This is a genomic window from Eggerthella guodeyinii (genome assembly GCF_009834925.2).
Classification (GTDB): Bacteria; Actinomycetota; Coriobacteriia; order Coriobacteriales; family Eggerthellaceae; genus Eggerthella; species Eggerthella guodeyinii.
In genome coordinates this window covers 458,765-574,107 of the sequence record NZ_CP063310.1, presented here as the reverse complement: position 1 = coordinate 574,107, position 115,343 = coordinate 458,765, and the positions used below count along the sequence as shown (strand labels likewise).

Genomic DNA, 115,343 nt, shown 5'->3' with positions numbered 1-115,343 from the left:
ACATGCAGAAGGCCGCTCAAGCCTACCTCGAAAGCGAAGAGGTCCAGCAGAAGATCGCCGACGCCATCATGGGCTCCATCAACATGGATCAGGCCACCGAGGCCCTGCAAGCCCAGCTGCAGCAGCAGATCGGCGCGAAGATGCAGCAGGCCGTCCCCGCCATGGCGCAGGCGCTGCAAGGCCAGCTGCAGGCGTCCATCTCGACGGCCATGAGCTCGTACATGCAAAACGTGCTGGGCGCGTACATGCAGCAGATGCAGGCCGCCATCGAAACGCAGGTGTCCGCCGCCATGCAGCAGTCCATGAGCCAGATCGCGGCGAACATGTCCAACGCCATGAGCATCGACGAGTCCGCGTTCCAGAACGCCTTCCAGATGAACATGAGCGAGGAAGAGCTCGGCGAGCTGATGATGTCGCTCATGAACACCGAGGACACCTCGTACGACAACAACCTCAAGAAGCTGGGCTACGCCGACCCCGCCAAGCCGGGCGGCATCGACATCTACCCCATCGACTTCGAGAGCAAGGAAAAGGTCATCGAGATCCTCGACGGCTACAACGACCGCATGACCGCCGACGGCCAGGAAGACAAGGTCATCACGTACACCGACTTCGTGGGCACGCTCATGTCCTCGGTCACCGACATCGTGAACATGATCAGCTACGTGCTGGTGGCGTTCGTGGCCATCTCGCTCGTGGTGTCGTCCATCATGATCGGCGTCATCACGTACATCAGCGTGCTCGAGCGCAAGAAGGAGATCGGCATCCTGCGCTCCATCGGCGCCAGCAAGGGCGACATCAGCCGCGTGTTCAACGCCGAGACGATCATCGTGGGCTTCACGGCCGGCGTCATCGGCATCGGCCTGACCGCGCTGGCCTGCATACCCGCCAACGCCATCGTCTACTCGCTGTTCGACGTGGCGAACGTGGCCTCGCTGCCGTGGCAGGCGGCCGTCATCCTGATCGCCATCAGCGTGTTCCTCACGTTCCTGGCCGGCCTCATCCCCTCGAGCGCCGCCAGCCGCAAAGACCCCGTGGAGGCCCTCCGCAGCGAGTAGGCCATCGCCGCGTCGACCGCACCCGCGCCGCCCCGGCACACCGAAGGGCCCGCAGCTCGCACCTGAGCCGCGGGCCCTTCTTCAAGGGAGGGGAAGAATCGTCGTCGGTCGTCTAGAGGCCGGCCACCGTCTTGCCGGCGAGGCGGCCGAAGGTGATCGTGCGCCCGCACGCGATGCCGGGCAGCAGCTCGGGATAGTTGTTCGCGAAGAACCCGCCCGAGTCGTTCCCCGCCGCGTACAGGCCGGGAATGGGGTCGTGGTTCCCGTCGAGCACCTGCAAGTCGGTGTTCACGCGCAGGCCGTCGAGCGTGCACAGCAGCTGGCCGCCGATGGTGGCCGCGCGGAACGGAGGCGTGTCGAGCGGCAGCATGCGATAGCCCTCTTTGCCGAAGTCCTCGTCGACGCCTTTCTCGCACAGCTCGTTGTAGCGCTCGACGCTTTCGACGAACGCCTTGGCGGGAATCTGCAGCTTCTCGGCCAGGCCTTCCAGCGTGTCGGACTCCACCACCACGCCCGCCGGGATCAGCGTCTCCTCCATCATGGCCGTTTCGGACTCCACGTTGAAAATCTGCACGTGGCCGCCCGTCGGGCTGGGAACGATGCGCGAGCACGCCAGCGTGTGGAACTGCTCCACCTGCTGCACCCAGTTCGCGTCCCAAATCTCGCAGTACACGCCATCGCGCTCCAGCGAGCCCGCGGCGTACATGAAATCGTACGGAACGCTCTCGTTGCAGAAACGCTCGCCGTCCTTGTTCACCTTGAGGAAGGGCTGGCTGCCGATGTGCGTCATGATGCCCGGCTGCGTGTAGGCGCAACCGCCCTTCGCGCCCGCCGGAACACCGCCGCGGTCGAACACCATCACCGTCGGCTGCTCGTCCATGGCCGCACCCGCCCAGAGAGCCGCGCGGATGCCGTCTCCGTTGTTCGACTCGCCCGGTGCCTCGAGCGCGGTGCAGTGATCCACCGCCATCTTGTTCTTGGCCGTCATCATGTCGACGTTGCTGCAATATCCGCCCGTCGCGATGATCACGCCCTTCGACGCGTTGACGCGCACATAGCCTTCCTTCGACTCCGCGAGCACGCCGCTCACGCGCCCCGTTCCGCCGTCCTCGCGCTCCAGCTGCTTCATCGCCGTCGAAACGCGCACGTCCACGCCCAGCTCTTCGACCTTCTTCGCCACGAAGTCGAGGCTCTTCAGCTTCTCGTCGTCGTTCTGCACGTTGTGCTGCATCGCGAACGTCTGGTACGCGCCGTGGTCTTCGGCGCCGACGTCCGTTTCCAGGAACACGTACGCGTTCGGGTCCTGCTCGCGCACCACCGCGTCGAGCCAGTCGACCGTCTCGCCGGAATGATCGGCCCACAGGCGGATGAGCCGCTGGTCGCAGCGATGGGACGCGTAGAAGCACAGCTGCTCGATCACCTCGTGCTTGTCGATTTCGACGCCCTTCTCCTGTTGCATCGACGAGCCCAGCGCGCCGATCCACTCGCGGCAGTTGGCGCCCACCTGCGGCGTTTTCTCCAGCAGCACCACCCGCGCGCCCTCTTCGGCGGCCGCGGCGGCGGCGAACAACCCGGCGTTGCCCCCGCCGATCACCACGACGTCCGTCTCCACGGTTTCGACGACATCCGACGCGGCAACCTCTTCGGGCGCGCCCAGCCAATCGGCTCCGGCGTTCGACTCGGCCGCATCGGCGTCGGCCGTCTTCTGCTGCGGCGAGCACCCTGCAAGCCCCGCCGTCGCCACGCCCGCGGTTGCCAGCGCGCCCAAACCGAGAAAGCTCCGACGGCTCAATGTTCCCTTCGACTTCATACCCATCCTCCTTCTTCCACGACGCACGCCCTCTTGCGGGGCCTTCGCCAACCAACGGAACCAGCATGAGGCCGTGCGCGCACGGGCACATCGCGGCTGCTGGGGGATTTCGCCCTGCGCAGGGCCCGTTCGCTATCCTAAAAAAGAGGGGAATTTGCCCTCGCACCCCCTCTCACCGGGGGTTCGATATGGTACAAAGACATGAGTTGCGGAGGGGAGGGGGCAACGGCACATGGCAAGCGTCAGCACGTTCTTGAAGGACATGAGCGAGTGCATCGACGCGCGTCTTCTGGGCGCGTCGGCATCGTTCGGCTCGTATGCGCTCGGGCTGGGGGCGCTCGCTTGCGTCCCGTCGCCGTCGGGCGGGCTCGAAGATGCCGCGCGCTCGGCGCTGCCGCTTGCCGCGCTCGTCGGCCTCGCCCTCTGCTTCGCAGCCAGCCGCCGGGACGCGAGCTTCCCCCGCCGCGCATGGCTGTGGGCGGCGAGCGCCGCGATGACCCTGTGCGCGCTCGCCCTGTTCCTCGCCGGCGGTGCGCTGGCGGAAACGGCGGCGTCGTGCGTCGCCTGGGCGGCGCTCCCCTTCTGCCTGACGGCGCTCGTCCGACGCTTCGGCGCGCTGCCGCTTCGCCGGCGGATCGCCATGAGCGCCGCGTCGGTCATCTGCGCCCTCGGCGGCCTGCTCGTGCTCGCGCTGCTCGCCGCGCCGGTCGCGTTCGCGGTCATGGCCGCCCTGCCCCTCGCCGCCACCGCCTGCCTGCCCGAGCCGTCCGAGCTTCCCGGCTGCGAGGACGCCGAACGGCCCGACGCGGCCGGCCCGCAGGCCAATCCGGTTCGCTTCGCGCCGTCGTTCCTGGTCACCGCGCTCACCTACAGCGTGCTCGCGTCGTTAGCGGCCGGCATCGAGATGCCGGACGGCGGCGCGCTCGGCTTGCCCGCCCGCGCCGCCGCGCTCTCGATCGCAGGCATCGTGCTGCTGTCGCTGCACAAGGGACGCAAGGGGTTCGTGGAAGACTCCAACTCGGCGTACAAGCCCGTGCCGCCGCTCATGGCGCTCGGCCTGGTGCTGATCGCCTGGGCGCCCGAGCCGTTTGCCCTGTGGGGAGCCGCTCTCGTCGCGGCCGGGTTCAGCGTGTTCTTCGTCTACTACTGGATCATCATCGGCAACCACATCCAGAAGTTCTCGTGGAACGCCGCGCAAGCGGCGGCTTGGGCGTGCGCACCGCTGTTCGCGGGCCTTGCCGCAGGGCACCTGCTTTCCGGCGGCATCTTCGCCGTGACGGAGAGCCCGCTGCAAACCACGGCGGTGCTGGGCCTGTTCCTGCTCGCGCTCGTCCTGTGGGCGGTCGCGAAGGGCGACCTGTTCGCGAACGAGCCGGGAGACGCCGCGAACGTGTTCAAGCTCGAACCGCCGACGCCCGCCGCGCTCGCCCACGAGGACGAGGCCGCGCTCGCAGCGTTCGCGCAGCGCTACGGCATCTCGAAGCGCGAGCAAGACGTGGTGCGCCTCCTGTCGAAGGGACGCAACGTCCCCTTCATCTGCGACGAGCTGTTCATCGCCAAGAGCACCGTCCAAACCCACATCAAGCACATCTACGCGAAGACCGGCGCCACGAACCGCCAAGAACTCCTCGACGTCATCGAAGCGGCCAGGTGATCGAGCGCCCACATTGTGGACGTTGTGCGAATCGGGAAACTGGTTCGATTACCCCCTTGCGCGGCGTTCGCGTTGGGGGTATTATTCTTATTGAGATTGATTCTCATTAAGAGGGCACAGACGAAAACGTAAGACGAGAAGGAGATTGTCCCATGAAGGTACGTTCCGAGATCCCCACCGCTGAGAACACCACGAACATGGACGGCTTCGGCACCTGCGAAGTCGGCACCACGCTCGACAACCTGAAGGCCGCCATCGGTGGCGAGACCGGCGCCTCTGCCAAGTACGCCGCGTTCGCCAAGGCCGCCAAGGAGCAGGGCTACGACCAGATCGCCCGCCTGTTCGAGGCCACTTCGGCCGCCGAGCAGATCCACATCGGCCTCGAGTACGCGCTCGTCGCCGAGATGGAGCCGGGCTTCGAGAAGCCGGCCGCCCCTGAGGCCGAGGGCGTGCAGACCGACCTGAACCTCATCATGGGCGCGCAGGGCGAGATCTTCGAGACCTCCGACATGTACCCGGCGTTCATCAAGGTCGCCCAGGAAGAGGGCAACACCAAGGCCGTGCAGGTGTTCACCCGCGCCAAGCTGGCCGAGTCCGTGCACGCCGAGCGCTACCTGGCGGCGTACAACGACATCGACGCTCCGGACGACGACGCGTTCTACCTGTGCCCCATCTGCGGCTACATCCACAAGGGCGAGAACTTCGAGAAGTGCCCCATCTGCTTCTGCCCGAAGGCCTCCTTCCGCGCGTTCTAAGCCAGACCTCTCTTTTCGATCAGGAAACGGCCGCCCCTCGGGCGGTCGTTTCTGCGTTCGGGGCCGCACGCCCTCCGAATGTTTCACGTGAAACATGTGTACTGGTTGCCCGTTCGACACATGACCCCCGACGATTCCCCGATCGCCCCCCTTCGTTCGTGCGATACCCGGGGGCGGGTTGCGCTATCATGGGGGCTCACGCGAAAGAAGGCTCACATGGAACAGGAACGGAATCAGGACCGGCAGGCGCCCATCTCCCCCACGATCGACGGCATCCTCGCGCACAATCGCGGGTTCGTCGAGCGCCGCGAGTTCGAGCGCTACGCCACCGACAAGTACCCCGACAAGAAGCTGGCCATCGTGTCGTGCATGGACACGCGCCTCACCGCGCTGCTGCTGGCGGCGCTCGGGCTGAAGAACGGCGACGCGAAAATCATCAAGGTGGCCGGCGCCGAAGTGGCACACCCCTTCGGCAGCGTCATGCGCTCGCTGCTGATCGCCGTGTGCGAGCTGGGCGTGGAAGACGTCATGATCGTGGCGCACACGAACTGCGGCGCGCAGCACATGAGCGGCAAGGAGATGGTGGCGAACATGGAGCGCCTCGGCGTGTCGGCCGAGCGCATCGAGTTCGCGCGGCACTGCGGCATCGACTTCGACAAATGGCTGGCCGGCTTCGGCGACACCGAGGAGGCCGTGCGCAGGAGCGTCGACATGGTGACGAACCACCCCGTCATGCCGCCGCACGTGCGCGTGGCCGGCTTCATCATGGACTCCGACACCGGCGCCCTCACCCAGGTGGATTGCTAGGCGCGAGGCGCTAGGCGGCGGGCATCCCCTCTTCCACCAGGTCCATGAGCTCTTCGCGCGAATGCACGTCGAGCTTCTGGTACACGTGGCGGATGTGGGTGCGGGCCGTCTCCTTGCTGACGACGAACGTGTCGGCGATGCGCTGCGCCGACCGCCCGCGCGCAAGCGCCACCAGCACATCCTGCTCGCGCGGCGTGAGGCCGCCCCGCTCCACCAGCTGCGCGATGCGCGCGGCGAACGCGTCCTCGCCCGCGTCGGAGGAATCGCCCGCGCACGCGTCCTCCACCGAGCGTCCTGTAAGGATGGGCGTGAACTCGAACACAAACAGCGCCAGCAGGATGACGGCCAGCATGAGGTCGTACGCCAGCAGGGGCATGTCCGTCCCCACCACCGCCTGCCCGAGGCGGGTCGAGAGGTTGTTCGGCACGAGGAACAGCAGCCACCCGACCGAGAACAGGCGCACGGGCGACATAGTCTTCGCCGGCGTCGAGAACATCGTCCACACGTACGCGAAGATGAGCACGCGCGACACCGTCATGAGGCCGATGTTCATCGATGACCACGCAGACGAGAGCACCGCCGACAGGTACAGCGACACCGACAGCAGCGCCAGGATGGTGGATCGGTAGAACCCCATGTTGTTGCCGCGCAGAAAACGCGCGCCCAGCACGATGACGAGCGACGCGACGGCCATGCCCGCATCCACCGCGAGGCTCGATGACGCGGCGTTCACCACCACGCCGGCCGCCTGCTCCACCGAGCCCGACCCGCCCACCTGGATGCCGCCCATGACCACGGCGTACAGCGCGATCGTCGCGAACGACAGCCACACGGGTACCACGCCGCGATACTCCTCGATCGTCCGCTCCGCGCGCTCGACCTGCGCCTCGCGCGCGGCGAGCACCAGCAGCGCCGGCGATGCCGCGCACAGCAGCAGCACGGCCCCCACCAGCCCCACGTCCACCAGCACCTTCGACAGCAGGTCGAACGCCACCACGAACAGCATCGCCGCCGCCAGGCACAGCGACGAGGCCTTCGCGCCGCGGGGGATCAGCAGGTCGGCCCACCGCACCAGTAAGAGCGCCGCCCCGAAGCCCACCACGAGGCCGCCGATGCGCGCTGCGAACGCGCCCAAGCCCAGGTTCAGCACCTCCGAGAACAGCAGCACGCAGCCGACCACGTTCACGAGGGCGTCGACGGCCAGGAAAGCGGTCGTCTCGATGCAGCGTTGCACGAGCGCGGCGAACACGGCAGCCAGCAGGAACGCCGCCATGATGGTGATGCCGCCGGTCAGCGGGTCGGCGCCCGTCATGATGGCGAACGTGTCGACGGACACGCGGTCGCTGATGCTGGCGCCCTCACCGAACAGCACGAGGCACGCGGCCAGGCCGAAGGCCGCCCGCAAGAACCACCGCTCTTTGATCATCGACAACGCGTCCACAACGCTCCCCCGCCAGCGAGCTGCCCGTACGTTCGACGAGGTCAGTTCATCCCTCATCACCTGCCCGTGAGTATAGCAGAAGAGGGCGCACGAACGGGGCCGCCCCTCGGCGGCCCCGCGTGAACGCAGTCGTGCTTTCAGCGTCATGCTACCCCTGCGCCGGGGCGTCGCCGCCCGCAGGAGCGCCGCCACCCGCCGGTGCCGCGCCGCCCGCCGCGTCGCCTTCGGGATTCGCTTCCTTCCAGGCGGCGTACACCGACTCGTGCTCCGTCACGCTGGAATCGGCCGCGGCCGCCTGCTCGCCGGCCACGCGCCCGAACGTCAGGCACAGCGAATGCGACAGGCCGCACACGATGGTGGGATAGTCGATCGCGAAGCGCATGCCCTGCACGTTGCCCGCCATCCACAGGCCGGGGATGGGATTGCCCCACGCGTCGATGGCCTCGGCCTTCTCGGTGCCCTTCAGGCCGCCCATGGTCAGCATGAACGCCCACTGCCCGCTCGAGCTGTAGAAGTACGGCGGCGTCTCCACCGGCCACAGGCGCTTGGCCTGCTTGCCGAAGTCGGCATCGTAGCCGTCATGCGCGAAGCCGTTGTAGCGATCGAGCGTCTCCTGCAGGGTTGCCGCATCCACGTGGATGCCCTCGGCCAGTTCCTCGACGGTCCACGCGTACTGCATGTTCACGCCCTGCTCGGTCAGCATGGCCTCGATGGTTGCCTTGTCGCCCGTCTCGATGGCCGCGTTCCAGGCGTCGATGTCGCCCGAGAAGCTCATCTGCGCGCCGTGCGTCGGCGACGACCATTTCAGCTGCTCGGGGTACTTCGCATCCGCGATTTGCCAGAACACCGTCTGGGGCTGCTCTTCGGCCAGGTCGGAGAACGATTGGCCCGGGATGTCCTCGTTCGTGAAGCGGCGTCCGTTGATGTCCACCAGCAAGAACGGGTCCGACCCCAGCGAGCCGGGCGTGCCGTGCGCCATGTACGCATGCGGAATGCCCTGCATCATGCCGCCGATCCACATGCCCATGAGATGGCCGTCGCCCACGTTGCCCGTGCTGGGATACACGTTCGTGTCGATGGCCAGCTGCGCCTGCGACGGGCACCACGCCTGCATCATGTCCTCGTTGTGCCCATAGTCGCCCGTGGCCAGGATCACGCCCTTCGTGGCGGTGAACTTGACGTAGCTGCCGTCGGACGCCTCGGCGATCACGCCCTCGACGCGTCCCTCGGTCCCGTTCGGCTGCCCGCCGCGCACCAGCTGGCGGCCGCGATGCTCGTAGAAGAACTCCGCGCCGTGCTCCTTCGCGTACGCCTCAAGCTCGCCGACGGCGCCGGGGAAGCCGCCGTTCATGCCCGCCTCTTCGCCCTCGGGCACGGTGAACTCCTGCTGGTTGCAGAACTGCGGGAACCACTCGCCGTCGACGGGGTCGTACTCCACCTCCATCGGCCAGCGGGGAATCTCGATGCCGTAGCCCTTCGGCTCGAGCATGGTGTTGTACCACCAGTCGAAGTCGGAGCCGGAGCGCTGGCCCCACACGCGGTACAGCCGCTGATCGGTGCGGTTGCCGGCGTAGCGCTGCAGCGCCAGGCACATGTCGTTGATGTCCGACTCGCTGGCCTCCAGGCCGTTCGCCTTCTGGAACGAGGAGTTCACGGTGCCGATGTCCTGGCCGCGCGTCTGATAGGTGCTCAGCGTCTCGATCACGGCCACCGTCGCACCGTTCTCGGCCGCCGTCGCCGCCGCGGCCAAGCCGGCCAGGCCGGCGCCCACCACCACGACGTCGAACGACTTCTCTTCCGCAACGTCGGCGATGGCCTCCGGCACGGCGCACCAGGTCGCCGTCTTCGGCGTGCCCTTCGGAGCGCCGACGGGCAGCTCCACCGTCTGGGCCGCGGAGGCCGTGGAGCCTTCCCCGGCCGACGACGACGCCTGCGGCGAGCAGCCGGCCAGCCCGAAGCCGGCGGCCACGGCGGCCGTCGCGCCGAGGCCCAGGAACGAGCGGCGGTTCATTTCGAATGTTGGAGCCTTCATGGCAGTTCCCCTTCCTTGGTTCGCCGCGCAACGCCCGTCGCGCGGCCCTTCCGTTCGCGTCGCCTGCGCCGGGGCGCTTCTTGCCGAAGCGAAAGGTCCTCAAGGGAGGGAGGGGGAGGTAAGGACCCTTCGCTCCGGCAAGACCGGCGACAGGAAGGAGCCTATCGAGCATGACCGGCCAGGCCATCCTCCAGGAGTGGGGAAACCGCGCGAAATCGTCGGCGCAGCTCTCACCCAGCCTGGAGTACGCGACGCGTCACCCCAGGTGGGAGAGGGGTATCAAGCTGGGGAAACGATTGAGGGTAGCAGCGTCCCTGCCTCTGCTACCCCTTCGGGGTTCTCAGGGAATCGGTCATGTTGTTGAGGGCGGCGTCGCTGAAGCCCTCGCTGTAGGCGCTCGGGATGACCACGGTGCCGCCCGAGCCCTTCACGCTCTCGTACAAGAGGTGCATCGTGCGCAGGCGCAGGGCCACCTCGTTCTCCTCGTACACGTGCGCCGCGTCCACGAGCATGGCCGAGATGTCCTTCTCCACCTCGGCCAGCACCATGCGCGCGTTCTTCTCGCGCTCGGCCTGGGCCTCGGTGGACATGACTTCCTGCAGCTCCTGGGGAATCACGATGTCGCGGATCTCCACCGACAGCACGGTGATGCCCCACAGCGACGTGCGCTCCTCGATGACCTCCTGCAGCTCCTGGTCCAGCTGGTTGCGGCGGATGGCCACCTCCGACACGCTCGCGCGGCCGATGGCGTCGCGCAGCGCGGTCTGCGCCACGAGCGACACGGAGTTGTAGTAGTTCTCCACCTCGAGGCAGGCCTTCTCGGCGTCCCACACCATCCAGAACAGCACGGCATCCACGTTGATGGGCACGAGGTCGCTGGTCAGCGTCTCCTCAGCGCCGAACCCGGTGACCATGATGCGCTGGTCGGCCTTGAGGGCGGTCTGCTCGATGAAGGGGATGGTGAAGTACAGGCCGGGGCCCTTCGAGCGGCTGAACTTGCCGAAGCGCAGCACGACCACGCGCTCCCACTGCATGGCGATGTGGATGGACATCTCGGCCAGGCACGCCAACGCGAAGCCGACGAGCACCACCCATACGGTGAACGCGCCGGCGATCAGGTAGCCTGCGGCGATGGCCAGCACGAGCGCCACCACGAACACGAACGCCGAGAACATGAGCGAGCCGTTCTGCGACGTGCGTCGATCGGTGCGCGAGTTGTACTTCTCGATGGAGAACGGCTTGGCGGCCGGCGCGTCAGTTTGATTCTTTCCTTTGCGATTTTTCATACAAGCCCCGTCTCATGCTCGCGCCGCCTTCCACGTCCTGCTGGACGCGATGGGCGACGTCGATCATCCTCAACATGATTTCATCAAGCGTCATGCCCAAAGCGAGGCACCGCCTGATGCTCTCCTCGATTTCCGTATCGGCGATGGACTGCACGTCGTCGGCAGCCAGCTTCCCGATATCGCGGACGAACACGCCGCGCCCTCGAACCGACTCCACGTACCCGTCGTGCTCGAGGTTGATGTACACCTTGCTCACGGTGTTGTAGTTGATGGCGGCTTCGGCGGCGAGCGTACGGACGCTGGGCAGCTGGTCCCCGGGCTGGTAGTGGCCGGTCTTGATCAAGTAGACGAACCGGTTGCGCAGCTGCACCCACACGGGCAGCCCCGACGACTCGTCTATCTCGAATAATGCCATGCCACTTCCCTACTCCGTCTACAGGGGACCATCCGTCCCGCATTGTACAAGATAACCAGCTTGCTCAGCGGCGGCAACCGCGCATCTTCAATGCATCCCCGACCAAACAACGCAGAACCGCAGCAGCAGCCCGCCCGCAATGCACAGCACGTCCACCGGCAACAGCCGCAGAAGACGCCGAGCAGCCATCATAAACCCCTCGCTCGCCAACGGAACGAGCAGGCCCAGGCCGACCAGCCCCACGACGAACCACGGGCCCAACCCCTCCGGATCGAACAGCATCGCCAGCGACTCATGGGCGAACGGGTCGAGATACGCCAACCCCACGAACGCGACGAGGGCCACCGCTTCGAGCGCCAGCACAACGAGGTGACACTGATGAAGCAGAAGCAGCCGATCGTCGAGCAGCCGCACGTCCCGCCCGAAAGCGCTGAGCACGAACACCGACGACAAGCCCGCCGACAACGACGACAGCACGAACAGAACCGGTACCGCCACGTTGAACCACAGCGCAACGGCCTCGATGCTTCCCACGTATACGCCCGTGTACCCCATCATGAGCAACGACGCCACCGCGCACACCGCTTCGCCCACTTTGCGCGCGGGCGCATGGACGAACGGCACGTACAGCACGTTCGCGGCCAACAAAAACCCCGCCACAAGAAGGTTCGCCAGCAACGTGAACGAACCGAACGAGAGGATGGAAAGCGTCGGTCGAGTGAACAGCATGAACACCCGCTCGGGACGTCCAAGATCGAGCAACAGGCACAGCGCCGCAAGACATAGAACGACGAAGCCGGCGCCGAAGCACCGGGCTTTGAGATCGTCGAACGCCTTCGTTTGAGCCTGCGAACGCCGCACGCTTCGATGAAATGCGAACGACCAGATTGCCGTCACGAACATGATGCCCGCCCCGCATCCCCCAAGGAACAGGTAAAGCACCACCAAGGTCCCGAACACCTGCAACTCCTCTCCCCCGAAGTCGTTCAGTCCATGATAGAGCCTCGTCCTCCCTCTGGCTAGCCGCTCGTGCGCTTGAACACCTGCTTGTCCTCGTCGAACACAACGTCGAATCGCCGAGCATAGCATGCGCACAGGCCGAATACGAGGTCGGCTGCGCCGCGGAAGTAGCCGGATGCCGCGTGCTCGTTCACGCTGTAGCGCCAAGCCGCAAGCCAAGGCAGTACATGCTCCACCAGGAACGCCTCCTGATCGTGCGCCAGCTGGCGCGCTCGAGCCTCGTCGCCATCGGAAAGCGCTTCGGCTTCGAGCCCCGCGAGATGGCCGACGAATCCCAGCATGAGCCCCAGATGATCGTCGGGCTCAGCGTGCAGCCGCTCGATCTGCAACCCGTAGCGCTGGTACCACGCGCGCACCTCAAGCGTGTGCTTGCTGAACAGTTGGCTGTTCGGGTCGACGTAGAACGACTCCCAGCTGGGCGCATCGGGCGTACCGGCACCCACGAACAGCCTGAACCACTCGCGCTTGAGAGCGGCCATGCGCTCTGCGGTGAGCGGTTCGTCGCACCAGGCATCCATCGCCGTCAAGCCCGCGCGCACCCGGGCATCGTCCATGCCGAACGGCGCCTCTTCGAACATGCGCTGCTCCACCTGATTTGCTATTTCAGCATCGTCCGGTTCGCAATACAGCAAGCGCGAGGCAGCGACGAAGCAAACCCCGGCCGCTTCCAGCTTGCCGCAATCGTAGATATCCCCCATGTGCAACCTCCTTTGTTCCCGCAATCCGACCGCGCTTCCGTCGCATGCGTTCCCGCCGCCCGCCCTTTTGGCCCAGCACTGTTGGGCGCAAAACGGCACCTATGACAATCCAGCGAGGCAATTCGGAGCGATTTTGCCGAAGGGGCCAGCAAAACACCAGGTCAGTTTTCTCACACCGACCCGCCTCCTTCCGAATTTTGTCATAGGGCCTGTTTTGCGCCCACCATCGTGAGTCAGAAACAGACGGCATGCAACTTGCGAGTGCCGCCTGATCCGTGCGACGCACGGATCAGGCGGGATGCTAGATCTCTTCTTCCAGGTTCACGAGCGCGCCCGTTCCGCTGCCCGTCTTCTGGGCGTTGCGATGCGGGTTCATGATGAGGTTCGGATGCGTCGTATCCTTGGGCAGAGGCTCCACTTCCACGTCGCCTTCCCCGTACTTCGCGATCATGTCCTCGCGCGTGCCGAAATCGAGCGCACGCATGGGACAGCCGGTGACGCAGATCGGCTTGCCGTCGCCTTCAACCTCGGCTTTGCACATATCGCACTTCATCATGTAGCCCTCTTCTTCGCCGTACGTCGGGGCGTCGTAGGGGCATACGGTCTGGCAGGTCTTGCAGCCGATGCACACCTCGTGATCGGTCCACACGATGCCGGTTTCCTCATCCTTCTGCATGGCACCCGTCGGGCAGTTCGCCACGCACGCCGGATCGACGCAGTGGTTGCAGGCCATGGAGACGAAGTAGCCGAACACGCCGCTGGGCACGTAGCTGCCCGCCTCGTTCCGCTCCCACGTGCCGCCCTGATAGTTCAGCACCTTGCGGTACAAGTTGCTCACCGGAAGCTTGTAGGTCTCCTTGCAAGCGACTTGGCAGGTTTTGCAGCCGGAGCACTTGTTGGAATCAAAGTAGAATGCGTACTGAGCCATGATGCACCTCCCTTATTCCACGCCAACCGGCATGACGATGGGCCGATTCTTGTCGGGATCGAGCTTGATGTCGCCCGTATACTTCTCCACCTGCACGAGCGTGCCGGTCCACGATTGGGACGCTTCGCCAGAAGACTTCGGCGCCTGCAGGATGTTGGGGTCGCCCCCGACGTCGATGCCCGTCGCTTCGTCGATCTGAATCCACGCGCCGTCCTGCAGCGCCACCGAACCGGGAACGAGCGTCGGAAGCACCTTCGCCGGACGGAGCACCTGACCATGCGGGCTGGTCATGAGCACAAGATCGCCGTTCTTGATGCCACGCTCGTCGGCGTCCACCTCGCTCATGAAGCATTCCTGCGGGAACGCCTCGCGCAGCGATGTGACATTGTCGTTCACCGTGTGGGCACGACGCAGCGAATGAGGCGTCCACAACAACAGCGGGTACTCGTCGGTTTGGGTGCCCTGACCTTGCTCGGGATCCCCGATCTGCCATTTCGCGATCGGCGAGATCGTGGAGAACCCGACCGAGTTGACGTAGCCTGACAGCATCGGGCAGTAGATCTCGAACTTGCCCGTGGATGTGGCCAGGGGGTTCGCCGCGGGATCGGCGTAGAACGCCTTATACGGTATGTTCGTCAGCTTGTCGCCGAAAGAGCGCTTGGTTTTATAGAGTCCCTTTTCCTTGAATTCAGCCACCGTCATGATGCCTTCTTGCGGGGCGCCCTCAACGCCGAGTTCGTCGATGTCCTCTTGCGTGATGGTCAGAAGCGGGGCGTATTGCATAGTGTCATGGTCGGTCATGTACATGGCACCGGCAAGCGACGTGTACGTACGCTCGGCGTCGGTCATGGTGTTCACGGCTGCAGAATCCACGTTCAACCGTTTCGCAAGCTCTTCCGCCACGTACGACTCGGGCTTCGACTCGAACAGCGGCTCCATGATGCGATCGGCCCAGTACACCGTATCGGAGTTGTTCGTCCAGGCAAGGTTGCCCTTCTCCCACCACGTGGCAACCGGCAGCACGATGTCGCAATACTGGCGCGACGGATCGAAGAACGGGTTCGCGCCCCACACGAAGTCCATTTTGCGGAACACCTCGATGGCCGCATTGGCGTTCGGCAGCGAGTTCAACGAATTCTGATATCCGCCAGAATAGATCACGTGAATGTCAATCGGCTTCTTGCCACCCGGCCATACGTCGCGGCCGTATTCGCCATTGAGGATGGAAACCCAGCACTCGGTATGATCGATCTTCTCCCACGACGTGGGGTCTTCGATCTTCGACCAGTCGGGAGTCGACATGACCGCAGGAGGCGTCAGCGGGTTCACCGGGTTCTTCTTCGCTCCGTTCGACGAATCTCCCGCCATCACGAACGGGGCGCCCGACATGCCTTCGTGCAAACCGACCCAGCTGGCGTAGTTGCCCGGCGTGCCGAGGCCGCCGTGCATCATGGCGAGCGTGTAGAATGCCTGCGCGAACATCTCGCCTGCAGGTATCTTCGTCGTGGATTGGCCGGCGAAGAAGTCCACCTTCTCGGCTGCGTGGATCTCCTCGGCCAGACGGCGAATCGTATCGGCCGGAACGCCGCAGATGGCCTCCGCCCACTCGGGCGTCTTGGGCTCGTTGTCGTACGTGCCCAGCACGTAGTCCTTGAAGTTGTCCTCGGCCGGAGCCCCCTCGGGCATATGCTCGGCGTCGAAGCCCACGCAGTACGTGTCGAGGAATTCCTGATCGTACAGGCCGTTCTCGATCTGATGATACATCATGCCGATGCACAGCGCCGTATCGGTGCCAGGACGCACGGCAACCCATTCGTCCGCAACCGCTTGCACCGTCTGGTTCAACCACGGATCGACGATGATGACCTTGCCGCCCTGTTCGCGCGCATAGTCGAGCTGATACGCGGTGTTGCCGCCCTTGTTGGCCATCCAGTTATTGCCGAAATGGAAGTGCAGATCGCTCTCGGCGACGGCCAAGGCGTCGGGGGCATTGAGCATGCCGCCGGTCATGAACAGTTCGGGAAGCGGCCACGAACCGAGCGAAACGGTGCCCATGTCGTGGTGCACGGCTCCGCCCAAGCTGTTGAGCAGGCAAATGACCGGATCGAAGTACGTGTCGCCGATATCGTCGTAGGCGGCGGCGAGAATCGATCGGTTGCCGTACGTATCGTATGCCTTCTTCATCTCGGCAGCGATGTAATCGAGCGCCTCGTCCCAACTGACGCGCTCCCACTCGTCCTTGCCGCGCATCTCGCCGTTGGGATTCTCGGGACTCCAGCCCTTGCGCTTCATGGGGTACTTGATGCGCGCCGGCGACGTGATGTTGCTGATCTGCGCGCGTCCACGCGGACAGGCGCGGCGCTGGGGCACCTCGATCGAATCCTCATCCTGCTCATCGGTTCGTATTTTAAGCGGCACGCCGTCCTCGACGTACACCTTGAGCAAGCAACGCGAAGAACCGCAGCTGCAGTTGTTCATGCAGGCGCCGGTTTTCCACTCGCCCTTCTCCTCTGCGGCGGGAGCGGCTCCCCCCGCATCGGTGCCCGCGTCTCCCGCAGGAGAACAGCCGGTGAAGCCGACCAATGCTGCAGCACCTGCAGTAGCCGATCCCCATTTGACGAAACTGCGTCGTGTCAGTGAATTGCCCACTTTTGACCCCCTCTTCATCGCGTCCGGGAAACAAAACCCGCATGTGGAATGTCCCCCCGACAATTCCAATCACGACTGTCCATGAGCCCATACCGTCATACTTTCATATGATGCCCATTGCGGCCATACTATCACCATAAACTATGACAGTCAACGAAGAATAGCGAGGAATATGTACCTAAGTTGAGAACAATTGCCCAGGAAAACGACCTGCTATTTCAACAGCAGCTACCATATTGCTATTCAAGCTATACTATGATACTATGACAGAATCGTGACCAACAAAGGGGGTTGGTATGAGGTTCTTGATCGCATTGGCGTGCTGCATCGTTCTTGTTGTTCCGCTTGCGAAGCCGTTGAAGCGCTACCCTGTCCCGTTCTATCTCGCGGCGCTTGCGCTTGTGGGCCTGTACTGGTTCGGGACGAGCGCGAACGCGACGGGCGGCCTGTGGCCGTACTTCATGCCGCTCATGCAGCGATGTGCGCTTGCGTTCGCGCTGTTCACCGTCGTGATGTTCGTGGGCGTGCTCGACGAGGGGTCGTCGCTGCGGGCACGGCTCATGCCCATCCGACGGCAGCTGTCCATCCTGGGATGCGTGTTCGCGCTGGGACACCTGGCCTTTTACGGCGTCTCCTACGTGCCGCGGCTGGGCTCGGCGTTCGCCGGGAACCTCGGGTTCTCGCTGGCGCTCGCAGGGCTGCTGACGGCCCTCATGGCCGTGTTGCTGGTCACCTCGTTCCAGGCGGTGAAGCGGCGGATGAGCGCCGCGCGCTGGAAGGGCGTGCAGCGCCTGGCATACCCGTTCTACCTGCTCACGTACGTGCATCTCGCGTTGCTGCTGGGTCCGTCCGCGCTCGCCGGACGCGACACGGCCGCCATCAGCCTGGCGGTGTACTCCGTGGCGGTGGGCGCCTACGTCGTGCTGCGCATGCGGCGCGCCCTCCTGCGCCACCACGCGCCCGACCCGCATGCCGCGACGGTCGGCTGACGCACCTTCGACGTTCCCTCCCTCCCCTGAACGGGCGGCTCGCACGAGCCGCCCGTTCGCATAAGCGGCCGCACCGCCCGATGTTTCACGTGAAACATCCGTTCTTATGCCTCTTGTGCCTCTTGCGCCGTACGCGTGCTCGGCAACCTGCCCGTCAGGCCCACTTGTGGGTGACGCCGCGGGCGTCGGCGAGGGCCTCGTCGCCCCACTGGGCGAAAAGGCCGTCGTGGTAGGTGTCGGGCCGGTAGGTTTTGGCCTGGCCGTAGCCGTCGATCACCTGGATGGCGTTCAGCATGTCGCGCGCGATGACGGCGGGGTCGTCGGCCTCCGCGGCGCTGGCGGGCAGGGCGCGCCACACGTAGGCGAGCGGGCGATCGTACTTGTCGGTGACGCTCGTGTCGTACTGCAACCACAGGACGTCGCCTTTGCCCACCAGCTCTTTCATATGGTCGGACGCCAGCACGCCCTCTTCGCAGTTGCGCTCCTCCTGGGGCGCCACGCTCTCGGGGGTGTCCATGCCGATCAAGCGCACCGACACGTGGTCGCCGCTCTCGGTCGCAACGGCGAGCGTGTCGCCGTCCACCACATGGCGCACCGTCACGCGTTCGAACGAGGCGGGATCGAGGTGCGCGCGCTGCGTCTCCGTCCCGCGCGACGCATCCCGATCGGCGGCGCGGTACGCCGCCTCGCTCACGCCTGCGGACGCCTCGCGCGCGGCAGACACGGACGAGGACGACGCCCCCAGCGAAGGAGCATCCTCCGCCAGCGCGTTGATCCACACGGCGCCGACCAGCACCACCGCGACGATCGCAACCAGCCCGATGCGACCCGCCCGGGTCGCGCTCAGCGTTTTCACCAGCTCGCGCAGCGCGCGCTGCGTCGATGCGCTCTGCGTCACGAGAGCCCCTCGCCCACTTCGAACAGCGTCTGGCCGTCGAGCGACGCGATGCGCACGCCCAGCACGCGACCGTCCTCCACCCTCATGCGGCCCGTGCACTTCGGGAACCCGCCGCGCGGGCGGAACGGCGCGCCGGGGCAGACGACGTACGATGCCGGACGCGCCTCGGCCCCGTACACCAGCTCGGGCACATGCGTGTGCCCGTGGACGCACACCTGCGGGATGGGATCGCCCGCCGCCAGGCCCGCGCAGCCGTTGAACCCGATCTGCACGTCGCGCGGATAGTGCGCCACGAGGAAACGCACCCCGTCGATGACGGGATGCGCGAAGCGGCCCACGCGCGAGCCGTACTCGTCGAAGTCGTTGTTGCCGAGCACCGCCGTGGTCGGCGCCAGCGCCTCGAGCGCATGGAGGATCTCGGGGCCGCCGATGTCGCCCGCATGGATGATGTGGTCGACGTCGGCCATGGCCGCAAGCGCCTCGTCGGGCAACCGCCCATGCGTGTCGGAAATAAGGCCGATAACGGTCATGCCGGGGCTCCTCTCGAGATGGAATCAGCGTGAGGCTCCAGTATAGGATATCGAGCCAACGTTGGCACAAGGCGTGAAAGTCTCGTTGAGGCTGGGGGCCGCGCGCACGAGCCCGCACGGGTTCGTGCGCGCGAGAAAGAAAGCCTTACTCAACCGCAAACAGCAGCGTCGCCGCAAGCGGCGACACCATCCCGTCGGCCGTCTTGGCGCGCACCGTCATGCGGTAGTCGCCCGCGTCCTCGAACGAGGTGGAAAACTGCCAGTTCACCCACTTGTCCGCGGTGGCGCCCTCCGTCGCGCACGACGACCACGTGGCACCGCCGTCGAACGAGAATTCGATGGCCTCGATCGGGCTTCCCAGATCGTCGGCAACGCCCTCGAACGTGATCTCGTCGCCCACGCCGAACGTGCACCCGTCGGCGTAGTTCATGATGTTGATCTTATTGCGATAGCACGGATCGACCTGCTGCACGTCCGGTTCGGCATCTTCGCGCGTCAGCTCGATATCCGTGATAGCGCGAGTGAAGTACCGCGCCACCGTCTCGGGCATCCACAGCTGCAAGCTGGACCCCTCCGTCGTCGACGTCAGCTCCTTGCCGTTCACTTGGTAGACGAGCATCGCATCGTGCTCCAGCGCATAGCGCAGCGGCAGCGGCTGGCCGAACCCGTCGGCGCCGTACGCCGTCACGGTGTTCACGCCCTCCTCCAAATCGGCCATTTCCACGATGGAAGCCAGCGGCACACCGAGAACGGCCGCCTGCCCGAACGGAGAGCCGGTGGCGCACGAGCACGCCATGAGCGCTTCTTCGCTCGCGTCTTCGGAAAGCTCGCTCACGTCCACGGTGAAGCTCTTCTCGATATGCCCTCCCACGTTCACGTAGAAGCTGGCAAGGCCGCTTCCCTGCGCCTCGAACTCCGTTGCAGGCTTGGAGCACATCGAGGTCAAAGCCGTGCCGAACACGTTGAACAGCTCGTCGTTCGGCGTCGTGCCCGCCTGGTTGAACGCGAAGCTCCCTTGCACGTTCGGCACCTTCACGTACGAGCCGTCGTCGATGTTCGCCCACGAGGCTTCCACCACGTTCTCGTTGAACGCGTGCGTCGTTCCGCTCGATGCGTCCGAGGCGTCGGCGCTGCCGGGATGCAAGGCGCTCAGCGCCAAGCCCGAGCCGGTCAGCAGGAGCGCCGCGCCGGCGACGCCGGACAGCACGCGGGTAGTTCGTTGCGTCATATCAATCATCCTCGCTTACTGCTGATCGCCGGAAGCCTCGCCGTCGGCCAAAGCCGGATCGACGATCTTCCCTATCTCGGTGATCTCGTCTTCGGACGGCATCTCGTCCTTGGCATTCACCAGCACCTCGTGATCGCGATAGCTCACTTCGCCGTCGACGTCCGTGCCGCGAACGCTCAGCACGTACGCGCCCTCCTTCTCGGGCGTGAACGTGAAGCTCCACCACAGCCACTTCGCCGGATCGACGTCTCCCACGTCGAACGAGGTCCACGTCTCGCCCCCGTCCATGGAGAACTCCACCGTCTTCATGGGATGGTCGAACGCGTCGGCGTAGCCGTTGAAGGTGAACGGCTGCCCGTTCTGGATGATGAGGCCCTCGGGCACGCCGCACACGGTGACGTTGGGGCGGTTCACGTGCGCGCCTTCTTGGTTGACCTGGCCGCATTCGCGCTCGTCCATAACGTCGGACGTCACGTGGTACCCGTTGATCTGCTTCGAGAATATCTGGGCATCGTACGTTTCCTGCCAATGCGTCACCGGGAAGCCGTGGCGCGCGTCCAGATACTCCCCGCCGATCTTGTACACCAGGTACCCCTTGTCCAAAACCGACAGGTCGAACCCGCTGCGCGAAGACCCGTCCGCGCGGATGGCGCGCACGCTGTTGGTGCCTTCGGTGTAGCCCCCTGCCTTCTCGATAAGCCAGCTCACCGGGATGCCCGTTATCTCGGCCTGGCCGATTCCGCCTCCGCCGATCGGATTGAGCTCGCACACCATCTTCGAGGGCTTCGTCACCACGACGCCCGCGGCCTCGGCCTCGGCCACCAGCTCGGGCAGCTTCGCCGTATAGGGCTCGTTCACGTTGCCGTCGATGGTGATTTCCCACTCGTCGAACATGCTCTGGGGCAGGTCGATGTCCAACCCTGCGGGGCTGCAGGCGTAGCGCATGTGATCGTAATAGCCGTGGACGAAGTCGTAGCTGTACAGCTCGCTTTGGGATTGCACCTTGTCCTGCGTGGCCGAGAACTCGCCCTGCACGTTTTCAACCTGGTTGATGCCCTGGAGCGCGTCGTGCTTCACGTTGTCCCACAGCTGCATGCCGTTGCCATCCGCCGTCGCGTCGTGGCACGATTGGCACGTGCCGTTCGAACCCTCGGCGAACTTGGAGCCGCTTCGCTCGTTGAAGTGGATGGCATGGATCAACCGGCCGAAATCGTCGCCGTTGTCGCGGTGGCACGAGATGCACTGGTTCACGTCGCCGTACGTTTCCAGCGCCTCGTTGTCGATGGTGGCGTGCTTGTATTCCATGTTCTCGATCATCGCGTTCAGGTCAGCGTGGCACGAATTGCAGCCGCGATTATCGGCATCGAGATAATACGTGTTGTACGAGATGGTCCAACTTTGCTGCATCCAATGGGGGCACTCGTACTCGGTCGGCGTGCGCTGGACCAGCTGCCCGTTCGCGTATCGGATGATCTCGGGCGCGTACTCCTCGGCGATCTTGTCCCACTTGTCGTAGTTCTCGACGATGAACTCCTTGCCTGGATACTGCACGTCTCCGTCCGGCTCCCCGCCACGCACGATCTCGTCCGCGGTCGATGCGGAATCGGCGGCGAGCGCAGGACCGACCACGCAGCAGGTTGCCGTCACGGCCAACACCCCCGCCATGCCGAGCGCGGCTTTCAGTCGCATGTTTCTCATGATCTCCTCCGTCTTCTCTGGTCAAAATGCGGCGGTGCGCGCTTGCTTTTCGGCCCTCCTCCCCACCTGAAACGCACGCGTTCGCCGCACGTCGGAACGATGGTAGAATCACGCGGCGGGGAACGCCATCAACGCATCCGGGTGAATGAGGGGTCCGGCCCGAGCAGGTATCCCCCGGTTTGGTTGATGGAGGGAGGAGGCATTTTCGCCTATCGTGGAAATCGTTTATAATGACCCCGCTCTGCAAGGGCTCGCGGCCACCTGTCCGCATCCTCCTTGCATCTGCATCAGGGGAAGAATCGGGGGGATCGGGCATGCACAACGTCGCCGGCAGGCGCATCGACCGCAGCGCGGTCTTCGCCTCCTTGGGGCTGGGCACGAATCTGCTCTGGTGCACGCTGGCCGGGCACACGGGAGGATTCCCCTCCTCGCTGCACGACCTGGACCCCGCCGTCAACCCGCGGCTGTTCTTCCTGCTGGGCATACTTGCCGTCGGCATCGCATTCGCCCTCGCGCCCCGCTGGCTGCGCGAGCGCGATCGACCCTTCTCCTACGTGCTGCCGCTCGCCTCTTCGGTGGGCACCGCGAGCTTCGCGCTCGCCTCCCACCAAAGCCTCTTCGACCCGATCGTGCTGGCGGTCGCCGGCTTGATCGTATTCGGAGCCGGCTATTTCTGGATCGCGTCGCGGTTCTACCTGCTGCTCACCAGGACGCAAACGTTCGCCTGCACCGCTTGGTGCATCGTCGCGGCATTGGGCGCGGAAACGCTCGCGCTCCCCATCGTGCGCGAGCTCGTGTCCTCCACCTGGCAGATCGTCATCACCATCGCGCTGCCGCTCGTCTCGGCCGCGCTGTTCAAGGCAGCGCGCACCGCCGCGCCGGTCAACCGCGCCAAGGCCGTCGCGTCGCGACGGTCTTCCCACTCCGAAGCATCGACGACGCTTGCCGCGCAACCGCGTCGCGCCATGCTGCCGGAAGGGCACGAAGGCCGAAGGAGCCTGCTGGTTCTCGTTGCCGCCGCCGCGCTTCTGCTTGCCACCGTGCGATCGTTCAGCTCGATCGGGCTGTGGGGCAGCGAGGCTGCGGCGCAGGGCATGACCGCCGGCATCGCCTCGTCCCTCGCCTCCACGGCGATCCTGGCCCTCTTCGCATACGCCACGCTCGTGAAGACAACCCGGTGGCGCCTCGATTTGAGGTTCCAGCCGGCGTTCATCATCGTCATCGGCGGCCTGTTCCTCGTCGTGTCGCAGAACCCCGCGCCCGGCATCCCCGCCGCGTTGCTCGACGCGTGCATGAGGCTGGACGACTCCTGCGCGCACGTGCTGTTCTGGATCGTCGTGGTCACGGCGATTGACGCGCTCACCATGCCCTCGTACCGCATGATGGGCATCGCCGCGGCCATTTACGCGCTCAGCTCCATGCTGTGGGTCGCGCTGCTGGGAAGCGGCGCGGCGTTCAGCAGCATGGTGATGCTCGGCGCCGCCTACTCGCTCACCATCGCCGCCATTCTGAGCGAGTGGATGGGAGCGCGACGGCTGGACGCGGGCGACAGGGAGAACGCCGCGGAAAAGCCGGCGACCGCGTCCGAGAACCCGCCGCTCGGCGACCTGACCGGCGAGCACGTATCGCGCGCCATCGCGGTTCGCTGCAAGGACATCGCCGCGGCCAACAAGCTGTCGCCCCGCGAAACGGAGATATTCATCCTCCTCGCGCAAGGCCGCACGCGCACCCTCATCCAGGAAGAGCTGGTGCTGGCCGAAAACACCGTGAAGACGCACATCGCCCACATCTACGCCAAGCTCGGCATCGGCAACCGCCAAGAGATGATGGATCTCGTGCTGGGCGCCGCGGAAGACGGCGAGGGCGCTTCCCGCTAACGCTTGGCGGACGTGGATGCCGACCAACCCGACACAGGGGAGAGCATCCAACCCCAACGATGAGCGTTTACGCAAGCTCTGCGATCCTGGCGGCGGCGACCAGGTTTATTTCCTCGTACATCTCCTGCTCCAACTCGCACACGCGCTCCTCGGTTTCAGCTGTTTCGAAAACTTCTGCTGCAGCCTTTTCAATTGCTCCCAGCAGTTCGCGGTAACCGATCATCCACATCGTCCTTTCATAGGGAAATCGTAAACTGATATACGGTTAACCAGTGTACCTGTTCGCATAGCGTTATGGGCATGACGAACACAAACGTGCAGATCGGGCAGTTGCTGAAAGACCTCCGCGAGGATCGCGGATGGTCGCTGCGCGAATTCGGCTTAGTGGTCGGCATGAACAAGACGTATTTGGGCGACATCGAGCTGGGCAAGAGGAATCCGACGATCAATTCGCTCGAGAAGATCGTCGCAGGATACGGCCTGACGGTGAAGGAATTCTTCGCCAAGATGCCGGACTGACTCGCAGCTGCGGAACGCGCGACCGGGCCTCGCGCCCTCACTGCTGCCGCTCTAATCGCGATTCAACCCCCGGCTACCCGTCGCTTTCCACCAGGTCGATCAGCTCTTGGTGGGTGTGGATGCCGAGCTTGGCGTACACGTGCTTGACGTGGGCTTTCACGGTGTTGCGCGACACCACCAGCTGCTCCTGGATGTAGGCGCGATCGCGCCCGCGCGCCAGCATCATGAACACCTCGAGCTCGCGCGGGCTCAGGCCGAACCGCTCCGCCACCGCGCGGCAGCGGGCCTCGAAGTCCCGCTCGGGAGCGTTCGCCACCGCCTCGTCCACCGGCGTGACGCCCGCGATGGTCGCCGAGAAGCTGAACGTCTTCAGCCCGATGAGCGCGTACCCCACGAACACGAGGATCAGCAGGCCGCCCATGACGGCCGCGCCGTACGAACCGCTTCCCAGCAGGCCGTTCGCCAGCACGCCCAGCGCCGCGCCCACGATGGTGCCCAAGCCGGTCAGGCCGCGGCCCCAGGCGAACGCCGCCACCGCGCCGCGCTCGTTGCGCGCGGCGATGGCCACGAGCGCCACCCACGCCACCATGTCGAACAGCGTATTGCCCGCCGAAAGCAGCGTGACGCTGGCCACCGGCACCAGGTCGTACAGTGTGGAGCCCGCGAAGAAGCCCGCCACCACCAGCAGCACCGACACCTGCGCCAGCAGGTCGGCCGGGAACGCCTTGCGCGATAGCAGCACCACCAGCGCCACCGCGGCAACCGGCACGATGACCAGGAAGTCCGACAGCGGCACGCCGCCCACCTCGCCGAATCGCAGCGAGTAGCCGAACGCCACGCGGAACAGGAACAGGCACACGAACAGCTGGCTCCCCAGCGGCAGGAACGACGACGGCTGCGTGACCGAGAAGTCGGCCGGCGCCTCGCCCGCCTCGGTCGCCTCGAGCACCGGCAGCGCGGCGCGCCAGGTCAGCGCGAGCGACGCGAACGGCAGCAGCAGGAACAGCGCGATGCCCGCAGCGGCGGGCACCACCCATGCCAGCGCCGTCATCAGGTAGTACGCCACGAACGCCAGCGCGACGCACAGGCCCGTCTGCCGCAGCGTGAACCGCGAGGCCGCCATGCCCACCGCAACGACGATCCAGCTGCGCCCGACGGCCGCCAGGCTGGCGGCAACCGTAAGCCCTATCGCGTTGCTCGCATGCAGGGAAAGCGGCAGCAGCACCGCACCCGCCGCAAGGCAGCCGATCGCGCCCCGTTGCAGCACGCGCACGCGCAGCAGCGACGGACGGAAGGCCGCCGCCAGACCGATGGCAATGAGCGCGACCGAGCTCGCGAGCACCGACACGTCGCGCGCGTACGTGAACACCGCATCGAACTGCGGGAACACGACGATGTTCATCAGCGACGTCGCCAACAGCACGAACGCGAGCGCCGCCGTCGTTCTGGCGAAGTCGCGCGAGAAGATATGCTCGTCGGGCAATGTCATGTTCGCCATTGTAGCAACTATTGCGCGCTACGAACGACGGGACCCGCCGTGCGGCGGGTCCCGTCGAAAGAGGATACGCGCATGGGCGGCCGAGGGAGGGAGCCGGCCCATCGCGGAGGGTCGGCAGCGCCTACGCTTGGCCCGTGGCAGCCAGCATGCCCGCACGGCGGCCGAACGTCATCGTGCGCCCGGCTGCCAAGCCCGTGAACAGGTTGGGATAGCTCACGCTGAAGAAGCCGCCCGAGTCGTTGCCCACCATGTACAGGCCGTCGATCTGCTCGCCCGCCTCGTTCACGGGGTGCATGTCGGTGTTCACCGGACAGCCGTCGATGGTGGCGAGGAACCACGAGCCCGTGCGCACGCCGTAGTACGGCGGATGGTTCAGCTTCAACAGGCGGTACGGCTCCTTGTTGTAGTCCTCGTCCTTGCCCGCGTCGGCGAACTGGTTGTAGCGCTCCCACGTCTCCACCGTGGCGTCCACCGGCAGGTTGAGCTTCTGCGCCAGCTCCTCCATCGTGTCGGCCTGCTGGATGTAGCCGGCCTCGATAAGCGCCTCGAAGTCGCCCGCCATCTTCGAGATGGGCATGTTCGACGGCGCGCCGTTGTCGAAGGGGTACAGGCGGCAGCATCCCACCTCGTTGATCTGACGCACCTGCTCCACGTAATCCGAATCCCAGATGTCCACGTAGGTGTGGTACGGCTGCATGAACGCGGAGTGCAGCATGTAGTCGTAGGGGCCGCTTTCGTTGCAGAAGCGCTTGCCGTTGAGATTCACCTTGAGGAAGGGCTGCTCGCCGAACCAGAACCACTTGCCCACCAGGTCCGACCCGGCAACCTCGTCCGGCTTGCAGCACGCGCGGTTGAACGTGACGGCCGCGCCGATCGGGTCGATGGTGGCGCCGCACCACAGAGCGGCGCGGATGCCGTCGCCCGTGCAGCTGCCGCCCACCGGCACGTTGATCTTCAGGCGGTTGTTCCACGCCTGGCGCGCCTCCACCATCTCGGTGTTCGCCACGTAGCCGCCCGTGGCCAGGATGACGCCCTTCGACGCGTTCACGCGCAGGTAGTGGCGGTCGTTGCCGTCGCGGCAGATGACGCCCGTCACCCGGCCGTCGGCGTTCTGCTCGCACTTCACCAGCATGGTGTCGTAGCGGAACTCCGCGCCCAGCTCCTCGGCGTAGTCGCGCAGCGTCGTGCCGAACGTCACGTCCTTGTCGTCCGTCAGCTTCTCCGGACTGTGACCCGTCGCCCACGCCTTGTCGCGCGCGCCCTGGCCCTCGGTGCCCACGGATCCTTCGAAGCGCATCGTGAACGCGCCGTCGCGCTCGATGATCTCGCTCAGCCAGTCGATCATCGCGCCCGACTCGTCGGCCCACAGCTTGATGAGGTCGTAGTTCACGAAGCCGTTGGCATAGCGGACGATATCCTCCATCGCTTCCATCTTGTCGATCTTGAACTGCGGAAACTCCTCGAACGACTCCTGTTGCAGCTTGGAATCGATGGCACCCAGGTCCTCGCGCGGCGTGGCGATGGCGCTCATCTGCTCGATGCCGAGCACCTTCGCCCCGTTCTCGGCGGCCGAGATGACGGCGGGCAGGCCGCCGGTGCGACACCCCACCACCACGACGTCGACGTCGATGGTTTCGGTGATGCTCGCCTCGTCGATGGCGGGCGCCTCGCCCAACCAAGAGGGCGTGCTCGGCTTCTGCGTGGTCTCGTCCTTCAACTCGGCGGCGTTCACGTAGCCGTTGCCGCACCCCGAAAGCGCTCCGGCAGCCGCGGCGCCGAGGGCCGTGATGCCCGCTCCCTTGAGGAAGCTGCGGCGGGAAAGCTTGCTACTCATCGGTAGCCTCCCATCCTTCCGGCAGGTTCAAGTCGTGGCACTTCGCGCAGTACAGCGTGCTCGTCTCGTGCACCTTGTGGCAGTCGCTGCACTCCAGCACGTTGTCCTGGTGGCTGGAATGCGGGTTGTACTTCTCGTCGTTGCCCTCGAAGCCCCAGGTGGCGTCCACCACGTCGTTCATGTCGTGGCACCCGCTGCGCGCGCAGAACTCCTCGTTCGCGAACTCCTTGCCCGTGGCCAGCAGCTGGCCCTCCTCGTCCATGGGATAGCTGTCGGACACCCAGGCCATCACCTCGGACACCTGCGTGGTGATCTCCGCTTCGTGGCAGTTCAGGCACGACTCGCCCGCCGCCGCGTGCTGCGTCACCAGCTTGCCCGGATCGCCTTCGGTGTAGCTCTCCACGTACGCGTCCATCGGCGTGTGGCAGATCGCGCTGCAGAAACTGGGCTGCTCGTGCCACACCCACATGCCGACGCCGGCCACCACGACCACCGCGGCCACCACGCCGGCGACGATCCATCCGCGCTTCGCGCTTCGGCGCCGCGGCATCTCGGGCGTGCGACCCCCGTTCTCGCTCTCGGTCATCTCTCCTCCTTTTCGCTCTCGTCTTGCGTGCATGCTTGCTCGCTTGTTTGCACGCTTGCCATGGCTCGCATCATGCGATCGCACGCCGCGTTTGACCATTACCCCCGTGGGGGCATCTTTACGTTTCGGCCGATGAAAAGCATCGTTTCGTATTCAGGCAGAGAAACGACAGGGGGGCTGTCGTCTAAACAAACCGCTTAGCCTCGATTTGAGCGCATTCGAATATTGCTAAACGCGGGTTCGGGCACGTACGGTCTCCTCGTTGCGAAGCGCCGGATGCCTTCGCCGCATGCGCATCACGTGCGCACCGAAGTTCGAGGAGGACACCATGGGACAAGATATGAACGACATGCACGCGTGCTCGAGGAGAAGCTTTGTCGCGGGAGCAACCGCTCTCATGCTGGGCGCCACGGGCTCCCTTCTGTCGGGATGCGGACCGAACAACCAGAAAGCTTCGGGCAGCGAGCCGGCAAGCTTGGCCAGCGGGACATACACCGCCTCGGCGCTTGGACGAGGCGGCCAGATCGAAATGGAATTCTATGTCAACAAGGGCTGCATCCTCTCGGCCGACGTCGTGAAAAACCAAGACACGGCCGTCATCTCCGACAACGCGATCCGCAGCGTCGCCTCCGATATCATCCGCTATCAATCTCCGGAGGTCGACGCGGTGACGGGCGCCACCCTGTCGAGCATGGCCGTCATGCAGGCCGCCAAGGACGCCCTGACCGAGGCGGGCGCCGATAAAAGCTTCTTCAAGCAAGCCGCCTATCCTGAAAGCGAGCCTACGGAAAGCTGCTCGACATCGGTCGTCGTGGTCGGTTCGGGAGCAGCGGGGCTGAACGCGGCGGCACGGCTCGCCAATGCGGGGATCGACGTCATCCTCGTCGAGAAGCAGGGCTTCCTCGGGGGCGGCGACACCATGTTCGCTTCCACCGAGCTGTACGGAGGCGGCGGGTATCCCGTTTACGCCTCCGGAGCGGCGGGGTCCACAGAGCAAGATTATCTTGAGGACAAGCGCGCTGCGGCAGAGAAAAGCGGTCTCCCCGTCGATATGGAGTCGCTTGAGGCGTACGCGCTCCGCACGGGAGCATGCGCCGACTACTATCTTTCGATCGGCGTGCCCTTCACGAAATTCCATGAATTCGCATACCAGACCACCGACGGGTCGTCACCCGGCCCCTATATCATCAAGTGCCTCAGCAGCGAACTCGACCGGCTGGGCGTGGATTACCGCGTGAACACCGCGCTTCGCTCGATCGACGTTTCAAACGGCGCAGCCGTTGGCGTGACGGTGACAGGGCCGACGGGGGACTACCAGATCAAGGCGAAAGCAGTGTTGCTCGCCACCGGAGGATTCGCGCGCAACAACGACTTGCTGACCGACTACGCCGAAGCCGGAGACTACGTGAGCCTCCCCCGATCGGGCTCGGCTTCCGCGACGGGCGACGGGATCGTCGCGGCGAAGGACATAGGGGCGGATGTGTGGAACATGACCGCGTTCAAGGCGAACAACGCCTGCCACGTGGCGGAAAACGGCGCGGTCGTCTCGCTGTACACGCTTTCGGAGACTTCGGCGCTCGTAGATGACGAGGGAAATCGCTTCATCAACGAGACCGATGCGACCATACCGGAAAAATCGGTGGCCGAGCTTGCCCGCCCCAACCAAGAGGCGTGGTCGGTGTTCGATCAGAAAACGATGGATGCCAAGAAACTCGTTCAGCAGTACAACGAGCTGGGGTACTTCGTAACCGGAACCACCTGGGAGGAGCTGGCTTCCGCGATGGGGATGGACGAGGCCTCGACGGAGCGCTTCCTCGCCACCATGGACAAATGGCAGTCAACGGGAGTCGGCAACGTCGAGGAGGATTTCGGCGCAACGGTGAAGGACGCGTTCGACACGCCTCCCTACTATGCCGCTCACGTCAAACCGGCGATGCAAAGTACGTACGGCGGCGTGAAGACGGATGCTTCGGCCCACGTCATCGGCACCGATGGCTCCGCGATTCCCGGCCTGTACGCCGCAGGGGCGGTCTCGGGACACGGATGCTTCGGCAACGTCGTGGGCAACGGCCTGTCGATCGCAAGCACGTACGGCATGATCGCCGCGGACAGCATCGTCAGCGACCTGTCCGCGTAACCCGCACACCAGCTCGGCCGAAGACATGCAGCCCTGAAGAACCCGGGATCGCTCAACCGGGCTTCTTTCAGGGCTGCACGATGTCTTGCAGATAGCGTTTGAGTTCCCGCTTGGAATGAATGCCGAGCTTCTTGTAGATGCCGCTGATATGGACCCTGACCGTACTCGGGGCCAAAAACATCTTCTCGGCGATTTCCGCGGCATCGTCCCCCTTCGCAAGGAGCATGAAAACGGAGGCTTCCTTCGGAGTGAGCGCGTATCGCTCCGAAAGGCTTTTGTACGCAGCATTCGCCGGATCGATGCTCAATTGCTTGAAATTGAAGCGCTCTACGATGTCCCGATCTTGCACAAGCACGATAGAGGCCGCGACCGTCAGCAACACGATGGCGGTGCCCACGATCGCATGATGTATCTGAACGGTGGGCGAAGCCGTGAGAAGGGCTGCACTGAGCACCTTTCCTACCTGGAGGAACACTTTGTAGAAACCGGCGAGCAACCCGCAGATGTACGTCGAGGAAACGCCCAATCGATGGCTGATGTTGCATCCGATGGTATAAGAGAGGACAAGGTACGTCTCCGCGCTCGCATTGAACAGCAAGACGGATAAGGAGGTGTTGTCCTCTACGAAAAAGGCCATCATAGTAGCCGCCGCGATCATGATCGACGCTGCGGTGATGAGGTGGCGGTAGCTGAACCAGCCGGCGAAGAAAACAACTCCTAAGAGGATCAGGAGATCGGGCACGCCCATGCCTATCTTGTCGGGAACGGAGAACACCTCCCCCGTCATCATATCCCCTATGCCGAACGCGAACGCAAATGCCGAAAGCACGATGGCGAGCTTCAGAGGGAAGACCGGCTTCGTGGTCATCGACTGGGGAAGCTCGGAGGACGGCTGGGTCGAAAAAGACCTGAGAAGCATGAACGCCATGGCGAAGGGGACGAGGATCGAAGCGACGGCGCCCACCTCGCTAGAGCCGTTGAAGAGGATCGCCCACGCGACGAACCCGAACAGGTAGGAGCCCGTCCACGCCATGACCACCTTACGAGCGGTCAGGCATCCGAACGCCTCAAGCCAAAGCAGCAACGCAAGCGAATACCCAAAACCGCCCCCGAACATGACGACCGCTTCAAACGCAATCCCCGGATTCGCGGGTTCGAACGCGGTAAACACCGCGCTGCCCGCCATCAAAGCGAGCGATGCCGCAAGCACCACAGGCCGCCGGAAATAAGGTGATGCCCGATACGCAAGAAAGGCGAGCAGAAAGAACCCGACGACCTCGCCAGCGTCGAACACAAAATGCCCTTCGGCGGCCGAGAACGAAGGGAATGCCGGAGAGGTGAACACCATATCCAACATATGCCAAAGCCACGCCCGCGCGAGACCGCAACCGAGCAAAGCCAGAGGGATTTTCGGCAGGGAGTCGACCCTTCCGAAAAAGCTCTTCACGAGATCCCAATACACCGCAGTCCTCCCTCGAACCCGCCCTCCCCTGGCGATACCGAGTGCAGTATACCATCGGCCCCGAGCGTCGTACCTGCCCTTCGGGTCGTCCGATTCCCTTCGTTTCCACCGTTCTCCATGAAATGTGACGAACGCGTTACGAATTAGCACTCTCGGTTGTCGAGTGCTAATTTGCGTCCTAGAATAGGGGCATACCAAGCGAGGTGGCGTACCGGCGCGTCCGGAACCACCGCCTGTCACACGATGCGAGGAGTTGATGAACCATGGCCATGATGGTACCGATGCGGAGGAACCGCAACCTGCTGAGCGAGCTGATGACCGATCCGTTCGACGCGTTCTTCGACGCGGCCACCGCGCCGATGCAGAAGATGTCCCCCACGCTCATGCGCACCGACATCAAGGAAACCGACGCGGGATACGAGCTGACCATCGACCTGCCCGGGTTCAAGAAGGACGACGTGCAGGCCGAGCTCAAGGACGGCTACCTCACCATCACCGCCCAGACGCAAACCGAGACCGAGGACAAGGACGAAAAGGGCACGTACGTCCGCAAGGAGCGCTTCAGCGGCAAGTGCAGCCGCACGTTCTACGTGGGCGACGACATCGAGGAAGACGACATCAAGGCGAAGTTCGAGGACGGCGTGCTGAGAATCGCCGTGCCGAAGAAGCAGGAGCAGCCGAAACTCGAGGAGAAGAAGACCATCTCCATCGAAGGCTAGCCGCCCAACCACAAGCGAACCGAAGCACCCCTATCAGGAAGGCGACCAAACGGTCGCCTTCCTTCGTTGGGCAGCGCTATCGCACTCGAAAGCATGCGCAGGAACCCGTACGGATGTTTCACGTGAAACATCCGGCTCGAGGTGCGTGGTATCATGGGGCGAACCCGATTGGAGGATCCATGGACGAAACCGCACGCGACATCGAGACGTTCCGCAGCTGGGTGGCCGACACGCCGCCGGGCGACATGGTGTTCTTCGGCGGCGCGGGCGTGTCCACCGAGAGCGGCATCCCCGACTTCCGCAGCCCGGACGGCCTGTACGCGCAGAAGTACCCTTACCCGCCCGAGCAGATGATCAGCCGCAGCTTCTTCGACGAGAACCCCGGCGCGTTCTTCGACTTCTACTGCGACCGCATGCTGGCGCTCGATGCCCAACCGAACCGCGCGCATCGCAAGCTGGCCGAACTCGAGCAGGCGGGCACGCTGGCCGCCGTGGTGACGCAGAACATCGACGGCCTCCATCAGAAGGCGGGCAGCGCGCGCGTGTTCGAGCTGCACGGCAGCGTCCTGCGCAATTTCTGCATGCAGTGCCGCGCGCCCTATCCCGTGGACGACCTGCTGGCCCTCCGCGCGCAGAGCGCCGACGGCGTCCCGCGGTGTCCCGCCTGCGGCGGGATCGTCAAGCCCGACGTCGTCCTGTACGAGGAGCCCCTCGACGAGCGTACGATGCACGGCGCCGTCGACGCTATCGCGCAGGCCGATCTGCTGGTCGTGGCGGGCACCTCCCTGGCCGTGTACCCGGCCGCGGGGCTCATCGACTTCTTCACCGGCAGCCGCCTCGTCATCGTCAACCGCACCCCCACCCCGCGCGACCGCCAAGCCGACCTCTGCATCGCCGCGAACGTCGGCGAGGTATTCGGGTTCTAAACCGCGCACGACCGCCTTCGAGAACAGGAGCCCAACCCCATGTCCAACCCCCTGCCCACCTCCGCTTCCGCCATCCCCCAGCTCTCCGACATCCGCCAAGTATCCGACGGCTGGATCAAGAAGTACGTCCTCGTCTACGCCATGCCCGACGGCTCCACATACGAATACGAAAGCGCCTCGCGCAAGAACCTCGACGCGTACCGCGCCGAACTGACAGGCAACGCAGCCGGCGAAGCATCGCCCGCCGACGCCGTGTGCATCGTCCCGCAAACCGCGACGGGCGAGCTGCTGCTCATCCGCGAGTTCCGCTACCCGCTGAACAGCTGGTGCATCGCGTTCCCAGCCGGCCTCAGGGAGCCGGGCGAAGACCTCGCAACCTGCGTGGACCGCGAGCTGCGCGAAGAGACGGGCTACGCCCTGCGCGCCGACGCGGGCGATGCGGCGCTCATGCCGCTTCCGCAGGCGGGCTACTCGTCAACCGGCCTCACCGACGAGACGGTGCACGTCGTGTTCGCCCAGGTGGAAAAGGCGGCCGACGCGCAACCGGAGCCGGCCGAGTTCATCGAGCCGTTCCTGCTGCCCATCGCCGACGTCCCCCGCTTCCTCGCGGAGAACACCACCCCCATCGGCACCCGCGCCCAGCTCGTCCTCGAAGCCTTCGCCCGCCGCCACTAGCCGCCACTAGCCGGCGGTGATGCTCTCGGCCTCGTCGTCCAACCGAAGAAGCAGCTCCGCCTGGGAGTGCACGTCCAGCTTGCCGTAGAGGTTGCGCATGTGCGTCTTCACCGTGGACTGGCTCACCACCAGCTTCTCGGCGATGTACGGCGCACGGTAGTTCTGCGCCAGCAGCACGAGGATCTCGCGCTCGCGCGGCGTCAGGTCGAAGCGCGCGGCAACGGCGGCGCAGCGCTCTTCCAGCCCCGCGCGGGCCGCTTCGGCGGCGGCGACCTCGCCCGCCTCGCGCCTCGTCGCTTGCCGCTGCATGATCAAGAACGACAGCGCCCCGCCCGCCGCGAACGTCGCCAGCACGACCACCACCGTCAAGCTCGCGTACAGCGAAGCAGGCATGGACGCGTGCAGCCCCACGAACAGGGCCCGGATGGCTATCATGAACGCGAACGAGCACAACAGGGGCGTGGATGCATTCCCCCTGCGCACGCCTTCGGGAAAGAGAAACGGCGTCATCATGATGTAGAACAGCGTCACCTTGTACGTGGAATCCACGATGAGCATATGCAGGAACCACAGGTCTTCCGAAGCCTGCGACGTGTAAAACGACACGAACGTCACGGGAAGCACGAACAGCTCGTACACGAGGATGAAACTGCGATTCCACACGCGCTTGACGACGAGCAGCGCGATGAACCCCGCAGCGACGATGCCGCAGCCGATAGCCAGCTGGATCAGGGCCGCCATCGAAGCGTCCCCTTGCAGCCCCATCCACGACGACTGCGACGAGACCATGGGCCCGCGGCACACGAGGGGCAGCGCGATCAGGCTGACCGCGACGACGCGATCCTTCAGCGTCGAGCAGGCGAAGCGAGGAAGGGGGCGGTCGAGTTCGTCGCCCGCTCGACGCTCGCTTACCTGGAACCGGGGCTTGTACAGCACGAACAGCCCTCCGGCGACCACGGGCAACGCGCCCAGCAGCACGCGTGCCACCTCCCCCGAGAACAGCGCGAGCCCCATCGTCAGCAGGCCGGACAGCAAGCAGGCGACGGCGAACGCGCAGGCGGCGCGGCGCGCGCCCAGCGAGACGAGGCGCTCGCCCCACAGAACCAGCAGCAAACCCGTCCCCACCCGATACAGCATGAGCATCGCCAGGGCCAAACCGTCGTCGACCAGCGCGGCGTACAGAAGCAACCAGGTGGAGCCGATCGAGAGAAGAGCGACCAGAACCCGTATCGACCGGCGGTCGCTCACGCGCAACGCGGGACGCACCCGGTACAAGACGACGATCGCCAGCATCACCGCCGCCTCGACGACGTAGGGAACCGGTGCGAACATGGAAAAGCTCACGAACCGGGCGACGGGCATGCGCTGGATCTCAAGCGCCATGAGCGCGCACGCCAAGCCGGCAACCGCGAGCCCAACGCCGGGCGTTCGCGCGAAGAACAAACGAACCGAACCCATGAAACCCCTCCTCCCAAGATACGGTTATATCAGAAAACCAGGATGAGATGCTCCGCCGCCTGCAACTTCATACCGTTTGTGGTAGGAAATCACCACCCGTCCTCGCGTACCTTCGTACCAGCTTGGATGCCGGCCGCAAACCGCCCTCCCTCCCATGCGGCGCGAGGCCTGCATCCAGGCACGCATGATGCAACAAGGAAAGGAGAGGGTGGTATGGAACTGAACCGTCGAGATTTTCTGAAGGGGGCCCTGGCAACCGGCATCGTCGCCACGGGCGCAGGGCTCGCAGGCTGCGCGCCGGCCGCATCCGACGCGAAGGCCGACGAGGCCGCTTCGAGCTATCCCGAAGGGCTTCAGGCGAGCGACTTCGAGGAATCGCCCGTCATCGTCGAGCCCATCACCGACATCGCCGAGGAGAAGTCGTACGACGTCGTGGTCGTCGGTGCCGGCACGGGCGGCGTCCCCGCCGCGCTGAGCGCGCTTGAGGAAGGCGCGACCGTCGCCGTGCTGCAGAAGGAATCGAAGCCCATCGCCCAAGGCGGCACCTGCTCGGGCGTGCTGCTCGACCAGAGCGACGAGCAGGGCGTGATGAACTACCTGCAAGGCTACCTCGAGGATTGCCGCTGGCGCGCCGACCGCAAGCTGGCCGAAACGTACTGCAGGTACTCGGGCGAAGCCATCCGCTGGACGCAGGTGCGCACGGCCGAAGCGGGCTTCCCGCCCTACACGGTGCGCCCCACAGCCGTGACCGAATACGAGGACGGCTCGAAGTGCGCCCGCCGCAGCATCATGTTCGGGCCGAAGCCGTACAACAACGGCACGATGGTGGAGCATTTGGCCGAGCTGGCCGCAAGCAAGGGCGTTGAGTTCTTCTACTCGACGCCGGGCGTGCAGCTGGTCACCGACGACTCCGGAACCGTCACCGGCGTGATCGGCAAAAGCGGCAGCTCCTATATCAAGTTCAACGCGACGAAGGGCGTCATCCTCTCCACCGGCGACTACCAGAACAACCAGAGCCTCGTGGAGCGCTACTGCCCCGACGTGAAGGAGTTCGACCGCAAGCAGAGCAACAAGACCGGCGACGGCATCCTCATGTCCATGGCCGTAGGCGCCGGGTTCGTGCCCGTGGGCCACTCCCACATGATGCACGACTTCGACTCCGGCCCCATGTTCGACGAGCCGTTCCTGTTCGTGAACGAGGACGGCGAGCGCTTCATGAACGAGGACTGCGTGTTCGAGGAAGTGAACTGCGTGCTGCGCAACCAGCCGAAGCCGGGTTGGTACTCCCAGATCTTCGACGACGAGTACGTGGAGCAGGTCACGGAATGGGGCGGCAAGCCCACCGACAAGGAAAAGATCCGGGCGTACATGCCCGACGTCGAGATGGATCGCTCGGCCGAAAGCGGCGCGAACGTCATCGAGAGCCTCATCGGCACGTACTGCTGCGACACCTTGGACGAGCTTGCGGCGAAGCTGGAAATCCCCGCCGATGCGCTCAAGAAGTCCGTCGCGCGCTACAACGAACTGGTCGACGCCGGGTTCGACGAGGACTTCGGCAAGCAGGCGAAGTACCTCAAGAAGATCGAGAAGGCGCCGTTCTGGGGCATCCACAAGCACGTGCGCGTGTCCGCGCTGTGCGCGGGCGTCACCGTGAACGAGAACTATCAGGCGCTCCGCACCGACGGGGAGGTCATCCCGAACCTCTGGGTAACCGGATTCAGCGCCGGCCAGCTGTGCGGCAGCCCCGACTGGTCGATGTACCAAGGCGGCATGTCGGCCGGGCACTGCATCATGACGGGCCGCATCTGCGGCATCCAGGCAGCCACCGGCGGCAAGCTGGAATCCAAAACCCCCATCACGGAAGCCGACGTGGAAGCGCTGGCGTAACCGGGCATCGTAGCGTCGCGGCGGCCCCTGCGCCGCCGCGGTTCTAGCCTCGGTTGATCACCTCGACCTGCAAACCCTCCAGCACGTCGAGGGCCTTCTCGTTGAGATCCGGGTCGAACGACGCGGTGCAGGCGGCGTCCACGATGATGGGCACCTCGGGGCAGGCCGCCTGCGCCAGCACGGCGTTCGAGATCACGCAGATGTTGGACACGAGGCCCACCAGCTCGATGCTCTCGAACGGCGGCTTGCCCAGCTCGGCCGCGGCAAGCTGGGCCACGCGCAGCCACTCGAACAGTTCGGCCGAACCGAACGTCGGCTTGCTGAACACCTCGTCCATCGGACGCACGAGCGACGCGATCTCGCCGTACAGCGCATGCCCGGGCGTGCCCTCGATGCAGTGCTCCACCGGCAGGTTGCGGCCCTCGCGCGTTTCCAGGTAGTCGCGGCGGTGCGTGTCGAGCGTCCACACGATCTCGTCGACGCGCTCGCGGTACGCCTCGATCTTCGCGGCGATGGGCCCCGCCAGCTTCTCGGCCCCCGGAAAGCCCAGCGCCCCGTCCACGAAATCGTTCTGATAGTCCACGACGATCAACAGGCGTTTCATGCGTTCCTCTCCTCGTTCTCGGCTTGTACTCTCTTCAGCTCGCTCAGCAGCCACTGGTACTGATCCTGCACGCGCTCGTACGCCGCCGCCACCGGCAGGCACGCGGCGGCGACCGAGGCCATGATCGCATCGTAATCGCGCGTCATCGCCTCCACCACCGCGGCGTCGATCTTGCCGGCGGCAACCTGGTCGGCCAGCAGCGCGAGCACCTTCTCCTTGGGATACGCCTGCTTGTAACTGCGCGTTCCCACGAGCGCGCTCACGATGTCGGCCACCGCGATGATGCGGTCGGGCAGCGTCAGCTCGTCGGCGTGCAGGCCGCGCGGGTACCCCGACCCGTCGAGCTTCTCGTGATGGCGCACGGCCGGCAGGATCATCTCGGGTTCGACGCAGTCTTCGAGGATGCGCTCGGTCAGCGCCACATGCGTGCGCATGACGGCCATCTCGTCGTCGTCGAGGCGCCCCGGCTTCTCCAGGATGGACAGCGGGATGCCGATCTTGCCCACGTCGTGCACGAGCGCGCTCGCGTACACGTGCGCGGCGGACGGCTGATCGCCCAGCAGGCGCAGCGCCAGCTCGTAGGCCACCCACGCCGTGGTCACCGTGTGGGTGACGGTGTGGCGGCTGCGGAAGTCGATGACGTGCACGAGCATGTCGAGGTACGACGTGGCCGAGCCGGTGCCGGACGGATCGGCCACGATATGCGAGCGATCGGGCGCTTCCACCCCGTCGCGCAGCACCGAGATCATGTCGAAGCGCCGCTGCGCCTCGGAGAACAGCGCCAGCGCCTCGGGCGAGAACAGCCCCGGCCGCGACGCCGCCAGCAGGCGCTCCACCTCGGCCGCGTCGGCCTGCGGGTGCTCGAGCAGCAGGATGTCCACGCGATCAGCCACGTGCAAGGCGGTGGCCAGGAACTTCACGTACGGGTTCTGGTCGGTGAACTGGTCGTAGGGCATGTGGTGGTACAGGATCACCTCGGCGTAATCGCCGAGCGGCGACAGCTCCTTGAAGAACAGGTAGCCGTAGAACGAGTGCTCCCACACGCTCTCGGTCTCGAACGCCACCATGCGGTCGATTTCCTCCGTGCGGTACGCCCCCACGTCGTGCAGCAACGCGATGAAGTACGCCGCGCGCCGTTGCGTCGCGTCGATCATGCCGTTCGCTTCCAGCATGGCGTCGAGCAGCGACGCGACCCGCAGCCCGTGATCGACGAGCCGCGGGTCCACGCAGTTGAGCGCACGCTGCACCATGACGGACACCGCGACGATGGAAAGATCGTCGTCGAAGCCCTCAGGGTGCGAGAATCGAGGCTGACGCGAAATCGTCAGTCCCCCTTCGTGCGTCCCTGCGGAGAAACCGCTCAATCGAGCTTCGCCATCTGGGCGCGCGCCTTGTCCAGCTGCTCCTGCACGTCGATGCCCACGACGTCGAGCCCCTCGGCCGCCACGAAGCGTATCTCGGGAATGCCGAACATCTTGGCGATGCCGCTGACGTACTCGAAGCCGAAGTTCGCCCCTTCTACGAAGCCGCCGCACGTGGTGACGTACGTGATGCGCTCGGCTTTGCAGATGCCTTCGCAACGCGCGTCTTCGGTGTAGTGGAACGTCAACTCGCACACGCTGACGTGCTCGAGGTAGGTCTTGAACGCGGCCGGGAACGAGAGGTCCCAGTACGGCACGCCGATGACGATGTCGTCCGCCTCGGCGAACTGGCGCGACAGGCTGAAGATGGGATCGTCCCACTCCCCCGCCTTCTGCTTCTCCGTGCGGTACGCCACGCGCTCGGCGTCGAACGGCTTGAGGTCGAGCGCCGCGACGTCCACTTCCACCACGTCGTCGAAGCGTTCCAGGTATTCGCGGCACAGCGCAAGCGTGCGCGATGTCTCGCCGCGCATGCACGCGTTGACAAACAGCGTGGTCATTCGTTCTCCTTCTATGCGAATCGAAGCGCGTGGGTGAACCCGGCCCAGCTGAGCGGGTCGGTGTCGCGCACACGCGCGCCAAAGGTGGGGGCATGGACGTAGTGCGAGCCGCCCGCGCTGCAAGCGATGCCCGCGTGTCCGTTGTAGCCGTCGCCGTAGCTGATCCACAGCACGTCGCCCGGCTGCGCCTCGGAAACCGGCAAGCGCGCGGCCGCGGCGTAGTACATGGATTCGGTCTGGTGCGGCACCGAGATGCCCACCTGCGCGTACGCCCACGTCACGAGGCCCGAGCAGTCGAACTCGTCCGGTCCGGCCGCGCCCCACACGTAGGGACAGCCGATGCGCGACAGCGCGTAGTCCACCACCGAGCCCTGCGAGGGGATGGAGGCGGTGTTCGTGCTGTACGCGTACGTGCGCGTGACCTGGGCCGCAACGGCAGCAGCTTCGGCGGCGCGCGCCGCTTCCTGCTCCTGCACCAGCAGCGCCTGCGCCTCGGCGTCCAGCTGCTGCAACGTGCTTTCCAGCTCGGTGATGGTCAGCTCGGCATCGGCCTTGATGCGCGCCGCTTCCTCGGTCTTCTCGGCGGCGATGCGCTCCTGCTCTTCCAGCTCGAGCTTCGCCGCTTCAACCTCGGCGCGCAGGTCTTTCGTCTGCTGCACCATCGCGGCGTCGTTGTCGTTGATGTCGTTCAGCAAGTCCCAGCTCGTGGCGAACTCTTCGAACGTGGTGGCGCCCAGGATGATGTCGAGCGCCGTGGACTGGCCGTTGCGGTACATGCTGCGCGCCCGCTTGCTCAGCTTGTCCTGCAAATCGGCGATCTGGGCGTTCGCCTCGTCGATGCGCGCCTGAGCATCGGCCACGGCCTGCACGGCCGCCTCGTGCTCGTCGAGCGCTTTGTAGTAGTTCTCGCCGGCGATGGTCAGCTGCTCCTGCATCTCGTTGATGCGGGCGCGGACGGAATCGGCCTCGGCGAACTTGTCGGCGGACGTGGGATCGGCAAACGCGAACGTCGGCCGCAGCAGCGTGGCCGCGCCCAGGGCGGCTGCGCCGAATAAGAACGTGCGGCGATCGATGCCGCGCGCAAAGTCAGTCATGTAAACCTCCTCGAATTCGTTGCGTATGCCTCCACGTTGAGTTGCACTCTCTTATTTTGGACGATTCGACACCGCAACGAGCAACGAATTCGTGACAACTATAACACGCCGGCTTGACGGTTTCACAATCTTCACGTCCTGCACGTAGGCGCAGATGACGTATCGAATTCCAGGGGTTCCATATCGAGATGCAGCGCTTGTTCGACCACTTTCATCAGCGCTTCATCGCTGATATCGGGGTTGATTTTCACCAAACCTACCAACCCGAAGATCACCACGCAGAACATCTCGTACACGAACTCGATCTCCACATGATGGTAGGCGGCGTACTCGACCACCACCCGATCGTTGAGGCAATCCACCGTCTCGCGCACCGCGCGCACGTCGAAGGAGTCGCGCATGCCCAGCTCCTCGAGCACGCGGATCATGGGCCGCAGGCCGTTCGCGTCGTACAGCGCGCGGCGGAACGCGGCGATGCAGGCCTTCAACGAGCCGGCCGTGTCGCCGAACACGCGCGACTCGTTCCACACGAGCACGCTCTCCACGAGGTCTTCCACGTAGTCGTCGATGACCGCGTCGATGACGGCCTGCTTGTTCTCGAAGTAGTAGTACACCAGCTCGCGCGTGACGTTCGCCTCGGCGGCGATGTCCTTCACCGTGGTCTTCCCTACGCCGCGCTCCTCGAACAGCACGCGAGCCGCCAGCATGATGTCGCCGGCCGGGCCGTTCAGCCGCCGGCTTTCGGGCGCACCGCTTTGTCGCCCAGCCGGGCGCCCCGTGGTGCTCTCTCTGTCGAACCGCATCGCGCCCTCCTGCGTTCAGGCGCGCATGGACGCCGCGCGCAACGCTTACGCTTGGCGTCCATTATACGGTGTTTGTCAGCGATTCGCCTCTTCAAGCTCCTGGTACGACTTCGTGTCGGCGTACAGCTGATCCTTGAGCGGGTTCAGCTTGAGGCGACGGATCTTGCGGAACTGGTACACCGCCAGCGCCGCGTTCGACGCGAGCGCCAGCAGGCTGACCACGAAGAACGCCGTGGGATTGTGCGTGGTGGGGATGGGCGCCAGCACGTCGGCGAACTGCGGGATGGTCATCACGAACATGATCCACAGCGCGAGCGTCTGCGCGCGATGCTGCAGCCACGCCCCCTTCTTGATGAAGAACGTGGGGATGGTGCAGGCCAGCAGCAGCGCCAGGCCGGCGTAGGCCGAGTGGTCGGAGATGCAGTTGTAGGTGTAGGCGAAGTTCCACAGGTCGTACGCGATGATCCACGCCCAGATCATGTCGGGCCAGATCATGTCCTTCGACGGATCCTTCGAGATGAAGATGCCGAACCAGCCGCAGATGGTGACGATGTTGAGGATGCCGGCGATGCCGTTCATGATGTTCCACGGCCCCGAGATGGTCCACAGGTTCTCGACGATACCGCCCTGCCACAACCCGAAGCTGAACACCTGGAAGTCGCGGATGACGGCCTCGGCGATGTTCACCGCCAGGATGAGCGGCGGGAAGCACAGCGCCCAGCGCTTCTCGTACAGGTAGTGCGTCTTCCCGTCCGCGCCGCGCCACTTCACGAACCGCAGCGCCATGAAGCCCAAACAGCCCGCCAGCGCCGAGTACGTCTTCACCCAGTTGAACCACGTGCCCGTGCCGTACTCGTTGCCCGGCGCCGCCGTGGTGGGCCACACGAAGACGGTCAGCACGATGGGCACGACGGCGAACAGCGTGATGCCCGCCCACAGCGACGTGCGCCCCAGCTCGTTGAACGCCATGAGCGCGAACAGGATGAACAGCCAGATGACCCAGTACAGCGGATCGGCCGCTTGATAGAGAATGCCCATGATGAAACCCCTTCCGACCCCTTTGCTCCGAGGTTCGCGCGCCGTGCCCTCCCGTTTCGGGAGGCCTCGACCAGACGCGAGCCCCGCCTTGGGGCGAGTATACGAAGAGCGGGCCGAGAAGTCTTTCACATCGAGGGCGTGTTTGTGAAAGAAGCGGCTGCGCCGGCGATGCTAGACTGACGGCAACAGCGTCACCTGGGGAAAGGGGTTTATCATGACCGTGCCCGTTTGGATCACGCCCATCTCGATGGTCGTGTACACCGTGTTGCTCATGCTGCTCACCGAGTTCATGCGACGGCACTATCGCGCGTCGATGTGGGTGTGGGTGGTGTCGCTCGTGACAGTGCCGCTGTGGATCATCAATATCCCCGGCGACGACTGGTTCCGGTGGGCGAAGAACCTCTCCGTCATCCTGCCGCTCATCTTCGCCGGGCTCGGCCGCATCGCCGCCGTGCAGCAGAAGGACACGCCGTTTTGGCGGCTCATGCGCAAGCGCTGGGTGCGCTGGGTGCTGTACGGCATCGTGTTCTGCAACATCGCCGAAGCCACGCTGCGCGACGTGCAGATGGGCAACATGATGAACGCGCTGGCCGGCTTCATCCTGTGCATCACCATGCCGTTCGGCGACAAGTACTGGAAGTACGACACGTCCAGCCACGGCGAGATCCTGTCCTACACCGTGCCCATGTGGAACTTCCTGTACACCACCTGGAACGCCTGCTTCGTGTACGCCGAGGGGCACGAGTTCTTCGCGTCCACCTGCTGCATCCTGGCGGCGGCCGAGCTGTACCCCATCATCATGCGCCGTCCCGAGCTGTACATCACGGGACGTATCTACACGCTGGGCGCGCACCTGTTGCTGCGCAGCTGCTTCCCGCTGCTGTTCCCCACCATCATGAACAGCGCCGCGTGGTTCAGCCCCGACGTGATGTACTGGTGGGGCATGGCGAACGGCATCATCGGCATCCCGTTCGTGTTCTGGTACTGCTACCAGCTGAGCTCGGGGAAGGCGCCGATCGTGTTCCGGCACGGGAAAGCGCGGCTTGCCTACATCGAGGGCCGCGCGAACGGCACGATCGACGAGTACGGCGACCCCGTGGCGCTGCCGGCCGGGAATACGGGCGCGGTCGCGCCGCAGGGACGCACGCCGGAGGACGAGGAAGCCGTGGGAGCGGCCGGCTAAGGCGGCGGATTGGCGCGAGCAAGATTGTCATGGGCGCAAAACCGCATCCCTGACAATCCTCAAGGCCATAACGAGCTCCGAACGAACCCCAGGTGGTATGAAAAATTCCGTCACCTGGGGTTTCTCTTGCTTCCCGAACGGCAAAGCCGGTATTGCGCGCCTCGAGATTGCCATGGCTGCCATTTCGCGCCCAACCCGAAAGAAATCCGGAGCCCCGAAATCGGGAGATCGGGAGAGCCCATTCGCATTACGGAGCCAAGGAAAGGCGGCGCGGCGGGCAAAGATTACGAGGACTCCGAGATGATGAACTCGCCGATCACCCGGCCGGTCTCGTCGTATACGGGGAGCCTTCGCTCTCTTTCGGTAGGCTTGCGCTTGAGCGGCTCGGACCGTGTGGCGAAATCGTATTTCTCGACTTCCACGTACCCCGTTTTCCCATTGGACGTGACAACCCCCATAAAGGCGTCGTTCTCAGCTATATCGCCGCCGCGGTAGCTGGCGTACGGACTGCCCGCCGCACCCGCAAACGCAGCGATGGCGCCTGTCGCGACAAGCATCGCGATCGTGATCGCGACGGATTTTGCCCAACTGGTTTTGAATGCGGATCGTGCCTCCATCGCAACCACCTCCAGAATGCTGGATCTTTTCGTCTTCGCGTCTGCGAGAAGAACTCGCCGGGCTGCATGCGGACGAGCTACCGGCGCTTCTTCTCGGCGTCGTCCAAAGCGTTCAAGGCGGCGTTGTAGCCACCGGCTCCGTAGGAGAGGCACTTCGACACGCGGGCGATGGTGGTGGCCGACGCGCCGGTTGCTTCCTCGATGGCGGCGTAGGACTTGCCGGCGTCCAGCTGGCGCGCCACGGCCAGGCGCTGGGACGTCTCTTTGATCTCGCGGATGGTGAACAGGTCCTCCAGCAGGGAGAAGATCACGTCTTCGTCATCGAGTGCCGCGAATACGCGCAGGAGGTCTTCGACTTCGGGCGTTCTGAGATCGCTCATGTTACTCCCCAATCCTCATCAGGCCGTATTCGATGGAATCCACGAGGGCGTTCCACGATGCCTCGATGATGTTCTCCGACACGCCCACCGTGCCCCAGCTGCCGTGCTTGTCGCGCGTGGTGATGACGACGCGCGTGATGGCGTCGGTGCCCACGTTCTCGTCGAGGATGCGCACCTTGTAGTCGACCAGCTCGATGTCGGCCACCTCCGGGTAGAAGGCCACGATGGCCATGCGCAGCGCGTTGTCGAGCGCGCCGACGGGGCCTGCGCCCTCGCCCGTGGCCACGAAGCGCTGGTCGCCCACGTGGATCTTGATGGTTGCCTCCGACATGGCGTCCTTCGCCAGCGCGCCGGTGTCCTCGTGGTCGTCCACGATGACGCGGAAGCTTTCCAGCGTGAAGTGCGGCCGGTACGCGCCGAGATGCCACTGCAGCAGCAGCGCGAGCGAGCCGTCGGCCACCTCGTAGGAATAGCCCACCGCTTCGCGCCGCTTGATGTCGTCGAGGATCTCCTGCGTCTTGTCGGCGTGTTGCGCCAGGTCGATGCCGAGGTTCTTCGCCTTCGCGATGAGCGACGCCTTTCCGGCCAGCTCGCTGACCAGCATGCGCTGCGTGTTGCCCACCGCCTCGGGACGCGTGTGCTCGTAGGCCTCGGGGAAGCGCGCGATGGCGCTGGCGTGGAGGCCGCCCTTGTGGGCGAACGCCGAAGCGCCCGTGTAAGGATGGTGGTTCGGCACCGAGAGGTTGCACGTCTCGGCCACGAACTGCGCCACGCTGGTCAGGTCGCGCAGCCGCTCCTCGCCCACGCAGGTGCAGCCCATCTTGAGCTCGAGGTCGGCGATGACGGTGAGCAGGTCGGTGTTGCCCACGCGCTCGCCGAAGCCGTTGACCGTGCCCTGCACCTGCACGGCACCGGCGCGCACGGCGGCCAGCGAGTTGGCCACGGCGCACCCCGAGTCGTTGTGGCAGTGGATGCCCAGCTGCTGCTCGGGAAACGCCTGCGCGACCGCGGCCACGATGGCCTCCACCTCGTGCGGCAGCGCGCCGCCGTTCGTCTCGCACAGGTCGATGGAGTCGGCGCCCGCCTCGCTGGCCGCGCGCACGCAGGCCATCGCGTAGTCGGCGTTCGCCTTGTAGCCGTCGAAGAAGTGCTCGGCGTCGAACACCACCATGAGGCCCTGCGCCTTGAGGTGCGCCACGGAATCGCGGATCATGCGCAGGTTCTCGTCGAGCGTGGTCAACAGCGCGCGGGTGACCTGCTCGTCCCATGTCTTGCCCACGATGGTGACCACGGGGGCGCCGCTGGCGACAAGGTCGGCCAAGCCGCGGTCGTCCTCGGCCGCCACGTCCTTCTTGCAGGTGGAGCCGAACGCCGCGATGCGCGCGTGCTTGAGCGGCAGGTCCTGCACGCGCTGGAAGAATGCGATGTCCTTCGGGTTCGACGCCGGGAACCCGCCTTCGATGAAATCGACGCCGAACGCGTCCAGACGCTCGACGATGCGCAGCTTGTCCTCAAGCGACAACGTGATGCCTTCGCACTGCTCTCCGTCCCGCAGCGTGCTGTCATACGTGAGGATTCGATTCACCTGAGGCGCTCCTTCGCTCAAAAAACGAAGCCCGCCGATGGCCGCGCAGAGCGGGCAACGGGGGCTTCGCACCATAACCGACTATCGACCTAGATTTCCGTCAACCACTCGCTGTACTCTTCGATGTTGCCGTACACCACGGCGAAGAAGCGGTCCTGCAGCAGGCGGGTGATCTCGCCCGGCTTGCCCACCACGCGGCCGTCGACGCTGCCGATGGGCGTGAGCTCGGCGGCGGAGCCGGTCATGAACACCTCGTCGGCCACGTAGAGATCGCTGCGCGTGAGGCTCTCCTCGATGGCGGGAATCTCCAGGTCGTCGGCCAGGCACAGCACCGTGTCGCGCGTGATGCCCTCGAGCAGGCCGTCGGACAGCGGCGGCGTCGACAGGATGCCGTCGCGCACCACGAACAGGTTCTCGCCGGTGCCCTCGCACACGAGGCCGGCCTCGTTCAGCATGATGGCCTCGACGTACCCGTGCTGCTTGGCCTCGAGCTTCGCCAGGATGGAGTTCATGTAGGACGCGGTGGCCTTCACCGCAGGAGGGATGGAGTTGTTCGTGCGCTGGCGCCACGAGGACACGCCCACGGCCACGCCGCTCTCGAGCGCGTCGGCGCCCAGGTAGGTGTCCCACGGCCACGCGGCGATGGCCACGTCGGTGGATGCGCCGGTGGGATCCACGCCCATCACGCCGTACCCGCGGTACACGATGGGCCGGATGTAGCAGGACGGCAGATTGTTCTTGCGGATGACCTCGAGCGTCGCGTCGCACAGCTCGTCCACCGTGTAGGGCAGGTCGATCAGCGCGATCTTGCAGCTGCGATGCAGGCGTTCCATGTGGTCGCGCAGGCGGAAGACGTAGCTCTTCTTCGTCTCGGGGTTCTGGTAGCAGCGGATGCCCTCGAACACGCCGGAGCCGTAATGCAGCGAGTGGGACAAGACATGCGTGGTCGCCTCGGCCCAGGGGAGCATCTCCCCGTTCTTCCAGATGTAATCCACTTCAGTGATGTCTGCCATGTTCGCATCCCTTCTCGCATGGGCCTCGGTCCCCAGCCTGACGTGCGGGTTCGTTCCTGATTCGTCCGCCCATTGTACTCCAATCGGCTAAAGTGCGCGCAGGTTTCCGGCGAAGGGTCACCGATTTGACGAAAGGGACAAAAAAGACGCGCCGAAGGACGGGAGGGAACGCCGCCTCGTCGATGCCGAGACTATAGCAGCAGGTCGTCCACCTTCTTGTAGGAGCCGATGCGATAGCTCTCCACGGCGTTGCCCTTCACCACGTACAGCGTATCGTCGATGTACACCCCGCGCGTGCCCGTCCAGCCGCCGCCGTTCACGTCCTCGGCCATAAGCTGCTCGAAGCCCTCCCCATCGACGTAGTCGAACACGTAGTACGTCTCGCGGCCGGCGTAGCCCGAGAAGCCGATCATGTTGCGATCTGCGCTGATAAGCACCGCGCGGTAGTCGTGGAACACGTCGGATCCGTACGCGTCTTCGATGAGGAAGGTGTCGGCCTCCTTCACGTCCGTCGGGTCGGACACGTCGAACATGGTCACCTTCATGCCGTTGGTGACACCGCTCTTCTCGTCCACGTCCATGCCGATGCCCAGCAGCTTGCCCTCGCCGTAAGGATGCAGGTACTCCGAGAAACCAGGAATCTTCAGGCTGCCGATTATCTGGGGGTTCGTCGGGTCGCTGAAGTCCACCGTGAACAGCGGATCGGTTTCGCGGAAGGTGACGAAGTACGCGGTATCGCCGAAGAATCGCGCCGAGTACACCCGCTCGTCTTCGGCCAGACCCGTGATGGAACCCACCTCCTCGAGATTCCCGTCCAGCACGTGCACCTCGTTGGTGGAGGTCATCTGCGAGGTTTCCGCATCCCACGTGTTCACCGTGGTCACGAGGCGCACCATGCCCTCGTGCTCGTCGATGCTGAAACTGTCGTTGAGGGTTCCGCTCACCTTCGTCTGCGCCACGCCTTCCAGCTGACCGTCATGGTAGGCGATCTTGCGAATCGTGATGCGACCCGGATCGGCCTCTCCCTCGGAGCGGGCGAGCGCGATGGGCCATCTGTTCTCGTACACGTAGATGTTCTCCGCGCTCACGTAGAGGGAATTGGAATCCGTGAGCACGGCCTTCTGGTCGACCGTCTGGGTGGGGTCGTCGACGGCTATCGAGGTGACGACCAGGTACTGGTTCGCCCCGACCGAGGGCGGAAGGTAGATGTCCTGGCTCGCGATATTCTGGCCGGCCACGCGGGGAACGTAGAACTCGGGATCGTCCGGGATCGTGGCGCAGGACACGTTGTAGGTGCTGAACAGGTACAGGTAGCCGTCCACGAGCCGCGACGACTGGTACCTGCCGCTTTGCGAGACCGAACCGAGGAGCACCGGGTCGCCCGGATTCGACACGTCGTAGGTTTCGAGACGCACTTCGGAGAAGTCGAAGATTTCGCCGCCCTGATCGTCTTCCCTCGTCATCGACACGTTGGTCAGCACGTACGCCTTGCCGTCGCGCACGTAGAACTCCGATATCTGGCCTTGGTCGCTCGGGACGATGCTTCCCACCTTGCGCATGGCATCGTCCGTCGCGTCCACCACCGCGATCTCGGCGGCGCTTTCCTGCAAGATGAAGAGGTGCTCGCCGTCCGTCTTGACGATGTCGGCCTCGTCTACGCCTTCGGTGCGCACGTTGGTATCGGAATAACCTGCGCTCGATGCGGCGCTTGCAGCCGAGTCGCTTTTCGCAGACAGCGCGCCCGAAGCGGCCGAGTCGGCGGACGACGCCGCTTCGGGAGAGGAGGCGTCGTTCAACGCGAGGATGCCGCCGGTGGCGGAGCCGTACAGGCTCTCCTGCTCGGTCCGATACTTCTCGAGGCACTCCTTCACCTGATCGTAGCTTTCCGCTGCGGCTATGCTGCCGTCAACCGGCGCGTCGGACTCGGCGGGCGAGGAGTCCGACGGAGCGCCCTTGTCCGACAACGCCGAGAAGGATGCGTCGTTTTCCGCACCGCTCGGCGCGGCCAAGAACGCGCGACCGGCGGCCAACCCCACGCCGGCAACCAGCACGAGACAGGCCGCGATGCCCCAGGGAACAGCCCGCCTGCGCCAGCCCGACGGCGCGCGGCGCGCAGGCGCAGCCGACGCGCCTTCCTGCGCTTGCGCGCGCTCCAACAGCGCCTCAACCGCTTCCGGCCGAAGAGACTCGGGCACGACGACGTCTCGCGTCGCCTCGTCGATCGCCTTCATCACGTCCTGTTCGTCCCGCGTCGTCATCGCGCCACATCCTTCAACTCGGCGGCCATCTTCTCCAGCGCTCTCTTGCGTTTCGAGCGTACCGTGTTGGCGTTCAGCTTGAGCGCGCTGCCGATTTCCGCGCTCGTATAGCCGCCGAACACCGAGAGCGACACGATAAGCCGTTCCTCCTCGCTCACTGCGGAGAACGCCAAGCGCACGTCCTCGCGGAGGTCGCCAGCCGAGCCCGGGATTGCAGCGCCATCCAAAGCCACCAGCGCTTCACGCCCGCTCGAGGGGTCGGCCAACGGCTCCTCGCGACGAGCACCCTTCAGCTTCCTGCGGCACACGTTTGCCAGAATAGCGAACATCCACGACTTGAACGCCTCGTCGCTCCTCAATTGATGACGCTGCCGGAACCCGGTCAAAACCGCCTCGCTGACTGCGTCTTCGGCGTCATGGGACCGCCCCATCATGCAGAGCGCGAACCGATACAGATCGAGGTACACCGCACCGTAGTGTCGTGCGAACACGCGCGCATCCATTGCCGACCGTACCCCTCTCCAAGACGTCTTTTCTATAAGAGTATGCGCAACGCCCGAATGTTGCATCGAATTTCTAAAACCGTGAAAAAAGACGAGCAGCCGAGCAGGGTCGCTCGCTCGGACCCCTCGCCCACGCGCGATACTCCCAGCGCCCCGCCGCTCAGAACCACCTGAGCCTTTTGAGGACGAGGAGCAGCGCGACCGACGCGAGGACGGTGCAGCAGGTGACGATGCCGAAGCCCCAGGGAATCTCGGACAGGGGGATGCCCAGCAGGTTCATGCCGAAGAACCCCGCCACCGCGGTGGGGACGCACAGGACGAGCGACACGGTGGCCACCACCTGCATGGTGCGGTTCAGGTCGTGGTTCATGAGCAGGCTGAAGTGCTCGATGGTGGAGTCGAGGATCTCGGAGTAGATGCGCGTCGTCTCGAGGGCCTGGCGGTTCTCGATCATCACGTCGTCGAAGCGGTCGCGCTCCTCGGAGGAGACGAAGGGCATGCGGCGCAGGTGCTTCTCGAATATGGCATCGTTCGTGGCCAGCGACGTCTTGAAATAGACGAGGGACGAGTCGAGGTTGTAGAGGTCTTCGAGCTCCTTGCGCGACGGGTGCTTGACCGCGGCCATGAGGTCGACGCGACGGCGGTTGATCAGGCGCAGCGCTGCGAAATACGCCGCCGACGAGGCCGTGAGGATGTCGTCGGCGAACGCCCGCACGTCGCTCGGGCTCGACAGGTCCTTCGAGGCCATGAGCTGCTGGATGAGTGGGATCTTGTACACCGTGCACACGGTTATCACGTTGCTCGGGGTTTCGAACAGGGCGAACGGGATGGTTTTGTAGCTGCGCTCGTTCGACGACCGATCGCGCACGGGCGTGTCGAGGATGAACATGGTGTAGTCGCCGTTGCGCTCGATGCGCGACACCTCCTCGAGGTCGAGCGCGGCGCGCGCGTCCTCCTCCTCGATGCCGAAGCGATCGCCGAGCCAGGCCAGCTCGTCGGCCGTGGGCTCGAACAGCGCGATCCAGCATCCGGGCGCTTCCTCGTCGATCTTCTGGAGCGCATGCTGCTCGCTCGTGCGGAAATACTCGATCATACGATGCCGCCCATGGAAACGCTCCTTTGCGAGACGCGCGGAAACCGGAACCTGCAAGGCCGTCGCGCCGCAGCGCCCGCCCCGCAGGTTCCGATTATAGTGCATGCGCCGCCCGGAGCGAGGGGGTTATGCCTTGCTCATGGCATCTTCGACGGCGGCGATAATCGCCTTGCTGGTGATGGTGGCACCCGAAACCACATCGACGTCGACCGATCCCGCCTCGACGATGCTCGCCGGCATCGAGGCGATCGCATCCCCGGCAATGGAGGGCGTCTCGTTCTGCTCGAGCACTTCCACCGCAGTGATCGTGGTTCCCTCGCAGGCAACCTTAACGACGATGGGGCCCTTTTTGCCCTCTGCGGTTCCGAGAAGCTCGCCATCTGCGACCTCGTACGAAGACAGATCGACTTCCTCGCCGAACACCGCCAACGTGCTGGGCACGAAGGAGGGCTTTCCGTCCATGACCGACTCTTGAAGGTTGTCGGTCTTGGCAGCGGCGGCATTCCTGCCCGAAATGCGGCCGAAGATCATGCCGCCGCCCAAGTTGCACGATCCCTGGTAATGGTTCGACCAGATGTCCCCCAGCTCCCCCGCCTCGTACAGATGGGGAACCGCTTCTCCGCGCGGCGTCACAACCTGGCCCTGCTCGTTTTTCACCGGGCCGCCCTGCGTGTTCACGAGGGTGTGGGTGAGCTTGACCGCGTAGAACGGCGCCGTCGCAACGGGGTCGAGGTCGCCCTTGCGCCCGTACGCAAGATCGACGCCCTCGTCGCAGAATCGGTTCCACTTGTCCACTTCCGCTTGCAGGTTCTGCGCGGCTTCCTCATCGAAGCCCATCGCCGCGGCAAGCTGCTCGAGCGAGTCGGCCTTGAGAATCCAGCCCTTCTCGATTTCCTCTTGGCCGTCGGCAGACCACGACTTGTACAGCGGCCCCCGTTCGAAGACGGTTTGATCGAGGACTTCGTACGTGATCTCGGGAAGCACCGGAACATGCCAGGTGCCGGCATAGTTGAGGTGCCCGTGGTTCGTTGCACCGGTGTCCGTTTCGCTGATGAAACGAGTGCCGTTGCCGCCGACCAGAATGCCCTTCAAGTCGCTGTCGTACTTCCACGTGCAATCGAGCGTATCGGGATCGACGAACTCGAAGTTGTTCGTTTGAAGGTTCCCCATATGCCACAGATCGCACCCGACCTCCATGGCCATCTTGATGCCATCGCCCGTGTTGTACAGCGCATGGCCAAGCGATTCCCATCCATGGTAGCCATTGAAGCTTTCGAGCATCTCGTCGTTCGATTCGTACCCGCCCGTAGTGAGGATCACGCCGTTGCGCGCACGCACGTTCACAACCTGGCCATCCACCTGCACCTCAACGCCATGGACGATGCCCGTCAGGGCGTCCTGGATGAGATGCTGTCCGGCCGCCTCGTACCACACCGTGATCTTGTCCGATCGGTCGGCAACCGCCTGACGGAACAGCTTGTACGCCGCGCCGTCTCCTCGTCCCTCGTGCACCGTGAGAACCCTGAAGGATTGCGCGCCCGCCATGTCGGGGTACTCGATCTTACCCTCGACGAACGCGGGGTTTTCCGCACCCAGGTACTCGATCCACTCCTTGTTCTTCACCATCTCGGCGCAATACGCCTCGATGATCGCATCGCTGGGCGTGTCGTAATCCCCGCGCATGGCCTTCACGTACGCAATGGCGTCGTCGAGGTTTTCCGACCAGCACAGCAGCTGCATGCAGGCGATGGAGTTGCCGCCGGCCTCGGCCTCGGGGGCCTTCTCCAGCAGAAGGACGCTGGCTCCCTCGTCAGCCGCCGCGATGGCGCTGTTCGCGCCGGCCCCTCCGAACCCTACGACCACCACATCGTACTCAGCGCCCCACTCGACCGTGCTTTCGAACGCGTCGCCTGCACGGTCTGCCGCAGACGCCTTCGGAGAGCATCCTGCAAGCAACGCGCCTCCGAACAGCCCCGTTGCCGCAAGCGCCGACCCCGTGATGAAGCTTCTCCGCGATACTGCGCTCCTCATAGCGCACCCCTCCTTCGATCCGTATGTCATCCGAGGCCGAACCGCTTCCGACCTCGATGCACATGCTGGCGCACGGCTCGAACGAGGGCATCCCACAAAAACCGCAGAGCCCGAAAACGGCCTCCCATAAAACATGTATATTTCCCCTACGGGCGGCAACGGAAGGCAAAACGCCGCAGGTGGAAGGAACCCGAAACGAGCGATCGTGCTATGCTGACAGCATGGGCAAAGGGGAGCGCAATATCATCGTACTGGCGACGCTCGGGATGGCGTTTTGGTGGCCGATGCTGCGCAACAGCATCGTGGGTTTCGTATTCTCGCCGACGGCCATTGGCGAGGCGCAAAGCCAATTCGAACTCTGGCTGTTTCTCGGCGCCTCGGCCGTTCTGGCCTTGCTTCTGGCGTTTGTCCCCAAAGCGTCCCGCATGACGAGCAGCACATGGGCGGTGCTTGCGCCGTGCCTCGCCGCAAGCGCGCTCAACCTGACGCTGTCCGCTCTGCCCGAGGCGCCCCACGAGGCGCTCCTCGCGGCGGACGCAATCGCCTTGGCATGCTCGTACGTCGTGCTGCCCGTCGCGTGGGCCTCCCTGCTGACGACGCAGCTGTCCGGCTCCCACAAGCGCATGCTCCTCGTCATCGCAGCCTCCTACGCCGCTAGCTTCCTCATCGGCTACCTCTCGTACGCGCCTGCGCCCTTGAACCTGATTCGCCCGATCGGCGCTCCCGTCCTCTCGGGCATCGCCTGGTATTTGTGCGCCAGGCAACGCGGGAGGCAGCCGAGGAGCGCGGGCGCCTGCTTCGCAAGGACGTCGGACGGCGGCCGAAGCCTGTACGTGCTGGTATTGGTGCTGTTTCTTGTCAGCAGCGTGGCCACCGGGTTCATCAACTCGGGAACCGCCTCGTACGTCCCCACCGCAAACACGTTCATACGAGACACGCTCAACGTAGGCGTCACCGCTTCCATCATCGTGATCATCGGGCTTTCGAAGCACCTTGAACGGATCAAGTTCTCCCTGATCGTGGTGCTGAGCATTCTTCTGTTCGGCGGCATTTTCCTGGCCACGCTGTTTCAACAAAGCTGGTTCACCGCCGGAACGGGACTCATGCAAACGAGCAAGTCCTGCTTCTCGCTGTTGCTGTTCATGCTCGTTCTTATCGAAGGCATGGGGAAGCCGCATGCATCGGGAACGCGCTCCATGCTGCTGAAATTCGTCATCCCCACCACGGTCAGCAGCTTCATCAGTTACCTGGTGGTTCCCCTTCTCGCGCAAGCGTTCGGCGTCTCGTACAGCGATTTCTGGGGCGTGCTCTCGCTGCTCATGGGCTTCCTGCTGGGCGTGTTCCTGTTCAGCTTTCTTTCGTCCCTCGTCATCAAGTACCTCCCTCGCATGGAGCTGGCACCCGAGGAGATGGCCGGCACCGAGGGCGTCGCGCGCGCCATGCAGCAAACGTACGGGCTGACCGAGAAGGAGACGGAGGTGCTCGCCCTCCTGCTTGAGGGGAACACGTACAAGAAGATAGCGTCGCTTCTGTACGTGAGCGACAGCACCGTCCAGTCCCACGCCAAGAGCATCTATCGAAAAGCCGGCGTGCACACCAAGCAGGAGCTGGTCGACCGCGCGGCCAGCATGCGCGAGTCGCTGGCACCATAGGGCGAGAGTCCCGCTACGGCTGCGCGGAAGGAGGGCTGTTCCCTCCCCGCAGCCGCAGGGGCCTTGGCGCTCTTACGCCGCCATGCCGCTGCCCATGCTTCCGTTGCGCTTGCCTTGCTGGACGTCGCCGCCTTGGCCGGCGGGCATGCCGCCGCCTCCGGCGCCGAGGCCGCCCATGCCGCCGGTGGCGGTGGTGGACGCGGTGATCTCGGTGGCAGAGCCGCCGCTGACGGCGCCGGAATCGGTGTAGCCGTCGGCGTTCGCACCGGTCACGGTGCCGCCCGTTACGAGCGAGTACGTGCCGCCCTCCGCGAGCGCGGGGCTGGACACCAGCACCATGCCGAACTGCTTGGCCGCCGTGAGCGAGGCCACCACCGTGCCGTCGGCGTCGACCACCGCGACGCTGTCGCCCGCGTTGCCGCTGACGGTGGAGAACGCGAAGGGCTGCTCGCCGCTCGTGAAGTTCTGGGCCATGCCCGTGGAGCCCACCATGAGCACCGTGCCGCCCGTCACGGTGGCCGTGAGGTCGTAGTCGAACGCGCCGTCGCCGCCGCTCGTGGGTCCGTTGACCAGCAGCACGCCGCCCGTGACCTCCACGGAGCCGTTGCTGTCCACGCCGTCGCCCGCGGCGTCGAGCACGGTGTAGCCGCCGTTGATCTGGATGAGGCAGTTCTCGTCGCCCATCCCCATGCCGCCGCCTTGGCCGCCCGCGCCGCCTTCGGCGAACGCGTTGTCGGGCGCGCCGCCGTTGAGGTCGCGCTCGTTCAGGGATTCGCCGCCGCCCTGCGGGCCGCCGGCGGGCGGTTCGCCATCGGCGGGGGCATCGCCCATCGTGGGAGCCTCGCCGTCCGCGGGGGCGCCGTCGCCCGACGGCGCTGCGGGAGCGGCGTCGGTCGCAGCAGCAGCGCTGCCGGTCGCGTCCGTCGAGGTGGAGTCCGCCTCCCCGTCAGTGAGGTCGGCCGGGGCCGCGTTGATGGCATCGTCGCTGGCCACGATATGCGTGTCGCCGCCGTTGATGTACAGCTTCTCGGCTTCGTAACCCTCGTAGCACGCGGTCACGTTCACCGTGCCGTCGTCGATGACGAGCTTCGTCTCGGCATGGAATGCGTCGTCGCCGGCCTCGATGTCGAGCGCGCCGCCCGCCAGCAGGCCCTCGAGGTCGGAGTGCAGTGCGTCGTCCGTCGCGGCGATGGAGAATTCGCCGCCCGCGATGCGCAGGTAGGTTTGCGCCTGGATGCCGTCGTCGCCCGCCTCGATGGCGAACGTGCCGCCGTCGATGGAGACGAAGCCCTTCACGGCGTTCGTGTCCTTGTTCGACTTGATGCCGTCGCCGTCGGCCGTCAGCGTGAAGTCGCCGTCGAGGATCTTCACGCAGTCGCGGCCCCGCAGCGCGTCTTCCGCCGCCGACACCACGTAGGTGCCGCCTGTGACGACGAGGTCGTCCTTCGAGCATACCGCGTGACGGTACGCTCCGGTCACCGTCAGCGTGCCCGAGCCGTTCAACGTGAGGTCGGCGCGGCTGAACAGCGTGGCGTACGGCTCGTCGGAGCCGTCTTCCAGCACGTACTCCGCCCCGTCGGTGAGCGCGTTCTGCGTCCCGTCGGCCAGCGTGACGAAGCACTTGTCGGCCCGCTTCACGTACACGGCGGGCCCGTCCTCGTTGTGGATGGTCGTGCCCGCAAGCACCACCTGCACCTTCGCGTCCTCGGGCGCCTCGACCACCAGCTGGCCGTCGTCGAGCGAGCCCGACACCACGTAGACGCCCGCAGCCGTGATGGTCACCGTGGAGCCGTCCGCCGTCGCGCCCGACCCGTCGACCGCGGCCGCGCCGCCCGCGAGCGCGATATGCGTGGCGGAGGCGTCGTCGTAGGAGGGATCCTGGTCGCGGTTGCTGTAGTCGAGATCGAGCGCCGACGCGTCGAAGGACGCCGCGACATCGGCGAACGACGTGGCGTCGGCGGAGGCGGAGGCGTCGCTGTCCGCCGACGCGTCGGCGGAGGAAGCGCTGGCGGAGGCGGCGGGTTCGGCGTCGCCGTCCGACGCGCACCCGTGCATCAGCAGCGCCGAAAACAGGATCAGCAGCAGCACGATGCCGCACACGAAGGGCCTGAGGACCTGCAGTTTTCCGTTCATCACAACACATCCTTACTCGCGGCGGCGCGGCCGCAGGTGATCTTCAGGTTGCCGTTGCGGCAGCGCAGTTCGTCGATCATGCGCTTCTCGAGGCCGGGCTGCTTCATGCGCACGGCGTACTCGAGCAGGAACAGGCTGCCCATGTTCGTGGTTTGCACGAGCGTCAGCTCGTGCTCGTCGGTGTAGCGTTTCAGCACGTCGTCGAACACGCCGTCGTACTCCAGGTCGTCGGGGATGGTGATTTTCAGCGTCTTCTCCGGCTCCTTCTGCTTGCCGAAGGGCGACAGCACGTAGCCCACGTTCACGATGGCCACGATGATGGTGAACAGCACGGCCAGCGCGATGAAGCCCATGCCCGTGGCCAGGCCGATGGCCATCGCGAGGAACACGCTGCCGATGTCCTTCGCGCTGCCGGGGATGGAGCGGAAACGCACGAGGTTGAACACGCCCATCACCGCGATGCCCGCGCCCAGGTTGCCGTTCACCAGCGTGATGACCATCTGCACGATGAGCGGCAGCAGCGCCAGCGTCACGACGAAGTTCTTCGAGTACGTGTGGCGGAACATGTAGATGAGCGCCACCGCGGCGCCCAGCACGATGGACGCGAGGCAGCACAGCAGGAAGTCGACGGTGGACACGCCCGCAACGAGCGATTCCGCCGATCCGAATATCGAGGTTAAAGCCGCATCTAGCACGATTGGTTCCTTTCAAATAGAGGGATGGAGGCTCTTCGAGGCCTTCGGGCTTTCGGGCACGCGAATCTCGAAGTTCCAAGCAATTTTTTCGTTTTGCGTACTTCGGGTGCCGCAGCGAGCCTCCAACGGAATCGCTCACCTGGCCTTTTGTGAAGCGACTTGAGGTACGAAGCCGTTTCAGAGCGGAAAACGTTCGCAAAACGAAAAAATTGCTTACTTCGAGCCGATTTCCGTGTCCACAGCGCCTCAGCAACGGGTGGGCGTGTGGGACGGGGCGCGGAAGTGGCGCGGGCGGCTGCTGCGCAGCGCGGCGGCGAACCGCTCGGCCTTCTGCTCGGCGGCCGCCTGGGACGCGCGCGCCGTCGAGAGCTCCGTCGCGCTCCGACGCGCGGCGGCCGTGCAGGCCCGGTAGGCTTCCCCGTACTTCGAGAACGACGACGGGTACGCCTCGCACGCGTCGAGGGCGCGGACGAGCCACAGCGGGAACGGGCCCGACGACTTGATCTCCATCACGGCGTCGCCGGCGCTCAGCAGCGCGTGCGCGGCGTCGGGGCGCGCCGCGAACAGGTCGCGGTAGGCGATGTCGGCGTCGAAGGTGATGCGCAGGTCGTCCGGCACGTCGGCGGGCGCGTCGGGTGTGGCGGGCGCGGAGTTGCCCGCACTCGCAGCCCCGTTGCAGCACGCGAGCGACGCGTACGCCGTGCGCTCGCAGGTGATGAGCATGGAGGGCCGCAGCGGTCGGTGACGCGCCGCGAACTCGTCGATCTCCCGGGCGATCTGCACGCTGCGCGGCGACAGCGACTCGGCGGCCATCACCGCATCGGGCAGCGGGAAGCGCGCGCAGGCCTCCTCGTACGGCGTTCCGTTCAGGTAGGCGCACGCGGCGGCCAGCGAGCACCCCACCCGGCGCTTGTACACGATGCCCTCGTACTTCTTCTTGATCTCGACGAACACGCGGTCGTCGGTCTGAGGCGCGCCGTACCCGCGCAGGCGCAGCTTCTCCTTGTACAGCGGCTTGTCCAGCGACCGCTCGATGAGGGCCCGCTCGGGCGTGTCGAGGTAGCGGCTGACGATGCGCGTCCGGCCGAACGCGTCGGGCGCCATGCGACCGCGCAGCGCGGCCGTCATCGCGCGGTGCTGCCGCGCGTCCAGGCGATACTTCACTTCCTTGCGTTCGAATACGTCGGTGAACGTTGTCATGGGATACCGGTCCTTTCCATCAGACACCGCATCCTAGTCGCGCAGCCTGAAAGTTCCCTGAAAGGCCCGCCGCCCGCAGGCAACCGCACAGGAACGTCAACCCCCCGGAGGGGATTCGCCTCCCCCAGAGGGGATCGCCTCCCCCGGAGGGGATTCGCCTCCCCCAGAGGGGATCGCCTCCCCCGGAGGGGATTCGCCTCCCCCGGAGGGGATTCGACGCGTTTCTTTCAGACGCTTTTCAGGGTTGCCGCTACAATGGAGAGCGAAGCACTCGAAGGAAAGCAGGTCGGCATGCAGGTCCTCATCGTTGAAGACGACGTGCGCCTGGCGCAGGCGCTCGCGCACATACTGGCCGAGAACGGCTACCAGACGGACGTCGTCCACGACGGCGCCTCCGGCCTCGCTTACGCGGAATGCGGCACCTACGACGTGATCATCCTCGACGTGATGCTGCCGAAGATGGACGGGTTCGCCGTGGTGGCCCAGCTGCGCCGCAAGAACATCAGCGTGCCGGTGCTGCTGCTCACCGCGCGCGACGCCGTGCCCGACAAGATCACCGGCCTCGACAGCGGCGCCGACGACTACATGACCAAGCCCTTCGCGCCCGCCGAGCTGCTGGCCCACCTGCGCGCGCTCACGCGCCGCCAGGGCGAGGTGCTGTTCGAGAAGCTGGCCGCCGGCGACCTCGTGCTGAACCTGGAAAGCTACGACCTGTCGTGCGGCGGGAAGTCCATCCACCTCAGCTACAAGGAGTTCTCCCTGGCGAAGGTGCTCATGGCGAATGCCGGGCAGGTGGTGTCGAAGGACATGCTCATCGCGAAGGTGTGGGGTGTGGAATCGAGCGCCGAGGACAACAACGTGGAGGCGTACGTGTCGTTCCTGCGCAAGAAGATGAAGTTCCTCGGGTCCACGGCGCGCATCGAAACGCTGCGGCGCGCGGGCTACCGCTTCGTCGCGGACGCCGCCGACGCGAGCGAAGACGGCGAGACCGACGCGGGCGAGGACGCCGCCGTCAAAGCTCCCGGCTCCTCGGAAAGCACGGGCGCCTCATGCTGAAGCAGCTGCGCATCAAGTTCATCGCGCTCAACATGGCCACCGTGGCCGTGGTGCTGGCCGTGGTGTTCACCGCCATCTGCGTCATCAACTACCAGCAGAGCGTCGCGCGCGTGCACGAGACGCTCGACAGCGCCGTCGCCCACGTGGGCGACGCGTCCGCCGGCCCGCTCGACGGCGGCCAGCCTGGCAGCGGCGGCGAGCAGGCCCCGGCCGACGCCGACCGCGAAGGCTCCACGCCGCCCGAGATCGGCGGCAAGCGCGGCGGATCGGACCCCACCATCCCCGTGGCCGTGTTCTCGGTGGGCGACGACGGCGCGCTGACCGCCGTCCCCACGCGCACGACGGCCTCCATCGCCGACGACGTGCGGACGCAGGCCGCAGAAGCGCTGGCCGACCAACCCGACGGCACCGGCAACCTAGACGGCCTGGGGCTGTTCTACGAGAAGCGCGTCGTGGGAGGCACCACGTACCTCGCGTTCGTGGACATGAGCGCCGCCAGCGGCTGGCAGACCCTGGCCCTCACGCTGGCGGGCGTGGGCGTGGCGGCGTTGGCGGCGTTCTTCGTGGTCAGCATGTTCTTCTCGCGGTGGGCGCTGCGCCCCGTCGACCGCGCGTGGCATCAGCAGCGCCAGTTCGTGGCCGACGCGTCGCACGATCTGAAAACGCCCCTCACCGTGATCCTCGCGAACACGTCCATCCTGCTGGAACACCCCGAGCGCAGCATCGCCAGCCAAAGCCAGTGGATCGAGAGCACCCAGCACGAAGCGGAGCAGATGCAGGGCCTCGTGGGCGACCTGCTGCTGCTCGCGCAGGTTGACGAAGGCGCTGCGAAGCCGGCGATGGATCGGCTCGACCTCACCGACCTCGTGGAAGGCGAGCTGCTGCAGTTCGAGTCCGTGGCGTTCGAGCGCTCCGTCGACCTGCAATCGAGCCTCGACGAGAGCGTGCCGGTGCGCGGCAACGCGATGCGGCTGCGCAAGCTGGTGGGCACGCTGCTGGACAACGCGTGCAAGTACGCCGACGACGGCGGCAGCGTACGCGTCGTGCTGCGCCAAAGCGTGCGCCGCATCGAGCTGTCGGTGCACAACACCGGCTTCGCCATCGCGCCCGAGGACCTCCCCCACGTGTTCGACCGCTTCTACCGCGCCGACAAGGCGCGCACGCGCGACGACAGCGGCTACGGCCTGGGGCTGGCCATCGCGCACGCCATCGCCGAGGAGCACGGCGGCACCCTCGCCGCAGCCAGCGACGAAACCCACGGCACGACGTTCACCCTCACGCTGCCCACCTTGTCCACCTGACGGCGCGCGCGAAGTCTTCTATACTGGAAGCTCAACCTGAACGCATTTGCTTCGCAAGGAGATCTCGCACATGGCACTACACTCGTGGCTGGCGCAACCGCAACGGCGGTTGGGACCGCTGGGGCTTATCGTACTGCTGGTCATCACGTCGCTCGTCACTCCCCTGTCGCTGGACATGTACACGCCGGCCGTCCCGCACATGACCGAGCATTTCAACACGTCGGAGAGCATGGTGAACCTCACGCTCGTGGGGTACTTCCTGTTCTTCGCCGTGGGCCTGCTGGCGTTCGGCCCCACGAGCGACCGCTACGGCCGCAAGCCCGTGCTGCTTGCCGGCATCTTCACATATGCGCTGGCCAGCGCGTTGTGCGCGCTGTCGGTCGACATCGTCATGCTCATCGCCATGCGCATTCTGCAAGCCCTCGGCGCCGGTGCGGTGAGCGCGGTGTCCACGGCGGTGGTGAAGGACGCCGTCGTTCCCGAGCGGCGCGAGGCGCTGCTGTCCGTGGTGCAGGTGATGTTCGTGGTAGGGCCCGTGCTGGCGCCCGTGGCGGGCGCGCTCATCCTGCAAGTCGCCGACTGGCGCATGACGTTCTGGGTGCTTGCGGGCATCGGGCTGCTCTGCGCCGCGCTGGCCCTGCTGTTCGACGAGACGCTGCCTGCCGAGAAGCGTTACGAGGGCACCGTGCTGGGCAGCGTGAGGCAGCTGGGCGTGGTGGCGCGCAACAAGGGGTTCTCGGCGTTCCTCGGCATCGTCGGGCTGTACAACCTGCCGTTCATGGCGTACATCGCCGTGGGGTCGTACGTGTACATCACCTTCTTCGGGCTGACCGAGCTGGAGTACAGCATGTACTTCGCGTTCGCCGCGCTGCTGACGGCGGCGGGCCCGTTCATCTGGCTGGCGGCTTCGCGCTTCATGTCGGCAAGCCGCTTCACGAGCATCCTGCTGGGAGTTGCGCTGGCATCCGGCGCGGCCATGCTGGCCGTGGGCGAGCTAGGCCCGACGCTGTTCTGCATCGCGTTCCTCGTATTCGCGCTGACGGAAGCCGCCGTTCGCCCCTACAGCACGAACATCCTGCTGTCGCAGCAGGAGGGCGACACCGGCGCCGCATCGTCGCTCATCAACTTCACGCACACCGCCATCGGGTGCTTGGGGATGCTGGTGGCCGTGCTGCCGTGGCCGAACTACGTGGTGGGCGTCGGCGCGATCATCGTGGGCTCGATGGCCGTCGCCCTCGTCGGCTGGGTGGCGCTCCTGCGCTCCCGCATCCCGCTCAAGGGCATCAAAGACGTCGACGCGACGCGCCCCGCTTCCCCCAGCGCCGAGAGCGAAGCCGAACCCGCCTACGACGAGGGGTAGGCTGGCTGACCAGCCACGCCTCCCTTGTCCTAGAAATCTACCAGCTGCTCTTTGAGGTAGTCTTTCAGGCCAGGAAGCTCAAAAGCAATCCTGCCTCTACCGCGAGAGCCGATCACGCCGCGCTCGATGAGCCGCTTTCGGTACTGAGCAGCATAGTTGCCGCTCACTCCCATACGCTGCGCAACATCCGCAAGCCGGCTCACATCGTCATCATCAAGCATTGCCGCAAGAAAGCGCACGTCGCCGTCCGACAGCTCGTTAAGCGTTGCATCCAGCACCCGCGCCCGCATGTCATGCCAGGCAGCCCGCACACCGCGTTCGACGTCCGCTTCGCCGATCACGTCCTTCGAACCAGCTTCCTGCCAGGCGCGATAGCCCACAAGCTGCATCATGAACGGAAACCCGCCCACCGCAACCACCGCGTTATCGAGCGCAGGTGCGTCGATCGACTTCCCGGAGTCTTCTATCGTACGTCGCATGGCGCGCGCCACTTCGTAATCGTCGATACGGCCGAGATGATGCTGACAGGCCCTCCTGAAAAAGGAGACCGACCGATCCTGAAGCAGGGAAGACACCTCGCCGGGCAACCCTGCAAGCAGCAAAGCCACCTTGCGCTCTTCCCTCACGAAATGCTGGTAAACCGATACGAGCTGAACCAACTCGTCGAGTCCCGCCCGAGCTTCGTCGACGGTGATGAGCAAGCCCACGTCGAGTGCATTCAGCTTTTCGAGGATTTCCGTCATGCGTATACGCCAATTCGGCTCATCAGGCGTCTTGTGCTCCCATTCGATATCGAGTATCTGGGGAATCCCAACGCTTTTGATCTTCGCATTCGGGGACGAGGAAACGAAGCCGGATGCTGCGACTTTGGTTTGTTGCGCGATGTCTTCGAGCATTCCGGGCAATGCGGAAACGTTGACCGAAAGCCAGCCGATACCTTGCGCCTCGTGGGCCAACAGCGACATCAACGCCGTCTTGCCCGACCCGCGCGCACCGATGAGTATCGTTGATATGTTAGGATCTCCGATTCCGGTTTCGAAAGCACGCACCACGTCGTCGATCACGAGATCGCGACCGGCCATGTGCAAGGGAATCTGGCCGAAGCTGGGGGTAAAGGGGTTCCTTACTGAGATCGGCGGCATCGGCTCCCCTTTCATTTCGTTTGTATTCTTTCACTTCTTTTCATTTTCTTTCATTTTTATGCACAAAGAAAGACTTGAAAACGCTACAACGTCGCTTATCCCCTCAGGACCTCGACGATGGTGCGGTCGGTGCGGAGCTCGGCGTCCCAAACTTCGAACGCCAGCAAGGTTTCAGGGGCGTCGGTGCCGGACGCGGCCTGCGCCTCCTCGAAGACCTCGCGATAGCACAGCTCGAACGTTTCGCGCTCGACGCGCCGGCCGCGAAACGTGCCGCCGGGCAGATCGAGCAGGCACATGCCGCGCTCCTGCGGCGGCGCGACCAGCCGCTCCCCCGGCAGCGCTCGCACTTCGAGCGCGACGTACCAGGACGTCCCCGCCCCCACCGCAGCGCTCTCGCTCGCGCCTTCGCCCGGCAGGCAGATCATGCCCTGCAGGAACAGCGGCGCGATGCCGGCGCGCTTCGTTTCGCCGTACAGCTCGGACATCGCCTTCGTGTAGCGCTTCGCATCGAACGCGGGACGCGACCAGGGCATCGCCAGAAACGTGCGCTCCCCCAGCGCGCGCTCGTACGGGGCCGCCGACGTGCGCAGCGCATCCTGCACGGCGATCTCCGAGCGGTAGCCGTCCAACTCCATGAGTATGGCCTGCGTGGCGCGCAGCTTCTCCTTCGCCAGGGCGTGCGCGCGCTCCAACAGGGACGATATATCCATCACGCCGCGCTCGGACACGTAGTCGGCCAGCTCTTTGAGCGGCACGCCCAGCTGCACGCACGACACGATCACGTCGAGCTCGTTCATCTGGCGCAGCGCGTAGTAGCGGTAGCCGGTATCGGGGTTCACGTACGCGGGGCGCAGGATGCCGATGCGCTCGTAGTAGCGCAGCGCCTTCACGCCCACGCCCTTGAGGTGGGCAACCTCGCCGATGGACAGCAGGTCGTTTCTCATGGCGCTCCTCCACATTCTGCACATGGCGATTGACTCGTCCCTTAGGGGATACTTTAGGATATCAGAACTTGATCAATCAGGGTCAAGCGAACAGGAGGAATCATGTCACCCTACGTGCTGCTCGGCATCGCCGTCATCTTCGAGGTGTTCGCCGACTCCATGATGAAGCTGTCGAACGGTTTCACGCGGAAGCTGCCCATCATCGGCATCGTCGTCGGATACATCGTCGCGTTTTACCTGATCGCGCAAACGCTGGAACAGCTGCCGCTCGGTTTCGCCTACGCGGTATGGACCGGCCTCGGCATCGCGCTGACCGCCGTGGTGGGCACCGCGTTCTGGCACGAGGGCTTCAACGCGAAGAAGGCCGTGGGCCTCGTGGCCATCATCGCCGGCGTGGTCGTTTTGAAGATGGGAGTGTAATCATGGGTCGCATTCATCCGTATGCGCTGTTGAGCGTGTCCATCGTCCTCGAGGTGTTCGGCACCACGATGATGAAGCTCTCGGTTGGGTTCACCGTTCCGCTGTTCACGGTGCTGACCCTCATGGGCTACCTCGTGTCGTTCACCCTGCTCACGTTCACGCTGAAGCATTTGCCGCTGGGCCTCGTGTACGGCATCTGGGGCGGCGTGGGCACGGTGCTGACGGCCGCCATCGGCATCATCGCCTGGGGCGACCCCTTCAACTGGATCACGTGCGTGGGCATCGCGCTCGTCGTGGGCGGCGTGGTGCTGCTGAACCAGGGCACGCAAGAGCTGGAGGACGCGCGGGAGATGCAATCGCAGGTGGAAGAAGGTCGATCGTTCTCCAACTGACGCGCGCCGCGCCCACCAAAGGGATGGGCGCGGCGTCGGGCAGAGCTTACACGTAGAACAGCATGTCGTTGTACGTGGGAACGGGCCAGCGGTCGCGGTCCACGATGATCTCCATCTCGTCCACGGCGACGCGCAGCTTGTCCATGATGGGCAGGATCTCGTCCGCGTACTTGTTCGCGCGTTCCTGCTGGCACTCGATGGCGAGCGCCGCGTGATGGGCCTCGTCGAGCGCGCGCAGCTGCACGTCGATCTCCTTGATGCCCGACAGCAGCTTGTGCAGCAGCGCCTCCTGCTGATCGGTGTCGGCGCCGGCGGCCGCAGAGCGGATGGCGTTGATGTTGCCGGCCACCTCGGCGGCGTAGGCGTTGATAGCGGGCAGGTACGCGCGGCGCACCATGCGCTTCATCGTGCGCGCCTCGATGTTCAGCAGCTTCGTGTACTTCTCCAGCTTCACCTCGTAGCGGCTGCGCACCTCGGTCTCGGAAAGCACGCCGAACTCCTCGAACAGCGCGATGCTCTTGGGCTCCACGAAGCACGGCAGGGCCTCGGCCGTGGTGGCCTTGTTCGCCAGGCCGCGGCGGGCAGCCTCCTGCGTCCACTCGTCGGAGTAGCCGTTGCCGTTGAAGATGATGCGCTGATGCGCCGACAGCGTGTCGCGGATGTAGGCGATGGCCGCGGCTTCGAAATCCTCGCCGGCCTTGCCCTCCATCGCGTCGGCGAAGTCCTTGAGGCTCTTCGCCATGGCCGTGTTCAGGATCATGTTCGCATCGGACAGGTTCACCGCCGAGCCCGGCATGCGGAACTCGAACTTGTTGCCGGTGAACGCGAACGGCGAGGTGCGGTTGCGGTCGGTGTTGTCCTTGAGGAAGTTCGGCAGCACGGCCACGCCCAGGTCCATGGCCACCTTCTCGGCGTTCGTGTACTCGTGATCGTCGATGAGCGCGTCCACGATGGCATCGAGCTCGTCGCCCAGGAAGATGGAGATGATGGCCGGCGGCGCCTCGTCGGCACCGAGGCGATGGTCGTTGCCCGCGGAGGCCACCGACATGCGCAGCAGCTCCTGGTAGTCGTCCACCGCTTGGATGACGCCTGTGAGGAACACGAGGAAGCGCAGGTTGTCCATGGGGCTCTCGCCGGGCTCCAGCAGGTTCGTCCGGCCCTTCGACAGCGACCAGTTGTTGTGCTTGCCCGAGCCGTTGATGCCTTCGAACGGCTTCTCGTGCTGCAGGCACACGAGGCCGTAGTGCGACGCCAGCAGGCGCATCTTCTCCATGGTGAGGAGGTTCTCGTCGATGGCGCGGTTCGCGTTCGTGAAGATGGGCGCCAGCTCGTGCTGCGCCGGGGCAACCTCGTTGTGCTTCGTGCGCGCCGACACGCCGAGCGCCCACAGCTCGTCGTCGAGCTCCTTCATGAACTCGTTGACCGAGGGGCGGATGGCGCCGAAGTAGTGCTCCTCCAGCTCCTGGCCCTTGCAGGGAGCGTAGCCGAACAGCGTGCGGCCCGTCATGATGAGGTCCTGGCGCCTCGCGTAGTCCTTCTCGGAGATGAGGAAGTACTCCTGCTCGGAGCCCACCGTGGGCACCACGCGTTCGTACGCCTCGCCGAACAGCGCCAACACGCGGTTGGCCTGCTCGTCGATAGCGCTCATGGAGCGCAAGAGCGGCGTCTTCTTGTCGAGCGCTTCGCCGGTGTAGGAGCAGAAGGCGGTGGGGATGCACAGCACCTCGTCCTTGATGAACGCGTAGCTGGTGGGGTCCCACGCCGTGTAGCCGCGGGCCTCGAACGTGGCGCGCAGGCCGCCGGAGGGGAAGCTGGAAGCATCGGGTTCGCCCTGGATCAGCTCTTTTCCGGAGAAGCTCATGATGGCACGGCCGTCGCTGACCGGATCGAGGAAGCTGTCGTGCTTCTCGGACGTGATGCCGCTCAGAGGCTGGAACCAGTGCGTGAAGTGCGTGGCGCCCTTCTCGATGGCCCATTCCTTCATGGCATGCGCCACGACGTTCGCCACCTCGATTTCGAGCGGTTCGCCTTCCTTGATGGTTTTGAGCAGGCTCTTGTACGTTGCGGAGGGCAGACGCTCCTGCATCGTGTGCTCGTTGAACACCATCGAGCCGTAAATATCCGAAACCTTCGCCATGAGGATGCGCTCCTTACTCGTTGCTTTCAAGGCGGTGCGCCCGTCCGCTGCGCCTGCGGAGGGGCCATCCGCATACGATAGCACGGCCACCGGGCAAACCACGTGATCAACTTGCTGTAATCAAACTAACGGCGAAATGTTTCGAGCAGTTTTCGAGGACGATTCTATTAAGATCGTTTGCTCACACGTACGACCAGGGCGTCAGATCGCCCAACGCGGCAACCTCGTCCACCGGCACGCTGCGCGCGAAGCCGGAGACGGGCGCGCACGAGCCGGTCGCAATCCACCGCTCTATCGTCGAAACGATGCGATCGCGCGCATCGATCGGAAGCTCGCGCACCGCCGCCGACCCGCTCGGCACGCCGCATTCCAGCGCATTGACGAACAGCGTCTCGAACGTCGTGGCACGCTCATCTCCCAGGACGATGATGCTGAGCGGAGCCCTCCCGTCATCGAACAGGCCCCCGGGTAGCGACACGACCGCGCGAACGCATCCCGATCCGATCAGGGCAGCGCGCACCGCGGGTTCGCAACCTCGCGATTCGTGCAGCACGGCATTGCTCGCTGCCAGCACGGCGATGCCGCCCGGAGCCCGATGGGCAAACGCCTGCTGCACCCATGCGAGGTTCGCCTTGTTCCGCGGGGGAACGCCGAACACCCAGCGCGCATCGCCGGGGTCGGGCGCATGGTCGGTCCATTCCCCCTGGTTGGGAGGCAGCACCGACACCACTGCATCGGCCAGCTCGCCCGCGTGCGCGTCCTCGGCCAACGCGGAGCCCACCGCCAGCGCGCCGTCGTCGAAGGACCATCCTTCGCAGCGCGCGGCCAGCTTCGCTGCAAGCGCATCGGAGAAGCGGACGACTTGTCCGACGCAGCGCACCGCGGGGGCAAGCCGCCGAAGCGCCGCCAGCGCGTCGCCGGCGCCCACGTGCGGGTCGTACGCTTGCGCGGCGGAAGGGTTGAACGCAAGCGCGATGCGAGCCACGAGATCGCTGACGGAAACGGGGCACGGAGCGTCCGGCTCGGACTCGTGTCCCAGAGCAAGCCAACGAAGCAGCACCCCGCCCTCTTCGTCCAGGCGCAGATCGCCCACCCGGTCGACCATACGCCGCTGCGCCGACGCGTCCAGCGACGACGTGCGCAAGGCGAGATCTCCCAGGAACGACAACCCCTCGTCCCGAGCCGCAAAACGTTCGAGCTCCTCGTCCACCTGCGCCAGCGCATCCTCGGCAGCGGCGACGCGCGCCCAAGCCGCGCCGCCATCGACCAGGCGCACGAACAGCAGCGGCAGCAGCTCCCACGCCGCATCGAACGGCGATACCGCCGCGCCCGCAGCGTGGGCGAGGTCCGACCGCACGTCCTGCACGAGCGCTTCCAGCCGCTCGCGCGCAGAGGGCCCGACAAAGCGCTCGAGCACCTCGTCCCTCCCGGCAAGCAAGCCGCCGACCAGCGCTTCGGCGGCTGCGCGCGCCTCCCGCACCGCGCGTTCTCCCTCTTCGACCTCGCTGAGGATCGCCAGCATCTCGGCGTACCGCGCATCCCGCTCGTCTTCCCCGATCAGGGGTATCTCCAACATCGAAAGCCTCTCGAGCGGCAGCGCCAGCGCATCCACCGCGCGATCGGACACGCGCAGCCGCGGCCGGATTCCCACCGAAGCGAGCGCGAACACGAGCGCCTCCACGGTCAGCGGGGCGGAGGCATCCATCGTCAAAGCCACCGTGTTGGCCAAGGGGTACGCGCCCTCGGGCATCAGACGCCCCACGAGGTACTGCCCCGCCTGTCCCACGACGATGCACGGCTGGCGCACCCCTTCCTCGTCCGTGTGCGCCATGACGCCCTGCGACGAGACGGCCGGCAACGAGCCCTGCGCGCTGCGTTTGTCGACCGGGAGGAGCGAGCCTTCGCGCACCACGCATGCGCCTCCCAGCTCAATCGTCCGCGCCGAACGCTCCGCGGCTTCGCGGTAGCTTTCGACCCCCTTCTCGAACAGGCTCCGATCGCGCTCCCTGCGGTCGCGGCAGCGCGCATCGCACTCCTCCAGGTACCGCGCCACCGCGCGGCGAACGCCCGTTTCGGGCCACGGGACGGGAATATGCCGCAGGCTGTTCTCCGTCAGACGCACGGTCTGTCCGCTCATGTCCGCATGCGCGGCAGCCGGAATGCGCGACAGCATCTGCCTCAGATAGGAGGTGTCGGCGTCGTCGTCGCACGCGATCACGTGGTACAGATCGGTCGCCGAGAACTTTCCACGCGCCTCCGTCACCAGCAAGCATCCGTCGGGAGCCTCCACGTTGCACACCGATCCCAGCAAGAGGTACCGTCCCTCGAAAGCGTACTCGTCGAAGGGAACGAAGCCCGTCTCGACGTAGAGGCGATACGGTCCCTTCCGCAGCAGGCGTTGCGCTCCTCGCACAGGCGCGCAACGGTCGTCGAATATGCGCGCGACCTCTTCCAAGCGTTTCATCTCAATCGCCATCGTATTCCTCTCTCTTCCTGAACTCCTCAACCAAATCGAACACCTGCTGACGATTGTGGACGTCGAGCTTCCGATACAGGTTCTTGCAGTGCGAGCGCACGGTGTTCTCCGACACGAACAGCGTTTCGGACATGCGTGCCACATCGCGACCGCGCAAGATCAGCTCGAGCACGTCGGTCTCGCGATTGGACAGTCCGTAGGTCTTCTTCAGCAGTCGGCTGTACACGGGAACCATATCCTGCGCCACGATGACGTTGCGCACGAGGGGACGGGGCGCGGGACGGTCGTCGGATGCGCGTGCCGCCGCATCGTCCTCGTCGGAGGGCGCATTCCCTTCAGGCTCAGAATCCGCCGTCCCGCCGATGGGATCGAACGCCCGATCGACCTTTCCCTTGCGCCGCGTGTTGACCACGACCCCCGCAAACGAGAGCACATAGGTGGACATGAGCGCGATGACGAGAATCTGCGATATGTCGTACGTCTGCCCCAGAGCATCGCCCACGGCGCGGCCGATCAACACCCCGCCGTACACGATGCTCGAGAACACGCCGAACACGGCGATCGGGTCCACCTGGCGCAAGTGGGCTATCTTGATGCAGGTCACCATCATGAAGATCGAGACGAGCGAAAACGCCGCGTTCGCCACGCCCGCGAACAGCATGCGGTAGCCCGCATCGAAGAACGGCAGGAACAAGAAGCCGGTCATCACCGCGAGGAACACCGCGGTGTACACCGCCGGGAACGAGAAGCGACCGCGCACCTTGTCCCAAGCCAAGGCCAAGCCGCCGGCCGCCGCCAGCATGCCCAAGGCGAGCGTCACGTTCAAAACCGACGAGTCGCCCCCGCTTTGCTGGGCGAACATGCGCGAAACCCCGCCGACGTACCCGATGGCGGCAATGCACAGCATATAGCGCCACGTACTGGACACGATATTCGTGAGCGTGGCGCCGCCGCTCTGCCCGACTACGATGTCCGAAGGCACCCGCTGGAACACGCCGCCGCGGCATCGCCGTAAAAACAGCGCGTTGAGCGCGATGATGCAGAACACCACGATCGCGTACAGCCAATACCATGCGATACAGGCCACGGCAAGATAGAACACCGCCGACAGCACCGATCCGACGATGATCCGACGGGCCGCGACGTCCGCGTCCTGCTCGGCAAACAGGCGTTGCCATACGACGAACGACAGCGACGACCCCGCCCCGACGAGAAACGCCGAGAGGTTCTGCAACGCCGCGTTCTGCACGAACACGGTTGCGAACAAGCCCGCATACCCCAGCACGAGGCACACCGTGGAATGGTACGTGGTGTCGCGCTTGCACTGGGATGGAAAGTAGAGGCACCCCAGCCCAAACACCAGCAAAATGCCGATGTAGCCGATCGACCGCGCGGTCTCGCCGCCGTGCATGCCGCTGAACGAAAGCGACGTCATGGAGGCGATGCGCAGCAGGCCCCATGCCGACGTGGAACTCAAAACCAGGTAGATGGCGAACCCGACGCTGTACGCGTCGAACACGCGCGAGATCTTCCTCAACATGGCACCCTCCCCGATGCTCTTCCCATGATGCCACCATACCCTCCCAACCCCCCTCCCCTAGGTGAAAACGGCGAAATTCACCCATGCCATGTGAGGTTTGCCGACGGAGTGTTCGTACACTGCGAACCGTTGAACAAGCATGCAATACCGCATGCTCGGGGTAAGGAGGACCGTATGATCACCAAGGGAACGGCGTTCGATCGCCGCAGCTTCCTCAAGGGCGCGATGCTTGCCGGAGCGGGCACCGCCGCATTCGGGCTGGCGGGCTGCGCGGCGAACGGGGGCGGCGCAAGCGGAGGCGCATCTTCAAGCGCATCGGCCGCCTCCGACACCGCAGGGCAGCTGACCGCCGAAACCATCAACAAGGGAACCTGGGCGTTCGAGATCGCGCCCGAGCCCGTGGCCGACAGCGAGATCACGCAAACCTACGAGGCCGACATCATCGTCGTGGGTGCAGGCGTTTCGGGTTTGGCCTGCGCAGCATCTGCAACGGAAGAAGGCGCCGACGTGATCCTGTTCGCCGCCAGCTCCCAGCCGGTAGCGCGCGGCGGCTCCAACCATGGCATCGGGACGAAATTCCACGAGCGTCTGGGCATCACCGATTACACGAAGGACACCATCGACGGCTACATCCGCCAGGAGCTGGCGCGCAACGGCTATCGCGTGGACCAGAAGAAGTGGTACAAGTGGATCAACAACAGCGCGTCCACCATGAACTGGCTCATCGATCTCATGGAAGCGAAGGGCTACACCACCACGATGGAGATCGGCTACACCGACACCGAGGGCGTGTTCACTGCGCATCCCGGCTCTCATAACTGGGTGGAACAGGCCGACGGCAAGGAATCGGGCGCGGCCACGGGCGAGAACCTCGTCATCGCCATGTACGAGGAGAAGATCAAGGAGCAGGGCGGCCAGATCCACTACAGCACCATCGGCCAGTACCTCATCCGCGAAGACGACAACACCGGGCGCGTTTCCGCCATCGTCGCCAAGGACCCCGACGGCAACTACGTGAAGTACGTTGGCAAGAAGGCCATCGTGCTGGCAACGGGCGACTTCTCCGCCAACCAGGACATGATGGCGAAGTACTGCTCCTGGGTCGCACCGCTTTTGCAGTACAACGAGGTAGATTACGACGCTATGTTCCAGTTCGGCGGCCTCGGCCCGGGCGACGGCCAGAAGATGGGGCTGTGGGTTGGTGCCGCCTGGCAGCAAACGCTTCCGAACGCGCCGATGATCGACGCCGTGGGCCCCATGCCCTACCGCCAGTCCATCGCCGATTTCTCGGGATTGCTGCTCAACAAGAAGGGCGAGCGCTATTCGAACGAAGACGTCATCTTCTCCTACGGCACCTACGCCATGATGATGCAGCCCGACATGACGCGCTACGGCATCTGGGATACCGCCTACGCGAACTGGTTCGACACGTGGGAAACGTTCGGCACCACCATCGTGGAGAACGAGGGCAAGAACGCGACCACGCCCGAGGAATACCTCGCCTCGTGGGACAGCAACGTGGAGAAGGGGGCGTTCGTCAAGGGCGACACGATCGAGGAGGTCATCGCGCAGCTCGACGGACTCGATCCCGAGAATGCGAAGAAGTCGGTCGATCGCTACAACGAGCTGTGCGAAGCCAAGTACGACGACGACTTCCACAAAAGCGCGACGCTCCTCGCACCCATCAAGGAAGGGCCGTTCTACGGCTGCAAGCTCGAAATGAGCCCCGCCAACTTCCTCTGCGTGACGGGCGGCTTGCGCACCAACGAGAACATGCAGGTGTGCGACGAGCAGAACGAGCCGATCGAGGGCCTGTACAACCTGGGCATCATGGTGGGCGACAGCTACGCGAACTGCTACAACTTCGCCATCTGCGGACACAACCTGGGCATGAACTGCAACACCTTCGCCTACCTGCTGGGCAAGGACCTCGCCGCAGCGTAATCGATTTCCCGGCGGCCGGTTCGCGCTCGCGCCCGCCGGCCGCGCTCTTCCCTGAATGCGCCGGAGCCATCCTCCCTCCCTCGGCTCCGGCGCATTCGCCTGAGAAGGCCCCTACCCGAACGCGTCCAGGTGGTCGAGGAGCTCTTGGCGGGAGTTCACGTCGAGCTTGCGGTAGATGTGGGTGGTGTGGGTCTTCACCGTGCCGGTGGTCACGAACAGGGCGTCGGCGATGTAGGGAAGCGTCCGGCCGCGCGCCAGGTAGCCCAGCACCTCGGCCTCGCGCTTCGTCAGGCCGTGGCTCTGCGCGAAGCGCGCCGCGCGCTCGAGCACGACGGACTCCGGGTCGGCGGCCACGGGCTCGCCCGGGTCGCCCGAGGGCTCGACGGGCGCCGACGAGTCGGCCGAGGAGCGCTCGCCCGCCGATTCCGCTTCGCCCGCGCGGCGCACCAACATGAAGAACAGCGCCAGCAGCCCCAGGCCACACATCACGTCCAGGACGAAATCGCCGGAGCCGAACAGGGCGTACACCTGCTTTCCCACCACGTTGCCGGCGAACACCACGCCCGAGATGAGCCCCTGCCCCACGCTGAACGACAGCAGCGGCGACAACCCCAGCTCCTGCGTGCTCTGGGTGATGACGAGGAACACGAGCACCTGGAGGAAGAACGCGCTGCCCTGCACGAGCGCTCCGCCCACGGGCACGGCCGCCGTCCCGAACACCATGATGGCCACGAGCCCCACCGCCGTGAACGTGACGGTGATGCGGTACACGCCGTCAACCGAAAACGACGCGCGGCGCGCGGTCAGGGGCACGAGCACCATGGTCGCGATGCTCGCGCACACCACGATGCCGCCGAAGAACAGGCTGTCCACTCCCGCATACGAGCGCCCCATCAGCACCGACGCCATGAGGTTGCCGATGAACGTGGCCGCGATCAGCACGCTGACGGCGCGCCACGGAAGCACGCGCGCCTCCCACGAGCCGGCCATCAACTCGCCGGGCGTCGCGGCCTCCCCGGCCGCCGCGCGCGAGGGGAACACCTCCGACGACAGCTCGTGGCGCATGGCCGCGTCGCTGCGCCACAGGGCCCAGGACGCCAGGGGCAGCGCGCAGACGAGCGCGATGCTCGCCGGACCGGGAATCTGCGCCACCACGAGGTACAACAGGTACGCCACCAGGAACGACAGCACCACGAGCGAGCGCATGCGCCGAGAGCCCAGCGAGTAGCGGGCGCCCCACGCCACGCCCAGCAGCATGACGGCACCGCCGTCAATCGCCCCGCAGGCCACGATCACGGCCAGCGCATCCGCGCGCACCGCCCACGCCAGCACGAGCGTGGTCAGCGCAACCAGTAGCGCCGCGACGAAGAAGGCCCCGCGCTTCACGATGAAGCGCCGCCAGCGCGACGCGAGCACCACGATGCCGGCACATACCAGCACCGAGGCCTGCGACGCGAAGAACCCGTACTCCAAGCCGATGCTCGCATCGAGGCCGCCGCGCTCGGGAAACAGCGCCGGGCTGAGAAAGCAGAGAAACCCCCACGCCCACAGCAGCGCCGAGCCTAAAACCACCCTCACGTTGTTCGCGCGCATCATGCGTCCCCTCCCCAACCTCGCGCATGCCCATCAGGTCGCTTACGGGTATCCTACCGCATGCGCGCTCGTCATGCCGCGACAACGAATGACGCTCACCTGGGAAAACGCAAAAATCTACCGTTTCGTCAGATGCGGTTCGACCCGCCGTTTGCCATGCTGCGATGCAAGGAAGCCGCGCCGAGGGGCACGAAGGGGCACGAGGCCGAGCACGTCGGCCGCCGCCGCGGCTTCAAGCGAACAAGGGAGGACCTCATGAACCAGCCTGACAAGAACACGATCAACCGCCTCAGCCGCCGCTCGTTTCTGACGGGAGCGGCCGCCACGGCCGGCCTCGCCGCCTTCGCGGGGCTCGCCGGCTGCGCGCCGCAGAACACCGCAGGCGATGCCGCGAACGCGGCAACCGCATCCGGCGCCTCGTCGTCCGGCAGCGCTCCGGCGGGCGCCATGCAGACCACCGACCCCGCCCAGGCCGTGTGGCCCGTGGTGGAAGAGGTGGAGGTGGGCGCCGCCGGCGAGGGCAAAATCGCCTTCGTGGCCGAGCCCATCGCCGCAAGCGACATCGTGGCCACGCACGACGTGGACGTGGTGGTGTGCGGCCTCGGCCCCGCCGGCGACGCGGCGGCGCTGGCCTGCGCCGAGCAGGGCCTCAAGACGGTGGCCGTGGAGAAGCAGACCACCGGCAACTACAACTCCGCCACCATCGGCGGCACGAACTCCAAGCTGCACGAGCACTGGGGCATGACCTACGACACCGACGCCTGGATCAGCGACGCCATGGTGGATTGTGCCTTCCAGGGCGACATGGAGCTGTACCGCCACTGGCTGGAGTCAAACGGTGAAGCCGTGGACTGGTACATCAGCCACTTCGACAACCAGAACCTCGACGACTACCCGCTGACGTTCGCCGCGGGCGACTTCCCCGACTTCCGCGACGAATGGGACCCCACGTCGCTGTCGCGCTCGTGGAACACGTCGCTCAACCTGCCCTACCCCGCCGGCGAGCTGGCCGGTATCCTCGCCGGCATCCTCGAGCAGGCCGGCGTGGAGATCCGCTACAGCTGCCCCGCCTGCCAGCTGGTCACCGACGACTCGGGCAAGGTGACGGGCGTCATCGTGCAGAGCGACCAGGGCTTTGAGCAGTACAACTGCGCGAAGGGCGTGGTGCTGGCAACCGGCGGCTACGAGTTCAACCAGCAGATGCTCAAGGAGCGCTGCCGCCCGCGCGGCGTGCCGGGCAGCTGGCTGACGGGCGCGTTTGGCAACACGGGCGACGGCCATCAGATGGGCCTGGCGGTGGGCGCCGCCGAGGACGAGTTCCCGCACGCCATCATGCTGGACCCCGAGCAGCTCATGCCGTATCTGCGCGTGAACAAGCTGGGCAAGCGCTTCACGCCCGAGTACGAGCCGTACGGCCACTTGGCACTGGCCATCCAAGCGCAGCCGGGCACGTACGACTTCTACGTGGTGGACAGCGCCATCGGCGAGAAGATCGACAAGATCTGGACGCCCAGCTCGTCGTGCTACGGCCCGAAGGAAGTGTGGACCGCGGCCGCCATGAGCGAGAAGGCCCTCAAGGCCGACACGCTGGAGGAGCTGGCGAAGCTCATGGAGGTGCCCGAGGACCAATTCACGGCCACCATCGAGCGCTGGAACGAGATGGCTGCCGCCGGCAAGGACGAGGACTTCAACTTCCCCGGCGAGATGATGATGACCATCGACACGCCGCCCTACTACGCCACGAAGGAGTTCGCCGACGGCCTGTGCACGGCGGGCGGCCTGCTGGTGGACACCGAGTGCCGCGTGCTGGACAAGGATCGCCAGCCCATCGACGGCCTGTTCGCCATCGGCCTCACGTCGGGCGGCATGTTCTTCAACACGTACCCGCACAACCTGAACTGCCTGAGCCACACCCGCAACTGCCTCATGGGCTACACCGTGGGCAAGGTGCTCGGCGGCAAGGCGTAACCTCGCCGCACCACCTCGCACCCGCATCCGCGGGTCCTCCCTCCCCGAGGCTCCCGCCGGCAGCACGCCGGCGGGAGCCTCCGAACAAGCGATCTACTTCGAGCCGCTCCAGCTTCCCGAGCCGGAGCCTTCGGCCGCGGCGGCAGCCGCCTCCTCCGCCGACTTCTCGGGCTGGGCCAGCGTCGCCTCCTTCACCGCCGCCGGCGTGGCGGCGTCGAATGCCGCGGCGCGGGCGGCGGCCAGGGCGTACGACGCCTGGACGAACGATATCTCCAGCGAACGCCCCTTGCAGCCGACGAAGCACTGGCCGCAGCTTTGACAGTTCTCGGGATACGCGATCACCGACTTCATCTCGTTCTCGTCGAAGCGGAACACGTCCATCGGGCACACGGTGACGCAGTTCTTGCACCCGATGCAGTTGTTCAAATCGTAGCGAATGACGCTCATCTCAAACCCCCTCCTTATTTCTTCCAGCTGCCGGACGACTCTTCTTCGGGCAAGCCCTTCGCCTTGGCCTCGCCGGGGAACCTCACGCCGTAGCGCGTGGCGTAGTCCTCGGAACGGTCGCCGGTCCACTCGTCTTTCACGGGAATCTTGTCCAGCGCCATCGAGCCGTCGTCGCCCTTCGTGATGGCGATGTAACACAGGTACGACTCGTCGTCGCGGTAGGGATAGTCGGAGCGGTAGTTCGTGCCGCGGCTCTCCTTGCGCTCCAAGCTGGCGCGCAGCTTCATCTCGGCGGACAGCACCTTGTGCTTCATCTCCAGGCACAAACGCTGCTGATGCGGGTTCGTGGCCTGCAGCTTGGGGATCACCTTGTCGCGCATCTGCTGCACCTGCACGAGCGCAGCGTTCAGCGATTCCTCGGATTTCGAGATGAGCACCCACCACGGCGCCATGATGGCGTGCAGCTGGTCGCGGGCCCAGTCGGGGCTGAAGCCCTTCTCCATGGCCAGCGGCGCCTCCACCTCCGCCGTCACGGCGTCGATCGTCTCCTGCGGCACCTTTGCCTCGGCGGCGCCGGCGGCGTACGCCGCGGCGGCCTTTCCTGCGATGTCGCCCTGGATGGACGTGAAGTTCGAGGTGAAGCCCACGCCCACCGGGTATGCGGAACCCGTGACCGCGCAGCCGTTGATGCCGTCGCCGGCCACCCACAGGCCCGGGATGCCCGTGGCGCCTTCGAGGTCGTCGAAGCCGCACCACACGCCCGACGAGAAATGGGAGCACATGCCCACCGCGGCGCCGTAGCAGTCGCCCTTCGGCTTGGGGCTCATCATCTTCCCGATGCGGATATCGTCGTCCTTGCCGCTCAGGCTGCCGCCGCGTCGCCCGATGTCGGCCGCCGCTTGGTCTTCGATGTTGGTGCCGTCGTTGGCGGCAAGGCCGTTGATGGTGTTGGTCACGCGACCCATGACCATGGTCTTCTCTTTCGTCTGCGCGTAGCTGACCGCCGTATCGGCCGTGATGTCGCCGCCACACAGCCAGATGTTCTCGAGCCAGTCCCACGAGTTGGTGACGAAGGAGTCGCCCGACGCGTACGACGCGGTCACGTGGAAGTCGTCGTACTCCTTGCCCACGATGGGAAGGCCCAGGTTGTAGGCGATGTACTCGCCATCGAACGTGTCGCCGCCCACCGGGTAGCCGGTGGGTTTATAGCACCCGCCGCCCATCGCCATGACGACGGACTTCGCGTGGAAGGTCATCACGGCGCCGCTGGGCACGTGGAAGCCCACGGCACCCGTCACCCGGTCGCCGTCGCGCGCCACGTCGACCACCATCGTGTAGCTGACCACCTCGATGCCGTTCTGCTCGAGCAGCGGCAGCCAACGCGCATGGCGATCCTTGTCGGCGAACGCCTCGTGGTAGCCCTGGAAGTCCAGGTCGTCCCAATACTCGGTGTCGACGCAGCGGTCGAACCGATCCATGAGGCCCCATCCCGCCAGGCGCTCGTACGCCTCCTTGGAATGGTCGATCCACATCTGGTACCAATCTTGGTTGCTCACGTATTCCGAGCCGATCATGATGCTTTTCTTGAACGCGTCGGCATCGTCGCCCATGTCGGGGTCGAACCACCGATGCGAGCTCGGCCAGGGCGACAGGCCCGAATAGCCCGGGCAGCCCTTGTCGACGAGCACCACGTTGGCGCCCGCTTCCTTCGCCGCCATCGCCGCGTTGAGCCCCGCGAACCCGCCGCCGATGACCAGCACGTCGCACTCGTACGTCGTGGTGTCGGGCGCGGCCGCTTCCGGCACGGGCAACTCGACCGTGGTGCGCGGCTCGCCGGTCGCGGCGTTCGCCTCGCTGCCGCTGGCGGTGGCTGCCGTCTGCGGCGCGCAGCCTCCGAGGGCCGCCATCATGCCCAGGCTGCCCGCGGCCAGGCCTCCGGTGCGCAGGAACGCGCGGCGCGACATGCCTTCGGGGGTGATCCCCATCCTCTTCTCGCTCATAGACCTCTCGCTTCCTCCCAAACCCCGCTCGGGGGCGTGTTTGCCGCCGAGGAAAGCGCGGGCGCGCCATCGGATCCGGCCGCGCCGCATGCGCCTCGGCACCGCGAGCATCCCGCAGAACGCGGCCTGCGCGCATCCTACGAAACGTATAAACGAGGTTGAAAAAGGGAAAGAAGAGTTGTACGAAACGTACAAAGGCCTGATGGGAAGCGAGTTGTCGGACGTTTGGACCTGCGGGCGACCATCGATCGTCGCGCCGTCATTGGACGCGGTACCCGTCGATCAGTGCGATGAGCTCCTGCTTGGAATGGATGCCCAGCTTGCGGTACACGTGCGACAGGTGCGCCTTCACCGTCGACTCGGACACGATGAGCGCCTCGGCGATCTTCTTCGCCGAGTAGCCGCGATACGTGTACACCACCACGTCCAGCTCGCGCTGCGTGACGTCGAACGCGCCCGTAGCCTCGCGACACAGGTTCTCCTGCCAGCTGTCGCCCTGGGCCTCGGCCTGCGTGGCCATGCGCCGCGAGAACGACACGAGCACGCCGATGCCCACCGCCGCCGCGGCGAACGCGCCCGTGGCCGCGACCGGCGTCACGAGCGGCAGCTCGGCCAGCAGGCCCAGCACGCCGCTGCGGTACATCACGTCGAGCGCGATGAACTGCGGCACCGCCAGCACGAACACGCCGAACAGCCCGAACACCAGCGGCGCCGACAACCTGCGCCGCGCCCCCTCGTACGCCAGCGTGGCCGCCAGCAGCACCTCCACGCCGTGCTCGGCGGCCACGAGGATGCGCTTGCACACCAGCACCCCGTCGCCCGCGGGATCGCCCAGCGTCACCATCAGCAGCGCGCCCATGTACACCAGCGTGAGAACCGCGATGGCCGTCACCACGTTCGAGAACGTCATGCCCTTGCGCGCGAACAGCCCGGCCAGAAAGCCCGTCACCGCAAGGCCGGCGAGCGCCGTCACCAGCTGCGGCATGAGGCCGAGGCTCCCGGCGCTCGACACGCCCGTCCCCATGGTGGTGAACGCCCGCACCGCCACCACGCCGAAGTAGATGAACACCGCGCACAGCGCGAGGACGCCCCACGGCAGCACCTTGAGCGAGGCGAAGCTGTGGGATGCGGGCTCGCGGTAGGCGCGGCGGGGGCCGAAGGCGAAGCAGATCGCCGACAGCGCGGGGCACGCGCACGAGAACAGGGCGAGGGCGCCGTTCCCGACGATCAGCAACAGGCTCCACATCAGGCTGAACAGGCAATACGACAGGCAGATGTACATCACGGAGCGCTCGATGCCCTGCGCGCTGGCGAACGCGAACCAGCTGATCGAGAACACGGCCACGTACAGCGCCACCAGCGAGATAGCCACACCGCTCGCAGCTTCGGAGAAGGTGCCGAACAGCGGCGAGCAGAACAGCATGACGCTTCCCGCCAGGCCCGCGGCGCCCGCGATGGCGCGGATGACGGGCAGATGGGCGTCCAGCTTCCCCATGCGCCCGCGCAGGGCGATGGCGATCGCCAGGAACAGCACGAGCATGATGGAGTACACCATGTGCTGGGCCGAGACGGCGCCCACGTTGGCACCGTCGAACTGGGGCGACAGGGAGAACGGGTAGTACGGGGACACGTGCACCGAGAACCACAGCAGCGCCATGCCCGCCAAAGGCACGACGTCGGCCTTGCCGAGCGTATGTTTCCCCTTGTTCCCTTCCATAGCTTTGCAGTATACCACCGCCACTTGCGTACCTCATGAGGTGAAACGTCCGAATGGCCTCGATGGCGCATTGACGCCAACAGCGTGCCCAGGGGGGGCGTGCCAAGAATGCGTGCCAACCCCCCCCCCGTCCCTTTGGCGCGAACACCTTTGGCACGAACAGGGTTCCCGAGTTATGCACCCTCGTGGCATCAAAAACCCTCCAAAAACGCCGGGTCCCTGAGTTATGCACCCTCCTGCACGCCTCTCACGCTATGCGATCAACTTGCGACCTGGGGATACGCCATACTCCCAATCATGAAGCACTTGCGCGAACGCGATTCGGCCTGCCAATGGGGTGCATAACTCAGGGACCCAGACGCGACGATGCCCCTTCTTCTCTTTGACGCACGGCTGACGCAACCGCAGCGCGTGAACGGGTTCGCGCGCTGCGGAATGTTGGATGGGTTTAGCTGTGGCAGGTGTGGCATTCGTAGACGCCGGCGTGATGGCAGCTTGCGCAGGCGTCGGCGGCGTTCTCGTCCGGCGTGGCCTCCTCGTGCATGGTGTGGCACTTGGCGCAGACGAGCTTGTCGTGCTCGCTGTTGCCGGGAAGCTCGTGCGGGTTGACCGTCAGGCCGTTATCGTCGGTGAGCACCGTGAGGTCGGCGGTTGCCGCAGCAACCTCGGCCTGGTCGTGGCACGACAGGCACGCCTCCTTCGACACGTCGGTTTTCTTGAGCTTCTTCGGCACCTGGTAGTCGTTCATGTCCACCTCGGCGTGCGCGCTTTCCAAGCCCGACGTGTCGGTGTGGCAGGATGCGCAGGCCAGGTCGCCGTGACTCGCGGATATCTCGCAGGCGGCGTTCGTCAGCGAGTCGCCCTCCGCCGTGTGGCACGTGGCGCACTCGGCGTCGGCCGTCCAGGTGAACGACAGGCCCGCCTGCTCGCTGGCGTTGGCTTTCGCCGCATCGCCCGCAGACTCCTGCGGCGCGCAGCCCGCCATGCCGAGCGCGCTCGCGCCCGCCACGAGGCTGATGGTCATCGCCAGCGCCGCGACCGTGCATACTCGTTTCTTCATGGGTCCTTCCTTCTTCCGTTGTCGCTAGGCCGCGATCTCGGCGCCCTCGAACGTGCCGGGCGCGGTTTCGAGGTAGTTCGGGTTGCTGCCGCCCGCATTGCCGGAGAACGTGGCGCCGTTGTTCGCCACCACGCCGCCTTCGCTGACGATGGCCGCCGCGTCGCCCGAAGCGGTGCACTGCGATATCTCGCTGCCCGCCTCCAGTGTGAGGTACGCGTCGGAGCCCACCACATACACGGCGCTGGCGCCGTTGGCCGCGTTGCCGCCGGTCAGCACCGCGCCTTCGTCGAGCGTCAGGCGGCCCAGGTCGGACACGAGCACCAGGGGGCTTTCGAGAGCCGCCGCGCTCGCGCCGTCGAGCACGACGTTCTTGAGCGTCACGAACCCGTCGGTGATCTGGAGCATGGGGCCCGCGTCCGCGTCGCCGCGCACGATGGAGAACGGGGCGTCGCCGTCGCTCTTCACCGTGATGGTGGTGCGGAAGCCCACCTTGGGCACGGTGCCGTCGGCCGACAGCGGCGCGTCGGCCAGCAGCGTGACCGTGCCGCCGCCGTTTTGGTTGGCCTGCTCGAGCGCCTCGCCGAAGGTCTTGAAGTACGAGGATATGTACTTGCAGGTCATACCCTGCTCGAGCGCCTCGGCGTCCTTGTCCTGCTTCTCGGTTTTCGCGGGCTTGTCGGCCTCGCTGGCCGCCTGATCCTGCGCGGCGGCCCCCGGCGCGTCCGCGGCATCGGTGGATCCGGCGCCCTGGTCGCTCGCGCAGCCCGCGAGGGCAACCGCCAGCAGCGCGGCGCACAGCAGCGCGCACGTTTTCTGGAACAGTGAGAGCTTCGTCAAAGTCATCGGAGCATCCTTTCAAAATCGCTCGCCTTGCCAGCGGGCTCCCGGGGAGGGAGGGAGCGGGAGCCGCCGGCAAGGGAGTTCGGGTAATGCGAGATCAGCGGGCTACTTTGCGTCCCACGGCTCAAGCGTCATGGCGTGCTGCGCGGCGATCATGCCCGACGACAGCGCTTCGAAGATGTTGCCCAGGCAGTACACGAAGCCGTTGAAGGAGCCGAACTCGCCGCAGTTGTACAGGCGCGGGATGGGCTCGTAGGCCGGCGACATCGTCTGGCAGTTCTGGTTGCGCACGGGGCCGCCCTGCGTGTTGATGCTGGAGAAGCCCAGCTCGATGGCGTAGTAGGGACCGTCGCCCAGCGGGAGCATGTGCTTGGCATCGCGCGCGAACTCGGGGTCTTCGCCCGCCGCCGCGTACTCGTTGTACTGCGCCACCGTGGCCTTGAGCGCTTCCGCGTCGATGCCGTTGATGGCCTCGTCGGCTGAACGGCAGGGACGCTCGGCCTTGATGTTGGCCGCCAGCTCCTCCAGCGTGTCGCCCTTGAAGATCCAGCCCTTGCTCACGGCGTCGTCGTTCGTGCCGAACTCGAACCACGGCTCCTCGGGATGGTGGTAGTTGTACACGCCGGCATACGTGTTGATGATCCCGGCGCGGCCGGAGCCTTCCCACAGCGGCTTCTCCTCGAAGAACGCCTGGTCGAACACCAGGAAGAACGGCAGATGGCGGTAGTCGCACGCCTTGGCGTCGAAGTCGAGGCCCGTGATGTGCTCCATGTCGTGGGCGCCGGTGCGATCCTCCTTCATGAAGCGCTTGCCGTTGTAGTCCACGATGAGGTAGTTGTACGGCTTGATGCCGTCCGTGGCGTCGGTGGAGATGGAGCAGTTCGCCTCCTCGGAGGGCTGCTTGAAGCACAGCGCCGCCCACTCGAGGCCGTGCATGTGCCACAGGTCGGCGCCCACGCTCTGCGCCAGCGCGAAGCCGTCGCCCTCGTTGTTCGGCGTGCCCCAACCGTACACGCGCACGCCGGGGTTGTTGTAGTTGTACTGGATCCACGGGTTGTTCTCGTAGCCGCCGCAGCACAGCAGCACGGCCTTGTTCGCCTTGTACGTGAGCTCTTCGCCGTCGGGGCCCTGCGCCACCACGCCGCAGACCTCCTTCGTGTGCGGGTTCTGGATGAGACGCGTGGCGCGGTTGCTGAGGCGCACGTCCACGCCGTAGCCCTCGGCCACCTCGTCGAGCTCCTCGAACAGGTACATGCCCACGATGCCGTCGCGGCCGGACACGTAGCCGCCCTGGTACTCCTTCGGGCGCTTGTGGCCGTCGTTGCTCTCGTCGACCCAGTCGATGTTGATGCCGTACTGCTCGCACCACGCGGGCAGCTGCTGGGACTTCTGCAGGAATTCCTTCATGTCGTCGTCGTTGCGCACGGTGCCGAACGCGCCGTGGTTGAACGTCTTCCACCACTCGTCGACGTCAACCTCGGCGCACGTGTGGATGTGGCCGCCCGAGCACCCCGTCGATCCGCCGTCGCGCTCGGCCGACTTCTCCAGCACGATGGCGCTCACGCCCGCGTCGGCCGCGGCGATGGCGGCGGTGGAGCCGCATCCGCCGTAGCCCACGATGATGAGATCGGCTTCGTCGGTCCACGACGACGGCATCCACTCTTCGCTTGCCGAGGCGCTCGAGCACCCCGCGAGCCCCACGGTGGCCACGCCGGCCGCTCCGGCCATCGCGAGGCCGGCACCTTTGAGAAAGCTCCTGCGGGAAAGATCGGTTTTCATGGTATCGCTCCTATCTCGTACCCTTCCTTGTGATCCGAGGCGGGGCGTCTCCTCGCCTCCGTCGCCCTCGGAACGCTTTCGATTCTTGCAGGGACGATCGGCAAAATCACTCCATGAACTGGGTGGGAGCTCTACCCGAAAGGTGTGGTTCTGGATTTCACCCCCGAATCAGGCCGTGCGACGGGGATGCGTTGGGTATGATGGCGGTGCGGCAGGGGAAGCCGGTATCGCAGGAGGGGGTCCGACGATATGACGAATATTCGCGCGCAGGTTTTCGGGTCGGCGGCGGCGCTGCCGCTGCTGGGGCTCAGCCTCATCTTCGCCTGGGTGTACGCGCCGCTGCTCGTGGGCGAGCAGTTCTATTTCTTCCATCATCTGGGGTTCGGCTGCACGCTGGTGGCGTTGGCGCTCGCGGTGTCGCTGCGCCCACAGCCGACAGCGGCGAGCGCGCGCGTCGTGTGCACGGCATCGCTGCTGGCCACGTGCGCCATGGGGCTCGTGCCGCTCGCGCTGTTCGTGCCGGGCTCCGCCAACGTCGCGTCCATCGTGGCGGGCGGCCTGCTCAGCGGCGCGGGCACCGCGTGGATCCTGGGGCGCTGGTTCTGCCTGTACTGCCGGTTCCGCACGGAGCTGGCCGTCAGCTACACGCTCATGGCGTTCTCGCTGTCGTCGTGCATCCGCTTCGCGCTCGTGCCGCTGTCGCAGCTCTCGCCGCTGGCGATGCTGGCCGTGCTGTGCGTGCTGCCGTTCTGCTCGCTGTTCCTGGCGAACCGCTGCGAGCGCGTGGACCCGGGCCCGCTCGCGCTGCGGAAATCGTACGACGTGACCGCCCCGGCCTCCGAGAAGCCGCCCTTTTCCGGCACGATGGGCTTCTTCGTGGAGATCGTCATCTACGGTCTCGTGTTCGGGGTGCTGCGCAACGGCATCTCGGAGTGGTCGAACGACTCGACGTCGCTGTACGTGGGCCACCTGTTCCGCATCCTGCTGCCGGTGCTGCTGCTGGCGTGGATCACCATCCCGCGCAGCGACGAGCGCAAGGAGCGCATCCTGCGCGGCGCGCTGCTGGCGTGCGCGTTCTGCGTGACCGTGGGCATCTTCTTCGGCGACTCGCCCACCGTGGTCATCTCGTCGCTGACGCTGGCGGCGCGCAACTTCGTGACCATCCTGCTGTACCTCATGCTGTACCGCACCATGCGCGATTGCGAGGCGCATCCGCTGGTGGTGTTCGGCATCGGGCGCGGCGTGTACGAGCTGGCGCTCACCGTGGGGCTGCTGCTGTTCAGCGTCACCGACGTGTCGTCGTTCATCGCCTCGATGCCCATCACCACGTTCTACTTCGTCATGACGTGCGTGCTGTTGCTGCTGCTCAACAGCTTCTCGCGCATCACGGCGGTGATCCGCCGCACCCCGCCGGCCGCCGAGGCCGCGCTGCACGATTGCTCGCTCGACGAGCGCTTCGCCGCCGTCGCCGCGCGCTACCAGCTATCCGAGCGCGAGACGGAGGTGATGCGCCTGCTGTGCCGCGGCCGCACGAAGCGCTACATCGCCGAGACGCTGTACCTGTCGGAAGACACCGTGCGCTGGCATTCCAAGCAGCTCTACCGCAAGCTGGAGGTGCACAGCAAGCAGGAACTCATCGACCTGGTGGGCATCGAATGACGAGGGGCCTCCACCGCGATTCGTCTACAGGGCGTGTTCGTACATGACGGCGGAGAGGCCGAGGAAGTCGTAGAACCCCTCGTAGATGCCGCAGTTCACGAAGCCGCACGATTCGTAGAGGTTCTGAGCGCGCACGTTGGTGGTGAACGTGTCGAGGCGCACGGCCTTCTTGCCGGCTGCGCGCGCGACGTCGATGCAGGCCTCCACCATGGCGCGCGCGAACCCGCGGCCGTGGTAGGCCGGCAGCGTGCCCAGCACGTGCACCACCAGCACCTCATCGGGTTCGGCCGTCACGCGCCAGGGCGCGCGCTCGTAGCCGGCATCGCCTTCGCCGTTCAGCACCATGGCCGACGCGATGCGCGGCGCGCGGCCCTCGCCCGCGCCGTCCGCGCCCGCATCCACGAGGCCCACGTACGCCTCGCCCGCCTCCACCGAGGCGCGCAGGAACGCCGGCGACGGGTGCACGCCGTGCTCCCAGCACACGTCGAAGTCGGTGTCGCGCATCTCGTCGATCATCTTCGTATAGAAGTCCATCACCTGGTCGAACTCGTCGACCCGCGCCTGCCTGATCGTCAACGTCGCCTTCGTCGCCATGCGTAGCTCCCTTCGTAGGGTCCGTGCTCCTTATGCAAAAAGAGCCCGCCTCCAAAGGAAGCGGGCTCTGCAGAAAACGTGCTGTTCGCGAACGCGATCCTAGCGCTTCGAGAACTGCGGGCGCTTGCGGGCCTTCTTCAGACCGTACTTCTTGCGCTCCACCATACGGGAGTCGCGCGTGAGGTAGCCGGCCTTCTTGAGCTCGCCGCGGTAGTCGCCAGCAGCCAGCAGCGCACGGGAGATGCCGTGACGCAGCGCGCCGGCCTGACCCGAGATGCCGCCGCCGTTGAGCGTGGCGATGACGTCGAAGTGATCCGTCGTGTCCGTCACCTTGAACGGGGTCAAGGCGTAGTTCACGAGCGCCTGGCGACCGAAGTACGCAAGGGCGTCGCGGCCGTTGATCGTAACCTTGCCGGTGCCGGGAACGAGGCGCACGCGAGCGACGGCGTTCTTGCGGCGGCCGGTGCCGTAGTACAAAGCTTCACCTGCCATGGGTTAACCCTCCATCTTGATCTCGCGAGGCTGCTGAGCCATGTGCGGATGCTCCGCACCGGTGTACACCTTGAGCTTCTTGCCCATGGCGCGACCGAGCGTGTTCTTCGGCAGCATGCCCTTCACGGCATGCTCGATGACGCGCTCAGGATGCTTGGCCATGGCCTCTTCGAAGGTCTCGGACTTCAGCCCGCCGGGGAAACCGCTGTGGCGGTAGTAGCTCTTCGACTGGGCCTTCGTGCCCGTCACGCGGATCTTGTCCGCGTTGATGATGACCACGAAGTCGCCGGTGTCGACGTGCGGCGTGTACTGCGGCTTGTGCTTGCCCTTGAGAATCTGAGCGGCCTTGGCAGCGACGCGACCGAGAACCTGGTTCTCAGCGTCGATCAAGACCCATTCGCGCTCAACTTCGTTGGGCTTCGCGTAATACGTCTTCACTATCTTCCTCCAAAAATCCTGTCCTACCCCGCCGTGCGGGGCGGGTCTCCGTCGCCTGTTGGCGGCTCGAACGATAACGGGCCGACCGCGATGCGGCGAATGATCGGTTTCAAAAGTGCAGGTCGATCGGATGCCGGGTTCCTACGCCGACGCACGATCTTGGGTCTGGACTCCCTCGCTCGCGCTTCCGCTTCTCACTGCATGCACGGGGCTTTCGAAAGCGAACCTTTGCATTGTATACGGGTGTTTCGCCAGAAGTCAACGGAAATCCTCCACGTTGCGCGCGATCTGCACAAAGAGTCCGAAGTCCCCAAGCCTCCCAAGCCCCACCAGTGAACGAATGTTTCACGTGAAACATTTGGGGTGGGACGCTGGGGCGGGCGGGCGCGAAAAAGCCCTGCGCCGGGAGGGAGGTGGCGCAGGGCTCGGAGAGGGTTGCAGGCTGAGCGCGCCGCAGACGCAAAACGCACGCGGGGCCACGGCGCGCGGGGGCGTCTCGCGGCCCGCGCGGCGCCGGGCGCTTACGCGCCGGCCAGCTCGTGGCCCAACAGGTAGCCGTAGGTGATGCAGCGGCCGTGACTGTTGCCGGCCACGTTGATGGGATAGTCCACGGCGCAGATGTCGCCCATCACGTTGCCGAGCGCGTACAGGCCCTCGATGGGCGCGCCCTCGGCGTCGAGGCACTGGAAGTCGTTGTTCGTGCGCAAGCCGCCGGGCACGGCGAGCAGCGCGGGGCCCACCTTGAGCGCGTAGAACGGCCCCTCTTTCACCGGCGTCAGGAACACGGGCTTCTTGTAGTAATCGGTGTCCTCGCCCGCCTCGCACATGCCGTTGTAGCGCTCCACCGTGGCCTTGAACGTGGCGGCGTCGCAGCCGATCTGCTTCGCCAGCTCATCGAGCGTGTCGGCCTGATAGGCGTTGCCGGCCTTGATGTACTCGGGAATCTGCGTCTCGAAGTACTGGGGCGCCAGCTCCAGGTCGCTGCCGTAGGGGCGGAACGAGTCCCAGAACATGCCGCCGCCGTAGGGCAGGCCGTTCACGAGGTCGGTCTTCCAGTTGGCGTCGAAGATGGACCACGCCTCGCCGTTCGGCTGGCGGTTGATGGCCAGCGACTTGCCCTGCACCCAGGTGTCCTCGCACATGAAGCGCTCGCCGTTGTCGTTCACGAACAGGAACGGGCCGTGGAACCAGCAGAACGCCTGCGGGTGCATCATCGTGGGCAGCGGCAGGTCCTGCAGCTGCGCGCCAACCCACATGCCCATCTTGTGGCCGTCGCCCGTGTTCACGCCCACGGGCGTGTACTGGCTGCGCGGCTGGCCGTACTCGGCGCAGATGGGGGCGTACGCCTTGCACATCTCGAGGTCGCCGCCGATGTCGCCCGTGCACAGCACCACGCCCTTGCTGGCGTTGTACTGCACGTAGCCGTCCTTGCCCTCGCAGATGCAGCCGGTCACCTTCGAGCCGTCCTTCACCAGCTGCACGGCCGGCGAATCGAACACGAATTCCGCGCCGTCCTTCACGGCATCGTTGTAGCACAGCTCGGCGCCGGCGAAGCCCGTCGAGGTGAGGCCGGCCTCCTCGGGGATCATGAGCATGTGGTAACCCGGCTGCTCGGCGTACACGTCGTCGTGGCTGTAGAACGCGCCCACCATCGCGGAGCCGCCCACGGCCTCGGCCTTGGCCAGCAGCCAGTTGGACGCCTCTTCGGAGCTGTTGAAGAACTTCACGATGAGGTCCTCGTTCGCGCGGCTCGCGCACTGGGCGATCCAGTGCTGCTTGGCGTTCACCTTGTCCACCTCGATGCCCAGCTCGTCCATGTAGTGCGAGTTGATGGCGCCGAAGCCGCCGCCGCGGCCGTTCCAGCTGGACGTCTTCTCGACGACGGTCACCTTGCCGCCCTTCTCGGCCGCCGCCGCGGCGCACGCGCAGCCGGCCAAACCGGCGCCGATGACGAGGATGTCGGTGTCCACCGTCGACGTGACGTCGGTGATGGGATCGGGAACCACTTCCCACGCGTACTGTGTCTCGCCGCCGGCCGCCGCGCTTCCGGCCGCGTCGCCGCCGGCCTTCGCGTCGCCTGCGCTCGCCGCGGGCGAGCAGCCGGCCAGGCCCGCGCCGGCGGCGACGGCCGCGGTGGCGCCCAGGCCCAGGAACGCACGGCGGGACAGCCCGTTCTTCATGATGTCGGTCATTGGAAACCCCTTCCCTCGATGAGCGGAATCCCTTGTTCCGCATAGCCCCATCCTGGTCGAACGGCCGCGCGCGGGCATCTGGCGAAGCGGCCCATTTTCGCCGAAACCCGCAACATGGGCCGTTGCGGCCCATGCCTCAACCAGGGTTCCCGCTTGCGCTCCCCCGCCTGTTTTGCTAGGTTTGAAGCGACGCGACGAGGGATGGGAATGGGGAGCGATGCGCACGAAACCGCAGGATGACGACCACGTTGGCTTCTCCGGCTGGCGCTTGCTGGGTTTGGGATTCTGGCAAGCCTGGTGGATGATCAGCATGTGCACCGACGTGCTGCTGCCCACCACCGACCGCTTCCCGTTCGCGGGCAACACCACGCTGTGGGTGCTCGTGCTGACCACCGTGGGCTACCTCGTGGTGGTGGCGCTCGCGCGGCGCCTTTCGCCGTTCCTCACGCATCGCGCAAGCTTCCTCGCTGCGGGCGGCCTGACCGCCGCGGGCACCGTGACGCTGCCCATCGCGCTGACGCTGGGCTCAGGAGCCGCGGGGTTCGCCTGGTTCCTTGCCGGCACCGTGTCGCTGTCGCTGGGCAACGCGCTGCTGCTCATCATGTGGGGCGAGCTGTGGAGCGCGCTGGCCACCGGGCGCGTCGGGCGGCACCTGTACGCGTCGTACACGTTCGCGTTCGTGCTGTTCTTCGTCGCGTACGCGCTGCCCGAGGCGGCGGCCGTGGCGTTCACGGCGGCGCTGCCCATCGTGTCGGCCGCGGTGCTGGTGGCCTGCAAGCGCGAGCCGCGCCGCGAGCCCTCGGTGCTGCCGCTCGACGTGCGCACCATCCCCGTGGGGCGCATTTTCGCCTGCATCCTCGTGATCAGCATCGTGTACGGGGCCTCGCAGGGCATGGTGAACACGTTCGCCGAGGGCGATGCCGCGTTCACCGCGAAGGCGCTGCTGCTGGCGGGCTGCGCGCTGGCCGCCATCACGCTGTCGATGGTGGTGGCGCCCTCGGCCGCCGAGCCCATCGCGCTGTACCGCCCGGTCATCCCCGCGATGGTGGCGGGGCTCATCCTGCTTCTGCTGCTGCCCGCGCCATACCGCTTCCTGGGCGCGGGGCTGGTCATCATGGGCGTGTACTGCCTCGACATGTTCATGATGTTGGTGTCCACCGACGTGGCGTTTCGCGGGCGCATACCCGTGGCGCTGTCGTTCGGCCTGGTCATCCTCTGCGCCCGCACCGGCACGCTCATCGGGTCGTTCGCCGCGGACCAGCTGCTGAACGCGGCGCTGTGGTCGGAGGCGCTGCGCTCCGAGGTGTTCCTCGTGGGCGTGCTGGCGCTCGTGCTGGTGGGCATGCTGTTCTTCACGCAAACCGACGTGCAGAAGCTCTACGCCACCTCGCGCGAGGAAACCGCCGACGCCAGCCTCGAGCAGAAGTGCGCCGCCATCGCGCGGATGTGCCGCCTGACGAACCGCGAGGCCGAGGTGCTCGTGCTGCTGGCCCGCGGGCGCACCGTGCGCTATATCTGCGACGAGCTGTCCATCGCGCAGGGCACCGCGAAGCACCACGTGAGCAACATCTACCGCAAGGTGGGCGTGTTCGACCGCCAAGGGCTGCTCGACACCATCGAGCAGGGCGGCGTGGGGAAGCCGGGCTGGGAGTAGCGGCGGGCGCTAGGACGCCGCCGGCTCGTCGCGGTAGAACGCGTAGGTGCCGCCGCCCGCGCGCTTGGCGCAGTACAGGGCCTTGTCGGCCTTGCGGTACAGCTCTTCGTACGTGACGCCGTCCTGCGGATACAGGGCGATGCCCAGGCTGATGGACACCGGCCCGTGGTCGTCGTCGGAGGCCTCGGCGGCCTCGCGCACCGCCGCGCACATGCGTTGCGCGACGGCCTCCACCATGAGGTGCGACGAGATGCCCCGCAGGCACACCATGAACTCGTCGCCGCCCACGCGTCCCACGAGGTCGTCGTCGCGCACCGCGCTGACCACGCCCGCCACCGACTCCACGATCACGCGGTCGCCCGCCACGTGGCCGTAGCGGTCGTTCGTCGTCTTGAAGCGGTCGAGGTCGGCCATGATGAGCGCGTGCCCGTGATGGACTTCGGACCGCTCGATGATGCGCGTGCAACCGTCCTCGAACGTCGCGCGGTTCAGCACGCCCGTAAGCGCGTCGCGCTCGGCCCGCGCCTTTTGCACCAGCTCGCGCTCGTGCCGCTCGGTGGTGTCGCCGAACGCGACGACGGCGTACACCGGGCGGTTCTCGCCGTCGAACACGAGCGAGTAATCGACCTGGTACCAGCGGAACCGCCGCGTGTCGAAGTCCCGCATGCGCAGCATGACGCCCCCGCGCGGCACGCCCTCCTCCATATCGCGGTACAGCGACCGGTACAGCTCAACGTGCTCGGGCGCGATCATGCCGGCGGCGATGGCGCTGTCGGGCACGTTCACCATGCGCGCGGGCGCCGTCAGGTAGCCCTCCACCGCGCCCTGCATGGTGAGCGCGCGGTCGGCCAGATCGAACGTGGCGATGTTCTTGCCGCTCATCTGCGCGGCGATGCGAAACGCGTCCTCGCTCATGCGCAGGCGCTCGGAGGTGTCCATCCACGAGCTGGCATCCAGCACGAGGCAGGTGACCGTGCCGCGCCGCGCATCGTGACGACACCGCGCCATCGTCCACAGCAACGTGCCGGTTGCCGTCTCCTGGTTCACCTCGATCTCGAAGTCCGTCTCGCCCGCCTCGATATGCGCGCGCAGCTGGCCGCAGAACGCGCGCCAACCGTGCGAGTTCCGCACGTCGAGGGGGTAGAAATCGTCGGGGGATCGACGCTGGTAGCCCAGCAGGCTGAAGAACTCGTCGTTGGCGTACAGCGGCTCGACCGCGCCCGCCTCGTATCGCACGCGGGCCATCCCTGCGGGGATTTCGGATTCGTCGATCGTATCAAAAAACAGTTCGCTCATAAAAGTAGTATACCCCCCCCCCCAAGCCACAGGAGCAACCACAACCTTGACCTGTGAGCGTAGGTTGACGCCCGCGCCGGCCGCGCGGGCTAGCGGCGTCGCGCGCCCTGCCGCCGCCGGGGGTCGTCCGCGCCCTCGTCGGCCCCATGCCCCGATCCGTCCACGGTGGTGGCCAGCCGCGTCTCGCGCAGGAACAGCATGAGCACGAGGCCCGCCACGGCCAGCGGCAACGCGAGCCAGAGCACGGGCGCGAGCGCGTCGCTGTAGGCGGCACCCACCGCATGGCGCACGTCCGGGGGCAGCGCGTGTACGATGGCCGGCGTGAGCGAGTTCGCGTCCGTGCCGAGCGCCCCGACGCCGCCGACCGGCGCGAGGCGCTCGGCCAGGGCGCGCGCAAGGCCGCTCGTGAACAGCGCGCCCACGACGGAGGTTCCCAGCACCGACCCCACCTTGCGGAAGAAGCCCGTCGCCGCCGTGGCCATGCCCACGGCGGAGGCCGGGAACTCGTTCTGTACCACCAGCACGAGGATCTCGAAGTTCAGGCCCACGCCGAAGCCCATGACGGCCAGCAGGCCGCCGACGACGACCGCCGACGGGTCCTGGTCCACGGCAATGAACCCGACCATGCCCGCCACGAGCACGGCGAAGCTGACCACCATGAGCTTCTTGTACGTGCCCAGCTTGTTCACGAGGTAGCCCGACAGCAGCGAGGCGGCGAACCAGGCCGCGTTCATAGGCGCCACCAGGTAGCCGGCGGCGGTGGCGTTCAGGTCGTCGACGATCTGGAAGTACGTGGGCAGGTACGTGAGCACGCCGATCATGACGAACATCGTGATGGAGCTTGCGACGATGGAGATGTCGAAGTTCCTGTTCTTGAACAGCGACAACGCCATGAGCGGTTCCTGTGCGCGGCGCTCCGCCAGCACGAACAGCGCGCTCGCAACCGCGGTGGCAACCAGCAGGCCGATGATGGTCGGCGAGGTCCACGCGTGCTCGTTTCCGCCCCACAAGGTTGCCAGCGTGAGCGCGGTCACGGCGGCCACGAGCGTCACGGCGCCGCCGACGTCGAACGGCGCCCTCTCCGCAGTGCGGCGCGGTTTCGGCAGGAAGACGGCGGCGATGACGATGGCGATCAGCGCGAGCGGCACGTCGAACCAGAACGCCCAGCGCCAGCCCACCGCGTCGGCGAAGAATCCGCCCAGCAGCGGCCCGGCCAGCATGGGCACGGCGTAGGCCACGCCCATGATGCTGAGGTAGAGCGCGCGGCGGCGCGGCGGCACCACGTCGGCCACGATGGCCTGCGAGAGCACCATGAGCCCGCCGCCGCCCAAGCCCTGCACGGCGCGGCCGATCACGAGCCCTTCCATCGACGGGGCCAGCGCGCACGCGGCCGAGCCTGCCACGAACAGGGCCAGCGCGCCGATGAACAGCCCTTTGCGGCCGATGAGGTCGCCCATCTTGCCGTACAGCGGCATGGTGACAGTGGCGGCCAGCACGTAGGACGTGGTCACCCACAGCATGCGGTTCACGCCGCCCAGCTCGCCCACGATGGTGGGCAGGACGGTGGCCACGATGGTCTGGTTCAGGGTTCCCACGGTCATCGCCACCAGAAGCCCCGCGAACACGGCGGCAACCGAGCGCCGCGACAGCGGCGGATCGGAAGCCGGGAGGGCCGTCGGACAGCCGCCGCCCGCGGCGGGTTGCCGGCCGCCGCCGGGGACGCTCCCCTCCTCCGCCTGCCCGTCGTTCGCCATCGCCTGCTCCGTCCGCGCTCGCCTGCGCCCTCGTCCACGGCGCCGGAGCGCCCATCCAGTCGGGCAAGCTTTGCAGAGGGGAGGAACGCGCGTCAAGGGCTGTTGCCCGCTCGTTACCGCAGGTGAGCGGTTCCGTTCAGCGCGGCTCCCGCGGGGCGGGAAGCGGGCGGCATCACGCCAGCTCGCGATCGGCCGCCCACATGCGGGCGTACTTGCCGCCCGCGGCCACCAGCTCGTCGTGCGTGCCCTGCTCGAGCACGCGGCCGTCGCCGACAACCGCGATCGAATCGGCCCCGCGCACGATGGCCAGCGTGTGCGCCACCATCACCACGGTCTTGCGCTTCGCCAGCAGGTTGGCGATGGCCTCCTTCACGGCCAGCTCGTTCTCGATGTCGAGCGAGGCCGTCGCCTCGTCCAGCAGCACGATGGGCGCGTCGCGCAGGATGGCGCGCGCGATGGACAGGCGCTGGCGCTCGCCGCCCGACAGCCGGCCGCCGTTCTCCCCGATGCGCGAGGCGTAGCCTTCGGGCAGGGCGCGCACGAACCCGTCGGCGTTCGCGAGACGGCACGCCTCCCGCACCTCGTCGTCGGTGGCGTCGGGCCGGGCGTAGCGGATGTTGTCCATCACCGAATCGTCGAACAGGAACACGTTCTGATCGACGATGGACACGCCCGCCAGCACGCTTTCCGGCGCATAGGCCGCGGTGTCCGCGCCGCCGATGCGCACCGTGCCGCGCGCGGGCCGGTAGTACTGGGCGATGAGGTTGAGCGCCGTGGACTTCCCGCACCCCGAGTCGCCCACGAGCGCGGTCAGCTTGCCGTCTTCGCACGTCAGGCGCAGCCCCTCGAACACCGGCTCGCCCTTGCAGTAGGCGAACCCGACGTCGGCCAGCTCGATGCGCGATCCCGTCGCCGGCAGCGCGTCGAAGCTGCCCGCCTCCTCCGGCTCGTCCACCACCGCCTGGATGCGGCGCTTCGCGATCATGAGGTTCTTGTAGGCCGTCAGGTTCACGAAGATGCTGTTCCACACCTTGTTCATGAACAGCGGCAGCATGATGATCAGCAGGTACGGAACCGCGCCCAGCGCCCCGTCGAGGTACGCCGCGCCGCACATGAGGAACAGCAGCGGCTGGCACAGCCCCACGATGATGGACATGACCGCGCCGAGGGGGATGAGGGCCGCCTCGTACCAGAAGCTGACGTCCGAGTACTCCCGCATGCTGTCCACGATGGCCTCGTTCTTCACGCCGCCGATGCCGTAGGCGCGCAGCGTCTGCATGCCGGTCACGTGCTCGACGGTGCGGCTCGTGTTCGCGGCGCAGATGTCGCTTTTGCGGGTGCCGTAGCGTCGCACCTGGTGCCACGACAGCGCCATCGCGGGCACGATGAGCGCGAACGAGAGCGCCACGACCGCGCCCGCCGGCAGGTAGAGCCAGCTGACGAAGCCGGTGAGCATCACGGCCAGCGTGATGTCTTTGACGACGGATCCGGTGCGGTGGGTGAGGATCTGCTCGTAATCGTTCACGTTCGCGGTGAGCGCGTTGAGGTAGTCGCCGCTCGACCGCTCGGTGAACCGCGCGAGGGGGATGCGCTTGATCTTGTCGCCCAGGTACTGGCGCAAGTTGCGGCTGACCTGCGCCCCGCCGATCTGCCCGCGCACGTAGCCGTAGCCGTAGATGAGGAGCCGCAGCACGAACACGAGCGCGAGGGCGCCGGTGAATCCCAGCAGGGTGCCGAAGTCGGCCGCGCCGCTGAACACCTGCTGCATCACCAGGAAGATGAGGCCGAAGTTGCAGCCCGACAGCAGTCCCTCGATGACGGTGCACGCCACCGAGACGGAGAAGTCGCGGTTCTTCGCGAACACCGAGGTCGAGGCGGAGGCGGAGGCCAGGGCCGGGCCCGGGGCCAGGGTCGGGCTCGAGGGCGCTTGCGCGGACGCCGACGATGCGCCCTGCGGCTGCGCGGCGGCACGGCGGACGGGATCGCTTGCGGCGCGCTGACGCGGCTCCGCTTCCGCCGCCGCGGCGCCGAACCCGAACGTGATGCGGCGCGCCCGCTCGTAGTCCGCCCATGCCTTGCGGTAGTACGGGCACGCGGCAAGCACCTCGTCGTGCGTCCCCACGGCCGAGATGCCGCCGTCCTCCACCACGGCCACGCGGTCGCAGGTGCGCACCACGCCCAGGCGATGCGCCACGATGACCACCGTGCGGCCCGCGCAGAGGTTGGCGATGGCCTCGTCGATCTGCACCTGGTTCTCGGGGTCGGCCGCGCTGGTGGCCTCGTCGAGGATGAGCACGGGCGCGTCCTTGAGGATGGCGCGGGCGATGGCGATGCGCTGGCGCTGCCCGCCCGACAGGCGCTCGCCCAGCGTGCCGATCTCGGTGTCGTAGCCGCGGGGGAGCCCCATGATGAAGTCGTCGATGCGCGCCTGGCGCGCCGCTTCGCGCACCTCGTCCAGCGTGGCGCGCTTGCCCATCCGGATGTTCTCGAGGATGCTGCCGCTCGTGAGGAACGTCTTCTGGAACACCACGGCCACGTGTGCCAGCAGGTCGTCGTAATCGAGGTCGCGCACGTCCACGCCGCCGATGCGCACCGCGCCCTCGGTCGCGTCGTAGAAGCGGGACATGAGCTCGACGATGGTGGTCTTCCCCGCGCCGCTGGGCCCCACCACGGCCAGGCGCTCGCCCTGCTGCACGGCGAGGTTCACGCCGTGCAGCACCTCGCGCGTGCCGTCGTAGCTGAAGCGCACGTTCTCGAGCCGCACGTCGCTCTTGGCGGGAAACGGCGCGCCGCCGGCGAAGGCGGGCAGGTCCAGCAGCTCTTGCGCCTTGATCGCCCCGCTTTTCACCTGGGCGAACTTGCTGCCGATTTCCTGAAGCAGGCGAATTTCGGTCAGGTAGAGCGACCCGACGAACGCGAACAGCAGAAACGTGCTGCCCGAGATGGCCCCCGTGGAGAACAGGAAGCCGCCGAGCGGCACCATCACGAGCATGCCGCACTCGATGATGATGACGAACGCCGCGAAGCCCGGGCCCGTTTTCCGCGCGATGTCGCACCACACGGCGTGCTCCTCGTCCACGGCGGACTGGAAGCGGCGAAACGACTTCGAGCCCATGTTCAGCGCCTTGATGACGCGCATGCCGCGCACGTACTCCACCATCACCGCGTTCATCCGCGACAGCGCCGCGCTCGCGCGCGGCATCACGCCGGCCATGCGCTTGAAGATGACGCCCATCACGACGAACGCCGCCGCGAACGGCACGAGCGTCGCCAGCGCCAGCGGCACGTTCACCGAGCACAGGAAGATGAACGCCGCGACGGGGCCGGTCAGGTACATGATCGCCTCGGTGATGTTGTGGGCCAGGAACAGCTCGAGCTTCTCGATGTCGTCCGACAGGACGGTTTTGATGGAGCCGGTCGACCGCTCGTCGAGCTGCCCGAGCGGCGCGTGCGCCAGATGGTCCACGACGCGGCACCGCACGCGGAACAGCGTGTTGTACGCGCCCTTGTGCGACAGCGCGCCCGCGCATCCGAAGCACGCGTACTGGATGCACACGCCCACCGCCACGACGAGCGCGTTCGACGTGACGACCTCCCACGTGCAGGTCCCTTCGTAGGCCGCCTTCATGATCTCGTACACGCCGTAGTACGGCACCATGGTCATAAGCCCCGAAACGAACGCGAACACGACGGCCGCGATCAAGTACTTCCGGTCGGGTCCCGCCCACTTCAATATCAATCTGATCGGACTGTTCATGCAAACTCCTTGCACCTGTGAGATATCGTTCGGCTGCAAGGATAGAACACGCGAAACAGAAGTTTGCCCGCTGCAACTTCGCGCGTCCGATGCAACTCAACCGCCGTCCGATCGTCGTACCGAAGCGTTCGTCACCGGCAACGGAGACACCGCGATTCGAGGATGATCGCCCATCTTTTCCTTGACAGAGTTAACCGTGTATGACATTATTCGTAACGTCGTTATCGATAACATTGTTATTGATGAGAAGGGATCGGGATGTGAAGCAGGTTGAGGAAACGCGCGGCCTCGTGCTGCAAAGCGCGCAGCGAGAGTTTCTGGACAAGGGATACGAGAAGGCGAGCCTGCGCAGCATCGCGCAGAACGCCGGCGTGACCACCGGCGCGCTGTACGTGCGCTTCCCGAACAAAAGCGCGCTGTTCGCCGCGCTGGTCGAGCCCGTATCCGCGCACCTGCTCGGGCTCTTCCGCACGGGCAACGACCAGGGGTTCGAGCAGCTGGACGAAGGGCGCCCCGAAGACATGTGGAGCACCTCCGAAGACGTGATCACCCGCATCGTCGACTACATCTTCGAGCACAAGGAGCCGTTCGACCTGCTGATAAACCACGCGGCGGGAAGCGGCTACGAGCATTTCCTCGACGATCTCGTAGAGGAAGAAGTCAGCCAATCGCTCGCCTACCTGGACGCCATGCGCGAGCGCGGCCTTGCCTGCGCGAGGGCGTCCCACGACGACCTCCATGCGCTCGTGAGCGCGGAATACTACGCATTCTTCGAAATCGTTCGCCACGACACCTCGAAAGAGGACGCCGTTGCGCGCATCAAACTCATCGTCGACTTCTTCCGCCCCGGCTGGGAGAACCTCTTCGGCGGGTGATGCCGTCTTTCCATGACCACTAGTTAGCTCAAACTAACAAAAGCAGTCCGCTCGAACACCCGCGCACGACGGGCCTTCCTTCGTGCGCCCGATTTCCACCAGCCCGGCCCGACGGGCCCACCCGAAAGGAGAGCAGCATGAGCACCGAGAAAACCATCGACACCACCCGAGGCGCACGCGGGCGCGCCTCCAAGAAGAGCATCGCAACCCGCGACGTCATGACCGTTGCGGCCATGATGGTGCTGACGTTCCTCGTATGCATGGTCACGGGACCCCTGACCATGCCGTTCCCGTTCGTGTATCTGTACCTGTGCGCCGGCATCCAGATGTTCCTCTGCGCGACGTTCTACCTCGTCGTGGCGAATCGCCTGAACAAGCATGGCGTCTTCCTCGTGTGGGGCATCGTGTACGGAACGGTGCTCGCGCTTTCAGGCTACGTGTTCCTGCTTCCCTACTTCGCCGGCGTCGCGGCGATCTGCGAGCTGGCCATGATCGGCAAGGATGCGTACCGCAGCCCCGTGCGCAACACCGTCGGCTGGACCATCTGGGCGGTCGGCATGGTCATCGGCAATGCCGTGCCCGTCTGGGCTGCGTGGGACGCCTACGTGGCGAAAGCGACGACCGACGGCTTCACCGCCCCGGTTCTGACCATGCAGCTCGACCTGCTGTCGAACCCGCTGCACCTGCTGGGCGCCTGCGCCATCACCGCCGTGCTGGCCGTGCTTGGATGCCTGTTCGGCAACCGCCTGCTCAGGAAGCACTTCAAGAAGGCGGGTATCGTGAAATGAGCGGCGCCGTGCACCCTGCCGCGCCAGCCGAGGCCACTCTGAACGCGCCGACCCGTCGGGACGGGGCAACCCGGCAGCACGCCCGCATCCGCGAGGTCAACGTCCTCTCGTTGCTCGCGATCATCGTGTGCACGTGCGCCGTGACCTTCCTGTCCACCAGCACGATGCTGCACGTCGCGTTCACCTGCGCCCTTTTCGTGCTCATGGCCGCGATGGGCTTCGCAAGGGCCGGCGCCGGGTTTCTGCTCGCGTTCGCGGTGACGCACGCATGGCTCGCCCTCAACGTGCGTTTCGACATCGGGTTTCCCTCGCCCATGGCGTTCACCTTCGTCCTGGAGATGCTACCCCTCCTCATGCCGGTGTACCTGCTCGTGCAAGCTCCCTCGGGAAAGCTGATGGCAAGCTTGCGCCAGCTGCCCATCCCCTCCCCCGTGCTGCTCGCCGTCATCGTCATCCTGCGCTTCATGCCTACCATGCTGTCCGAGCTGGCCGACGTGCGCGACGCCATGCGCACCCGCGGCTTCCTCCGCTCGCCGGCGCACGTCTTGGCGCATCCGCTCGCAACGCTCGAGTTCGGCGTGGTGCCCATGGTGTTCCGCTCGCTCACCATCGCCGACGAGCTGGCTTCATCCTGCATCGTGCGCGGCATCGAGAGCCCCTGCGCGAAGCAGAGCTACTATGCGCACGGCATGCGGATCGGCGACGGAGCGCTCATGGCGGGGTTCGCGATCGCCTCGATCTTGATCGTGGTGGGGTGAGCGACATGATACCGAACCACGACCCGCAGGCGCCGGCCATCGAACTCGCGCACCTGACCTTCGCCTACGAAGGCTCCGCTCCCCAGCTCGAGGACGTGAACCTGACCGTCCAACCCGGCGAGGTGGTGGTGCTCACCGGGCCCTCGGGCGGAGGCAAGAGCACGCTGACCCGCGTGGTCAACGGCCTGGTGCCGTCCTTCTACGAGGGCGAGCTGACCGGGACGGTGCGCCTGTTCGGGCGCGAGGTCGACGACATCCCTTCGTGGGAACGCGGGCTCACGGCGGGCAACGTGTTCCAAGACCCCCGCAGCCAGTTCTTCGCGAACGAGGTGGCGGGCGAGATCGCGTTCGGGTGCGAGAACTACGGGCTCGATCACGAGCTGATCGTCGAGCGCGTGCACGGGGCGGCAAGCGAGCTGGACATCGCCCCCTTGCTCGAGGAGAAGGTGCGCCTGCTGTCGTACGGCATGCGCCAGCGCGTGGCCATCGCCTCCGCGAAGGCCATCGACCCGCCCCTCTACGTCATGGACGAGCCCTCCGCCAACCTCGACCACGAGGCCACCGAGCAGCTCGGCAACCTGATACGCGCGCTCAAGCAGCAGGGAAAGACCGTGCTCCTGGCCGAGCATCGCCTGTACTACCTGCGCGGCATCGCCGACCGCATCGTCTACCTCGCCAACGGCCGCATCGCCGACTCGTTCACGCCTGCGGAACTCGTCGCCCTCGACCCCGCGCGCATCGAGGCCCTCGGGCTGCGCAGCGCGAACCTCGAGGGCCTGACCGCACCTGCCAGGAAACGGACCTGCGCGGCCCCGCACGTGCCGCCGCTGCTCGAAGTCGAGGGGCTGCGCAAGTCCTTCGGCGAGCGAATCGTGGCCGACGACGTGAGCTTCGCCTGCCGCCCCGGCGAGATCGTCGCCGTGGTGGGCCCCAATGCCACCGGGAAGAGCACGCTGGGAAAGCTGCTCGCCGGCCTCGTGAAAGAGGACGGCGGCACCGTGCGCGTGGAGGGGAAGAAGCTCGCGTCCGGACGGCGCCGCGGACGCATATGGTACATCATGCAGGATCTGGACAGCCAGCTGTTCGGCGAAAGCGTGCGCGACGAGCTGCTGTGCGGGCAGAAGGCAACGCCCGAGCGGACGGCCCGCGCCGACGAGGTGCTCGATGCGCTGGGCCTGGGCGCGCTTGCCGACCGCCACCCGGCAACGCTTTCGGGAGGGCAGAAGCAGCGGCTCGCCCTGGGCGTCGCGCTCATGCACGACGCCTCCGTCATCGTGCTCGACGAGCCCACGAGCGGCTTGGACGGAAAGAGCATGCGCTCCGTCGGCAGGCAGATCGAGAAGCTTGCGCGCGAGGGCCGCGTCATCCTCATGATCACACACGATGTGGAGTGCGCGGTTGCCACGTGCGACCGCGTCCTGCACCTGCGCGACGGGCGGGTCGCGCAGGACTTTCCCCTCCGCGACGCCGAAGAGCTGCTCGCCGCCATGCGGTGACCGCGCCATCCGATTCCAACGCCCCTACCCCATCGAGAAAGGGGGTGCGACCATGCACCCGGAAGAGAACGCCCGCACCCAGAAACGCCCCGAAGCCGAGCAACCCGCCAAGCGGCGCTCCGGCATGGCCTACCTGCTCCACCTGGCAGGACGCTACCGCCTTCATCTGGCGCTGTCTGCGCTGTTCAGCGTGATGAGCGCCCTGTGCTCCTTCGTGCCGTTCATCATGGTGTATAAGGTGCTGCTGTTCCTCATCGAGGGGAACGCCGACGCGGGCGCGGCGCTCCAGTACGGCATCATCGCCGCCGTGGCCATCGTGGGCAAGTTCGCGTTCGCCATCGCCTCGGGCGCGTGCTCGCACATCGGGGCCTTCAACACCCTGTACCAGGTGCGTGCGCAGATCAGCCGGCACATCGCGAAGGTCAACCTCGGGTTCTTCGATCAAACGACCTCGGGCGCTCTCAAAAAGGTGATCATCGAGGACGTCGAGCGCATCGAGAAGTTCCTCGCCCACCAGATCCCCGACATCGTCGCCGCCGCCTGCACGCCCGCCATCATGTTCTGCTACCTGCTCACCTTGAACGTGCCCATGGCTCTGGGCATGCTGGTTCCCGTGGTGCTGGGCGTTGCCGTGCAGCTGTTCGCCATGGCGGCCACCGGCAAGCAGATGCCCACGTACCACCGGCTGCTCGCCAAGCTCAATGCGGCCATCATGCAGTTCATCAACGGCATGCCCGTGATGAAGGCCTACCGTCTGGACGCGAAAGGCTACCGCGAGTACGCCGACGCCGTCACCGAGTACAACGAGTTCTGGAAGCAGTGCACCAAGAGCCAGGGCTACTCCTACGGCGTGTTCGTGGCCATCGTGGAAAGCGGCATCCTGTTCGTGCTGCCTTTGGGCGGCGTGCTGTACCTGCAGGGCTCCCTTTCGGCCGCCGACTACCTGTTCTTCATGATCATGAGCATGGTGTTCCTGTCCAGCCTCCTGAACCTGCTCACGTTCGCCATGACGTTCAACCAGATCATGAGCGGCATGGAGCGCATACAGGACATCATGGACCTGCCCGAGGCTTCCGAAGGCACGCTCGCGCTCGATCCGGCGAAACCGCACGCGGTGGCGTTCGATCGCGTCACGTTCGGCTACGGCGCCGCCGAGGTCAACGCGCTCACCGACGTCAGCCTCGATCTGCCCGCCGGCAGCCTGACCGCATTCGTGGGCCCCTCGGGCGCCGGCAAGACAACCGCAGCCCAGCTCATCCCCAAGTTTTGGGAAACGCGCCAAGGCGCGGTGCGCATCGACGGCCACGCCCTGTCCGAACTGCGCACCGACAACCTCATGGATCTGGTGTCCTTCGTGTTCCAAGAGGCTTTCATGCTCGACGACACCCTGTACGAGAACATCAGGCTCGGCCGACCGAACGCCACGCGCGAGCAGGTGGAGGCCGCCGCGCGGGCCGCGCAGATCCACGACACGATCGAGGGCCTGCCGAACGGCTACGACACGCTGCTGGGAGAGAACGGCGTCAAGCTATCCGGCGGCGAGCGGCAGCGCGTGTGCATCGCTCGCGCCATCTTGAAGGATGCGCCCATCATCGTGTTCGACGAAGCCACCAGCTTCACCGACATCGAGAACGAGCACCGGATCCAGCTTGCGCTCTCGCACCTACTGACGAACAAGACCTGCATCATGATCGCCCACCGCCTGCACACCATCGTGCATGCGGACCAGATATGCGTGTTCGACCACGGCCGCCTGCGAGAACGAGGAACGCACGATTCCCTGATCAAGCAAGACGGCGCCTACGCCCGCATGTGGGACGCCTACACGCACCGCACGGAGAAGAAGGAGTCGCTGGCATGATAACGCTCATCAAAACCGTCCGAACCGTAGCGGGCGACAAAGCCAAGACCCTCGTGCTGCCCATCGCGCTTTCCTGCGCGGACTCGCTTTTGCACATGGGCATGTTCGCCGTCATGATCGCAGCCATCATCAACCTCGTCGCCGGCGCGTTCAACGCCGAGCTGCTTGCGTTCTACAGCGGCGCGCTCGTCGTGCTGTTCGTCGTGCGTGCCGCGCTGTACGCGACGAACTACGCCCAAACGCAGTTCCGGGGCGCGGACATCACCGCCGACCTGAGACTCTCCATCGGCAACCACCTGCGCAGGCTGAACCTGGGGTACTTCGACAAGAACAGCATCGGCCAGCTCGCATCGGTTCTCACCACCGACGTGAGCGACTTCGAGCAGACCATCACCACCTCGCTGGCGAGCTTCTTCAAGGTCGTCTGCTTCAGCGTGCTCGCATGCGCGTTCGCCTTCGCCATCAACTGGCTCTACGGGCTGATCATCCTCGCGATCGTCGTCGCCTCCCTGCCGCTTGCGCGCCTGGGCGGGCGCGCGGCCAGCAAGGGCGGCATCCGCTATCGCGAAAGCGTCCACGCGGTCATATCCCGCATCATCGAGTACATCAACGGCATCAAGACGTTCAGGCTCTACAATCTCACCGGCCGGCGCTTCGAGCGGCTCGACCGCAGCTTCGCCGATTTGAAGCGCGAATCCATTCGCATGGAGCTGTCCATCATGCCGTTCTCGGTGCTGTTCTCCGTGGCCACCTCGCTCATCGTTCCGCTCGGGCTCGTGGCGGGCACGCTCATGTTCATGGACGGCCAGCTCGACGCGCCCCGCCTCATCGCGGCGGTCATGATCGCCGTATCCATCTCCAGCATGATGACCACGCTCGGCGTGATCTACCCCGAGCTGAACTACCTGGCCAAAGCGGCGGAGAGCATCGAGCGGATACAGGCCGAACGCCCCCTTGCGTACCGCGACGGCAACCCCCGTTTCACGAGCTTCGACGTGCGGTTCGACGATGTGCGGTTCGGATACGCCGACGGCAAGGAGGTGCTGCACGGGGTGACGTTCACGGCGCAGCCCGGGACGCGCACCGCGCTCGTCGGGCCTTCGGGCAGCGGGAAGACCACCGTCATCAGCTTGATCTCGCGGTTCTGGGATGCGAGCAGCGGCAGCGTGCGCGTAGGCGGGCACGAGGTGCGCGACATCGCGCCCGACGCGCTGGCCGAGCAGGTGGCCGTCGTGTTCCAAGACGTGTACCTGCTCGCCGATACCGTGGCGAACAACATCCGCGTGGGCAAGCCGGATGCGACGCAGGAGGAAGTGGAAGCGGCCGCCCGCGCCGCGCACTGCCACGACTTCATCGAGGCGCTGCCGCAGGGCTACGACACCCTGGTGGGCGAAGGCGGTTCCACGCTTTCCGGCGGCGAGAAGCAGCGCATCTCCATCGCGCGAGCGCTCATCAAGAACGCTCCCATCGTGCTGTTGGACGAGTCGACCTCGAGCCTAGACGCCGACAACGAGCACGAGATCAACCGGGCGCTCGACGTGCTCATGGCGGACAAGACCGTCATCGTCATCGCCCACCGCCTGGACACCGTGGAGCGCGCCGATCAGATACTGGTGCTGGACGACGGTCGCGTACGCGAGCGGGGCACCCACGACGAGCTGCTCGCACAGGGCGGCTGGTACGCCCACGCCATCGCCGAACAGGAAAAAGCCCGCAGCTGGACGGCATAAGAAGCACAGGAAAGCGGGGGCGGGGGGCAAAGCGCCGCGCTCCCTCGGCAACCCTCGCATCACCCCTTCGCCAGCAGCGCCCTCACCGCTTGCAGGTCGCCCTCCACGACGGCTTCGGCGGCTATGCGGCCGGCTTCCACGCGAACGGCCTTGTCGCAGGCTTGGCCGATGAACTCCAGGTCGTGGGTGACCACGAGCACGGCGCGGCCCTCGTCGGCCAACCGGCGCACGAGCGCCGCCACCGTGCGCATGCTGCCCAGGTCGAGCCCGCTCGTGGGCTCGTCGAACACGAGGAGGCGCTTGCCGGTGGCGATGCAGGCCGCCACGGCGAGGCGCTGCTTCTGGCCGCCCGACAGCGTGGCGGGGTGGCGCTCGGCGTACGCCGCCAGCCCCAGGCCGTCGAGCACCTCGTCCACGCGCGCGGCGTCGGGCGCCTCAGCGCCCGTCAGCCCGAAGCCCACTTCGGCGCGCACGCTGTCGGCGAACAGCTGGTAGTTCACATCCTGGAACACCATCGAGCAGGCGCGCAGGCGTTGCTTGGGCCCTGCGGGTTCACCGTCGATCGTCGTCGTGCCCGCGCTTTCCCGATGCAGCCCCACGATGGTGCGGCACAGGGTGGACTTCCCCGCGCCGTTGGCGCCCACGAGCGCCGCCACTTCACCCTCGCGCAGGTCGAGGTCGATGCCGTGCAGCACCTCGCGCTTGCCGTACGAGGCGTGCACGCCGCGCAGGCGCACGAGGGGCGCCCGCGGCTCGCGCGCATCGCCCGGCGCCCGCCGCTCGCGCGCCCGCTCGTCGGCCAAAGCGCGCACCCGCAGCCCCAGGTCGCGCACCTCCGACGACGGCAGCGCCCGAAACGTCGCGCCGTCGAAGCGCCGCGCGATGCGCCCCTCCTCCATGACCACCACCTCGTCGGCCACGTCGGCCAGCCACCACAGGCGATGCTCGGCCACGAGCACGGCCGCGCCCTGCGCCTTCGCGTCCAGCAGGTAGCGCCGCAGCGCCGCGATGGCCGCTTCGTCCAAGTTCGACGTCGGCTCGTCCAGCACGAGGTTCGCCGGATGGGGCGCCCACGAGCTGGCGTACGCGATGCGCTGCTTCTCGCCGCCCGACAGCGAGAAGATGCTGCGGTCGGCCAGCTCCTCCAACCCCAGCTGGCGGATGGTATCGTGCGTGCGCTCGCGTATGCGCTCCTCGGGCCACGCCATGCTCTCCAGCGAAAACGCCACCTCGCCCGTGGAATCCACGTTGAAGAACTGCGTGCGCGGGTTCTGGAACACCGAGCCCACGCATGCGGCCACCTCCCAGCTTTCGAGGTCGGCCACGTCGCGCCCGTCCACCAGCACGCGTCCCTCGAGCGTCCCCGGGAAGAACGAAGGCGCCAACCCGTTCGCCAGTCTCGTCACCGTGGTCTTGCCGCAGCCGGACGCGCCGCACACGAGCACGCACCGGCCCGCCTCCACGCGCAGGTCGATGCCGCGCACCCCCTCGGGCGCGCCCGCGCCTTCCGCAGGCGCGCGGTACGCGAAGCTCACATCGTCAAACTCGATCATCGTCTCGACCTCACTTCCCCACGCCCAACAGGCTGCACGCAAGCGCCGCCACGACCACGGCCACGCCGGCGATCACCAGCAGCCCGTCGGACGCGCGGAACTCGATATGCGTGTAGCACGTGCGCTGCGCCGGGTTCTCGATGCCGCGCGCCACCGAGGCCATCGACAGCTCGTCGGCCACGTTCGACGCGCTCATCATGAGCGGCACGTACAGGCACTCCACCGTCATGCCCGGTCGACGCAGGAATCCGGCCAGGCTGGCGTTCACGCCGCGCATGCGCATGGCGTCCGAGATGAAGCGCCAGTCCTCGCGGATGGCCGGCACGTAGCGCAGCATCACGGCCAGCGGGATGGTCACCTGGCGTGGCACGCGCATGCGCGAGAACGCGCTCATGAACTCGTTCACGTGCGTCGTGGACACGATGACGGCCGCCAGAAGCCCGCACGGGAACACCTTGCGCACCAGCATGAAGAACGACGACAGCATCGTTTTCAGCACGCCGGTGTCCAGCTGCGCCGTGGCCAGCATGCACGCCATCATCACCGCGTACAGCCCCAGCATGCCCAGCGCGAGCCGCCCCTTTCCCAGCGCGATGCCCAGCGCCACACTCAGCAGCATCAGGAGCGCCTCGAACCACAGCCCGGGCGACAGGAACACCGCGACGGCCCACAGCAGAAGCAGCGCAAGCTTGGCCCGCGGATCGGGCCGGAACGCGCGATCGATCATGCGGTAACGCCCGCCTTCTCGAACTGCTTCTTCAGCAGACGGCGACCCACCAGCGCGCTCACCAGGGCGCACACCAGCGTCAGCGCGATCATGCCCGGCAGCACCCAGCCCGCGCCCGTGGACACCATCGTGTCGAGGTACGCCTGCTCGGTGCCCTTCCCGGCCAGGTAGGAAGTGTAGCCCGACGGGTCGATCCACAGCATGAGGTAGGACCCCATGGGGTTGAGCGAGAACACGAGGAAGCTCACGAGGTTGAGGTTCTTGTTGCGGAACCGGCCCGCGCCGGCGATGAGGTCGGCCACCACGCCCAGCACGACGAGCGCCACCGCCCACAGCCAGTACATGCCCGTCACGAACATGATGAGCCCCTCCACCACACCCAGGATGATGATGGGGCCGTGCTTGGGCACCTTCGCCACCAGCAGCAGGTAGATGGGGCCGGTGAGCAGGGCCGCACCCGCCGGCATGAGGAACGTCAGCACGGGGTTCGGGGCGAACAGCATGCTGCCCACCATCATGAACACGAAGTACAGGGCGATGAACACGCCGCACGTCACCAGGTCGCGGGCGGTGAGCCCCTTCTTGTCGGATTGCATGGCTGAACGCATGACAGACCTCCTTCTGATTCATTTTCATGCGGAAAAAGATAGCCTCGGTTAACAATGGTGTATCATACGCGGAGGAGCGGAAACGACGTCGCGCATGCGCGCCCGCGCGTCCGAACGTCGCACCGCCGCGTCCGATCGTCGCACGCGGCACGCCCCTGCGGCGCACGTCCCTGCGGCCGACCGCCGCGCCGCCGCGAGCAACCGCATGAAGGAGCAGAACCCATGGAGCACCGCCCGCCCTCGCACGACATCATCCACGCCCCGTCGCTCGAGCAGATCGGCTTCGAGGAATACGAGCCGCCGGAGGGCTTCTGCCCCCTGTGGCGCTCGTACCGGGGCGAAGGCGAAACGTCCGGCAGCTTCCACATCCTCGCGCCCTCCGATCGCTGGCAGATCGCCATCCACGACTTCACGCTGCTCCACGACACCGTCATGGAGTTCGAGCTGCCCGAATACCTGAGCGTGGCCTGGTACGAGTCCATTTCGGGAGAGGAGTTCACGCCGTATCGGCGGCTGCGGGCGAAAAGCATCTGGGGATTCTACAGCGGCGACGGGGGCTGGCGCGGGCTCGTGCACGGCGGCGTGCCCGTGAAGGCCGTGTCCATCGAGGTGCGGCCCGAGATGTCGCGCGCGTACCTGGAGCGCGAGTACGACGGGCAGTTCGAGCGCGTGCGCGACGCGTTCGCCTCGCTGAGCGACGACGGCGACTCCCCCGAGCTGCGCGCGCTGCTGGCCGGGCTGTGGCCCCGCCCGGGCGACGAGCATCGCAGCCAGCTGTATTACGAGGGCAAGGTGTTCGAGGCCATGGGGCTCATCGTCGAGCGCACGAAAGCGCGCCGGGACACGTCGGGACACGCCGTCGCGCCCGAGGACCGCGAGCGCATCCAGGCCGTGGCGCTGTACATCGACGACCACTGCGCGAGCGCGCTCACGGTGGACGACCTCGCGCGGGCCGCATGCATGAGCCCCACGAAGTTCAAGGAGTGCTTCAAGGCGGTGACCGGCTCCACGCTCACGCGCTACGTGCAGAGCCGCCGCATCAGCCAGTCCGAGGGGCTGCTGCGGATGCCCGACCTGTCGATCGAGCAGGTGGCGCACGCGGTGGGCTACACGTGCGCCAGCCGCTTCAGCGAGCTGTTCCGCCGCGAGACCGGCCTGCTGCCCAGCGAGTACCGCCGGGGGCTGGAGCGGTAGGAGGCGCGGCGGCCGGGCCGGAGCCGCTAGGACGCCGCAGGCATGGGCGCGTCCTCCGCGGGCGCAGGAGCGACCGCGTCGTCGCTCGCGATCCGCCAGCCCTCGGCGCGCCGGCGGATCTCCACGAAGCGGCGGTACGTGCCGCCCTCGGCCATGAGCTGGTCGTGCGTGCCCCGCTGCGCCACCGTGCCGCCGTCGATCACGAGGATCTGGTCGGCGTTCTCGATGGTGGCCAGGCGGTGCGCGATGACCACGACGGTCTTGCCCGCCGTCAGCTGGCCGATGGCCTGCTGGATGAGCTGCTCGTTCTCCGGGTCGACGCTTGCGGTGGCCTCGTCGAGGACGACGATGGGCGCGTCCTTCAGCAGCGCCCGCGCGATGGAGATGCGCTGCTTCTGGCCGCCCGACAGGCTGCTGCCGCCCTCGCCCACCACGGTGTCGTAGCCCTGCGGCAGCTCCTCGATGAAGTCGTGGCAGCACGCGCGCTTCGCGGCGGCCACCACCTCGTCGTGCGAGGCGCCGGGGCAGCCGAACGCGATGTTCGCCTCCACCGTGTCGTTGAACAGGTACACGTTCTGGAACACCATCGAGAAGTTCGCCAGCAGGCTGTCGCAGGTGAACTCGCGCACGTCGTGGCCGCCCACCCGCACGCTTCCGGCGCTCACGTCCCAGAAGCGCGCCATGAGGTTCGCGATGGTGGTCTTGCCCGAGCCGGACGGGCCCACGATGGCGCACGTGGTGCCCTCGGGTATGGCGAAGCTCACGTCGTGCAGCACCGTGCGCGCCTCGGGACCCTCGTCGTAGGAGAACGCCACGTCCTCGAACGCGATGTCGAAGCGGTCGAGGTCGAGCGCGCGCCCATCCTCGTCGATGAAGCGCGCCTGCTCGATCTTGTCGAGGCGGTCCAGCACGTCGTTCAGGTCGCCCAGCATGTGCGCCGAGTCGGCCACGCCCTCCACGCCGCCGAAGATGGTGAACGAGAGCAGGGCGATGGCCAAGAACATCCACAGCGGCAGCGTCCCGCCGAGGCACGCCCAGGCCGCGAAGCCCACGAGGGCCACGCTGGCCAGCTTGAGCGCCACGAGGTGCGCCACGTTGAACGGCGTGAAGCCGAACTCCACGTCGACGCGGGCCTTCTTCGCCTGGGCGCACGCCGCGTACATCGGCTGCAGCGCGGAGCTGCCGCGGCCGTACGACTTCGCCGTGCCCAGCCCGCGCGCGAACTCCACGATGGCGCCGGACAGGCGCTCGGAAGCCTCATGCGTGGCCGGCGTGAGCTTCCGGCTGCGTCGGTTGATGCCCGCCAGCGCGAGCGCCGACAGCCCCACGCCCGCCAGCGCCGCCAGCGCGCAGCGCCAGTCCATCACGGCCAGAAACGCGATGACGGCCGCCACCGACACGTAGCCGTTCACCACGGCGTCGATCATCTTCATGCCGTTCAGCTCGAGCATGCCCAGCTCGGTGGTGGTGGTCGCGAGGATGTCGCCCGTCTTCACGCGGGAGAAGTAGCCCAGCGGCACGCGCTTGAGGATGGTGCCGATGCGGATGCGCACCTCGGGCGCCACCTCGTAGCCGATGCTCTCCTGCAGACGGTTCTTGCCGTACGAGAACGCGAACCGGGCGGCGATGCACGCGACGATGGCCGCGAGCGACAGCCACACCGCCGACGGGTCGAGCGTCGAGACGCCGCGCGCGTCGTCCACCACCTGCGCGAGTATCCACGCGGCCAGCATCACGGGGGCCGCCGTGGCCCACGTCATGAAGAACGAGCACACGCAGCCCAGGTACAGGTTGCGCCGGTACGGTCCCGTCCATGCGATGATGCGCTTGAGCGCTTTAAGCATCGAGGGCCTCCTTTCGGGAAACGGCAGACCACGCCTTCGCGCACACGTGAGCCTGCCACATGGACGCGTAGAGCGGGCAGGCGGCAAGCAGCCGGTCGTGCGTGCCGTGCGCGACGATGCGCCCGCGATCCACCACCGCGATGTCGTCGGCCGCCGCCACGGTGGACAGGCGGTGCGCGATGACCAGCAGGGTCTTGCCGCGCGTCAGCCGGGCGATGGATTGCTGGATGCGCTCCTCGTTCTCCGGGTCGGTGAAGGCCGTGGCCTCGTCGAGCACCACGATGGGCGCGTCCTTGAGGATGGCGCGGGCGATGGAGATGCGCTGGCGCTCGCCGCCCGACAGCGCGTGCCCCGCCTCGCCGGCCGGCGTGTCGTAGCCATGCGGCAGGCGGCCGATGAAGTCGTCGCAGCAAGCGGCGCGCGCGGCGGCCAGCACCTCGTCGTCGGTGGCGTCGGGCTTGCCCATGCGGATGTTCTCGCGAAGCGAGCAGTCGAACAGGTAGTTGTCCTGCGCCACGAAGCTCACGAGCTGCGACAACTGATCCAGCGGCATGTCGCGCACGTCCACGCCGCCCACGCGCACCGCGCCCGCGCCCACGTCCCAATGCCGCGCGATCAGGCGCGCCAGAGTGGACTTGCCCGAGCCCGACGGCCCCACGAGCGCGCAGAACGACCCGCGCGGCACGCGCAGGCTCACGTCGTGGAGCACCTCCTCCCCGCTCTCGTACGAGAACGACACGTTCGCCAACTCCACGCCCTCGTCGCGCACGGCCGCGCGCTGCGCAGGCTCCGGCAGCTCGGGCAGGTCGAGAAACTCGCTCGCGTCGGCCACGGCGTACTCCATCGCCTTCGCTTCGTTGAGGAACGACGACAGCTTCATGAGCGGTGCCACCACCGCCAGCGCCAGCACGAACTCCAACCCCAACTCGGCCGGGGTGACGTCTCCCGCCAGGTACAGCGCCAGCCCGACGGGCAGCACGCCCAGCAGCGTGGTCGGCAGGATGGAGAACGCGAGGTTCATGCTGACCCAGGTGGCCTTGAACCAGCCCAGGGTGAAGTCCTTGAACGAGCGGACGGCGTTGGCGTACTTCTGGTAGGAGTTCGAACCCTGGTTGAACGCCTTGATCACCTGGATGCCCTCCACGTACTCCACCATCACGCTGTTCACGTGGTTGCCCTCGGCCATGTAGGCGGCGTACATCCTGTTGTACGCCCCCAGGCCGCTTGCGAACACGACCAGCCCGATGGGCACGGTGACCAGGCACGCAAGCGCGATGCGCCAGTCGATGAGCGCCATCCACACCGCGATGGCCGCCGCCAGCAGCACGTTGCCCGAAAGCTCGGGGATCATGTGCGCCAGCGGCACTTCCACGCCCTCGATGCGATCGACGAACACGTTTTTGATCTGGCCGATGCTTTTCGACGCCGCGGTGCCGAGGGAGGTCTTCATGAGCTTCTCCACCACGTCGTCGCGCAGCGATTCGAGGATGGTGTACGCGGACACGTGCGAGAGCAGCGTCGATGCGCCGAACAGCGCCTTCGACGCCACGTAGCCCGCCGCGGCCGCGCCCACCCAAGCCAGCACGGCACCGCCGTCGGGCGCGGGGGCGATCATCTCGTCGATGATGCGGTACACCGCGTAGAACGGCACGAGCCCGGCCGCCACGCTGGCCACCGAGCACAGCAGCGAGACCGCCATCTTCCCCCGGCAGCGGCCGGCGTACGAAAGCAGCACGGCCAGCCACGATGCCTTCGCGGGCGTTTCTGTCACAGGAGCCACCAAAACCACCTTCTCAGTTGGGATTGCGAACGCTCCCGACTATACGGCTCCCAGCAGGCACGTTCCGCTCCATCAAGCCAGCCCTGTTCCAATCAGGTGGGAAGTTCGCCGCAGCTCACTAACGTCGCACGTACCTTGCGCGGTCGCGGCGGTGGACGGTGGGGGTTTGGCCGATCACGGCCTTGAAGGCGGCGGTGAACTTGGAGGGGCTGTCGTAGCCCACGGCCAGGCCGATGTCGGCCACGCGCAGGTCGGTTTCGCGCAGAAGCGCGGCGGCGCGCTCCATCCGGAAGGTGCGCAGGTACGCGTACGGCGGCAGGCCGTATACCCCCTTGAAGCAGGTCTTGAACGCCGTGGGCGGCAGCTCGAAGCGGTCGGCCAGCTCGTCGATGGTGTGCTCGACGGTGAGGTCGGCCACCATGAAGTCGCGCGCCGCCTTCACCTTCTCCACCTGCGCGCGATAGAAGTACGGCCGACGCTCGCGCACGGGGCCGGGATCGAGCACCTGCAGGAACAGCAGCAGCTCCAGCACTTTGAGCTGGAAGTACGTCGCGCGGATCTCGTCGGGCACGGAGTACAGCTCGCAGAAGATGTGCTCCGCGCCCGGTGCGTCGTGCATGATGAAGGGGTCGCCGCCGCGGCAGAAGCGATCGCGCAGCGCGCGCAGATCAACCGGGAACCCACCGAGCGCTTGGGCGATGGAGCGCTCGGCGCGGGCGAGGTCGAAGGACACGGTGATGCCGCGGTAGTGACCCAGCGGCAGGACGAACATGCCGGTATGGCGGGAGCGGTCGTCTATCTTGAGGTCGCCGGACGCCACGTAGGAGTAGGCTCCGCCCGCGACGGGCTGCTCGATGCGCCCCTCGCGGCAGTGGTCGATGCACAGCATGTCCGGACCGG

At 66.1% G+C, this 115,343-nt stretch carries 91 protein-coding genes (2 of these 91 running past the window's edge); 30 read left to right on the top strand and 61 right to left on the bottom strand.

All coding sequences use genetic code 11. From position 1 onward, the window contains the following. On the top strand, positions 1–1,058 hold the end of the coding sequence (locus GS424_RS02340) for an ABC transporter ATP-binding protein/permease (RefSeq protein WP_160941927.1). The gene continues 2,209 nt to the left of window position 1, outside the view; 1,058 of the gene's 3,267 nt are visible here — the last part of the coding sequence; its start codon lies beyond the left edge, outside the window; the stop codon is at positions 1,056–1,058. A 112-nt stretch (positions 1,059–1,170) separates the two neighbouring features. Here GS424_RS02340 and GS424_RS02335 read toward each other — a convergent pair whose 3' ends face one another. Next, positions 1,171–2,868, bottom strand: coding sequence for an FAD-dependent oxidoreductase (locus GS424_RS02335; protein WP_160941928.1), 1,698 nt, complete (start codon positions 2,866–2,868; stop codon positions 1,171–1,173). 232 nt (positions 2,869–3,100) lie between these two features. Here GS424_RS02335 and GS424_RS02330 point away from each other — a divergent pair, with 232 nt between their 5' ends. From GS424_RS02330 to GS424_RS02320, 3 genes are all read left to right on the top strand, one after another. Further along, positions 3,101–4,522, top strand: coding sequence for a response regulator transcription factor (locus tag GS424_RS02330; protein WP_160941929.1), 1,422 nt, complete (start codon positions 3,101–3,103; stop codon positions 4,520–4,522). A gap of 152 nt (positions 4,523–4,674) precedes the next feature. Further along, positions 4,675–5,277: a nigerythrin gene (gene ngr / locus GS424_RS02325; RefSeq protein WP_160941930.1), complete on the top strand. Its 603-nt coding sequence runs from the start codon at positions 4,675–4,677 to the stop codon at positions 5,275–5,277. A gap of 216 nt (positions 5,278–5,493) precedes the next feature. After that, positions 5,494–6,084, top strand: coding sequence for a beta-class carbonic anhydrase (locus tag GS424_RS02320; RefSeq protein WP_160941931.1), 591 nt, complete (start codon positions 5,494–5,496; stop codon positions 6,082–6,084). Positions 6,085–6,094: 10 nt separating this feature from the next. Here GS424_RS02320 and GS424_RS02315 read toward each other — a convergent pair whose 3' ends face one another. The 8 genes from GS424_RS02315 to GS424_RS02280 form a co-directional block, all read right to left on the bottom strand. Then, positions 6,095–7,525: a response regulator transcription factor gene (locus tag GS424_RS02315; RefSeq protein WP_160941932.1), complete on the bottom strand. Its 1,431-nt coding sequence runs from the start codon at positions 7,523–7,525 to the stop codon at positions 6,095–6,097. Positions 7,526–7,673: 148 nt separating this feature from the next. Then, on the bottom strand, positions 7,674–9,557 hold the full coding sequence (locus tag GS424_RS02310) for an FAD-binding protein (protein ID WP_160941933.1): 1,884 nt from the start codon (positions 9,555–9,557) through the stop codon (positions 7,674–7,676). A gap of 323 nt (positions 9,558–9,880) precedes the next feature. Then, positions 9,881–10,843 (bottom strand): slipin family protein, encoded by a 963-nt coding sequence (locus GS424_RS02305; RefSeq protein WP_160941934.1) that lies wholly within the window; start codon positions 10,841–10,843, stop codon positions 9,881–9,883. Next, positions 10,812–11,258 carry a GntR family transcriptional regulator gene (locus tag GS424_RS02300; RefSeq protein WP_114534098.1) on the bottom strand — a complete coding sequence of 149 codons (447 nt, stop codon included), beginning with the start codon at positions 11,256–11,258 and terminating at the stop codon, positions 10,812–10,814. The genes GS424_RS02305 and GS424_RS02300 overlap by 32 nt, the downstream gene beginning before the upstream one ends. A gap of 87 nt (positions 11,259–11,345) precedes the next feature. Beyond that, the gene (gene nrfD, locus GS424_RS02295) at positions 11,346–12,218 is read right to left on the bottom strand and encodes an NrfD/PsrC family molybdoenzyme membrane anchor subunit (RefSeq protein WP_160941935.1); all 873 of its coding nucleotides are present in this window, start codon (positions 12,216–12,218) and stop codon (positions 11,346–11,348) included. A gap of 59 nt (positions 12,219–12,277) precedes the next feature. Next, the gene (locus tag GS424_RS02290) at positions 12,278–12,976 is read right to left on the bottom strand and encodes a TorD/DmsD family molecular chaperone (protein ID WP_160941936.1); all 699 of its coding nucleotides are present in this window, start codon (positions 12,974–12,976) and stop codon (positions 12,278–12,280) included. Positions 12,977–13,277: 301 nt separating this feature from the next. Continuing rightward, on the bottom strand, positions 13,278–13,904 hold the full coding sequence (locus tag GS424_RS02285; protein WP_160941937.1) for a 4Fe-4S dicluster domain-containing protein: 627 nt from the start codon (positions 13,902–13,904) through the stop codon (positions 13,278–13,280). A 12-nt stretch (positions 13,905–13,916) separates the two neighbouring features. After that, positions 13,917–16,553: a molybdopterin-dependent oxidoreductase gene (locus GS424_RS02280; protein ID WP_160941938.1), complete on the bottom strand. Its 2,637-nt coding sequence runs from the start codon at positions 16,551–16,553 to the stop codon at positions 13,917–13,919. Between the two features lie 296 nt (positions 16,554–16,849). Here GS424_RS02280 and GS424_RS02275 point away from each other — a divergent pair, with 296 nt between their 5' ends. Further along, the gene (locus GS424_RS02275; protein WP_160941939.1) at positions 16,850–17,542 is read left to right on the top strand and encodes a ferric reductase-like transmembrane domain-containing protein; all 693 of its coding nucleotides are present in this window, start codon (positions 16,850–16,852) and stop codon (positions 17,540–17,542) included. A 154-nt stretch (positions 17,543–17,696) separates the two neighbouring features. Here the strand turns inward: GS424_RS02275 and GS424_RS02270 are convergent, their stop codons facing one another. From GS424_RS02270 to GS424_RS02255, 4 genes are all read right to left on the bottom strand, one after another. Further along, positions 17,697–18,440 (bottom strand): thermonuclease family protein, encoded by a 744-nt coding sequence (locus tag GS424_RS02270; RefSeq protein WP_160941940.1) that lies wholly within the window; start codon positions 18,438–18,440, stop codon positions 17,697–17,699. Further along, positions 18,437–18,970: a metallophosphoesterase family protein gene (locus tag GS424_RS02265; protein ID WP_160941941.1), complete on the bottom strand. Its 534-nt coding sequence runs from the start codon at positions 18,968–18,970 to the stop codon at positions 18,437–18,439. The genes GS424_RS02270 and GS424_RS02265 overlap by 4 nt, the downstream gene beginning before the upstream one ends. 145 nt (positions 18,971–19,115) lie before the next feature. Then, positions 19,116–20,198 carry a molybdopterin-dependent oxidoreductase gene (locus tag GS424_RS02260; RefSeq protein ID WP_160941942.1) on the bottom strand — a complete coding sequence of 361 codons (1,083 nt, stop codon included), beginning with the start codon at positions 20,196–20,198 and terminating at the stop codon, positions 19,116–19,118. Positions 20,199–20,213: 15 nt separating this feature from the next. Then, positions 20,214–21,896 carry a molybdopterin-dependent oxidoreductase gene (locus tag GS424_RS02255; protein WP_160941943.1) on the bottom strand — a complete coding sequence of 561 codons (1,683 nt, stop codon included), beginning with the start codon at positions 21,894–21,896 and terminating at the stop codon, positions 20,214–20,216. Positions 21,897–22,210: 314 nt separating this feature from the next. On the opposite strand from GS424_RS02255, the gene GS424_RS02250 reads away from it, so the two are divergent. Continuing rightward, positions 22,211–23,773, top strand: coding sequence for a helix-turn-helix transcriptional regulator (locus GS424_RS02250; protein ID WP_160941944.1), 1,563 nt, complete (start codon positions 22,211–22,213; stop codon positions 23,771–23,773). Positions 23,774–23,840: 67 nt separating this feature from the next. Here the strand turns inward: GS424_RS02250 and GS424_RS02245 are convergent, their stop codons facing one another. Then, positions 23,841–23,996, bottom strand: a complete 156-nt coding sequence (locus tag GS424_RS02245) for a hypothetical protein (protein ID WP_193666535.1) — start codon at positions 23,994–23,996, stop codon at positions 23,841–23,843. A 77-nt stretch (positions 23,997–24,073) separates the two neighbouring features. On the opposite strand from GS424_RS02245, the gene GS424_RS02240 reads away from it, so the two are divergent. Continuing rightward, positions 24,074–24,292 (top strand): helix-turn-helix domain-containing protein, encoded by a 219-nt coding sequence (locus tag GS424_RS02240; RefSeq protein ID WP_160941945.1) that lies wholly within the window; start codon positions 24,074–24,076, stop codon positions 24,290–24,292. A gap of 73 nt (positions 24,293–24,365) precedes the next feature. Here GS424_RS02240 and GS424_RS02235 read toward each other — a convergent pair whose 3' ends face one another. The 3 genes from GS424_RS02235 to GS424_RS02225 form a co-directional block, all read right to left on the bottom strand. Continuing rightward, a complete protein-coding gene (locus GS424_RS02235; RefSeq protein ID WP_160941946.1) occupies positions 24,366–25,781 on the bottom strand; it encodes a helix-turn-helix transcriptional regulator in 1,416 nt (471 codons plus the stop codon). 130 nt (positions 25,782–25,911) lie between these two features. Continuing rightward, the gene (locus tag GS424_RS02230) at positions 25,912–27,624 is read right to left on the bottom strand and encodes an FAD-dependent oxidoreductase (RefSeq protein WP_160941947.1); all 1,713 of its coding nucleotides are present in this window, start codon (positions 27,622–27,624) and stop codon (positions 25,912–25,914) included. After that, entirely contained in the window at positions 27,617–28,210 is a 594-nt protein-coding gene (locus GS424_RS02225; protein WP_235904906.1) for a cytochrome c3 family protein, read from the bottom strand. The genes GS424_RS02230 and GS424_RS02225 overlap by 8 nt, the downstream gene beginning before the upstream one ends. A gap of 328 nt (positions 28,211–28,538) precedes the next feature. On the opposite strand from GS424_RS02225, the gene GS424_RS02220 reads away from it, so the two are divergent. Further along, on the top strand, positions 28,539–30,347 hold the full coding sequence (locus GS424_RS02220; protein WP_160941948.1) for an FAD-dependent oxidoreductase: 1,809 nt from the start codon (positions 28,539–28,541) through the stop codon (positions 30,345–30,347). Positions 30,348–30,414: 67 nt separating this feature from the next. Here GS424_RS02220 and GS424_RS02215 read toward each other — a convergent pair whose 3' ends face one another. Beyond that, on the bottom strand, positions 30,415–31,809 hold the full coding sequence (locus tag GS424_RS02215; RefSeq protein ID WP_160941949.1) for a helix-turn-helix transcriptional regulator: 1,395 nt from the start codon (positions 31,807–31,809) through the stop codon (positions 30,415–30,417). Between the two features lie 263 nt (positions 31,810–32,072). Between GS424_RS02215 and GS424_RS02210 the strand changes: the two genes are divergently transcribed. The 3 genes from GS424_RS02210 (at position 32,073) to GS424_RS02200 (ending at position 34,129) form a co-directional block, all read left to right on the top strand. Further along, positions 32,073–32,528, top strand: coding sequence for an Hsp20/alpha crystallin family protein (locus GS424_RS02210; RefSeq protein ID WP_160941950.1), 456 nt, complete (start codon positions 32,073–32,075; stop codon positions 32,526–32,528). 179 nt (positions 32,529–32,707) lie between these two features. Continuing rightward, positions 32,708–33,454: an NAD-dependent protein deacylase gene (locus GS424_RS02205; RefSeq protein WP_160941951.1), complete on the top strand. Its 747-nt coding sequence runs from the start codon at positions 32,708–32,710 to the stop codon at positions 33,452–33,454. A gap of 39 nt (positions 33,455–33,493) precedes the next feature. Then, the gene (locus tag GS424_RS02200; RefSeq protein ID WP_160941952.1) at positions 33,494–34,129 is read left to right on the top strand and encodes an NUDIX hydrolase; all 636 of its coding nucleotides are present in this window, start codon (positions 33,494–33,496) and stop codon (positions 34,127–34,129) included. 6 nt (positions 34,130–34,135) lie between these two features. Here the strand turns inward: GS424_RS02200 and GS424_RS02195 are convergent, their stop codons facing one another. Then, complete coding sequence (locus GS424_RS02195) at positions 34,136–35,587, bottom strand: LuxR C-terminal-related transcriptional regulator (protein WP_160941953.1); 1,452 nt, start codon at positions 35,585–35,587, stop codon at positions 34,136–34,138. Between the two features lie 213 nt (positions 35,588–35,800). Here GS424_RS02195 and GS424_RS02190 point away from each other — a divergent pair, with 213 nt between their 5' ends. After that, positions 35,801–37,474: an FAD-dependent oxidoreductase gene (locus tag GS424_RS02190; RefSeq protein ID WP_160941954.1), complete on the top strand. Its 1,674-nt coding sequence runs from the start codon at positions 35,801–35,803 to the stop codon at positions 37,472–37,474. Between the two features lie 43 nt (positions 37,475–37,517). Here the strand turns inward: GS424_RS02190 and GS424_RS02185 are convergent, their stop codons facing one another. From GS424_RS02185 to GS424_RS02160, 6 genes are all read right to left on the bottom strand, one after another. After that, the gene (locus tag GS424_RS02185; protein WP_160941955.1) at positions 37,518–38,078 is read right to left on the bottom strand and encodes a cysteine hydrolase family protein; all 561 of its coding nucleotides are present in this window, start codon (positions 38,076–38,078) and stop codon (positions 37,518–37,520) included. Continuing rightward, the gene (locus GS424_RS02180) at positions 38,075–39,328 is read right to left on the bottom strand and encodes an HD-GYP domain-containing protein (protein WP_160941956.1); all 1,254 of its coding nucleotides are present in this window, start codon (positions 39,326–39,328) and stop codon (positions 38,075–38,077) included. The genes GS424_RS02185 and GS424_RS02180 overlap by 4 nt, the downstream gene beginning before the upstream one ends. A 110-nt stretch (positions 39,329–39,438) precedes the next feature. Beyond that, positions 39,439–39,999 (bottom strand): NAD(P)H-dependent oxidoreductase, encoded by a 561-nt coding sequence (locus GS424_RS02175; protein ID WP_160941957.1) that lies wholly within the window; start codon positions 39,997–39,999, stop codon positions 39,439–39,441. 11 nt (positions 40,000–40,010) lie between these two features. After that, on the bottom strand, positions 40,011–41,093 hold the full coding sequence (locus tag GS424_RS02170; RefSeq protein WP_160941958.1) for a C40 family peptidase: 1,083 nt from the start codon (positions 41,091–41,093) through the stop codon (positions 40,011–40,013). A 131-nt stretch (positions 41,094–41,224) separates the two neighbouring features. After that, positions 41,225–41,896 carry a TetR/AcrR family transcriptional regulator gene (locus tag GS424_RS02165; protein ID WP_160941959.1) on the bottom strand — a complete coding sequence of 224 codons (672 nt, stop codon included), beginning with the start codon at positions 41,894–41,896 and terminating at the stop codon, positions 41,225–41,227. A 75-nt stretch (positions 41,897–41,971) separates the two neighbouring features. Continuing rightward, entirely contained in the window at positions 41,972–42,934 is a 963-nt protein-coding gene (locus GS424_RS02160) for a DUF5692 family protein (RefSeq protein WP_160941960.1), read from the bottom strand. Between the two features lie 214 nt (positions 42,935–43,148). Here GS424_RS02160 and GS424_RS02155 point away from each other — a divergent pair, with 214 nt between their 5' ends. Next, positions 43,149–44,117 (top strand): hypothetical protein, encoded by a 969-nt coding sequence (locus GS424_RS02155; RefSeq protein WP_244977642.1) that lies wholly within the window; start codon positions 43,149–43,151, stop codon positions 44,115–44,117. Positions 44,118–44,401: 284 nt separating this feature from the next. Here GS424_RS02155 and GS424_RS02150 read toward each other — a convergent pair whose 3' ends face one another. From GS424_RS02150 to GS424_RS02115, 8 genes are all read right to left on the bottom strand, one after another. Next, on the bottom strand, positions 44,402–44,734 hold the full coding sequence (locus GS424_RS02150; protein WP_160941961.1) for a hypothetical protein: 333 nt from the start codon (positions 44,732–44,734) through the stop codon (positions 44,402–44,404). 77 nt (positions 44,735–44,811) lie between these two features. After that, the gene (locus tag GS424_RS02145; protein WP_101721432.1) at positions 44,812–45,114 is read right to left on the bottom strand and encodes a YerC/YecD family TrpR-related protein; all 303 of its coding nucleotides are present in this window, start codon (positions 45,112–45,114) and stop codon (positions 44,812–44,814) included. Between the two features lies 1 nt (position 45,115). After that, positions 45,116–46,699, bottom strand: a complete 1,584-nt coding sequence (gene cimA, locus GS424_RS02140) for a citramalate synthase (protein WP_160941962.1) — start codon at positions 46,697–46,699, stop codon at positions 45,116–45,118. Positions 46,700–46,788: 89 nt separating this feature from the next. Then, on the bottom strand, positions 46,789–47,712 hold the full coding sequence (locus GS424_RS02135; RefSeq protein ID WP_160941963.1) for a branched-chain amino acid transaminase: 924 nt from the start codon (positions 47,710–47,712) through the stop codon (positions 46,789–46,791). Between the two features lie 191 nt (positions 47,713–47,903). After that, positions 47,904–49,970 (bottom strand): beta-propeller domain-containing protein, encoded by a 2,067-nt coding sequence (locus GS424_RS02130; RefSeq protein ID WP_160941964.1) that lies wholly within the window; start codon positions 49,968–49,970, stop codon positions 47,904–47,906. Next, the gene (locus GS424_RS02125; RefSeq protein ID WP_160941965.1) at positions 49,967–50,473 is read right to left on the bottom strand and encodes an RNA polymerase sigma factor; all 507 of its coding nucleotides are present in this window, start codon (positions 50,471–50,473) and stop codon (positions 49,967–49,969) included. The genes GS424_RS02130 and GS424_RS02125 overlap by 4 nt, the downstream gene beginning before the upstream one ends. A gap of 160 nt (positions 50,474–50,633) precedes the next feature. Next, a complete protein-coding gene (locus tag GS424_RS02120; RefSeq protein ID WP_160941966.1) occupies positions 50,634–51,566 on the bottom strand; it encodes a magnesium transporter CorA family protein in 933 nt (310 codons plus the stop codon). A 126-nt stretch (positions 51,567–51,692) separates the two neighbouring features. Continuing rightward, a complete protein-coding gene (locus GS424_RS02115; RefSeq protein WP_160941967.1) occupies positions 51,693–53,597 on the bottom strand; it encodes an FAD-binding protein in 1,905 nt (634 codons plus the stop codon). A 23-nt stretch (positions 53,598–53,620) separates the two neighbouring features. On the opposite strand from GS424_RS02115, the gene GS424_RS02110 reads away from it, so the two are divergent. After that, positions 53,621–55,249 (top strand): helix-turn-helix transcriptional regulator, encoded by a 1,629-nt coding sequence (locus tag GS424_RS02110; RefSeq protein ID WP_193666534.1) that lies wholly within the window; start codon positions 53,621–53,623, stop codon positions 55,247–55,249. Positions 55,250–55,321: 72 nt separating this feature from the next. On the opposite strand, the gene GS424_RS02105 is transcribed toward GS424_RS02110, so the two are convergent. The 3 genes from GS424_RS02105 to GS424_RS02095 all read right to left on the bottom strand — a co-directional run bounded on the left by GS424_RS02105 (position 55,322) and on the right by GS424_RS02095 (position 59,277). After that, complete coding sequence (locus tag GS424_RS02105; RefSeq protein WP_160941969.1) at positions 55,322–57,382, bottom strand: carbohydrate-binding domain-containing protein; 2,061 nt, start codon at positions 57,380–57,382, stop codon at positions 55,322–55,324. Continuing rightward, positions 57,382–58,077, bottom strand: coding sequence for a DUF4956 domain-containing protein (locus GS424_RS02100; RefSeq protein WP_160941970.1), 696 nt, complete (start codon positions 58,075–58,077; stop codon positions 57,382–57,384). The genes GS424_RS02105 and GS424_RS02100 overlap by 1 nt, the downstream gene beginning before the upstream one ends. A 246-nt stretch (positions 58,078–58,323) precedes the next feature. After that, entirely contained in the window at positions 58,324–59,277 is a 954-nt protein-coding gene (locus GS424_RS02095; protein ID WP_160941971.1) for a polyphosphate polymerase domain-containing protein, read from the bottom strand. A 291-nt stretch (positions 59,278–59,568) separates the two neighbouring features. On the opposite strand from GS424_RS02095, the gene GS424_RS02090 reads away from it, so the two are divergent. The 3 genes from GS424_RS02090 to GS424_RS02080 all read left to right on the top strand — a co-directional run bounded on the left by GS424_RS02090 (position 59,569) and on the right by GS424_RS02080 (position 62,994). Next, positions 59,569–60,333 carry a response regulator transcription factor gene (locus GS424_RS02090; protein ID WP_244977641.1) on the top strand — a complete coding sequence of 255 codons (765 nt, stop codon included), beginning with the start codon at positions 59,569–59,571 and terminating at the stop codon, positions 60,331–60,333. Beyond that, positions 60,327–61,634, top strand: a complete 1,308-nt coding sequence (locus GS424_RS02085) for a sensor histidine kinase (RefSeq protein ID WP_160941972.1) — start codon at positions 60,327–60,329, stop codon at positions 61,632–61,634. Before GS424_RS02090 ends, GS424_RS02085 begins: the two co-directional genes overlap by 7 nt. A gap of 70 nt (positions 61,635–61,704) precedes the next feature. Then, positions 61,705–62,994, top strand: a complete 1,290-nt coding sequence (locus tag GS424_RS02080) for an MFS transporter (RefSeq protein WP_244977640.1) — start codon at positions 61,705–61,707, stop codon at positions 62,992–62,994. Between the two features lie 29 nt (positions 62,995–63,023). On the opposite strand, the gene GS424_RS02075 is transcribed toward GS424_RS02080, so the two are convergent. Together GS424_RS02075 and GS424_RS02070 are read right to left on the bottom strand one after the other, a co-directional pair. Next, on the bottom strand, positions 63,024–64,136 hold the full coding sequence (locus GS424_RS02075; RefSeq protein ID WP_160941973.1) for an ATP-binding protein: 1,113 nt from the start codon (positions 64,134–64,136) through the stop codon (positions 63,024–63,026). A 95-nt stretch (positions 64,137–64,231) separates the two neighbouring features. Next, a complete protein-coding gene (locus GS424_RS02070; protein WP_160941974.1) occupies positions 64,232–65,080 on the bottom strand; it encodes a MerR family transcriptional regulator in 849 nt (282 codons plus the stop codon). Between the two features lie 102 nt (positions 65,081–65,182). Here GS424_RS02070 and GS424_RS02065 point away from each other — a divergent pair, with 102 nt between their 5' ends. Then, positions 65,183–65,500, top strand: a complete 318-nt coding sequence (locus tag GS424_RS02065) for a DMT family transporter (RefSeq protein ID WP_154333448.1) — start codon at positions 65,183–65,185, stop codon at positions 65,498–65,500. Positions 65,501–65,502: 2 nt separating this feature from the next. Next, complete coding sequence (locus GS424_RS02060; RefSeq protein ID WP_160941975.1) at positions 65,503–65,892, top strand: DMT family transporter; 390 nt, start codon at positions 65,503–65,505, stop codon at positions 65,890–65,892. 46 nt (positions 65,893–65,938) lie between these two features. Here the strand turns inward: GS424_RS02060 and GS424_RS02055 are convergent, their stop codons facing one another. The 3 genes from GS424_RS02055 to GS424_RS02045 form a co-directional block, all read right to left on the bottom strand. Beyond that, on the bottom strand, positions 65,939–68,029 hold the full coding sequence (locus GS424_RS02055; RefSeq protein ID WP_160941976.1) for a glutamine synthetase III family protein: 2,091 nt from the start codon (positions 68,027–68,029) through the stop codon (positions 65,939–65,941). Between the two features lie 181 nt (positions 68,030–68,210). Beyond that, positions 68,211–70,505, bottom strand: coding sequence for an N-6 DNA methylase (locus tag GS424_RS02050; protein WP_160941977.1), 2,295 nt, complete (start codon positions 70,503–70,505; stop codon positions 68,211–68,213). Continuing rightward, on the bottom strand, positions 70,495–72,045 hold the full coding sequence (locus GS424_RS02045; protein ID WP_160941978.1) for a response regulator transcription factor: 1,551 nt from the start codon (positions 72,043–72,045) through the stop codon (positions 70,495–70,497). The genes GS424_RS02050 and GS424_RS02045 overlap by 11 nt, the downstream gene beginning before the upstream one ends. A gap of 174 nt (positions 72,046–72,219) precedes the next feature. Between GS424_RS02045 and GS424_RS02040 the strand changes: the two genes are divergently transcribed. After that, positions 72,220–73,989, top strand: coding sequence for an FAD-dependent oxidoreductase (locus GS424_RS02040; RefSeq protein WP_160941979.1), 1,770 nt, complete (start codon positions 72,220–72,222; stop codon positions 73,987–73,989). Positions 73,990–74,100: 111 nt separating this feature from the next. On the opposite strand, the gene GS424_RS02035 is transcribed toward GS424_RS02040, so the two are convergent. After that, complete coding sequence (locus tag GS424_RS02035; RefSeq protein WP_160941980.1) at positions 74,101–75,585, bottom strand: helix-turn-helix transcriptional regulator; 1,485 nt, start codon at positions 75,583–75,585, stop codon at positions 74,101–74,103. Positions 75,586–75,837: 252 nt separating this feature from the next. On the opposite strand from GS424_RS02035, the gene GS424_RS02030 reads away from it, so the two are divergent. After that, the gene (locus GS424_RS02030) at positions 75,838–77,550 is read left to right on the top strand and encodes an FAD-dependent oxidoreductase (protein WP_160941981.1); all 1,713 of its coding nucleotides are present in this window, start codon (positions 75,838–75,840) and stop codon (positions 77,548–77,550) included. Between the two features lie 93 nt (positions 77,551–77,643). Here GS424_RS02030 and GS424_RS02025 read toward each other — a convergent pair whose 3' ends face one another. The 6 genes from GS424_RS02025 to GS424_RS02000 all read right to left on the bottom strand — a co-directional run bounded on the left by GS424_RS02025 (position 77,644) and on the right by GS424_RS02000 (position 85,393). After that, positions 77,644–77,997, bottom strand: a complete 354-nt coding sequence (locus tag GS424_RS02025; RefSeq protein WP_160941982.1) for a 4Fe-4S dicluster domain-containing protein — start codon at positions 77,995–77,997, stop codon at positions 77,644–77,646. A gap of 14 nt (positions 77,998–78,011) precedes the next feature. After that, positions 78,012–79,997: an FAD-dependent oxidoreductase gene (locus tag GS424_RS02020; RefSeq protein WP_160941983.1), complete on the bottom strand. Its 1,986-nt coding sequence runs from the start codon at positions 79,995–79,997 to the stop codon at positions 78,012–78,014. A 259-nt stretch (positions 79,998–80,256) separates the two neighbouring features. After that, positions 80,257–81,714: a helix-turn-helix transcriptional regulator gene (locus GS424_RS02015; RefSeq protein ID WP_160941984.1), complete on the bottom strand. Its 1,458-nt coding sequence runs from the start codon at positions 81,712–81,714 to the stop codon at positions 80,257–80,259. 448 nt (positions 81,715–82,162) lie between these two features. Then, the gene (locus tag GS424_RS02010) at positions 82,163–82,774 is read right to left on the bottom strand and encodes a cytochrome c3 family protein (protein WP_160941985.1); all 612 of its coding nucleotides are present in this window, start codon (positions 82,772–82,774) and stop codon (positions 82,163–82,165) included. 24 nt (positions 82,775–82,798) lie between these two features. Further along, positions 82,799–83,617: a hypothetical protein gene (locus tag GS424_RS02005; protein ID WP_160941986.1), complete on the bottom strand. Its 819-nt coding sequence runs from the start codon at positions 83,615–83,617 to the stop codon at positions 82,799–82,801. Between the two features lie 102 nt (positions 83,618–83,719). Next, the gene (locus GS424_RS02000; protein ID WP_160941987.1) at positions 83,720–85,393 is read right to left on the bottom strand and encodes an FAD-dependent oxidoreductase; all 1,674 of its coding nucleotides are present in this window, start codon (positions 85,391–85,393) and stop codon (positions 83,720–83,722) included. Positions 85,394–85,642: 249 nt separating this feature from the next. Between GS424_RS02000 and GS424_RS01995 the strand changes: the two genes are divergently transcribed. Further along, positions 85,643–87,052, top strand: a complete 1,410-nt coding sequence (locus tag GS424_RS01995) for a response regulator transcription factor (RefSeq protein WP_160941988.1) — start codon at positions 85,643–85,645, stop codon at positions 87,050–87,052. Positions 87,053–87,076: 24 nt separating this feature from the next. Here the strand turns inward: GS424_RS01995 and GS424_RS01990 are convergent, their stop codons facing one another. The 4 genes from GS424_RS01990 to GS424_RS01975 all read right to left on the bottom strand — a co-directional run bounded on the left by GS424_RS01990 (position 87,077) and on the right by GS424_RS01975 (position 90,768). Then, positions 87,077–87,646, bottom strand: coding sequence for a GNAT family N-acetyltransferase (locus GS424_RS01990; protein ID WP_160941989.1), 570 nt, complete (start codon positions 87,644–87,646; stop codon positions 87,077–87,079). A gap of 99 nt (positions 87,647–87,745) precedes the next feature. Beyond that, positions 87,746–88,138 carry a 30S ribosomal protein S9 gene (rpsI, locus tag GS424_RS01985; RefSeq protein WP_015759927.1) on the bottom strand — a complete coding sequence of 131 codons (393 nt, stop codon included), beginning with the start codon at positions 88,136–88,138 and terminating at the stop codon, positions 87,746–87,748. Positions 88,139–88,141: 3 nt separating this feature from the next. Further along, positions 88,142–88,576: a 50S ribosomal protein L13 gene (rplM, locus tag GS424_RS01980; protein ID WP_015759926.1), complete on the bottom strand. Its 435-nt coding sequence runs from the start codon at positions 88,574–88,576 to the stop codon at positions 88,142–88,144. A 521-nt stretch (positions 88,577–89,097) separates the two neighbouring features. After that, positions 89,098–90,768, bottom strand: a complete 1,671-nt coding sequence (locus GS424_RS01975; protein WP_114518370.1) for an FAD-dependent oxidoreductase — start codon at positions 90,766–90,768, stop codon at positions 89,098–89,100. A gap of 217 nt (positions 90,769–90,985) precedes the next feature. On the opposite strand from GS424_RS01975, the gene GS424_RS01970 reads away from it, so the two are divergent. After that, the gene (locus GS424_RS01970) at positions 90,986–92,422 is read left to right on the top strand and encodes a response regulator transcription factor (protein WP_160941990.1); all 1,437 of its coding nucleotides are present in this window, start codon (positions 90,986–90,988) and stop codon (positions 92,420–92,422) included. Between the two features lie 9 nt (positions 92,423–92,431). Here GS424_RS01970 and GS424_RS01965 read toward each other — a convergent pair whose 3' ends face one another. The 3 genes from GS424_RS01965 to GS424_RS01955 all read right to left on the bottom strand — a co-directional run bounded on the left by GS424_RS01965 (position 92,432) and on the right by GS424_RS01955 (position 99,229). After that, the gene (locus GS424_RS01965) at positions 92,432–93,667 is read right to left on the bottom strand and encodes a sensor domain-containing diguanylate cyclase (protein ID WP_244977715.1); all 1,236 of its coding nucleotides are present in this window, start codon (positions 93,665–93,667) and stop codon (positions 92,432–92,434) included. Positions 93,668–93,807: 140 nt separating this feature from the next. Continuing rightward, entirely contained in the window at positions 93,808–95,472 is a 1,665-nt protein-coding gene (locus GS424_RS01960; protein WP_160941992.1) for an MDR family MFS transporter, read from the bottom strand. Positions 95,473–95,644: 172 nt separating this feature from the next. Continuing rightward, positions 95,645–99,229, bottom strand: a complete 3,585-nt coding sequence (locus tag GS424_RS01955; protein ID WP_160941993.1) for an ABC transporter ATP-binding protein — start codon at positions 99,227–99,229, stop codon at positions 95,645–95,647. A gap of 260 nt (positions 99,230–99,489) precedes the next feature. Between GS424_RS01955 and GS424_RS01950 the strand changes: the two genes are divergently transcribed. The 6 genes from GS424_RS01950 (at position 99,490) to GS424_RS01925 (ending at position 106,737) form a co-directional block, all read left to right on the top strand. Continuing rightward, entirely contained in the window at positions 99,490–100,104 is a 615-nt protein-coding gene (locus GS424_RS01950; protein WP_160941994.1) for a TetR/AcrR family transcriptional regulator, read from the top strand. Positions 100,105–100,241: 137 nt separating this feature from the next. After that, entirely contained in the window at positions 100,242–100,892 is a 651-nt protein-coding gene (locus GS424_RS01945) for an MptD family putative ECF transporter S component (RefSeq protein WP_009305933.1), read from the top strand. Further along, complete coding sequence (locus GS424_RS01940; protein WP_160941995.1) at positions 100,889–101,650, top strand: energy-coupling factor transporter transmembrane component T; 762 nt, start codon at positions 100,889–100,891, stop codon at positions 101,648–101,650. Before GS424_RS01945 ends, GS424_RS01940 begins: the two co-directional genes overlap by 4 nt. Positions 101,651–101,655: 5 nt before the next feature. Beyond that, on the top strand, positions 101,656–103,146 hold the full coding sequence (locus GS424_RS01935; protein WP_160941996.1) for an ABC transporter ATP-binding protein: 1,491 nt from the start codon (positions 101,656–101,658) through the stop codon (positions 103,144–103,146). A 52-nt stretch (positions 103,147–103,198) separates the two neighbouring features. Beyond that, positions 103,199–105,007 carry an ABC transporter ATP-binding protein gene (locus tag GS424_RS01930; RefSeq protein WP_160941997.1) on the top strand — a complete coding sequence of 603 codons (1,809 nt, stop codon included), beginning with the start codon at positions 103,199–103,201 and terminating at the stop codon, positions 105,005–105,007. Beyond that, positions 105,004–106,737 carry an ABC transporter ATP-binding protein gene (locus GS424_RS01925; protein ID WP_160941998.1) on the top strand — a complete coding sequence of 578 codons (1,734 nt, stop codon included), beginning with the start codon at positions 105,004–105,006 and terminating at the stop codon, positions 106,735–106,737. The genes GS424_RS01930 and GS424_RS01925 overlap by 4 nt, the downstream gene beginning before the upstream one ends. Before the next feature lie 59 nt (positions 106,738–106,796). Here GS424_RS01925 and GS424_RS01920 read toward each other — a convergent pair whose 3' ends face one another. Genes GS424_RS01920 through GS424_RS01910 form a run of 3 tightly spaced genes read right to left on the bottom strand, consistent with a single transcriptional unit; the run spans position 106,797 to position 109,625 of the window. After that, the gene (locus GS424_RS01920) at positions 106,797–108,290 is read right to left on the bottom strand and encodes an ABC transporter ATP-binding protein (protein ID WP_160941999.1); all 1,494 of its coding nucleotides are present in this window, start codon (positions 108,288–108,290) and stop codon (positions 106,797–106,799) included. Positions 108,291–108,300: 10 nt separating this feature from the next. Further along, positions 108,301–109,017, bottom strand: coding sequence for an energy-coupling factor transporter transmembrane component T (locus GS424_RS01915; RefSeq protein WP_160942000.1), 717 nt, complete (start codon positions 109,015–109,017; stop codon positions 108,301–108,303). Further along, positions 109,014–109,625: an MptD family putative ECF transporter S component gene (locus tag GS424_RS01910; RefSeq protein WP_009305925.1), complete on the bottom strand. Its 612-nt coding sequence runs from the start codon at positions 109,623–109,625 to the stop codon at positions 109,014–109,016. Before GS424_RS01910 ends, GS424_RS01915 begins: the two co-directional genes overlap by 4 nt. Before the next feature lie 222 nt (positions 109,626–109,847). Between GS424_RS01910 and GS424_RS01905 the strand changes: the two genes are divergently transcribed. Then, a complete protein-coding gene (locus GS424_RS01905) occupies positions 109,848–110,819 on the top strand; it encodes a helix-turn-helix domain-containing protein (RefSeq protein ID WP_160942001.1) in 972 nt (323 codons plus the stop codon). Positions 110,820–110,845: 26 nt separating this feature from the next. Here the strand turns inward: GS424_RS01905 and GS424_RS01900 are convergent, their stop codons facing one another. The 3 genes from GS424_RS01900 to GS424_RS01890 all read right to left on the bottom strand — a co-directional run. Next, complete coding sequence (locus tag GS424_RS01900) at positions 110,846–112,663, bottom strand: ABC transporter ATP-binding protein (protein ID WP_160942002.1); 1,818 nt, start codon at positions 112,661–112,663, stop codon at positions 110,846–110,848. Next, positions 112,656–114,443: an ABC transporter ATP-binding protein gene (locus tag GS424_RS01895; RefSeq protein ID WP_160942003.1), complete on the bottom strand. Its 1,788-nt coding sequence runs from the start codon at positions 114,441–114,443 to the stop codon at positions 112,656–112,658. Before GS424_RS01895 ends, GS424_RS01900 begins: the two co-directional genes overlap by 8 nt. A 118-nt stretch (positions 114,444–114,561) precedes the next feature. Beyond that, positions 114,562–115,343 carry the 3' portion of a helix-turn-helix domain-containing protein gene (locus tag GS424_RS01890; RefSeq protein ID WP_160942004.1) on the bottom strand. Its footprint extends 196 nt past the window's final position, so 782 of the gene's 978 nt are visible here — the last part of the coding sequence; the start codon falls outside the window, past its right edge — the gene reads right to left on this strand; the stop codon is at positions 114,562–114,564.

What these genes read in the sequence shown, in the direction of transcription:
- GS424_RS02245 (WP_193666535.1), bottom strand. Translation starts at nt 23,996, where the DNA reads ATGATCGGTTACCGCGAACTGCTGGGAGCAATTGAAAAGGCTGCAGCA.
- GS424_RS01940 (WP_160941995.1), top strand. Translation starts at nt 100,889, where the DNA reads ATGAGCGGCGCCGTGCACCCTGCCGCGCCAGCCGAGGCCACTCTGAAC.
- GS424_RS02035 (WP_160941980.1), bottom strand. Translation starts at nt 75,585, where the DNA reads ATGATGCGCGCGAACAACGTGAGGGTGGTTTTAGGCTCGGCGCTGCTG.
- GS424_RS02230 (WP_160941947.1), bottom strand. Translation starts at nt 27,624, where the DNA reads ATGAGTAGCAAGCTTTCCCGCCGCAGCTTCCTCAAGGGAGCGGGCATC.
- GS424_RS02210 (WP_160941950.1), top strand. Translation starts at nt 32,073, where the DNA reads ATGGCCATGATGGTACCGATGCGGAGGAACCGCAACCTGCTGAGCGAG.
- GS424_RS02010 (WP_160941985.1), bottom strand. Translation starts at nt 82,774, where the DNA reads ATGAAGAAACGAGTATGCACGGTCGCGGCGCTGGCGATGACCATCAGC.
- GS424_RS02200 (WP_160941952.1), top strand. Translation starts at nt 33,494, where the DNA reads ATGTCCAACCCCCTGCCCACCTCCGCTTCCGCCATCCCCCAGCTCTCC.
- GS424_RS02170 (WP_160941958.1), bottom strand. Translation starts at nt 41,093, where the DNA reads ATGACTGACTTTGCGCGCGGCATCGATCGCCGCACGTTCTTATTCGGC.
- GS424_RS02125 (WP_160941965.1), bottom strand. Translation starts at nt 50,473, where the DNA reads ATGGATGCGCGCGTGTTCGCACGACACTACGGTGCGGTGTACCTCGAT.
- GS424_RS02195 (WP_160941953.1), bottom strand. Translation starts at nt 35,587, where the DNA reads ATGGGTTCGGTTCGTTTGTTCTTCGCGCGAACGCCCGGCGTTGGGCTC.
- GS424_RS01905 (WP_160942001.1), top strand. Translation starts at nt 109,848, where the DNA reads ATGGAGCACCGCCCGCCCTCGCACGACATCATCCACGCCCCGTCGCTC.
- GS424_RS02055 (WP_160941976.1), bottom strand. Translation starts at nt 68,029, where the DNA reads ATGGCGAAGGTTTCGGATATTTACGGCTCGATGGTGTTCAACGAGCAC.
- GS424_RS02000 (WP_160941987.1), bottom strand. Translation starts at nt 85,393, where the DNA reads ATGAAAACCGATCTTTCCCGCAGGAGCTTTCTCAAAGGTGCCGGCCTC.
- GS424_RS02285 (WP_160941937.1), bottom strand. Translation starts at nt 13,904, where the DNA reads ATGGCTCAGTACGCATTCTACTTTGATTCCAACAAGTGCTCCGGCTGC.
- GS424_RS02250 (WP_160941944.1), top strand. Translation starts at nt 22,211, where the DNA reads ATGCACAACGTCGCCGGCAGGCGCATCGACCGCAGCGCGGTCTTCGCC.
- GS424_RS02150 (WP_160941961.1), bottom strand. Translation starts at nt 44,734, where the DNA reads ATGGAGGCACGATCCGCATTCAAAACCAGTTGGGCAAAATCCGTCGCG.
- GS424_RS02145 (WP_101721432.1), bottom strand. Translation starts at nt 45,114, where the DNA reads ATGAGCGATCTCAGAACGCCCGAAGTCGAAGACCTCCTGCGCGTATTC.
- GS424_RS02265 (WP_160941941.1), bottom strand. Translation starts at nt 18,970, where the DNA reads ATGACCGTTATCGGCCTTATTTCCGACACGCATGGGCGGTTGCCCGAC.
- GS424_RS01975 (WP_114518370.1), bottom strand. Translation starts at nt 90,768, where the DNA reads ATGACCGACATCATGAAGAACGGGCTGTCCCGCCGTGCGTTCCTGGGC.
- GS424_RS02330 (WP_160941929.1), top strand. Translation starts at nt 3,101, where the DNA reads ATGGCAAGCGTCAGCACGTTCTTGAAGGACATGAGCGAGTGCATCGAC.
- GS424_RS01990 (WP_160941989.1), bottom strand. Translation starts at nt 87,646, where the DNA reads ATGGCGACGAAGGCGACGTTGACGATCAGGCAGGCGCGGGTCGACGAG.
- GS424_RS01935 (WP_160941996.1), top strand. Translation starts at nt 101,656, where the DNA reads ATGATACCGAACCACGACCCGCAGGCGCCGGCCATCGAACTCGCGCAC.
- GS424_RS02335 (WP_160941928.1), bottom strand. Translation starts at nt 2,868, where the DNA reads ATGAAGTCGAAGGGAACATTGAGCCGTCGGAGCTTTCTCGGTTTGGGC.
- GS424_RS02160 (WP_160941960.1), bottom strand. Translation starts at nt 42,934, where the DNA reads ATGGGCATTCTCTATCAAGCGGCCGATCCGCTGTACTGGGTCATCTGG.
- GS424_RS02005 (WP_160941986.1), bottom strand. Translation starts at nt 83,617, where the DNA reads ATGACTTTGACGAAGCTCTCACTGTTCCAGAAAACGTGCGCGCTGCTG.
- GS424_RS02235 (WP_160941946.1), bottom strand. Translation starts at nt 25,781, where the DNA reads ATGACATTGCCCGACGAGCATATCTTCTCGCGCGACTTCGCCAGAACG.
- GS424_RS02135 (WP_160941963.1), bottom strand. Translation starts at nt 47,712, where the DNA reads ATGGCAGACATCACTGAAGTGGATTACATCTGGAAGAACGGGGAGATG.
- GS424_RS02205 (WP_160941951.1), top strand. Translation starts at nt 32,708, where the DNA reads ATGGACGAAACCGCACGCGACATCGAGACGTTCCGCAGCTGGGTGGCC.
- GS424_RS02020 (WP_160941983.1), bottom strand. Translation starts at nt 79,997, where the DNA reads ATGAGCGAGAAGAGGATGGGGATCACCCCCGAAGGCATGTCGCGCCGC.
- GS424_RS02110 (WP_193666534.1), top strand. Translation starts at nt 53,621, where the DNA reads ATGTCATCCGAGGCCGAACCGCTTCCGACCTCGATGCACATGCTGGCG.
- GS424_RS02050 (WP_160941977.1), bottom strand. Translation starts at nt 70,505, where the DNA reads ATGGCGATTGAGATGAAACGCTTGGAAGAGGTCGCGCGCATATTCGAC.
- GS424_RS02120 (WP_160941966.1), bottom strand. Translation starts at nt 51,566, where the DNA reads ATGATCGAGTATTTCCGCACGAGCGAGCAGCATGCGCTCCAGAAGATC.
- GS424_RS02085 (WP_160941972.1), top strand. Translation starts at nt 60,327, where the DNA reads ATGCTGAAGCAGCTGCGCATCAAGTTCATCGCGCTCAACATGGCCACC.
- GS424_RS02220 (WP_160941948.1), top strand. Translation starts at nt 28,539, where the DNA reads ATGGGACAAGATATGAACGACATGCACGCGTGCTCGAGGAGAAGCTTT.
- GS424_RS02305 (WP_160941934.1), bottom strand. Translation starts at nt 10,843, where the DNA reads ATGAAAAATCGCAAAGGAAAGAATCAAACTGACGCGCCGGCCGCCAAG.
- GS424_RS02255 (WP_160941943.1), bottom strand. Translation starts at nt 21,896, where the DNA reads ATGAGAAACATGCGACTGAAAGCCGCGCTCGGCATGGCGGGGGTGTTG.
- GS424_RS02025 (WP_160941982.1), bottom strand. Translation starts at nt 77,997, where the DNA reads ATGAGCGTCATTCGCTACGATTTGAACAACTGCATCGGGTGCAAGAAC.
- GS424_RS02040 (WP_160941979.1), top strand. Translation starts at nt 72,220, where the DNA reads ATGATCACCAAGGGAACGGCGTTCGATCGCCGCAGCTTCCTCAAGGGC.
- GS424_RS02045 (WP_160941978.1), bottom strand. Translation starts at nt 72,045, where the DNA reads ATGTTGAGGAAGATCTCGCGCGTGTTCGACGCGTACAGCGTCGGGTTC.
- GS424_RS02175 (WP_160941957.1), bottom strand. Translation starts at nt 39,999, where the DNA reads ATGACCACGCTGTTTGTCAACGCGTGCATGCGCGGCGAGACATCGCGC.
- GS424_RS01970 (WP_160941990.1), top strand. Translation starts at nt 90,986, where the DNA reads ATGCGCACGAAACCGCAGGATGACGACCACGTTGGCTTCTCCGGCTGG.
- GS424_RS02240 (WP_160941945.1), top strand. Translation starts at nt 24,074, where the DNA reads ATGACGAACACAAACGTGCAGATCGGGCAGTTGCTGAAAGACCTCCGC.
- GS424_RS01960 (WP_160941992.1), bottom strand. Translation starts at nt 95,472, where the DNA reads ATGGCGAACGACGGGCAGGCGGAGGAGGGGAGCGTCCCCGGCGGCGGC.
- GS424_RS02030 (WP_160941981.1), top strand. Translation starts at nt 75,838, where the DNA reads ATGAACCAGCCTGACAAGAACACGATCAACCGCCTCAGCCGCCGCTCG.
- GS424_RS02015 (WP_160941984.1), bottom strand. Translation starts at nt 81,714, where the DNA reads ATGGAAGGGAACAAGGGGAAACATACGCTCGGCAAGGCCGACGTCGTG.
- GS424_RS02290 (WP_160941936.1), bottom strand. Translation starts at nt 12,976, where the DNA reads ATGGGGGATATCTACGATTGCGGCAAGCTGGAAGCGGCCGGGGTTTGC.
- GS424_RS02180 (WP_160941956.1), bottom strand. Translation starts at nt 39,328, where the DNA reads ATGGTGCAGCGTGCGCTCAACTGCGTGGACCCGCGGCTCGTCGATCAC.
- GS424_RS01930 (WP_160941997.1), top strand. Translation starts at nt 103,199, where the DNA reads ATGCACCCGGAAGAGAACGCCCGCACCCAGAAACGCCCCGAAGCCGAG.
- GS424_RS01900 (WP_160942002.1), bottom strand. Translation starts at nt 112,663, where the DNA reads ATGCTTAAAGCGCTCAAGCGCATCATCGCATGGACGGGACCGTACCGG.
- GS424_RS01925 (WP_160941998.1), top strand. Translation starts at nt 105,004, where the DNA reads ATGATAACGCTCATCAAAACCGTCCGAACCGTAGCGGGCGACAAAGCC.
- GS424_RS02080 (WP_244977640.1), top strand. Translation starts at nt 61,705, where the DNA reads ATGGCACTACACTCGTGGCTGGCGCAACCGCAACGGCGGTTGGGACCG.
- GS424_RS01945 (WP_009305933.1), top strand. Translation starts at nt 100,242, where the DNA reads ATGAGCACCGAGAAAACCATCGACACCACCCGAGGCGCACGCGGGCGC.
- GS424_RS01910 (WP_009305925.1), bottom strand. Translation starts at nt 109,625, where the DNA reads ATGCGTTCAGCCATGCAATCCGACAAGAAGGGGCTCACCGCCCGCGAC.
- GS424_RS02190 (WP_160941954.1), top strand. Translation starts at nt 35,801, where the DNA reads ATGGAACTGAACCGTCGAGATTTTCTGAAGGGGGCCCTGGCAACCGGC.
- GS424_RS01955 (WP_160941993.1), bottom strand. Translation starts at nt 99,229, where the DNA reads ATGAACAGTCCGATCAGATTGATATTGAAGTGGGCGGGACCCGACCGG.
- GS424_RS02185 (WP_160941955.1), bottom strand. Translation starts at nt 38,078, where the DNA reads ATGAAACGCCTGTTGATCGTCGTGGACTATCAGAACGATTTCGTGGAC.
- GS424_RS02065 (WP_154333448.1), top strand. Translation starts at nt 65,183, where the DNA reads ATGTCACCCTACGTGCTGCTCGGCATCGCCGTCATCTTCGAGGTGTTC.
- GS424_RS01915 (WP_160942000.1), bottom strand. Translation starts at nt 109,017, where the DNA reads ATGATCGATCGCGCGTTCCGGCCCGATCCGCGGGCCAAGCTTGCGCTG.
- GS424_RS02300 (WP_114534098.1), bottom strand. Translation starts at nt 11,258, where the DNA reads ATGGCATTATTCGAGATAGACGAGTCGTCGGGGCTGCCCGTGTGGGTG.
- GS424_RS02225 (WP_235904906.1), bottom strand. Translation starts at nt 28,210, where the DNA reads ATGACCGAGAGCGAGAACGGGGGTCGCACGCCCGAGATGCCGCGGCGC.
- GS424_RS01995 (WP_160941988.1), top strand. Translation starts at nt 85,643, where the DNA reads ATGACGAATATTCGCGCGCAGGTTTTCGGGTCGGCGGCGGCGCTGCCG.
- GS424_RS02275 (WP_160941939.1), top strand. Translation starts at nt 16,850, where the DNA reads ATGAGGTTCTTGATCGCATTGGCGTGCTGCATCGTTCTTGTTGTTCCG.
- GS424_RS02165 (WP_160941959.1), bottom strand. Translation starts at nt 41,896, where the DNA reads ATGCGGTTCGACAGAGAGAGCACCACGGGGCGCCCGGCTGGGCGACAA.
- GS424_RS02155 (WP_244977642.1), top strand. Translation starts at nt 43,149, where the DNA reads ATGACCGTGCCCGTTTGGATCACGCCCATCTCGATGGTCGTGTACACC.
- GS424_RS02090 (WP_244977641.1), top strand. Translation starts at nt 59,569, where the DNA reads ATGCAGGTCCTCATCGTTGAAGACGACGTGCGCCTGGCGCAGGCGCTC.
- GS424_RS02115 (WP_160941967.1), bottom strand. Translation starts at nt 53,597, where the DNA reads ATGAGGAGCGCAGTATCGCGGAGAAGCTTCATCACGGGGTCGGCGCTT.
- GS424_RS02075 (WP_160941973.1), bottom strand. Translation starts at nt 64,136, where the DNA reads ATGCCGCCGATCTCAGTAAGGAACCCCTTTACCCCCAGCTTCGGCCAG.
- GS424_RS02310 (WP_160941933.1), bottom strand. Translation starts at nt 9,557, where the DNA reads ATGAAGGCTCCAACATTCGAAATGAACCGCCGCTCGTTCCTGGGCCTC.
- ngr (WP_160941930.1), top strand. Translation starts at nt 4,675, where the DNA reads ATGAAGGTACGTTCCGAGATCCCCACCGCTGAGAACACCACGAACATG.
- GS424_RS02130 (WP_160941964.1), bottom strand. Translation starts at nt 49,970, where the DNA reads ATGACGACGCGGGACGAACAGGACGTGATGAAGGCGATCGACGAGGCG.
- GS424_RS02060 (WP_160941975.1), top strand. Translation starts at nt 65,503, where the DNA reads ATGGGTCGCATTCATCCGTATGCGCTGTTGAGCGTGTCCATCGTCCTC.
- GS424_RS02105 (WP_160941969.1), bottom strand. Translation starts at nt 57,382, where the DNA reads ATGAACGGAAAACTGCAGGTCCTCAGGCCCTTCGTGTGCGGCATCGTG.
- GS424_RS02095 (WP_160941971.1), bottom strand. Translation starts at nt 59,277, where the DNA reads ATGACAACGTTCACCGACGTATTCGAACGCAAGGAAGTGAAGTATCGC.
- rpsI (WP_015759927.1), bottom strand. Translation starts at nt 88,138, where the DNA reads ATGGCAGGTGAAGCTTTGTACTACGGCACCGGCCGCCGCAAGAACGCC.
- GS424_RS01920 (WP_160941999.1), bottom strand. Translation starts at nt 108,290, where the DNA reads ATGATCGAGTTTGACGATGTGAGCTTCGCGTACCGCGCGCCTGCGGAA.
- GS424_RS02320 (WP_160941931.1), top strand. Translation starts at nt 5,494, where the DNA reads ATGGAACAGGAACGGAATCAGGACCGGCAGGCGCCCATCTCCCCCACG.
- GS424_RS01965 (WP_244977715.1), bottom strand. Translation starts at nt 93,667, where the DNA reads ATGGCCCGCGTGCGATACGAGGCGGGCGCGGTCGAGCCGCTGTACGCC.
- GS424_RS02070 (WP_160941974.1), bottom strand. Translation starts at nt 65,080, where the DNA reads ATGAGAAACGACCTGCTGTCCATCGGCGAGGTTGCCCACCTCAAGGGC.
- GS424_RS02260 (WP_160941942.1), bottom strand. Translation starts at nt 20,198, where the DNA reads ATGACGCAACGAACTACCCGCGTGCTGTCCGGCGTCGCCGGCGCGGCG.